This is a genomic window from Streptomyces sp. DvalAA-43 (genome assembly GCF_900091725.1).
Lineage (GTDB): Bacteria > Actinomycetota > Actinomycetes > Streptomycetales > Streptomycetaceae > Streptomyces > Streptomyces pulveraceus.
In genome coordinates this window covers 512228-607826 of sequence record NZ_FMBW01000044.1, presented here as the reverse complement: position 1 = coordinate 607826, position 95599 = coordinate 512228, and the positions used below count along the sequence as shown (strand labels likewise).

General features: G+C 72.2%; 75 protein-coding genes and 1 pseudogene (1 of these 76 only partly in view). 43 read left to right on the top strand and 33 right to left on the bottom strand.

The genetic code is table 11. From position 1 onward, the window contains the following. The 5 genes from sucB to GA0115234_RS19510 all read left to right on the top strand — a co-directional run. A partial coding sequence (gene sucB / locus GA0115234_RS19530) for a 2-oxoglutarate dehydrogenase, E2 component, dihydrolipoamide succinyltransferase (RefSeq protein WP_093543422.1) occupies positions 1 to 1039 on the top strand: 1039 nt, incomplete at its 5' end. A 146-nt stretch (positions 1040 to 1185) separates the two neighbouring features. Further along, entirely contained in the window at positions 1186 to 1809 is a 624-nt protein-coding gene (locus GA0115234_RS19525) for a GntR family transcriptional regulator (RefSeq protein WP_093543328.1), read from the top strand. A gap of 268 nt (positions 1810 to 2077) precedes the next feature. Beyond that, on the top strand, positions 2078 to 4747 hold the full coding sequence (gene aceE / locus GA0115234_RS19520) for a pyruvate dehydrogenase (acetyl-transferring), homodimeric type (RefSeq protein ID WP_093543326.1): 2670 nt from the start codon (positions 2078 to 2080) through the stop codon (positions 4745 to 4747). Positions 4748 to 4808: 61 nt separating this feature from the next. Further along, positions 4809 to 5780: a helix-turn-helix transcriptional regulator gene (locus GA0115234_RS19515; protein WP_093543420.1), complete on the top strand. Its 972-nt coding sequence runs from the start codon at positions 4809 to 4811 to the stop codon at positions 5778 to 5780. Between the two features lie 61 nt (positions 5781 to 5841). Continuing rightward, positions 5842 to 6363: a DUF4240 domain-containing protein gene (locus GA0115234_RS19510; protein ID WP_093543324.1), complete on the top strand. Its 522-nt coding sequence runs from the start codon at positions 5842 to 5844 to the stop codon at positions 6361 to 6363. Positions 6364 to 6413: 50 nt separating this feature from the next. Here GA0115234_RS19510 and GA0115234_RS19505 read toward each other — a convergent pair whose 3' ends face one another. Continuing rightward, positions 6414 to 7184 carry an SDR family NAD(P)-dependent oxidoreductase gene (locus GA0115234_RS19505; RefSeq protein ID WP_093543322.1) on the bottom strand — a complete coding sequence of 257 codons (771 nt, stop codon included), beginning with the start codon at positions 7182 to 7184 and terminating at the stop codon, positions 6414 to 6416. Positions 7185 to 7362: 178 nt separating this feature from the next. On the opposite strand from GA0115234_RS19505, the gene GA0115234_RS19500 reads away from it, so the two are divergent. Further along, on the top strand, positions 7363 to 7998 hold the full coding sequence (locus GA0115234_RS19500; RefSeq protein ID WP_093543320.1) for a TetR/AcrR family transcriptional regulator: 636 nt from the start codon (positions 7363 to 7365) through the stop codon (positions 7996 to 7998). 70 nt (positions 7999 to 8068) lie between these two features. On the opposite strand, the gene GA0115234_RS19495 is transcribed toward GA0115234_RS19500, so the two are convergent. Further along, entirely contained in the window at positions 8069 to 8596 is a 528-nt protein-coding gene (locus tag GA0115234_RS19495; RefSeq protein WP_093543318.1) for a GNAT family N-acetyltransferase, read from the bottom strand. 149 nt (positions 8597 to 8745) lie between these two features. Here GA0115234_RS19495 and GA0115234_RS19490 point away from each other — a divergent pair, with 149 nt between their 5' ends. Together GA0115234_RS19490 and GA0115234_RS19485 are read left to right on the top strand one after the other, a co-directional pair. After that, complete coding sequence (locus GA0115234_RS19490; RefSeq protein WP_093543316.1) at positions 8746 to 9645, top strand: TIGR01777 family oxidoreductase; 900 nt, start codon at positions 8746 to 8748, stop codon at positions 9643 to 9645. 249 nt (positions 9646 to 9894) lie between these two features. Continuing rightward, positions 9895 to 11196, top strand: a complete 1302-nt coding sequence (locus GA0115234_RS19485) for an NAD(P)/FAD-dependent oxidoreductase (RefSeq protein WP_093543314.1) — start codon at positions 9895 to 9897, stop codon at positions 11194 to 11196. 86 nt (positions 11197 to 11282) lie between these two features. On the opposite strand, the gene GA0115234_RS42815 is transcribed toward GA0115234_RS19485, so the two are convergent. Then, a complete protein-coding gene (locus GA0115234_RS42815) occupies positions 11283 to 13088 on the bottom strand; it encodes a regulator (RefSeq protein ID WP_093543312.1) in 1806 nt (601 codons plus the stop codon). Positions 13089 to 13353: 265 nt separating this feature from the next. Between GA0115234_RS42815 and lipB the strand changes: the two genes are divergently transcribed. The 4 genes from lipB (at position 13354) to GA0115234_RS19460 (ending at position 16529) form a co-directional block, all read left to right on the top strand. Continuing rightward, positions 13354 to 14166 carry a lipoyl(octanoyl) transferase LipB gene (gene lipB, locus GA0115234_RS19475; protein WP_093543310.1) on the top strand — a complete coding sequence of 271 codons (813 nt, stop codon included), beginning with the start codon at positions 13354 to 13356 and terminating at the stop codon, positions 14164 to 14166. 132 nt (positions 14167 to 14298) lie between these two features. Then, complete coding sequence (gene lipA / locus GA0115234_RS19470; RefSeq protein WP_072483310.1) at positions 14299 to 15264, top strand: lipoyl synthase; 966 nt, start codon at positions 14299 to 14301, stop codon at positions 15262 to 15264. Positions 15265 to 15601: 337 nt separating this feature from the next. Next, positions 15602 to 15811, top strand: a complete 210-nt coding sequence (locus tag GA0115234_RS19465) for an SCO2195 family GlnR-regulated protein (protein ID WP_093543308.1) — start codon at positions 15602 to 15604, stop codon at positions 15809 to 15811. A gap of 10 nt (positions 15812 to 15821) precedes the next feature. Beyond that, on the top strand, positions 15822 to 16529 hold the full coding sequence (locus GA0115234_RS19460; RefSeq protein WP_093543306.1) for a DUF4191 domain-containing protein: 708 nt from the start codon (positions 15822 to 15824) through the stop codon (positions 16527 to 16529). A gap of 91 nt (positions 16530 to 16620) precedes the next feature. Here GA0115234_RS19460 and GA0115234_RS19455 read toward each other — a convergent pair whose 3' ends face one another. Further along, positions 16621 to 17088 carry an RDD family protein gene (locus GA0115234_RS19455; protein WP_093543304.1) on the bottom strand — a complete coding sequence of 156 codons (468 nt, stop codon included), beginning with the start codon at positions 17086 to 17088 and terminating at the stop codon, positions 16621 to 16623. Between the two features lie 254 nt (positions 17089 to 17342). Here GA0115234_RS19455 and glnA (GA0115234_RS19450) point away from each other — a divergent pair, with 254 nt between their 5' ends. Then, entirely contained in the window at positions 17343 to 18752 is a 1410-nt protein-coding gene (gene glnA, locus GA0115234_RS19450; protein WP_093543302.1) for a type I glutamate--ammonia ligase, read from the top strand. Positions 18753 to 19004: 252 nt separating this feature from the next. Here glnA (GA0115234_RS19450) and GA0115234_RS19445 read toward each other — a convergent pair whose 3' ends face one another. Further along, a complete protein-coding gene (locus GA0115234_RS19445; RefSeq protein WP_237541510.1) occupies positions 19005 to 19487 on the bottom strand; it encodes a hypothetical protein in 483 nt (160 codons plus the stop codon). A 131-nt stretch (positions 19488 to 19618) separates the two neighbouring features. Here GA0115234_RS19445 and GA0115234_RS19440 point away from each other — a divergent pair, with 131 nt between their 5' ends. Continuing rightward, on the top strand, positions 19619 to 20056 hold the full coding sequence (locus tag GA0115234_RS19440; protein ID WP_093543298.1) for a hypothetical protein: 438 nt from the start codon (positions 19619 to 19621) through the stop codon (positions 20054 to 20056). Between the two features lie 62 nt (positions 20057 to 20118). On the opposite strand, the gene GA0115234_RS19435 is transcribed toward GA0115234_RS19440, so the two are convergent. Beyond that, on the bottom strand, positions 20119 to 20388 hold the full coding sequence (locus GA0115234_RS19435) for a hypothetical protein (RefSeq protein WP_093543296.1): 270 nt from the start codon (positions 20386 to 20388) through the stop codon (positions 20119 to 20121). Positions 20389 to 20508: 120 nt separating this feature from the next. Here GA0115234_RS19435 and GA0115234_RS19430 point away from each other — a divergent pair, with 120 nt between their 5' ends. Next, a complete protein-coding gene (locus GA0115234_RS19430) occupies positions 20509 to 20868 on the top strand; it encodes an ArsC/Spx/MgsR family protein (protein ID WP_093543294.1) in 360 nt (119 codons plus the stop codon). 30 nt (positions 20869 to 20898) lie between these two features. Here GA0115234_RS19430 and GA0115234_RS19425 read toward each other — a convergent pair whose 3' ends face one another. Continuing rightward, on the bottom strand, positions 20899 to 21756 hold the full coding sequence (locus tag GA0115234_RS19425) for an alpha/beta fold hydrolase (RefSeq protein ID WP_093543292.1): 858 nt from the start codon (positions 21754 to 21756) through the stop codon (positions 20899 to 20901). 88 nt (positions 21757 to 21844) lie between these two features. Between GA0115234_RS19425 and GA0115234_RS19420 the strand changes: the two genes are divergently transcribed. Next, positions 21845 to 22294 carry a MarR family transcriptional regulator gene (locus tag GA0115234_RS19420; RefSeq protein WP_093543291.1) on the top strand — a complete coding sequence of 150 codons (450 nt, stop codon included), beginning with the start codon at positions 21845 to 21847 and terminating at the stop codon, positions 22292 to 22294. Between the two features lie 60 nt (positions 22295 to 22354). Here GA0115234_RS19420 and GA0115234_RS19415 read toward each other — a convergent pair whose 3' ends face one another. Beyond that, complete coding sequence (locus GA0115234_RS19415) at positions 22355 to 23266, bottom strand: Gfo/Idh/MocA family protein (RefSeq protein WP_093543289.1); 912 nt, start codon at positions 23264 to 23266, stop codon at positions 22355 to 22357. A gap of 207 nt (positions 23267 to 23473) precedes the next feature. Between GA0115234_RS19415 and GA0115234_RS19410 the strand changes: the two genes are divergently transcribed. From GA0115234_RS19410 to GA0115234_RS19390, 4 genes are all read left to right on the top strand, one after another. Then, a complete protein-coding gene (locus GA0115234_RS19410) occupies positions 23474 to 24949 on the top strand; it encodes a hypothetical protein (RefSeq protein WP_093543287.1) in 1476 nt (491 codons plus the stop codon). Continuing rightward, positions 24946 to 26067, top strand: coding sequence for an ARPP-2 domain-containing protein (locus tag GA0115234_RS19405; RefSeq protein ID WP_093543286.1), 1122 nt, complete (start codon positions 24946 to 24948; stop codon positions 26065 to 26067). Before GA0115234_RS19410 ends, GA0115234_RS19405 begins: the two co-directional genes overlap by 4 nt. A 120-nt stretch (positions 26068 to 26187) precedes the next feature. Continuing rightward, positions 26188 to 27231 (top strand): glutamine synthetase, encoded by a 1044-nt coding sequence (gene glnII, locus GA0115234_RS19400; protein ID WP_093543284.1) that lies wholly within the window; start codon positions 26188 to 26190, stop codon positions 27229 to 27231. Between the two features lie 459 nt (positions 27232 to 27690). Next, positions 27691 to 28311 carry a winged helix-turn-helix domain-containing protein gene (locus GA0115234_RS19390; RefSeq protein ID WP_093543280.1) on the top strand — a complete coding sequence of 207 codons (621 nt, stop codon included), beginning with the start codon at positions 27691 to 27693 and terminating at the stop codon, positions 28309 to 28311. 70 nt (positions 28312 to 28381) lie between these two features. Here the strand turns inward: GA0115234_RS19390 and GA0115234_RS19385 are convergent, their stop codons facing one another. After that, positions 28382 to 30508 carry an MMPL family transporter gene (locus GA0115234_RS19385; RefSeq protein ID WP_176729204.1) on the bottom strand — a complete coding sequence of 709 codons (2127 nt, stop codon included), beginning with the start codon at positions 30506 to 30508 and terminating at the stop codon, positions 28382 to 28384. Between the two features lie 281 nt (positions 30509 to 30789). Here GA0115234_RS19385 and GA0115234_RS19380 point away from each other — a divergent pair, with 281 nt between their 5' ends. Then, positions 30790 to 32058, top strand: coding sequence for a sensor histidine kinase (locus GA0115234_RS19380; RefSeq protein WP_093543278.1), 1269 nt, complete (start codon positions 30790 to 30792; stop codon positions 32056 to 32058). Then, positions 32043 to 32690, top strand: a complete 648-nt coding sequence (locus GA0115234_RS19375) for a LuxR C-terminal-related transcriptional regulator (RefSeq protein ID WP_093543276.1) — start codon at positions 32043 to 32045, stop codon at positions 32688 to 32690. The genes GA0115234_RS19380 and GA0115234_RS19375 overlap by 16 nt, the downstream gene beginning before the upstream one ends. An 81-nt stretch (positions 32691 to 32771) precedes the next feature. Here GA0115234_RS19375 and GA0115234_RS19370 read toward each other — a convergent pair whose 3' ends face one another. Next, the gene (locus GA0115234_RS19370; protein ID WP_093543274.1) at positions 32772 to 33263 is read right to left on the bottom strand and encodes a MarR family winged helix-turn-helix transcriptional regulator; all 492 of its coding nucleotides are present in this window, start codon (positions 33261 to 33263) and stop codon (positions 32772 to 32774) included. A gap of 87 nt (positions 33264 to 33350) precedes the next feature. Between GA0115234_RS19370 and GA0115234_RS19365 the strand changes: the two genes are divergently transcribed. From GA0115234_RS19365 to GA0115234_RS19340, 6 genes are all read left to right on the top strand, one after another. Beyond that, complete coding sequence (locus tag GA0115234_RS19365) at positions 33351 to 33896, top strand: carboxymuconolactone decarboxylase family protein (protein WP_093543272.1); 546 nt, start codon at positions 33351 to 33353, stop codon at positions 33894 to 33896. A gap of 160 nt (positions 33897 to 34056) precedes the next feature. Next, a complete protein-coding gene (locus GA0115234_RS19360) occupies positions 34057 to 37164 on the top strand; it encodes an alpha-N-acetylglucosaminidase (protein WP_093543271.1) in 3108 nt (1035 codons plus the stop codon). Between the two features lie 71 nt (positions 37165 to 37235). Next, a complete protein-coding gene (locus GA0115234_RS19355; protein ID WP_093543269.1) occupies positions 37236 to 39170 on the top strand; it encodes a hypothetical protein in 1935 nt (644 codons plus the stop codon). A 76-nt stretch (positions 39171 to 39246) separates the two neighbouring features. After that, positions 39247 to 40152: a metal-dependent hydrolase gene (locus GA0115234_RS19350; RefSeq protein ID WP_093543267.1), complete on the top strand. Its 906-nt coding sequence runs from the start codon at positions 39247 to 39249 to the stop codon at positions 40150 to 40152. Positions 40153 to 40154: 2 nt separating this feature from the next. After that, positions 40155 to 41237: a PDR/VanB family oxidoreductase gene (locus tag GA0115234_RS19345; RefSeq protein ID WP_093543265.1), complete on the top strand. Its 1083-nt coding sequence runs from the start codon at positions 40155 to 40157 to the stop codon at positions 41235 to 41237. A gap of 60 nt (positions 41238 to 41297) precedes the next feature. Beyond that, complete coding sequence (locus tag GA0115234_RS19340) at positions 41298 to 42020, top strand: TetR/AcrR family transcriptional regulator (protein ID WP_093543417.1); 723 nt, start codon at positions 41298 to 41300, stop codon at positions 42018 to 42020. Between the two features lie 71 nt (positions 42021 to 42091). Here the strand turns inward: GA0115234_RS19340 and GA0115234_RS19335 are convergent, their stop codons facing one another. The 8 genes and pseudogenes from GA0115234_RS19335 to GA0115234_RS19300 all read right to left on the bottom strand — a co-directional run bounded on the left by GA0115234_RS19335 (position 42092) and on the right by GA0115234_RS19300 (position 57838). Continuing rightward, positions 42092 to 44128 carry an ATP-binding protein gene (locus tag GA0115234_RS19335; protein ID WP_093543263.1) on the bottom strand — a complete coding sequence of 679 codons (2037 nt, stop codon included), beginning with the start codon at positions 44126 to 44128 and terminating at the stop codon, positions 42092 to 42094. 190 nt (positions 44129 to 44318) lie between these two features. Continuing rightward, entirely contained in the window at positions 44319 to 49643 is a 5325-nt protein-coding gene (pulA, locus tag GA0115234_RS19330) for a pullulanase-type alpha-1,6-glucosidase (protein WP_093543261.1), read from the bottom strand. A gap of 199 nt (positions 49644 to 49842) precedes the next feature. Then, a pseudogene (locus tag GA0115234_RS19325) lies at positions 49843 to 51237 on the bottom strand (alpha-amylase family protein); the annotation flags it as partial. A 409-nt stretch (positions 51238 to 51646) separates the two neighbouring features. Beyond that, positions 51647 to 52753 carry a LacI family DNA-binding transcriptional regulator gene (locus tag GA0115234_RS19320; RefSeq protein WP_370804530.1) on the bottom strand — a complete coding sequence of 369 codons (1107 nt, stop codon included), beginning with the start codon at positions 52751 to 52753 and terminating at the stop codon, positions 51647 to 51649. Beyond that, positions 52738 to 54465 (bottom strand): glycoside hydrolase family 13 protein, encoded by a 1728-nt coding sequence (locus tag GA0115234_RS19315; protein WP_093543259.1) that lies wholly within the window; start codon positions 54463 to 54465, stop codon positions 52738 to 52740. The genes GA0115234_RS19320 and GA0115234_RS19315 overlap by 16 nt, the downstream gene beginning before the upstream one ends. Before the next feature lie 182 nt (positions 54466 to 54647). Next, positions 54648 to 55526 (bottom strand): sugar ABC transporter permease, encoded by an 879-nt coding sequence (locus tag GA0115234_RS19310; protein ID WP_093543258.1) that lies wholly within the window; start codon positions 55524 to 55526, stop codon positions 54648 to 54650. Then, the gene (locus GA0115234_RS19305; RefSeq protein WP_093543256.1) at positions 55523 to 56542 is read right to left on the bottom strand and encodes a carbohydrate ABC transporter permease; all 1020 of its coding nucleotides are present in this window, start codon (positions 56540 to 56542) and stop codon (positions 55523 to 55525) included. Before GA0115234_RS19305 ends, GA0115234_RS19310 begins: the two co-directional genes overlap by 4 nt. 21 nt (positions 56543 to 56563) lie before the next feature. Next, positions 56564 to 57838, bottom strand: coding sequence for an extracellular solute-binding protein (locus GA0115234_RS19300; RefSeq protein ID WP_093543255.1), 1275 nt, complete (start codon positions 57836 to 57838; stop codon positions 56564 to 56566). 358 nt (positions 57839 to 58196) lie between these two features. Here GA0115234_RS19300 and GA0115234_RS19295 point away from each other — a divergent pair, with 358 nt between their 5' ends. Both GA0115234_RS19295 and GA0115234_RS19290 read left to right on the top strand, forming a co-directional pair. Then, positions 58197 to 59234, top strand: a complete 1038-nt coding sequence (locus GA0115234_RS19295; protein ID WP_093543253.1) for a LacI family DNA-binding transcriptional regulator — start codon at positions 58197 to 58199, stop codon at positions 59232 to 59234. 213 nt (positions 59235 to 59447) lie between these two features. Further along, positions 59448 to 60410, top strand: a complete 963-nt coding sequence (locus GA0115234_RS19290; RefSeq protein WP_093543251.1) for a phosphatase PAP2 family protein — start codon at positions 59448 to 59450, stop codon at positions 60408 to 60410. A gap of 63 nt (positions 60411 to 60473) precedes the next feature. Here GA0115234_RS19290 and GA0115234_RS19285 read toward each other — a convergent pair whose 3' ends face one another. Both GA0115234_RS19285 and GA0115234_RS19280 read right to left on the bottom strand, forming a co-directional pair. Further along, entirely contained in the window at positions 60474 to 62072 is a 1599-nt protein-coding gene (locus tag GA0115234_RS19285) for an amidohydrolase (RefSeq protein WP_093543249.1), read from the bottom strand. Positions 62073 to 62083: 11 nt separating this feature from the next. Next, positions 62084 to 63562 (bottom strand): APC family permease, encoded by a 1479-nt coding sequence (locus GA0115234_RS19280; protein WP_093543248.1) that lies wholly within the window; start codon positions 63560 to 63562, stop codon positions 62084 to 62086. A 142-nt stretch (positions 63563 to 63704) separates the two neighbouring features. On the opposite strand from GA0115234_RS19280, the gene GA0115234_RS19275 reads away from it, so the two are divergent. Continuing rightward, positions 63705 to 64319 carry a TetR/AcrR family transcriptional regulator C-terminal domain-containing protein gene (locus GA0115234_RS19275; RefSeq protein ID WP_093543246.1) on the top strand — a complete coding sequence of 205 codons (615 nt, stop codon included), beginning with the start codon at positions 63705 to 63707 and terminating at the stop codon, positions 64317 to 64319. A 189-nt stretch (positions 64320 to 64508) separates the two neighbouring features. Here GA0115234_RS19275 and GA0115234_RS19270 read toward each other — a convergent pair whose 3' ends face one another. Next, entirely contained in the window at positions 64509 to 67499 is a 2991-nt protein-coding gene (locus tag GA0115234_RS19270) for a bifunctional [glutamine synthetase] adenylyltransferase/[glutamine synthetase]-adenylyl-L-tyrosine phosphorylase (protein ID WP_093543245.1), read from the bottom strand. Positions 67500 to 67634: 135 nt separating this feature from the next. Here GA0115234_RS19270 and GA0115234_RS19265 point away from each other — a divergent pair, with 135 nt between their 5' ends. Then, on the top strand, positions 67635 to 68147 hold the full coding sequence (locus tag GA0115234_RS19265; protein ID WP_093543243.1) for a pyridoxamine 5'-phosphate oxidase family protein: 513 nt from the start codon (positions 67635 to 67637) through the stop codon (positions 68145 to 68147). Positions 68148 to 68230: 83 nt separating this feature from the next. Here GA0115234_RS19265 and GA0115234_RS19260 read toward each other — a convergent pair whose 3' ends face one another. The 5 genes from GA0115234_RS19260 to glnA (GA0115234_RS19240) form a co-directional block, all read right to left on the bottom strand. Further along, entirely contained in the window at positions 68231 to 69040 is an 810-nt protein-coding gene (locus GA0115234_RS19260) for a putative protein N(5)-glutamine methyltransferase (RefSeq protein ID WP_093543241.1), read from the bottom strand. A 170-nt stretch (positions 69041 to 69210) separates the two neighbouring features. Then, complete coding sequence (locus tag GA0115234_RS19255) at positions 69211 to 70278, bottom strand: hypothetical protein (protein ID WP_093543239.1); 1068 nt, start codon at positions 70276 to 70278, stop codon at positions 69211 to 69213. After that, complete coding sequence (locus tag GA0115234_RS19250) at positions 70275 to 71576, bottom strand: MFS transporter (protein WP_093543237.1); 1302 nt, start codon at positions 71574 to 71576, stop codon at positions 70275 to 70277. Before GA0115234_RS19250 ends, GA0115234_RS19255 begins: the two co-directional genes overlap by 4 nt. Next, the gene (locus GA0115234_RS19245; protein WP_093543235.1) at positions 71576 to 72922 is read right to left on the bottom strand and encodes a discoidin domain-containing protein; all 1347 of its coding nucleotides are present in this window, start codon (positions 72920 to 72922) and stop codon (positions 71576 to 71578) included. Before GA0115234_RS19245 ends, GA0115234_RS19250 begins: the two co-directional genes overlap by 1 nt. 325 nt (positions 72923 to 73247) lie before the next feature. Next, the gene (gene glnA / locus GA0115234_RS19240) at positions 73248 to 74609 is read right to left on the bottom strand and encodes a type I glutamate--ammonia ligase (RefSeq protein WP_093543233.1); all 1362 of its coding nucleotides are present in this window, start codon (positions 74607 to 74609) and stop codon (positions 73248 to 73250) included. Between the two features lie 290 nt (positions 74610 to 74899). Here glnA (GA0115234_RS19240) and GA0115234_RS19235 point away from each other — a divergent pair, with 290 nt between their 5' ends. From GA0115234_RS19235 to GA0115234_RS19215, 5 genes are all read left to right on the top strand, one after another. Next, positions 74900 to 75580, top strand: a complete 681-nt coding sequence (locus tag GA0115234_RS19235) for a DUF3105 domain-containing protein (protein WP_093543231.1) — start codon at positions 74900 to 74902, stop codon at positions 75578 to 75580. Then, on the top strand, positions 75577 to 76302 hold the full coding sequence (locus GA0115234_RS19230) for a DUF305 domain-containing protein (protein ID WP_256088751.1): 726 nt from the start codon (positions 75577 to 75579) through the stop codon (positions 76300 to 76302). Before GA0115234_RS19235 ends, GA0115234_RS19230 begins: the two co-directional genes overlap by 4 nt. A gap of 127 nt (positions 76303 to 76429) precedes the next feature. After that, complete coding sequence (locus GA0115234_RS19225; protein ID WP_093543412.1) at positions 76430 to 76855, top strand: CBS domain-containing protein; 426 nt, start codon at positions 76430 to 76432, stop codon at positions 76853 to 76855. Between the two features lie 299 nt (positions 76856 to 77154). Continuing rightward, the gene (locus GA0115234_RS19220) at positions 77155 to 78846 is read left to right on the top strand and encodes a multicopper oxidase family protein (protein WP_093543229.1); all 1692 of its coding nucleotides are present in this window, start codon (positions 77155 to 77157) and stop codon (positions 78844 to 78846) included. Positions 78847 to 78934: 88 nt separating this feature from the next. Further along, positions 78935 to 80689, top strand: a complete 1755-nt coding sequence (locus GA0115234_RS19215; protein ID WP_093543410.1) for an NAD+ synthase — start codon at positions 78935 to 78937, stop codon at positions 80687 to 80689. Between the two features lie 134 nt (positions 80690 to 80823). Here GA0115234_RS19215 and GA0115234_RS19210 read toward each other — a convergent pair whose 3' ends face one another. The 4 genes from GA0115234_RS19210 to GA0115234_RS19195 all read right to left on the bottom strand — a co-directional run bounded on the left by GA0115234_RS19210 (position 80824) and on the right by GA0115234_RS19195 (position 85992). Further along, on the bottom strand, positions 80824 to 82044 hold the full coding sequence (locus tag GA0115234_RS19210; protein WP_093543227.1) for an MFS transporter: 1221 nt from the start codon (positions 82042 to 82044) through the stop codon (positions 80824 to 80826). Positions 82045 to 82269: 225 nt separating this feature from the next. Next, on the bottom strand, positions 82270 to 83304 hold the full coding sequence (locus GA0115234_RS19205) for an endonuclease/exonuclease/phosphatase family protein (RefSeq protein WP_093543225.1): 1035 nt from the start codon (positions 83302 to 83304) through the stop codon (positions 82270 to 82272). A 277-nt stretch (positions 83305 to 83581) separates the two neighbouring features. After that, complete coding sequence (locus GA0115234_RS19200; protein ID WP_093543223.1) at positions 83582 to 84232, bottom strand: TetR/AcrR family transcriptional regulator; 651 nt, start codon at positions 84230 to 84232, stop codon at positions 83582 to 83584. Positions 84233 to 84375: 143 nt separating this feature from the next. Then, a complete protein-coding gene (locus GA0115234_RS19195) occupies positions 84376 to 85992 on the bottom strand; it encodes an MFS transporter (protein ID WP_093543221.1) in 1617 nt (538 codons plus the stop codon). Positions 85993 to 86222: 230 nt separating this feature from the next. Here GA0115234_RS19195 and panB point away from each other — a divergent pair, with 230 nt between their 5' ends. From panB to GA0115234_RS19180, 3 genes are all read left to right on the top strand, one after another. Continuing rightward, positions 86223 to 87110 (top strand): 3-methyl-2-oxobutanoate hydroxymethyltransferase, encoded by an 888-nt coding sequence (panB, locus tag GA0115234_RS19190; protein WP_093543219.1) that lies wholly within the window; start codon positions 86223 to 86225, stop codon positions 87108 to 87110. Between the two features lie 114 nt (positions 87111 to 87224). Further along, complete coding sequence (locus GA0115234_RS19185) at positions 87225 to 88247, top strand: ATP-binding cassette domain-containing protein (protein WP_093543217.1); 1023 nt, start codon at positions 87225 to 87227, stop codon at positions 88245 to 88247. Then, positions 88244 to 89098 carry an ABC transporter permease gene (locus GA0115234_RS19180; protein ID WP_093543215.1) on the top strand — a complete coding sequence of 285 codons (855 nt, stop codon included), beginning with the start codon at positions 88244 to 88246 and terminating at the stop codon, positions 89096 to 89098. Before GA0115234_RS19185 ends, GA0115234_RS19180 begins: the two co-directional genes overlap by 4 nt. Positions 89099 to 89108: 10 nt before the next feature. Here the strand turns inward: GA0115234_RS19180 and GA0115234_RS19175 are convergent, their stop codons facing one another. Next, entirely contained in the window at positions 89109 to 92411 is a 3303-nt protein-coding gene (locus GA0115234_RS19175) for a BTAD domain-containing putative transcriptional regulator (RefSeq protein WP_093543213.1), read from the bottom strand. 205 nt (positions 92412 to 92616) lie between these two features. Between GA0115234_RS19175 and GA0115234_RS19170 the strand changes: the two genes are divergently transcribed. After that, on the top strand, positions 92617 to 93423 hold the full coding sequence (locus GA0115234_RS19170; protein ID WP_093543211.1) for a site-2 protease family protein: 807 nt from the start codon (positions 92617 to 92619) through the stop codon (positions 93421 to 93423). Between the two features lie 42 nt (positions 93424 to 93465). Here the strand turns inward: GA0115234_RS19170 and GA0115234_RS42350 are convergent, their stop codons facing one another. Together GA0115234_RS42350 and npdG are read right to left on the bottom strand one after the other, a co-directional pair. Next, a complete protein-coding gene (locus GA0115234_RS42350) occupies positions 93466 to 93639 on the bottom strand; it encodes a hypothetical protein (protein ID WP_176729203.1) in 174 nt (57 codons plus the stop codon). A gap of 131 nt (positions 93640 to 93770) precedes the next feature. Continuing rightward, positions 93771 to 94481 carry an NADPH-dependent F420 reductase gene (npdG, locus tag GA0115234_RS19165; protein WP_093543209.1) on the bottom strand — a complete coding sequence of 237 codons (711 nt, stop codon included), beginning with the start codon at positions 94479 to 94481 and terminating at the stop codon, positions 93771 to 93773. Between the two features lie 119 nt (positions 94482 to 94600). On the opposite strand from npdG, the gene GA0115234_RS19160 reads away from it, so the two are divergent. Together GA0115234_RS19160 and GA0115234_RS19155 are read left to right on the top strand one after the other, a co-directional pair. Further along, on the top strand, positions 94601 to 95203 hold the full coding sequence (locus GA0115234_RS19160; RefSeq protein WP_093543207.1) for a hypothetical protein: 603 nt from the start codon (positions 94601 to 94603) through the stop codon (positions 95201 to 95203). A gap of 72 nt (positions 95204 to 95275) precedes the next feature. Beyond that, positions 95276 to 95599, top strand: partial view of an MFS transporter gene (locus tag GA0115234_RS19155; protein WP_093543206.1) — the 5' end (the start) only. It continues 978 nt past the right edge of the window; only the first 324 of its 1302 coding nucleotides appear in the window; the start codon lies at positions 95276 to 95278; its stop codon lies off the right edge, out of view.

Here is a 95599-nt window from a genome sequence, read left to right as displayed (position 1 = left end):
GGCGCCCGCCGCCCCGGTCGCCGCTCCGGCTCCGGTGGCTCCGGCCGCCCCGGCGCCCGTCGCCGCCCCGGCTCCGGTCGCCCCGGCCGCGACCTCCGGTGACGACGGCGCCTACGTCACACCGCTGGTCCGCAAGCTCGCCGCCGAGAACGGCGTCGACCTGGGCGCGGTCAAGGGCACCGGCGTCGGTGGCCGCATCCGCAAGCAGGACGTCGTCGCCGCCGCGGAGGCCGCCAGGGCCGCCGCCGCTGCCCCGGCTCCGGTCGCCGCCGCCGCTGCTCCGGCCGCCTCGAAGGCGCCGAAGCTGGAGGCGTCCCCGCTGCGCGGTCAGACGGTCAAGATGACCCGCATGCGCAAGGTCATCGGCGAGAACATGATGAAGGCCCTGCACTCGCAGGCCCAGCTGACCTCGGTCGTCGAGGTCGACGTCACCAAGCTGATGAAGCTGCGCAACAAGGCGAAGGACGCGTTCGCCGCCCGCGAGGGCGTCAAGCTGTCCCCGATGCCGTTCTACGTCAAGGCGGCGGCCCAGGCGCTGAAGGCCCACCCGGTCGTCAACGCCCGGATCAACGAGGACGAGGGCACCATCACGTACTTCGACTCGGAGAACATCGGCATCGCCGTGGACGCCGAGAAGGGTCTGATGACCCCGGTCATCAAGGGTGCGGGCGACCTGAACATCGCCGGTATCTCGAAGAAGACCGCCGAGCTGGCCGGCAAGGCCCGCGGTGGCGGCCTGACGCCGGACGACATGTCCGGTGCCACCTTCACCATCAGCAACACCGGTTCGCGCGGTGCGCTGTTCGACACCGTCATCGTGCCGCCGAACCAGGCGGCCATCCTGGGCATCGGTGCCACGGTCAAGCGCCCGGCGGTCATCGAGACCGAGGAGGGCACCGTCATCGGTGTCCGCGACATGACGTACCTCTCGCTCTCCTACGACCACCGTCTGGTGGACGGCGCGGACGCCGCCCGTTACCTGACCTCGGTCAAGGCGATCCTGGAGGCCGGTGAGTTCGAGGTCGAGCTCGGCCTCTGAGCACCACTGCTGTAACCAGCCTCACCAGCGGCGCCCCCGTACGGAACACTTCCGGACGGGGGCGCCGCCGTATTGTCTAGACACCACCGGTCGCCCCGGCAATCGTGATGGTGCGAAGGCACCGGTTTGCCCCGAAGGAGCCCCTCATGACCCCGCCCGTCGTCCACTCGCTGCGCGAACAGATCCGCGAGCACATCGTGGACGGGATCGTCAGCGGGCGCTGGAAGCCCGGTGAGCGGATCGTGGAGCGCCGGATCGCCACCGAGCTGGAGGTCAGCCAGACGCCCGTACGCGAGGCGCTGAGGGAGCTGGAGACGCTCCGGCTGATCGAGTCGGCGCCCAACAAGGGCGTACGGGTCCGCAATCTCACCGCCGCCGACCTGGAGGAGAGCTATCCGGTACGGGCCGGTCTGGAGCAGATCGCGGCGGAGCTGGCGGCGCCCACCCTCGGCGAGGACTGCTCGCGCCTCACGCCGCATGTGACGGCGCTCTACGAGGCGGACCGGCTGGCCGACGGCGAGGCGCAGGTCCGGCACACCGTGGGCTTCCACCGCGAGATGGTGCGGGCCGCCGGGAACGCGGTGCTGCTGCACACCTGGGAGGGGCTGGGCATCGAGGTGTTCACCGCCCTGTCGATCCGGTGGCTGGGCACGGTGCAGAAGTCGTACGCGGAGGAGCACGAGGCCCTCATCGAGGCGTTCCTGCGCAAGGATCCGGACATCGGGGTACTGGTCAAGGCCCATGTGCTCGGCTGCGCGCCGCGCGCCTGAGGGCATCCGAGGGCGCCATACGCATCTGTCGCAGGGGGCGCTCGCCTGTGCGGTTGGGCGCCCTATTTGTACGATAAATCCCGTCACTCCGTGCCCCCTTTCGCGGCACCGCATGCCAATTTCTTCATATCGAGAAGTTTTGCCCTTCACCCTTTGATCGATCATCGATCGGCGCCTTACAGTTCACTCCGCGGGCCCACCGGCCCCATCGCCCTGTCCTGCCAGTCAGGGCCTTCTCCACCCCCCTCCACTCCGGAAGGCGGCGATCATGACCGACCCCGTAGGAAAGCTTCCGAGCGAGCTCGACCAGCTCCCGGACCGTGACCCCGAGGAGACCGCCGAATGGGCGGCCTCCCTGGATGCCGTCACCAAGGCCGCGGGCCCGCACCGCGCCGCGTACCTCATGCGGCGCTCGCTCCAGCACGCGGAGGGCGCCGGCATCGCGCTGCCCAAGCTGCTGGAGACCGATTACGTCAACACCATCCCGACCGCCGCCGAGCCCGCGTTCGACGGCGATCTGGAGATGGAGTCCAGGATCACCGCCTGGAACCGCTGGAACGCGGCCGCGATGGTCACCCGCGGCGCCCGCTACGGCGTCGGCGGCCACATCGCCACCTTCGCCTCGGCGGCCTGGCTGTACGAGACAGGCTTCAACCACTTCTTCCGCGGCAAGGAGGGGGACGGCTCCGGCGACCAGCTCTACATCCAGGGCCACGCCTCCCCCGGCATCTACGCCCGCGCCTTCCTCGACGGCCGGCTGAGCGAGCAGCAGCTCGACAACTTCCGCCAGGAGGCGGGCGGCGACGGACTGCCGTCCTACCCGCACCCGCGGCGGCTGCCCTGGCTGTGGGAGTTCCCCACCGTGTCGATGGGCCTCGGCCCGCTCTCGGCGATCTACCAGGCGCGCTTCAACCGCTACCTGGCCAACCGCAACATCAAGGACACGTCGAACTCGCACGTCTGGGCCTTCCTGGGCGACGGCGAGATGGACGAGCCCGAGTCGACCGCCGCCCTCGCCCTCGCGGCCCGTGAGCGGCTCGACAACCTGACCTTCGTCATCAACTGCAACCTGCAGCGCCTCGACGGCCCGGTCCGCGCCAACTTCCGTGTGGTCCAGGAGCTGGAGGGCGCGTTCCGCGGCGCAGGCTGGAACGTCGTCAAGACGCTCTGGGGTTCCGCCTGGGACGAGCTGTTCCGGCTGGACACCACGGGCGCGCTGGTCCGCCGGCTCCGGGAGGTCCCGGACGCGCAGTTCCAGACGTACGCCACCCGTGACGTCGCCTACATCCGCGAGCACTTCTTCGGCGCCGAGCCCGCGCTCGCCGAGCTGGCGAAGCTGCTCACGGACGCGAAGATCGCCGAGTGCTTCTACACCTCGCGCGGCGGCCACGAGGCCCGCAAGGTGTACGCGGCCTACCGGGCGGCCCTGGCGCACAAGGGCGCGCCGACCGTGATCCTCGCCCAGACGGTGAAGGGCTTCACGCTCGGCAAGGGCTTCGAGTCCAAGAACGCCAACCACCAGATGAAGAAGCTCTCGGTGGACGAGTTCAAGGACATGCGCGAGCTGCTCGGACTCCCGATCCCGGACAGCGCCTTCACCGACGGCCTGGTGCCCTACGGCCACCCGGGCGCCGACTCCCCCGAGGTCCGCTACCTCCAGGAGCGCCGTGCCGCCCTCGGCGGCCCCGCCCCGGCCCGCCGGGTGCACGCGGTGGCGCTGCCGCAGCCCGAGGAGCGCGCGTTCGCCGCGCTGAAGAAGGGCTCCGGCAAGCAGGAGATGGCCACCACGATGGCCTTCGTGCGCCTGGTCAAGGACCTGATGCGGGACAAGGAGACCGGCAGGCGCTGGGTTCCGATCGTCCCGGACGAGGCCCGTACCTTCGGCATGGAGTCGCTGTTCCCGTCGGCCGGCATCTACTCGCCCCTGGGCCAGACGTACGAGCCGGTCGACCGCGACCAGCTGATGTACTACAAGGAGGCCAAGGACGGCCAGATCCTCAACGAGGGGATCACCGAGGCCGGGGCCATGGCCGACTTCATCGCCGCCTCGACGTCGTACGCGACGCACGGCGAGACGATGATCCCCTTCTACATCTTCTACTCGATGTTCGGCTGGCAGCGGACCGGCGACCAGATGTGGCAGCTCGCCGACCAGCTCGGCAAGGGCTTCATCGTCGGTGCCACGGCGGGCCGTACGACGCTGACCGGCGAGGGCCTCCAGCACGCGGACGGCCACTCGCAGCTGATCGCCGCCACGAACCCCGCGTCGCTCAACTACGACCCGGCGTTCGCGTACGAGATCGCGGTGATCGTCAAGGACGGTCTGCGGCGGATGTACGGCCCCGAGGCCGAGAACGTCTTCTACTACCTGACGGTCTACAACGAGCCGAAGCCGCAGCCCGCGATGCCGGAGGGCGTCGAGGAGGGCATCGTCAAGGGTCTGTACCGCTTCAAGGAGGGCACGCCGGCCTCGCCGGAGGTCCCGAGGGTCCAGCTGCTGGCCTCCGGCACGGCGATCCACTGGGCCCTGGAGGCGCAGGAGCTGCTGGCCGCGGACTGGGGTGTCACGGCAGATGTCTGGTCCGCCACCTCCTGGGGCGAGCTGCGCCGCGAGGCGCTGGAGTGCGACGAGGCGCTGCTCCGCGGTGAGCAGCGGGTTCCGTACGTGACCCAGGCACTGGAGGGCGCTCCGGGCCCGGTCGTCGCGGTCAGCGACTGGATGCGTCAGGTCCCGGACCAGATCAGCCAGTGGGTGGAGCAGGACTGGTCCTCGCTCGGCACGGACGGCTTCGGCCTCTCGGACACCCGTGACGCGGCCCGCCGCCACTTCGGCGTCGACGCCCGTTCGATCGCGGTCGCGGCCCTGGCCCAGCTGGCCCGCCGCGGCGAGGTCACCGCGTCCTCGGTCAAGGAGGCCCGGGAGCGGTACGGGCTGTGATGTGCGGGCGGCCGGGCACACGCCCGGCCGCCTCCGCGCGGCATGCGGCCACAATGGCCGCATGCGTGCTGCCCGTCTGATCAGAATGGTGCTGCTCCTGCAGTCCCGCCCCGCCATGACCGCCGCGGAGCTGGCCCGGGAGCTGGAGGTGTCCGAGCGGACCGTCACCCGGGACGCGCAGGCGCTCTCGGAGGCGGGTGTCCCGGTGTACGCGGACCGGGGCCGGGCCGGGGGCTACCGGCTGGTCGGCGGCTACCGCACCCGTCTCACCGGCCTCGCCCGTGACGAGGCCGAGGCGCTCTTCCTCTCCGGACTGCCGTCCGCCCTGCGCGAGATGGGTCTGGAGGACGCCGCGTCCGCCGCCCGGCTCAAGGTGTCGGCGGCCCTGCTGCCCTCCCTGCGGGACGCCTCCGACAGCGCCGGCCGGCGCTTCCACCTGGACGCTCCCGGCTGGTACCAGGAACCGGTCACCCCCGAACTGCTGCCGGCCGTCGCCGAGGCCGTCTGGGACGACCGGATCGTCCGCGCCCGCTACCGCCGGGGCGGTGCGGACGGCGAGGTCGAGCGGGAGATGGCACCGCACGGGCTCGTCCTGAAGGCCGGGGTCTGGTACGTCTGCGCCCGGGTGGGGGACGACTTCCGGGTGTACCGGATCGACCGGTTCTCGGCCGTGGCGGTGTCGGAGGAGCGGTTCGAGCGCGACGAGCGGTTCGATCTGCCGGGCTTCTGGGACGAACGGGCCGCCCAGTTCGCCCGGTCGCTGCTGCGGGCCGAGGTGACGGTACGGGTGTCGCCGGAGGGCGTACGCCGACTGCCGTACACCATGGACCGTTCGGCGGTCCAAGAGGCGCTGGACGCGGCCGGGCCGCCCGATGCCGAGGGGTGGCTCACGGTCACCCTGGCGGTCGAGTCCTACGAGGTCGCCTACGGTCAACTCCTCGCCCTGGGGCCGGAGTCGGAGGTCCTGGAACCGGCCGCCCTGCGGGAGCGTTTCGCCGTGGCCGCCGAACGCCTGCGCGAGCTCTATCGCTGAGGGTTTCTTTTCCCCGCGCCCGCGTGCGTCGGCTCCTGCCAGGGCCGATGCTTGTCCCGTGATGGACGAGACGGAGTTCTGGGAGATCGTCGACAGCACCCGCGCGGCCGCCGAGGGCGACCCCGAGGACCAGGCCGAGCTGCTCGTCGAACGGCTGGTGCGGCTCGATCCCGACGCGGTGCTGGACTTCGCCCGGCACTTCGAGGCCCGTTTCAACCGCGCCTACCGCTGGGATCTGTGGGGCGCCGCCGCGGTGCTGCTCGGCGGCGCGAGCGACGACGCCTTCGACTTCTTCCGCTGCTGGCTGATCGGCCAGGGCCGGGAGGTCTTCGAGGGGGCACTGCACGATCCGGACGGCCTCGCCGATCTCCTCGACGACTTCGACGAGGAGATCGACGGGGACGCCGAGGAACTCGGCTACGCCGCCGACGAGGCGTACGAACAGCTCACCGGCGTGGTCGCCCCGGACCTCGGCCTGCCGCCCCAGGCCGCCGAGCCCGAGGGCACGCCCGTGGACTTCGAGGACGACGCGGCCCTGGCGGAGCGCTTCCCCTCGCTCTGGCGGCGGTTCGGGCCGGGCTGAGCTCTGGCGGCGGTTCGGGCCCGGCTGACGGGCCCTTTCACACCGTCGCGTCAGAAGTGGGTTCCGCCGTCGATGCGGATCTCCGTACCGGTGATGAACGCCCCGTCCCGGGAGCCGAGCATCGCGACGACGCCGGCCACGGTGTCCGGGCTGGCGAAGCCCGCCCCGAGCGCCGGGGAGAGCTTCGTGAAGAGCGACATGTCGGCATCGGCGGGCAGCCCCGGACCGTTGCCGCTGGTCATGTCGGAGGAGATCGAGCCGGGCGCCACGGCGACGACCCGCAGCCCCCGCTTGCTGTACTCGCTCGCCAGCGCGTGCGTCATCGACTGGATGCCGCCCTTGCTCGCCGCGTACGCCGACATGTACGGGTGCGCGAAGCTCGCCGAGGTGGAGGAGAAGTTCACGACGACCGGCTCGTGGCCGGCCAGCAGGGCCGGTATCGCCTCGCGGATCATCAGGAACGTACCCGTGAGGTTGACCGCGAGGATCTTGTTGAAGAACTCCAGCGTCGTCTTGTGGGTGTGCTCGGAGCGCAGGATTCCGGCGGCGTTGACCAGGACGTCGAGCCCGCCGAGGGTCTCCACGGCGGAGGCGACGCCGGCCTGGACCGCGGCCTCGTCCGAGATGTCCAGGACCAGGGTGGTCAGGCGCCCGTCGGTGCCGTTCGCCACGGCGGTGTCGTGGGTGGCCTTCAGCCCGGCCTCGTTGACGTCGGCCGCGACGACGCGGCCGCCCTCGGCGAGGACGCGGTGGACGGTGGCCTGTCCGATGCCGGAGCCGCCCCCGGTGATGAGTGCGCGGCGGCCTTCGTAACGGTTCATTTTCTTTCTCTCCCGATCCCGGTTGCTGCCCGGTGACTGCCCGGTGACAGCTGTACCGAAGCGTCTCGGCGGCGCCCCGATGACGTCCCGATCGATGTCTACCGTACGCCTAGGTGGCACGTTTTGCCATGGCGGCATTTCGCGTACACCTCGCCCCTTCCGGGGTAATCTCCGGGGAATGAGCACCGAGCCGACCCAGCCGTCCCTCACCGAGCGCCGCAAGGCCGCGACCCAGCTGGACATCGCGCGCGCCGCGGCCGCGCTCTTCGCCGAGCGGGGACCCGACGGCACCACGGCGGAGGACATCGCCGGCCGGGCGGGCGTGGCGCTGCGCACCTTCTACCGCTACTTCCGCTCCAAGCAGGACGCGGTGGGCCCGCTGCTCTCCGGCGGCGCCGAACGCTGGCGGGCACTGCTGGAGGCGGCCGAGCCCGGGGACCCGCTCGCCGGAATCCTGGAGCGGGCGGTCACCGAGGCGCTCCGGGCGCCGGGCGCCGACGCCGCCGAGCAGCTCGGCTGGACGCGCGGGCTGCTGCGCGCGGCGGCACAGGACCCGGCGCTGCGCGCCGTCTGGTACCGGGTCAACCAGGATTCGGAGGAACGGCTGCTGCCGGTGCTGGCGCGACTGGCGGGCGACGGGGCGGACCCGCTGGAGGTCCGGCTCGCCGCGGCCGCCGCCACGGACGCGGTACGGGTCGCCCTGGAGGCCTGGGCGGCGACGGACGCGCCGACGGCCGGGCCCGGCTCACCCGCCGATCTGGCGGTCCGCTGTCTGCACCACCTCATGGGCGGCATGCGGCTGTTCAAGCCGTAGCGGTCGGGTCACGGGGCGAGTCAAGCCGTAGCGGCCGGAGCACAGGGCGAGTCAAGCCGTAGCGGCCGGGTCACGGGGCGAGCGGGCGGCCCATCAGTATGTCGTCGACGTAGCGCCCGTCCAGGAAGAACTCACCGGGCAGCACCCCCTCGACGACGAACCCCTCCGACTCGTACAGGGCGCGCGCGGGCGCGTTGTGCCCGAGCACCCGCAGGGTCATCCGGTTCGCCCCGTCGCCGCGCGCGGCCGCGAGGGCGGCCCGCAGCAGGGCCCTGGCGATCCCCCGGCCACGCGCCCAGTCGGCCACGGCGAGGCCCTGTATCTGCCGGACATGGGCGTTGCAGGCCAGCGGGGTCGGCGGGACCACCCTGGTGTATCCGGCCAGGCGCGGTTCGCCCGCGCCGTCCTGCGCCTCGGCCACCAGGAAATCCTCGGGGCGGTGCCGGTCGTCGAAGAACGGCGCGTACGGCGGCTGCGGCCTGGGCATCACGGCGTGCAGCGTCGACCAGGTGGCGCGGTCGAGTTCGCCGAGCGCGGCTTCGTCGTGGGGGGCCGCGGGGCGGATGCGGCAGGGCGGATACGTGTGGACCTCGGACATGCGCGCCACTGTGCCACGGCGCCCCTCGCCCGGTCAGCCCGGTTTCTCCGCCCGGTCAGCCCGTTTCTCCGCCCGGCATGCCGATGACACGAGAGGCCGCCGGGCCCGGCAGGCGGGTCCGCCGGGGCCGTTGGGGCAGGATGGACCCCATGCTGCACTCCCGTATCGCTGTCAGCGGAGCATCCGGACTCGTCGGAACGGCGCTGGTGCGTTCACTGCGGGCCGACGGGCACGAGGTGGTCCGCCTCGTACGGCGTCCGGCACGGTCCGGCGACGAGGTGGAGTGGGACCCCCGGCGCGGCTACGTCGACGTGGCGGGGCTGGTCGGCTGCGATGCCGTCGTCCACCTCGCCGGGGCCGGGGTCGGTGACCACCGCTGGACGGAGGCGTACAAGCGGGAGATCCGGGACAGCCGGGTGCTGGGCACGGCGGCGGTCGCCGAGGCCGTCGCCTCGCTGGACGTACCGCCGAAGGTGCTGCTGTCCGGGTCGGCGATCGGCTACTACGGCGACACCGGGGACCGCGCCGTCGACGAGGGCGCCCCGGCCGGCGAGGGCTTCCTGCCGTCCGTCTGCGTGGAGTGGGAGGCCGCCACGGCCGCCGCCCAGCAGGCGGGCGTACGGACCGTGCACGCGCGCACCGGTCTGGTCGTCGCCCGCGAGGGCGGGGCCTGGGGACGGCTCTTCCCGCTGTTCCGGGCGGGGCTCGGCGGCCGGCTCGGCAGCGGGCGCCAGTACTGGAGCTTCATCGCGTTGCACGACGAGGTCGCGGCGCTGCGCCACATCCTGGACACGGAGTCGCTGTCCGGCCCGGTGAATCTGACCGGACCCGATCCCGTCACCAACAGCGAGGTGACGGCCGCGATGGGGCGGGTGCTGCACCGACCCACGCTCTTCACGGCTCCGGCCCCGGCCCTGCGGATCGCCCTCGGGGAGTTCGCGCAGGACGTGCTGGGGAGCCAGCGGGTGCTGCCGGGCCGGCTGCTGGACTCGGGCTTCGTCTTCGCCTTCCCGGGGATCGACGCGGCCATCCGCGCGGCGCTGAGCTGAGCGCGCCTCCACCGCGCCACCGACGCGCCGCGGGAGCACCGTTACCCGCCGGGCCGCGCCCCGCGCACCGCCGGCCGACGCCCCCGCCGCGGAATCGGAAGGACATGCGACCCCGTGCAACGGTGCCCCGGGCACGCGCGACTGCGCCTTCGTCGGCCACCCTCCTAGCCTCCTTGCGAACTCGGGCATTCCGGGGGCCTGTTGGGGGCAAGAGCCTCCCAGCAGTCGCGCCGACTCGGGGAGGGGCACGTGCTCAGCACGGCACACCACGCGGACGTCGTCATCATCGGGGCCGGGATCGCCGGCCTGTCAGCCGCCCACCGATTGACCAGTGCAGGGGTAAGTGTCAGCGTCCTGGAGGCCGGCCCCCGGGTCGGCGGCCGGATGTCCACCGCGGAGCTGGACGGCTTCCGGCTCGACCACCTCGGCCCGCTCCTCAGCACCTCCTACCCGGAGCTGCGCACGACACCCGGTCTCGAAGGACTGGTGCTGCGCAATTTCGCCCCGGGGGTTCTCGTCCACAGCGAGGGGCGGCTCTACCGCACCGGCGATGTACGGGGCGCTCGGGGCGCGCTCAAAGCGGCGCGCGCCCTCGCAAGCGCCCCCCGGCCGCCGATGGGCGGGCCGATCGACCAGGCCCGGCTGGGCGCCGCCCTGACCCGGCTCGCCGCCACCCCGTCCGCCCGCATCCTGGCCCGGCCCGAACAGACCGCGCTCGCCGCCCTGTCCCACCGCGGCCTGCCCTCCCGCACGGTCAACGGCTTCCTCCGCCCGCTGCTCGCCGCGCTGCTCAGCGACCCCGGGCTCAGCACCTCCAGCCGGTGCGCCGACCTCGCCCTGCGCGGCTACGCGCGCGGCAGGCTGTGCGTGCCCGAGGGCGGCTCGGGGACCCTGCCCGAACTCCTCGCGGCGGCGCTGCCACCGGGCACCGTGCGCACGGGCGTGCATGTCACGGCCGCCGACATCACCTCGGTGCGCACCAAGGAGCACGGCGAACTGGGCTGCCGTTCCCTGCTGCTGGCGACCGGGGCGGGTGCCGCCGCCGAGCTGCTGCCCGGTCTGCGGGTGCCGCCCTTCCACCCCGTGACGGTCCTTCACCACACGGCTCCCGTCGCCCCGCCGACCGGTGCCGCACTGCTGCTGGACGCCGACCGCTCGGGCCCGGTCGCGCACACCGCGGTGATGAGCGCGGTCGACCCCTCGCGCGCCCCGCACGGCCGTACGCTGATCAGCTCGACGGTGCTCGGCACCCCGCCCGCCGACCTGGACCGCACGGTCCGTACCCATCTCGCCGCCCTGTACGGCACCCCCACCGACGACTGGGAGCTGCTGGCCACCCACCACGACCCCGAGGCGGTCCCCGCGATGCCCGCTCCGCACGATCCGCGCCGGACGGTGCGGCTGCTGGCCGGTCTGTACGTGTGCGGCGACCACCGGGACACGAGTACGGTCCAGGGCGCCCTGTTCTCGGGCCGCCGGGCGGCCGAGGCGATCCTCACCGACCTGGGCGTACGACCGGGCAGCGGGACGGCCCTGCCGGAAGCGGCGTAGGACCGGGACAGAACCCAGGACGGCGCGGGTCTCACGCCGACGCGGGTCCCATGACGGCCGGGGCGGACCGGCGGGCCGCCCCGGGCTCACCCGAGCCCGGCGACCCGGTCTCGGTAGCCGCGTACCGCGACGGCGTCCCGGTAGGGCTCCAGGCGCCGCTCGAAGTCCCGTACGTACTCCGTCGCCCGCACCGAGCGCATCTCCGCGGCCTGCTGGGCGGCCTCGGCGCCGAGCGCGCACGCCTGGTCGAGCTCACCGAGCCCGAGCCGGGCGGAGGCCAGTACCACCTGGCAGAACAGCCGGCTGCGGGCGTACGCCGGGGAGCGCAGCTGGAGGGAGCGCTCCGCGTGCTGCGCCGCGGCCCGGTACTGCTGGAGGTCCCGGTGGCAGTGCCCGAACTCGTCGGCGAGCTGGGCCTCGTCGAAGTACCGCGCCCAGTGCGGCACCTCGTCCCCGTGCCGGGCGATCTCCAGGGCGTGTTCCGCCCGCGCCAGTGAGGTGGTGCAGGGCCTGGCCTCGCCGAGGACCCCGTGGCCGCGCGCCTCGACGGCGTGCAGCAGGGCCTGGACGACGGGCGGCGCCGACGAGCCGATGCCCTGCTGGGCCACCCGGGCCAGCTGCACGGCCTCCCTGCCGTGGCCCAGGTAGACCGCCTGCCGGCTCATGGTGATCAGGACGTAGCTGCCGTACGCCCGGTCCCCGGCGGCCTGGGCGAGCCGCAGCGCCTGGACGAAGTACCGCTGGGCCAGGCCGTGGGCCGCGATGTCGTACGAGGTCCAGCCCGCCAGCCGGGTCAGGTCGGCGGCGGCGGAGAAGAGCCTGCGCCCGGTCGCCTCGCCGTACGTTCCCCGGAGCATGGGTTCCGTCTCGTGCTCCAGGTACCGGACGAGGGCCTGGCGGGCGTGGCCGCCGCCGTAGGCGTTGTCGAGGGTGCGAAAGAGCTCGCCGACCGAGCGCAGGGCGGCGACGTCACCGCCGCTGACCCGCTGGCCGGGGCCGCGCTCGGACTGCCGCTGCCGGGGGACGCCGGGGGCGCCCGGCAGCGGCAGCCCGGCGCCCGAGGGGACCGGAGCCTGCGGGGACGGTGGGGAGCCCGGGGGCGCGGAGGGCCCGGAGGGCCGGGAGGGCACCGGCCCGCGGGGCCCGCCCCGGCCACCGGCGCCGGACGCCCCGCCGTGCGCCCCGTACAGGCCGTGCGCTCCCGGCACTCCGCGCGCCCCGCCGGGGCCGGTGGGGCCGCCGGGCCGCACGGAACCACCCGCCTCGACGCCCCCCGCCGCACCACCGGCCCTGCCGACCCCGCCCGGCCTGCCGATCCCACCGGCCCCATGGGCTCCACCGGCACCATGGGCCCCACCGGTCGTGTGAGCCCCACGGGCCCCGGCAGCGCCATGGGCCCCACCGGCCCCGCCGTGCACCTGGGCCGGGGGCTCGCTCGCCCGCCCCACCCACTCGTCGGCCCGGCCGATCAGCCAGTCCCTGCTGGGGACGACGAGCCCGGCCGGGGTGAAGGCGATCTTGCGCAGCTCCGCATGGCTGCCCGAGTCCTTCCGCCACAGCCCGCTGACGATGTCGACCGCCTCCGCGGGCGTGGCCGCGAATTCCAGGCCCGCGTAGACCGGAGCGCACGCGTCGAGGCCCAGGTCCTGTGCGGTGAGGCGGCGCCCGAGCCGCCGGGTGAAGACCTCGGCGATCAGCGCGGGGGTGGTCCCCCGGGGCTGCTGGCCGCGCAGCCAGCGGGTCACGGACGTCTTGTCGTACCGCAGGTCGAGGCCGTGTTCGAGGCCGAGTTGGTCCACCCTGCGGGCGAGGCCGGCGTTGGAGAAACCGGCCTCGGTGATGAGCGAGGCGAGTCGGCGGTTGGGGGTGCGCTGCGGAGGTCGTTCCGACATCAGCTGTACGGTCTCCTGCCTTCGGGGCCGGGCGGGCAGCCCTTATGGAACGGCGCGAATTTAGCGGCCTCCGCAGCAGTCGAAGCCACCTTCGCTTCACTTTCATCCGATCGTGTGAGGATTGAGGACGGCGCTGACGGGAAGACCTGCCGGGCCGCCGCCCGGGAGCCGGTCGTACAGTGGCCCGGGGCGTGATTTCTGTGCATGGTGACGCGGCTCCGGACACCCCCCGGCGCCCGGCACCGCGAGTAGGAAGGCATCTGTCGTGGCTGAGCTTCGGTTCGTCCGGCTGGGATTCGGCGAGCAGGCCGTCGACTACCAGGAGGCCTGGCAGAAGCAGCGCGAGGTGCACGCGGCCAGATTCGAGGACACCGTCCCGGACACCTGCCTGCTGCTGGAGCACCCGCCCGTCTACACGGCCGGACGGCGCACGACCGACAGCGAACGCCCACTGGACGGCACCCCCGTCATCGACGTGGACCGCGGCGGCAAGATCACCTGGCACGGCCCCGGGCAGCTGGTCGGCTACCCGATCCAGAAGCTGCCCCGCCCGGTGGACGTCGTCGCGCATGTCCGCCGGCTGGAGGACGCGCTGATCCGTACCGCCGCCGAGTTCGGCGTGGAGACGACCCGGGTCGAGGGCCGCAGCGGTGTCTGGGTGCTCGGCGATCCGGTCGAGGACCGCCCGGCGATCGGCGGGCTCGCCCTGGACTTCGACCCGCGGCTGCACGACGAGGAGTTCGACGCCCGGCTGAACGGCCCCGAGTACGCCCCCTCCAACGCCGGCCAGCGCCGCGAGGACCGCAAGCTGGCGGCGATCGGCATCCGGGTGGCCAAGGGCGTGACCATGCACGGCTTCTCGTTCAACGTGAACCCGGACAACACCTGGTTCGACCGGATCGTGCCGTGCGGCATCCGGGACGCGGGCGTCACCTCACTGGCGTACGAGCTCGGCCGCGACATCACCATCGCGGACGTGCTCCCGGTCGTCGAGAAGCACCTCAAGGACGTCCTGGAGAACGCCGCTCTCGCCCCGCGCACCGTCGAGCGCCCGGCCGATGCCGTGGCCACGGCGTGACGTACGGATCATCCGGCGGGGAATAGGCCCTGCCGGCCACAGGTTGGCCAGACGTAAAGCCGTCTGAACCACGGGCGTACCCTGGTGTTCGCCGAAGAATCCAATGCAGTGAAAGCAAAGGGGAGTGCCGGAGTGTCCGCTGTCGCACCCGACGGGCGCAAGATGCTGCGCCTGGAGGTCCGGAACAGCCAGACCCCCATCGAGCGCAAGCCCGAGTGGATCAAAACCCGGGCGAAGATGGGCCCCGAGTACAACCAGCTGCAGAAACTCGTGAAGAGCGAGGGTCTGCACACGGTGTGCCAGGAGGCCGGCTGCCCCAACATCTTCGAATGCTGGGAGGACCGCGAGGCCACCTTCCTCATCGGTGGTGACCAGTGCACCCGGCGCTGTGACTTCTGCCAGATCGACACGGGCAAGCCGCAGGCGCTGGACCGGGACGAGCCCCGCCGCGTCGGCGAGTCCGTCGTCACGATGGACCTGAACTACGCCACCATCACCGGCGTCGCCCGCGACGACCTGGAGGACGGCGGAGCCTGGCTGTACGCGGAGACCGTGCGCCAGATCCACGCGCTGACGGCGGAGCGGGAGGCCGGCCGCACCAAGGTCGAGCTGCTGATCCCCGACTTCAACGCGGAGCCCGAGCAGCTCGCCGAGGTCTTCTCCTCGCGCCCCGAGGTGCTCGCGCACAACGTCGAGACGGTGCCGCGGATCTTCAAGCGGATCCGCCCCGGCTTCCGTTACGAGCGCTCCCTCGAAGTCATCACGCGGGCCCGCGAGGCCGGTCTGGTGACCAAGTCCAACCTGATCCTCGGCATGGGCGAGACCCGCGAGGAAGTCAGCGAGGCGCTCCAGGACCTGTACGACGCGGGCTGCGAGCTCATCACGATCACGCAGTACCTGCGGCCGTCCGTGCGCCACCACCCGGTGGAGCGCTGGGTGAAGCCGCAGGAGTTCGTGGAGCTGAAGGAGGAGGCCGACGAGATCGGCTACTCCGGTGTGATGTCCGGGCCGCTGGTCCGTTCCTCGTACCGCGCGGGACGTCTCTTCCAGCAGGCGATCGAGCGGCGCGGCGCCGTCGCCGCGGCGCCCACCGTGTGAATCCGAGCACAAGAAGCTACCGCTGAGTAATAGCTGAGCCGGTGCGGCCCGTACGCTCCCCGCAGGTCGGAGGCGCGTATGGGCCGCTTCGACGTGCGCGGCGCCCGTATCAAGGTTTCATTGGTGTTTGACCGACCGGTCATGCGCTGGTAACACCGAGCAGTGACGCTGGGTGCACACGGCGCGGTGGCCGGCGGCGGCCGTCCGGCCGCTGCCGCCCCGCTTCCCGCGCCCAGCGCACGCCACCCACTTCGCGCAACGCAGTCCCGGGCAGTTCGGTCCGGGCAACTGAGTCCCGCAACTCAGTCCGCACATCCGCTCCGAGGAGATCTCCACGATGCAGGCCGTGCCGGTACGCGCCACCGCCATCCCTTCCGTCACCGATGCTCTCCGTGCCGTCGAGTCGCTGGTCCTGGCCGGCGGCCAGCGCACCGCCCGCCGCAACGCATGGACCGCCGTCCTGGAGGACCGCCGCCGGGCCAAGGACAGGGTCGAGGCCGAGTACGTACTGGAGGCCGCGGCCGACCACCGTTCCCAGGCCACGTAAACTTCTGTACATGGCGAGGAAGGCAAACACTGAAGGCGCGGACAGCGCCGAGAACGCGGGGCGGCTCAAGCAGATCGCCCTGACCTACAAGATGGCCAGGCGGTCCGACCCGAAGGTCGGTCTTGTCGTCGCGGGCGTGGGAATTGTCACCTTCGGTGTCCTCCTCGGGGTCGGCTTCCTGATCGGCCACCCGATCTATCTGGGCATCCTGGGCTTCGTGCTGGGCCTCCTCGCGATGGCGATCGTCTTCGGACGGCGTGCCGAGCGTGCCGCCTTCGGGCAGATGGAGGGCCAGCCGGGCGCCGCGGCGGCGGTGCTGGACCGCGTGGGGCGGGGCTGGACCACGACTCCCGCGGTCGCGATGAACCGCAGCCAGGACGTCGTCCACCGCGCCGTCGGCAAGGCGGGCATCGTGCTGGTCGGCGAGGGCAACGCGAACCGGGTGAAGCTGCTGCTCGCGGCCGAGAAGAAGAAGATGGCGCGCATCCTGGTCGACGTACCGGTGCACGACATCATCGTCGGCAACGACGAGGGCCAGGTGCCGCTCAAGAAGGTGCGCACCAAGATGCTGAAGCTGCCGCGCGTCCTCACCGGCCCGCAGGTGACGGCCGCCAACGACCGGCTGCGCGCGATGGGTGACCTGATGAGCAACATGCCGCTGCCCAAGGGCCCCATGCCGAAGGGCATGCGGATGCCGCGCGGCGGAAAGATGCGCTGACGCCGGACACGTACGAAGAGGCGGGGCGCGAACCGGATCGGTTCGCGCCCCGCCTCTTCGTCTTCTGCCGTCTCCTGCCGCCGTCTGCGCCTCAGAAACGGACCTGGACGGCGCGGGCCAGCCGGTCGTGCAGGCCGCGGCCGTCGCGGTCCCAGACCAGGGCCGGGATCACCAGGCAGACCAGCGCGCTGCGGACGATCACCCGTCCGAACGTCAGCCGCCCGCCGTTCTCGGCGACGACCCTGATGCCCAGGATGCGCTTGCCCGGCGTACAGCCGATGGTCCCGACGGTGAGCACGCTCAGTACGAAGAAGATGCCCAGCGCCCAGTTTCCGGCCGCCTGCTGGTCACCGCGGGCGAACAGCCCGTATGCGATCAGCAGGCACAGCGCCCAGTCGATGAAGAGCGCGCCGAAGCGCCGGCCGAGCGGTGCCACGGAGCCCGGTCCGTGCTCGGGCAGGCCAAGCCGCTTGCCCCGGTAGCCGAAGTCGGCCCCCATCTCCTCGGCGGCCGCGCGAGGACCGGAGAGCCACGATCCGATTACTTGCCTGTTGTCCACCCGAACACGGTACTGCGCCCGTCCGCCCGCCCGGCCGGGCGGGTGCCACGGCCGGCCCCCGGAGCGGCCGGGACACGGGCCTCTATCGGGCCACGGGGCGCCGGTCACACCCGCCCCGGTTAACTTCTGCGAAACAAATGGGTCATGCTTGAGAAATCCGGTCTGCCTATGGTCGGGTCCAGCGTGTGCCACCGCACTGGCCGCACCACGAGCTACAACCCCGTCCCTCCCGGGCCGGGAGTAGGAGGAGTTGGATGTTCCAGAACGCCGACGACGCGAAGAAGTACATCGCCGACAATGACGTCAAGTTCATCGACGTCCGGTTCTGTGACCTGCCCGGTGTGATGCAGCACGTCACCGTCCCGGCGGCGACCTTCGACCCGGCCGACGAGCTTGCCTTCGACGGCTCGTCGATCCGCGGCTTCCAGGCCATCCACGAGTCCGACATGGCGCTGCGCGCGGACCTGTCGACCGCCCGGGTCGACCCCTTCCGCCGTGACAAGACCGTCAACATCAACTTCTTCATCCACGACCCGATCACCGGCGAGCAGTACAGCCGTGACCCGCGGAACGTGGCCAAGAAGGCCGAGGCGTACCTCGCCTCCACCGGCATCGCCGACACCGCGTACTTCGGCCCCGAGGCCGAGTTCTACGTCTTCGACAACGTCCGCTTCCAGACGTCGGCGAACGAGAGCTTCTACCACATCGACTCCGAGGCCGGCGCCTGGAACACCGGTGCGGTAGAGAACAACCGCGGCTACAAGGTCCGCTACAAGGGCGGTTACTTCCCGGTCCCGCCGGTCGACCACTTCGCCGACCTGCGTGCCGAGATGTCCCTGGAGCTGGAGAACAGCGGCCTCCAGATCGAGCGCCAGCACCACGAGGTCGGCACCGCCGGCCAGGCCGAGATCAACTACAAGTTCAACACGCTGCTCGCCGCGGCCGACGACCTGATGCTCTTCAAGTACATCGTGAAGAACGTCGCCTGGCGCAACGGCAAGACCGCGACCTTCATGCCGAAGCCGATCTTCGGCGACAACGGCTCGGGCATGCACGTCCACCAGTCCCTGTGGGCCGGCGGCGACCCGCTGTTCTACGACGAGCAGGGTTACGCGGGCCTCTCGGACATGGCCCGCTACTACATCGGCGGCATCCTCAAGCACGCCCCGTCGCTGCTGGCCTTCACCAACCCGACGGTGAACTCCTACCACCGCCTGGTCCCCGGCTTCGAGGCCCCGGTCAACATGGTGTACTCGCAGCGCAACCGCTCGGCCGCGATGCGCATCCCGATCACGGGCTCCAACCCGAAGGCCAAGCGCGTCGAGTTCCGCGCCCCGGACCCGTCGTCCAACCCGTACCTGGCCTTCTCCGCGCTGCTGATGGCGGGCCTGGACGGCATCAAGAACAAGATCGAGCCGGCCGAGCCGATCGACAAGGACCTCTACGAGCTGGCTCCCGAGGAGCACGCGAACGTCCAGCAGGTCCCGACCTCCCTCCCGGCCGTCCTGGACGCGCTGGAGGCGGACAACGAGTACCTCCAGGCCGGCGGCGTCTTCACGTCCGACCTGATCGAGACCTGGATCGACTACAAGCGCACCAACGAGATCGCCCCGATCCAGCTGCGCCCGCACCCGCACGAGTTCGAGCTGTACTTCGACCTCTAAGGTGCGGAGCCGGATGAGCTGGGGCCGAGCCCCGGAGACCGGCTTGGACGAGGGCCGCCACCCCGCGATCGGGGTGGCGGCCCTCGTTCGTCCGCGTACCCGTTCGCTCGGTGGTCGCCGTACGTCGCGAGGGGCGCCGATCACTCGCGCCGAAGAGATGCACGCCTCGGAATCGACTTCGGGGCCCTGGAGACCGGCGATCCCGGGCAACCGCTCCGCCGACGTAGTCGTGCCCAAGGGGCGGTCGTCCCGTCAGTGCCGCAGGGCCGTTCCCACGTCGGCCTTGATGTCGCCAGACAGCTTGCGGTTGCTGCGGGCCACGGCGTCCTTGGCTGTCCTGGCGGCTACGTCGGCGACCGTCACCACCACCGTGTCCTGCAGATTGCCTTTTCCGTCGCGGAAGTTGACCTGCACCGCATACGACTTCGACGAGTCGGTGGTGTTCTTCACGGTGACCTTCGCGGTGGCGCGGCCGTCGCCGTCGGTGGTCGGTCTGCCCAGCTCGACGTCGTCCTTGGCGTTCACGCCGTTCTTGAAGCTGTTCAGTTTCTCGCTCGCGGCGGCCGTCGCCGAGGCGACCACGTCGGCGCCCCGGGAGGCCACCGATGCCGCGGCGGACGCGGCCCTGGACGCGGTGCTGGAGGTGCCGCCGTCGTCGGAGCAGGCAGCGGCCGTCGAGATCACGGCTGTTGTCAGCAGTACGGCCCACACGCCTCGCGCGGCTTTCCTCGTCATCGTGCCTCCAGCGGTTGCCCTTTCGTCCCAGTCAACGGGGCGGTGGGGCGGGGCGCATGCCGTGTATGCCGGACGGGTGAGGGCCAGGACCTCGATTCGCGACGTGGTGGAGGGCGGTCGAGGCTGGGGGCATGTGCGATCAGGGCGTGGACGGCGCACCGGAGGCGATGCCGCGTGGGCGACGGCGGTGGCCGTGGGTGCTGCTGGTGGTCGTGCTCGCGCTGGCCACCGGGGGTGCCGTGGCCGTCGAGCTGGTCGCCGGTGCGCTGTCGAGGGACGGGACGGAGCCGCGCCGGATCGGCTACCGGGTCACCGGCACCGCCAAGGACGTCACCGTCACCTATCCGACCTGGCGCGACGGCGACCTCGCGACCGCGCGGCTGACTCTGCGGACGCTGCCGTGGGCCGCGGAGACGCGGACCAGGGGCTTCATGAACGGCGGCTCCTTCGCCGTCACCCTCGGTGCGTCGGGCGGCGAGGTGGCCTGTGCCGTGACGGTGGACGACGGGACCGTACGGACGGCCACGGCCTCCGGGGCCTTCGCCACGGCGACCTGTGACGGGTTCTGAGGCAACGGCTGTGCCCCCGGGCCCCGGAGGGCGCGGGGGCACAGCCACGGGTGCGCCGGCCGTCAGCGGCCGTAGCGGATCAGGGCACGGACCATGCGGCAGGTCGTGTCGGACGGCGGGTGGATGCCGGTGCGCTCGGCAGTGGCCCGTATCTTGTCGTTGGTCGCGGTCGACGGGTAGTAGACGCCCGTGTCCAGCAGGGCGATCGCCAGCCGCATGGCCTTCAGGCGGCGGTTGTGGGAGACGTACCACTCACGGGGTCGGCCCGCGGGGAGCGGCTTCTTCGTCAGGGGCTTGTGGAGCGGCTTGGTCGTGACTGTGGCAACGGCCATGGGCAACCTCCTGGCACGGTCGTGGAACCCTCACGAACTGCCTCCATTTTACTGCCCGGCACTGACAATCGGCCCTGGCCAGAGGGGCTTTCGGGGAGTACCTCGCGTACCTTGGGCCCCATGGAGATCTGGATCAATCCCGCCTGTTCCAAGTGCCGCGGCGCGGTGCGGCTGCTCGATGCCGAGGGTGCCGAATACACCGTTCGCCGCTATCTGGAGGACGTGCCCTCGCCGGAGGAGATCCGGGCCGTGCTCGACCGGCTCGGGCTGGAGCCGTGGGACATCACGCGGACGCAGGAGGCCGATGCGAAGGAGCTCGGGCTCAAGGAGTGGCCGCGCGAGGCCGGTTCGCGTGAGCGGTGGATCTCCGCCCTCACCGAGCGGCCCAGGCTCATCCAGCGGCCGATCATCACCGCGGACGACGGGACCGCCGTCGTGGCGCGCACGGACGAGGCGGTACGCGAGGCGCTGGGGCGCTGAGCCTCCCCGGGCGGCCCGTGCGACCGCCCGTCACCCGAGGAAGTCCTCGATCCTGCGGTTCAGCTCGCCGGCCGTCGGTCCGTGCAGCGGCAGTGTGTGATGGGTCGCGCCGGGAATCGTCGCCGTCGTCACTCGTGGGAGCAGCCGGTTCGCGGTGGCGGCGACGCGGGCCGGGTCGTGGGCCCGGCCGCGTCCGGCGAGCAGGAGCAGGGTCGGTACGTCCAGTCGGCGCAGGGCCTCGGGCGTGGGGCGGGGCCCGGTGACCGGGCGGGTGAACGGGAATCCGGCGGCCGCGTCACGCAGGCGCAGCCAGGCCGGGTCGAGCGCGGCGCCGCCCGTCTCCCACTCCAGGAAGGCCCGGGTCCGCCGTGCCGCGGGCCGGATCAGCATCGGCAGTGCGTGCAGCAGGTAGCCGGGCCGGAATCCGGCGAAGCACTGCGTCGGGTCCACGAGGACCAGCTTCGGGACGCGGTGAGGCGCGTGCAGGGCGTACTGGAGGGCGATCCAGGCCCCGTAGGAATGCCCGCCCAGCGCGGTGCGGTCCGCGCCCAGTCCGTCCAGCACCCCGTCGAGCCAGGACGTCAGGTCCCGCACCGTGCGGATCGGGTACTCCCCCGCGACGCTGCGGCCCGGGTCGCCGATCAGGTCGACGGCGTGGACGCGGTGGGTACGGCCCAGGTGGGCCGCCTGGGCGTACCAGACGGTGGAGGTGGCGCCGCCGCCGGGCAGCAGCACCAGGGGCGGGGCGTCCGCGGGGCCGCAGCTGTTGACGCGGGTGGTGCCGTACGGGGTGGTGACCCTGGAGTACGTCGTGCCGGCGGGCCAGGCGGCCGCCAGGACCTCTTCGTACTCCTCGTGGAACGACGCGGGTGGTGCCGTGACTGTCATGGGTGCCTCCCTGGCCGTGCTGCTCCCGGATTCCGCATATTATCTCGCTCGGCGAGACAATGGACTCGTCGGAGCGGAAGGAGAGTCGATGAGCGAGCCGGGGCCGGAGCTGGAGATCGTGCATCTGCTGCGCAAGGTGACCGTCGAATTCGGGCTGCGCCAGGCGGAGTTCGCGGCCCTCCACCACATGCACAGCACCGATGTCCGCGCCCTGATCTGCCTGCTGGACGCCGAGCGGGCGGGGACGGACGCCACCGCCGGGTGGCTCGGCGCACAGCTCGGGCTCAACTCCGCGGGCACCACCGCCGTCATCGACCGTCTGGAACGGCTCGGCCATCTCACCCGCACCCGTGATCCGCGCGACCGACGGCGGGTCCTGCTGGCGGTCGACGATCGGGCGGTGGAGCTGGGGTGGGCGTTCTTCGGGCCGCTGATCGAGAACACGGTGGCGGTGCTGCGCGATTTCGACGAGAGCGAGACGGCCGCCGTCCGGCGCTTCCTGTACGCCGCGCACCGGGCGGTCACCTCGATCCCCTGACCCCCGGGGCGCGTCCGCCCGGGTGGCGCCCGACGGCCCCGGGTGCCACCGCTCGCCGTGCTACGCGCCCGCCTGCTGCTCCGCCTGGGCCAGCAGCTCCGTCAGGCGCAGCCCGAACCGTACGTCGCACGGGTGCGGGTCCCCCGTACGCACCGAGTGGATCAGCGCGTCGACCGCCGCCCGGAACGAGCCGACCGCGTCGCCCCACCGGGGCAGGGCGGCCGTTCCCTGTTCACCCCTGAGCTCGATCTCCATGGCGGCGGCGCCGGGGGGCGCCCCCAGCGCGAGCGTCACGGTGCTGGACGCGCCGGAGGCGTGGCGGAGGATCAGATGCGTGGTGTCGGCCGGGCCGCGGGCCGCGGTCAGCCCGGTCACATCGCCCAGTACCGGGATCAGGACCGACAGGACGTGCGGGCCGACGTCCCACAGGCCGCCCTTGTCGCGGCGCCACGGCGAGGCCGCGTACTCGTTCGTCGCGCCCGGGGCGAACAGGGCCCCGATCCACTCGCCCCGGGCGGTGAACCAGCCGTCCACGGCGGCCTGTTCCTCGATCCACGCGGATGTCTCGGCCGCGAACCGCAGGGTGCAGAAGACGAGGGAGGCGACCCCGGTCTGCTCGACGGCCCGGACCACCTCACGGGCGCCCGCGACGGTGGTCGCGACCGGCTTGTCCAGCAGCAGGTGACGGCCGGTGGCCGCGGCGCGGGCGGCGAGCGGGGCCTGGACGTCCGGCGGCAGGGCGAACGCGACGGCGTCGCTGGCGGCGAAGAGCTCGTCGATGCCCGCCTCACCGCTGTACGCCGTGGTGCCGTGCGCGGCGGCCAGCTCCTTCGCGGCCTCGGGGCGGCGGCCCCAGACACCGCTCAGTGCGACGCCGGGGTGGGCGGCGAGGGCGGGGGCCTGGGTGTTGTGGGCCCAGGGGCCCGCACCGACGAGGCCGATGCGCAGGGGGGTCGGGGGAAGTGTCGTCATGGGGCAAGTCTGCCGGGTGCGCCGGTCCGGACCCGTATTGAGTTGGCGTGGGGCGGTGTCGGTGGCTACGTTTGCGGAGCCGGCCGCGGGACTCCGGCGCGACTTCCGGGACTTGCCTATGAAGCAGTGATTTCGCTGTTCGCGCCCCCATTCCCCGGCCGGCGCTCCGCCTCCGTGCACGGCGGCGCGCGACACCACGGGGGGACGATGACCACCAGCAACGGAACCGACGCGGGTCTCGTCGCGGCCGAGGACGTGCTGCTCTTCGTCAACGCGGCGATCACCGCGACCGGCCAGCGCGAGTTCCGCTCGACCGCGTACCAGCAGCGGCTCTCACTGGACTTCCTCCATGAGTACGTACGGGTCAACTACCGCCGGGTGTACGCCGCCGCGCTCGCCCTCGACATCAACGACCACAACGCCGCGCTCATCGTCCGGGGGCTGCTGGAGCACGCCGCCGACGCGAGCGCCGGGGAGCGGCGCGCCGAGGGCCGGCTGATCGCCGCCCGGCTGGCGAAGCTGCCCCCGCAGCGCGTGTACCGGCTGTTCCGGGCGCTGCGCGCGGCCGGGGTGAACAACCGGCGCACCCGCGCGATCATGCGGGACTGGCTGACCGCCCGGCCCGATCCGGCGCACGACGCGGTGAAGTACCGCGCCGGGCTGAAGACCGCGGCCCGCCACGTCCACCTGCGGTTCGGCGGCGCCGGGGAGCCGGACGAGACGGGCGACTTCCTGTTCCGGCCGGGCCGTCGGACGAGCTACCGGCACGGGCTGCTCGACGCCTGGCGGCGCGCCCATTACGAGCAGGGGGCCGTCGAGGAGCTGCCGCTCACCGTCGCCGAGGGCTTCGCCGCCCGGCGCGGAATGAAGCGCGAGGTGTTCCTGGAGCGGATGGCGCCGCGGATGACCCGGCTGGAGCGGCTGCGGACCCTGGAGCGGCGCGGTACCGGAAAGGACGCGCGGCCGCCCGCCGATGTGGACCTGGCCGTGATGCCGCTGACCCGGCTCGCCCTGTACGTCCTGTCGCTCGGCTTCGAGGCGCGGCGCGGGCGCCGCGCGGAGCTGACCCGGGCGCTGCGCGCGGCGGCCCGTCGCGCGGCGGGCCCGCACGCCGGGAGCTGGGGCCGGGTCGCCGCCGTGCTGGACGACAGCTACTCGTCGTCCGGGTCGGGCGAGAAGCGGCGGCGCCCGCTCGCCGTGGCGCTGGCCTGCCACTTCCTGCTGGAGGCGCTGGCCGCGCCGGGTGCGTACAGCGCGCTGTGGACCTCGGGGCGTACCGATCCGCTGCTGGTCAGGCCGTGGGGGCCGACCCCGCTCGGCAGCCGTGTGCTGGACGCGCTGGAGCTGGGCCCCGACCGGCTGGTCATCGTCTCGGACGGCTGGGACAACGCGCCGCCCGGACTCGCCGGTGAGGTGCTGCGGGTCTGGCGGACCCGGCTCGATCCGGAGCGGCGCACCGCGGTGGTGCATGTGAACCCCGTATACGACGCGGACGGTTTCGATGTGCGGCGCCTCGCGCCGGGGGTGCCCACGGCGGGTGTCCGGGACGCGGAGGACCTGCCCGCGCTGGTGGAGATCGCGGGGTTCGCCGAGGGACGCACGGGAGCGGCGGCGCTGTACGCCTATCTGGACCGGCAGGTGGCGCGATTCGTGGGCGACGACGGGGCGGGAGCGACTTCGTGAACAGGCTCGAACTGACCGGGCTCGCCACCCGCCCCGCCCAGGTGTGGGGCGGCATCCGGCTGGTGCCGCTGGTGCGCGAGCGGCCCGTGGAGGGGTTGCGGCTCCACGAGGAGCTGTACCCGGACCACGGGTACGGCGTCGTGGACCTCGGGCCGCGCGCGCACTACGCCTCGGTCATCCCGCACGGCTTCGTCGCCGACTGGTCCGGCGAGGGCGAGCAGTCCGCCGCGTACGGTACGCAGCTCGGCGCCCCGGGCACCCGGCCGCGGACCGCACGGCTCCAGCGCCACCGGCACCACCGGATGGCGAAGCGCCGACCGGGCGACCGGCTGCGTTTCCTGCCGCTGCACCTCGCGCTGGAGGGCTATCTCGCCCTGCACTTCGGCGGGCCCGCCGTCGCCTGGGAGGAGTGGTCGCGGCAGGCGCTGCGCGACGGGCTCTCGCCGCGCGCCGAGGACGCGTACCTGGGGTGGTCGGTGCGCGGGCTCGGTGACGCGCTGCGGGTCTTCGAGATCCACCCCGGCCAGTGCGGAGTGATGGTGTACGCGGCCGACGCGCTGGCCGCCGCGTTCGTCGTGCCGCATCCGGACGACTACCGGGTGCTGCACCCGTCACTCGTCGAGGACCTGTACGGCGAGCTGATCCACCAGTACGCGCTGTACGGCGCTCCCGTGCCGGAGTTCTCGGCCCGGATACCCGACGGTCCCGGGCTGCGGACGCTCGCCGGTCTGCGGGAGGCGGCGCGGGCGCAGGAGCGGGCGTGGGCCGAGGCGCACGACACCCTGTTCGCGGGTGAGCTGCTGGACACCTCGTACGCCTTCGACCGGGTGTACCGGATGGGGTCGTTCACGCTGTGGCGGTTCCTGCCGCCGTTCCGGACGGGCGGGGCGGGGCAGCACATCGGTGAGACGATCACCGACCACAAGGGGCAGGTCGCCTATCTGAAGACGTTCCGGCTGTCCGAGGCGCAGATCAGGCGCGGCCATCTGCTGCACCGGCTCGCCGCGGCGGACTGGCGGCTCGCGGGGGCGGCCGAGGCGCTGGGCACCACGCGGGAGGAGTTGGTCCGCCGGATCCGCGCGGCCGGTTTCGAGTCGCTGCTGAGGGCCCGTGCGTAGCGCGGAAATGCCCGGTAACACGGGGTTCACATCCGGGCAACGGACGGGAAATCGCGTCTTGCGAAGCTGCGCTGCGTAGACCGGACCGCAACACCGCAGCACCCGCAAAGGATGGCTTCCGTGACGTTCAAGGCTGAGTACATCTGGATCGACGGCACCGAGCCGACCGCCAAGCTCCGCTCCAAGACGAAGATCATGGCCGGGAGCTCCTCACAGGACGTGGCGGAGCTGCCGATCTGGGGCTTCGACGGTTCGAGCACCAGCCAGGCCGAGGGCCACGCCTCCGACCGGGTGCTGAAGCCGGTCTTCAGCTGCCCGGACCCGATCCGCGGCGGTGACGACATCCTCGTGCTGTGCGAGGTCTTCGACATAGACATGACGCCGCACACCTCCAACACCCGTGCCGCGCTGCGCCCGGTGGCCGAGCGGTTCGCGGGCCAGGAGCCGGTCTTCGGCATCGAGCAGGAGTACACCTTCTTCGACGGCCACCGGCCGCTCGGCTTCCCCGAGGGCGGCTTCCCGGCCGCGCAGGGCGGCTACTACTGCGGGGTCGGCGCCGACGAGATCTTCGGCCGCGAGATCGTCGAGAAGCACCTCGACAACTGTCTGGAGGCGGGCCTCGGCATCTCCGGCATCAACGCCGAGGTCATGCCCGGCCAGTGGGAGTTCCAGGTCGGCCCGCTGTCCCCGCTGGAGGTCTCCGACCAGCTGTGGGTGGCCCGCTGGCTGCTGTACCGCACCGCCGAGGACTTCGGTGTCTCGGCGACCCTCGACCCGAAGCCGGTCAAGGGCGACTGGAACGGGGCGGGCGCGCACACCAACTTCTCCACCAGGTCGATGCGCGAAGGGCCCGATGGCTACGACGCGATCATCACGGCGTGCGAGTCGCTGGGCGAGGGCTCGAAGCCGATGGACCACGTCAAGAACTACGGCGCGGGCATCGACGACCGGCTGACGGGTCTGCACGAGACGGCCCCGTGGAACGAGTACAGCTACGGCGTCTCCGACCGCGGCGCCTCGGTCCGTATCCCGTGGCAGGTCGAGAAGGACCGGAAGGGCTACATCGAGGACCGCCGCCCGAACGCCAACGTCGACCCGTACGTCGTCACGCGGCTGATCGTCGACACCTGCTGCACCGCGCTGGAGAAGGCCGACCAGGTCTGATCCCGGCCCGCCGTCCGCACGAGGGGGCGCCCGTCCTGCCGGGACGGGCGCCCCCTCGTTGCCGTGTGCCGGGCAACCGGCGCGGGCGGCCGGTGGGTTGGGCGATGGGTTGGGCGATGGGTTGGGCGGGCACCGGCCGATGCGGGTGCCGGACCGCCGGTTGCGGCGGGCCGGGGTGAGGAAGGTAACGCAAAGGGTTCGTATCGACGGGTGGGAGAGGTCTGCTGCGCCGTGAGGTTCTCTGGTTCAATGGGGACATGGCCAGCTTCCAGCACCCCTCGACAGGTCGCAGCGACCTCGAACCGTTCTGGCCTTCCCGTCAGCACCATGACTTCGACCGGGTGTGTTGTCGCGCGTCGAACGCGCAGGCCCTCTAAAGCCGCCTCACCCCGGCCTTCGGCCCGCGCGCAAGCAAGTCCGTCCACCGACGACTCCTTCGCGCGAAAGAGCTGACCCCTCATGGCGAACACCCGTACCTTCTCCGCCGCGGCCGCTGCCACCTCAGCGTCCTCGGCGTCCGCTGCGGCCACCACCTCCGCCCGCTCCCTCTCCCCCAACCGCCACCGGCTGCGTGCCGTCGCCCCCGACGAGGTCGTCCAGCTGGCCGATGTGGCCGAGTTCCTGCCGCCGGGTGCCACCTGGCTGCCCGCGCCCCAGCACACCGTTCCGGCGCTGCCCGGCCGGCCGCCGATGATCGGCTATCTGGTGCTCGTACCGGCCGACCAGCAGCCCGCCGTCACGGCGGCGGCCGCCGCGGCCGCCCAGTACGTGGTGCCGACGCCGGTGGAGGAGCCGGCCGCGGGCCCGGTGCGCATCGATCCCGTGCAGCGCACCGCCGCGGTGGACGGGAGCACCCTCGATCTCACGTACCTGGAGTTCGAGCTGCTCGCCCATCTGGTCGCGCACCCGCACCGGGTGCACACCCGCGACCAGTTGGTGACCACGGTCTGGGGCTACGGGCACGTGGGGGACGGCCGCACCGTGGACGTCCACATCGCCCGGCTGCGCCGCAAGCTGGGCGCCGAGCACCGCCGTTCGATCCAGACGGTGCGGCGCGTCGGCTACAAGTACACGCCCTGACGACGCCGCGAGCACGGAGGAGCGGCCCTGGTCCGGTACGTACCGGACCAGGGCCGCTCCCCGTACCGGGTCAGCCGCGCCGGCCGGCCACCACCGGCTCCCGCTCCTGCCCCGGCTCCTCGTGGCCCAGGCCCGGCAGCCGGGTCAGCGCGCGCGGGGTGCGCCAGTTCCGCTCGCCCAGCAGCGCCATCACGGAGGGCAGCAGGATCATCCGTACGACGGTGGCGTCCAGCAGCACGGCGACCGCGAGGCCCACGCCCATCTGCTGCATGTCCTGCATCGACAGCGTGCCGAAGACCGAGAAGACCGCGACCATGATCACGGCCGCGCCGGTCACCGCGCCCGCCGTGCTCCGGATGCCCTCGTCGATCGCCGCCCTGGTGGTCAGACCGCGGCCGCGGGCCTCACGGATCCGGGAGACCACGAACACGTGGTAGTCCATGGAGAGTCCGAACAGGACGACCAGGACGAACAGCGGCATCCAGGACTCGATCGCGCCGACCCCCTCCGAGCCGATCAGCGAGGCCCCCCAGCCGTGCTGGAAGACGGCGACCATCACCCCGTAGGCGGCGGCCACGGAGAGCAGGTTGAGCACGATCGACGTCACGGCGACGACGTACGAGCGGAAGCAGAACAGCATCAGCAGGAAGGTCACCGCCGTGATGAAGGCGAAGACGGGGACGATGCCGCGCTTGAGCTGGTCGTTGAAGTCGACGGATCCGGCGGTCTCCCCGGTCACGTACACCTGGGCGCCCGTGCCGTCGAAGGCTGCGGGCAGCCGCTCCCCCCGGAGTTCGGCGAGCGAGGACCGGCCGTCCGGGAGCGGTACCTCGATCTCCGCGACGTTCTGCGCCCGGTGGACGGTCACCTTGTCGAAGCCGTGGAACGCCTTGCGCAGCGCGGGTGCCCCGATGTCGTCGGCCTTGACCACCACGCGGGCCGGGTCGGGGCCGCCGGGGAAGCTCTCACTGATCTCCCGGTAGGCGACGGAGAGCTGCGAGTGGGAGCCGAACTGCTTCTCCAGACCCAGCTGTTCGGTCTTCATGCCGAGGGCGGGCGCGGCCAGGGCGAGCAGGACGACGACCGAGGCGACCGCGAAGGTCCTGGGCCGCGACAGCACCGGCCGCAGCACCGTACCGGCGATCCCGCCGCCGGTGCGTGCGCGCCGGCTCCCCCGCCGGCCGAGGAAGGGCACCCGTCCCGCGTCGATCCGGTCGCCCAGCCAGGACAGCAGCGCGGGCAGCACCGTCACCGAGCCCAGCATGGCGACGAGGACGACGATGATGGTGGCGAGCGCGAAGCCCTTGAACAGCATCAGCCCGGACAGGAACATGCCGGCCATCGCGACCATCACCGTGAGCCCGGAGACCAGCACCGCCCGGCCGCTGGTCGCCGCGGCGATCCGCAGCGCCGTCTCCGCGTCGCGTCCCGCCGCCCGCTCGTCGCGCTCGCGCCGCAGGTAGAACAGGCAGTAGTCGACGCCGACGGCGAAGCCCATCAGGAACATCACCGAGTACGTGGTCTGGAACAGGTGCAGCTGATGGCTGGCGAGCGACAGCAGTCCGAAGGCGGCCATGCAGGCGGTCAGGGCCAGCCCGACCGGGAGGAGCGCCGCGACGACGGCCCCGAAGGCGACCAGCAGAATGCCCAGGGCCAGGGGTACGGCGGTGAATTCGGCCTTCTTGAAGTCCTCGGAGAGCAGGTCGCCGAGCCACTTCCCGGCACTGGCCTCGCCGAACTGGTGGATGGTGACGTCGGGGTGGCCGGCCCGGACCCCGTCCACCGCGTCGAGCACGGGCTGCACCCGGTCGGGCGCCGTCGCCGCGTCGCCCTTCAGGTCGAAGGTGATCAGCGCGTCCTTGCCGTCCCGGGAGGGGACCGGCGCGGTCAGGGCCGCCACCTCGGGGGTGTCCCCGAGGGCTCGGGAGAGTTCGCGGGCGGCACCCTTCCAGTCGCCCGCCTTCGTGGCGGACACCATGACCAGCTCGCCGGCGGGCCGCCCGAGTCCGGCGTCGTCGAGGATCTGCTCGGCCCGCGCCGAATCGCCCGCGCCGTTCTCCGCGGTGGTCATCTCCACCATCCCGGACGCGCCACCGATGCCCGTGGCGAGTACGACGAAGAGCAGCCAGCCGAGTACGGCGGTCTTGCGGTGGTGCGCGCTCCACACACCGATGCGTGCCGCGAGGTTGCGCCTCATGGCGTGTTCGCCCCCAGAAGTTCAGACAGAAGTCAGATGTGGTCGGAAGAAATGCGGCGCCGGACGCGCCGCCGCCGGACACCGATGAATCTAGGAACGGGGAGCCGCCCGCCCCAGCCGCCTCGGCCCCCTCTCCCGGAGCCCTGGGGCCAGTTCGCCGGGGTGGTGCTGGGTACACCCCGCCCGGGTGGCGAACCGGCTGACGCCCGGGGCCGCCGCCGGGTGAGACTGTCTGCGGAACGGGCCCGGCACGAGGGCCCGGCGAGGGGAGACGGACCGGAATGAACTCGGAAAAGGGACGCATACGCGGCGCGCTGCTGGCGGCCGGGCGCGGCTTCGTGGTGTCGATCGCGACCTTGGCCGGTTCGATCACCCTCTTCGTATGGGCCGTGCTCTCGATCGTCTTCATCCCGCTGGGCATCGGACTGGTCACCACCCCCTATGTGCTGGAGCTGGTCCGCAAGCACGCCAACCAGCGGCGGCTGCTCGCGGTCACCTGGTCCGGCATCCGCGTACCGGTCCCGTACCGCCCCTTCCCGAAGGATGTGCGCACCGGGTTCACCGGGCAGGTGGAGCGGACCACGCTGATGCTGAAGGACCCGGCGACCTGGCGCGATCTGCGGTGGCTGCTGGTCGACATGACGGTCGGCTATGTGACGTCGAGCCTGCCGTCCGCGCTGCTCCTGTACGCGCTGGAGGGGCTCGTCCTGGCGGCGGGCCTGTGGCGGGTCTTCACCGACGACCGCTACTGGTACGGCTTCGTCCCGGTCTCCAGCCAGGCGACGGGGCTGGCCGCCGCCGCGCTCGGTGCGGTGCTGTTCACGACCGGTGTGCTGTTCGGCGAGCGGCTGCTCCGGCTGCACTTCGTGATCGTCCGCGCGATGCTGGCCCCCACCCAGGAGGAGGCGCTGGCGCGGCGGATCGACCGGCTGACCGAGACCCGGCACGAGGCCGTGGACACCGCCGCCTCCGAACTGCGGCGCATCGAACGCGATCTGCACGACGGTGCGCAGGCCCGGCTGGTCGCGATGGGCATGAATCTGGGCACGGTGGAGGCGCTGATCGAGAAGGACCCGGCGCAGGCGAAGAAGCTCCTGGCGATGGCCCGGGAGTCGTCCGCGGAGGCGCTGACGGAGCTGCGCGACCTGGTCCGGGGCATCCATCCGCCGGTCCTCGCCGAGCGCGGGCTCGGCGACGCGGTCCGGGCGCTGGCGCTGCGGCTGCCCTTCGAGTCGGAGGTCGAGGCGGAGCTGGGCGGCCGCATGGACGCCGCGGTGGAGTCGGCGGCGTACTTCGCGGTGAGCGAGACGCTGACGAACGCCGCCAAGCACGCGGGGGCGGACCGCGTCTGGGTGGACATCCACCACGAGAACGCCACGCTGCGCATCTCCGTCACCGACAACGGCAGGGGTGGTGCGTCGGTCGGCGGCGGCTCCGGACTGAGCGGAATCGAACGCCGACTCGGTACATTCGACGGCATCATGGCCGTCAGCAGCCCCGCGGGCGGTCCCACCATGGTGACCATGGAGATCCCTTGCGAGTTGTCCTAGCCGAAGATCTCTTCCTGCTGCGCGACGGGCTGGTCCGTCTGCTGGAGGCGTACGGGTTCGAGATCGCGGCAGCCGTCGAGACCGGGCCCGAGCTGACCCGCGCCTTCGCCGAGTCGGAGCCGGACGTCGCCGTCGTCGACGTCCGGCTGCCGCCGTCCCACACGGACGAAGGCCTGCAGTGCGCGCTGGCGGCCCGGCGGGCCAAGCCGGGGCTGCCGGTGCTCGTGCTCTCGCAGCATGTGGAGCAGTTGTACGCCCGCGAGCTGCTGGCGGACGGCAACGGGGGCATCGGCTATCTGCTCAAGGACCGGGTCTTCGACGCCGACCAGTTCGTCGACGCGGTGCGCCGGGTCGCGGCGGGCGGCACCGCGATGGACCCGCAGGTCATCTCGCAGCTGCTGACGCGGCGGTCGCAGGACAAGCCGATGGGCATGCTCACCCCGCGCGAACTGGAGGTCATGGAGCTGATGGCCCAGGGCCGTTCGAACGCGGCGATCGCCTCGCAGATGGTGATCACCGAACGGGCCGTGGCCAAGCACACGTCCAACATATTCGCGAAGCTCGCCCTGCCGCCGTCCGACGACGACAACCGTCGCGTCCTCGCGGTGCTCGCCTATCTGGACCGGGGCTGAGCGGCCCGCACGGCGGGGCGCCGCGACCGGCGCCCCGCCCGTACCGGTCCGTCGTCCACCGGGTCCGGGCCCGCGGCCGTCTCAGTCGTTGAACCAGCCCGGCGCGTCGAGCCGGAGCGCGTCGGCGGGCACCATCGCGCGCAGATCGTCCTCCATCGCGCGCACCCGGTCGGCGCCGAGCGCCTCGGCCCAGCGGGCCCGCAGCCGGTCGAACCCCTCGGCCGATCTGACCAGGACGTCGACGCCCCGCGCGGTCAGCCGGACCAGCTTGCGCCGGCCGTCCCGGGGATCGTCGACGCGCTCCACGTAGCCGAGCCCTTCGAGCTTCTCCACGGTCTTGCCGGCCGCCTGCTTGGAGACCCCGAGCCGTCGGCCGATCTCGCTGGCGGTCGCCCCGTCGCGGCCGACGGCCTGAAGCGCGTAGCCGTACGCGGGGCGGACGTCGGCATGGCCCTGTTCGGCCAGGTCGCGGTGCAACTCGTCGATGAGCGACCGGAATCCGGCGAACAGCAGGAGGGGCAGCTCGAAGCCCGCCCCGTCCTCCCGCGCTGCTCCTCCCCGCCGCTCAGCCATTGCGGAACTCGACAACCTGGTTTACCTTTTCGTCAATCACGTTGTCTATTTTAGCGTGCGCACCCGTCCGAGAGGTCAGCCATGCCCATGCCCACGTCCGCCTTCCCCGACCACACCCTCGAATCCGCCTCCGCCGCCGCCCGCCGCACCATGGAGGCGGTGACGAGGAAGCAGGGCCATCTGCCTCCCGCCGTCGCCCGGCTCGCCACCTCGCCGGAACTGCTCGACGGCTTCCTGAGGGCGAGCGCCGTCTTCGAGTCCACCACCCTCGACCCGCTCTCCCGCGAGGTCCTGATCATGACGATGGCCACCCGCAACGACTGCCACGTCTGCGTGGCGATGCACACGGCGAAGCTCACCGCGCTCGGCGCGGAGCCCGAACTGATCGCGGCGCTGCGCGAGCGGCGGCCCCTGGCGGACGAACGGCTGGAGGCGGTACGGGAGTTCACCCTGGCCGTGCTCGCGACGGCCGGCGCCGTGGACGACGCCACGCTCCGGGCGTTCCTGGGGCACGGATACACCGCCCGCAACGCGCTGGAAGTGGTCCTGGGCATCGGCACGTACACGATGTCGACGCTGGCCAACCGGATGACCGGGGCGCCGCTCGATCCCCGGCTCGCCGCCTTCGCCTGACGGCCGGACGCCCGGCCGCACCGGTGTGACGGCCGAACGGCTGGATCGGAACGAACCGCCGAACGCCCCATTGCCCGCCCCCTCACCCGTCATTAGCGTGCGCACCGCACGCACTTGTTGTCGCATGCACCACCATGAACAACACCGAGGAGTGCGGATCATGACGGAACCCTCCCTGCCCTTCGGCTCCTCCCGGCCGACGAGACGTACGCTGCTGGGCACCGCCGGAGCCGTCGGCGCCGCCGCGGTGGTCGGCGCCGCCACCCCCGCGCACGCCGCTCCTCCGGCCGCCGCTCCGGCCCCGGACCTCGCGGCCGCGCACGAGGCACTGCGCCGGCTGCTGCCGGACCACGCGGACCAGTTCCGGCTCCGCGCCCTCCCCCGGGGCGACGGCGCGCCGGACCGCTTCCGGGTCACCGGCACCACCGGGCGGATCGAGCTCGCCGCCACCACGCCGGGCGCCGCCCTGACGGGGGCGCACTGGTACCTCAAGTACACCTGCGACGCGGTCATTTCGTGGGCCGGCAGCCGTACCGGACTGCCCCGTCGGCTGCCCGCCCCGCGCACCCCCGTCGAGCGCTCCGCGACGGTGGCGCACCGGTTCGCCCTCAACGACACCCATGACGGCTACACCGCCCCGTACGCCGACTGGCCGCGCTGGGAGCGGCTGATCGACGTCCTGGCCCTGCACGGCTGCAACGAAGTCCTGGTCACCGCCGGGCAGGAGGCGGTCTACCACCGGCTGCTCCAGGACTTCGGCTACACCGACGACGAGGCCCGCGCCTGGCTGCCCGCCCCCTCCCACCAGCCGTGGTGGCTGCTCCAGAACATGAGCGGATACGGCGGCCCGCTCTCTCCCGGGCTGATCGGCCGGCGCGCCGCCCTGGGCCGGCGGATCACCGACCGGATGCGGGAGCTGGGCATGGCACCGGTCCTCCCCGGCTACTTCGGCACGGTCCCGGACGGCTTCACGGACCGCAATCCGGGGGCCCGTACCGTCCCGCAGGGCACCTGGAACGGGCTGCGCAGGCCCGACTGGCTCGACCCGCGCACCCCCGTCTTCGCCGAGATGGCCGCCGCCTTCTACCGGCACCAGGAGGAGCTGTTCGGTCCGGCGGACCACTTCAAGATGGATCTGCTGCACGAGGGCGGCACCGCCGGTGACGTCCCGGTGCCGGACGCCGCCCGCGCCGTCGAATCGGCCCTGCACACCGCGCACCCGGGCGCGACCTGGGTGATCCTCGGCTGGCAGGCCAACCCCCGGCCGGCGCTGCTGGAGGCGATCGACACCGACCGGATCCTGATCGTGGACGGCCTCTCCGACCTGGACACCGTCACCGACCGGGAGAAGGACTGGGGCGGGGCGCCGTACGCCTTCGGCACCATCCCGAACTTCGGCGGCCGTACGACGATCGGGGCCAATACCGACCGCTGGACGGAGAAGTTCACGGCCTGGCGCGACAGACCGGGCAGCGCCCTGGCCGGCACGGCGTACATGCCGGAGGCGGCGGAGCGCGATCCGGCGGCGTTCGAGCTGTTCGGCGAGCTGGCCTGGCGGACCGAGAAGATCGACCGGGAGGCGTGGTTCCGGGCGTACCCGACGTTCCGGTACGGCGGCCGCGACCGCTCGGCACAGGCGGCCTTCGCCGCGCTGGCCGCCACGGCGTACCGGCTGACGAGCACCGACGGCCGCCCCGTCGACTCGCTCTTCTCCCGTCGCCCCAATATCGCCGCGTCCGTCAACACCGCCTTCGACCCGGCCGGTTTCGACCGGGCGTTCGCGGCGCTCCTCGACGTGCGCCCGTCCCTGCGCGACTCGGACGCCTACCGCCACGACCTCACCGATCTGGCCCGGCAGGCGCTCGCCGACCGCTCCCGGATGCTGCTGCCGCAGCTGCGGGCCGCCCAGGCCGACCGGGACGTGGCCAGGTTCCGGGAGCTCGCCGCGCTCTGGCTGAAGCTGATGCGGCTGACGGACACGGTGTCGGGGTGCCACCGGTCCTTCCTGCTGGGGCCGTGGCTGGAGGACGCCAAACGGCTGGCGACGAGCCCGGCGGAGGCGGGGCGGCTGGAGTGGACGGCGCGCACCCTGATCACCACCTGGGCGGACCGGACGGCCGCCGACGACCTCAGCAACTACGCCAACCGCGACTGGCAGGGGTTGATGGGGCAGCTCCATCTCCCGCAGTGGCAGGCGTACTTGGACGAGCTGACCGACGCGCTGGTGGCGGGCCGGGCCGCGAGGCCGTTCGACTGGTACCCGGGCGAGGAGGAGTGGACCCGCCGGACCGACAGCCTTCCGGTACGGGCGACGGGCGATGCCCACCGCACGGCGCGGCGCGTCTTCGACACCCTGTCCACCGCCCCCTACCAGGGCACCGTCACGGTCACGGCCGATCCGGTGGTGTTCGCCCCGGCCAGCACCGGCACGGTGACGGCCGCCTTCCGCAATCTGAACGGCCTGCGCCCCACCGGCCGGATCGACTTCGCGCTCACCGGCCTCGACGCCACCGCGACGGGCCCCGCCTTCCTCGACGAGGTCGCGGCGGGCGGCTCCGGCTCGGTGGGCTGGCGGGTCACGGCCCCGTCCGCACCGCTGACCACTCCGCTGGTGCCGATGCCGTACGGGCTGAGCACCGCGTACGGGCCGCGCGGCGAGGACCGGGTGACCGATCTGCGGCGCGGCGCGGTGTACCTGGCGGCGCCGCTGGAGCCGGGCTGGCACACCTATACGGCGAACGCGGCGGTCTTCGGGCAGCTGGACGGGCGGTTCGCGATCAACGGGGCGGGCCAGGACCTGTGGAAGGGCACCAGCCAGTTCGGCACCGCGTACCGGGCGGGGGCGTGGACCGACGGGGCGGAGGTGACCGTGCGGGTCGACGCGCAGGAGAACACCGGGGGCTGGGCGCGTGCGGGGATCGTGGTGCGCAACGGCCTCGGGACGCCGGGCTCCGCCGGGTTCCTGAATCTGGCGGTGACGCCGTCCAACGGTGTGGTGCTCTCGTACGACACCAACGGCGACGGCACCCTGGACGCCTACCGGCAGATCACCGGGGTCAGGGCCCCGGTGCTGCTGCGGCTGGTCCGGTCCGGGGCCGGGTGCACGGGCTCCTGTTCCACCGACGGCGGGGCGAGCTGGCGGACGGTGGCGACGGTCGCCGTGCCGGGCGCGGCGGCGGCGCAGGACGTCGGGATCTTCATGAGCGCGACGAACGGCGGGAGCGGGCTGCGCGGCACGGCCGGGTTCAGCGGGTGGGAACTGCGGTGAGGGGGCGCCCCGTCGGGCAGCACACGGGCGGGCCGGGGTGACCATCCCATGATTCGCTCGTTCTGCTGAACGTGCGTCCACTGCCAGAAGTACCTTCCGCAGCCGCCCCGTCCGACGGGGAGCAGGCCGGGGCGGCGCTCGTCGAGCACTATCCCCGGCTGGTCCGGCTCGGCTATCTGGTGCTGCCGCCGTCCCTCGGCAGCCACCGCCGGGTGCTGAAGGCGCACGCGCTGGCCCAGCGGTGCCTGCTGGCCGGGCGCCGGGTGGGAGACGGAGGCGGCGGCGTCCGGGGGCCGCGCGGGCCCGGCGGCGCGGCAACGGTGGATCCGTCCTACGCGCGGGCCCGTGGGCGGGTGCTGCGGGCGGCCCTGACGGCGGGCCGGCCACGCCGGTTCGGCCGCGCCCGGCCGTCGTTGCTACCACTGGTCTGGGGGCTGCGGCTGTTCCCGCACTCGGGCGGATCGGACGGACTCGCCCTGGAGAACGCCCTGTCGGCGCTCTCCGGTCCGGCGCGCGCCGCCCACGCCCTGCGCGGTCTGGAGGGGCTGACCGACGCGGAGGTGCGCCGGGTGCTCGCGGCCGCCGGGGTCGCGGACCCGCATGCGGCACTCGCGGCGGCGGAGGGCGTTCCGGCGCCGTACGCGCTCCTCGGCTCCCCGGAGTTCGACCCCTGCTCGCTCCAGGCCCGGCCGCCGGATCTGCTGCGCCGCCGGCAGTACGCGAAGGCGGCGCTGGCGGCCGTCGCGGCGCTGCTGGTGTGCGGGGCGCTGCTGGGGCTGCCGGGCCACGGCTGGGGGCGCGACGCCCGGTCCGCTTCGGCGTACGCCCATGACGCCGCCGTTCGGCAGGCCCTCGATCCGGACAGGGTGAGCCGGATCTCCGCGGATTTCTGGCGGAGTTCGCCGCGTACCGACTTCACCGCCTGGCCCACCCGGGGCGACCGCGCCGGGGACACCGGGCTGCTGCGCCGCGCGCTCGCCGTCTGGGCTCACCCGGACGGCGCGGCACGCATCTCGACCACCCCGGAGACCCCCATCGGGCCTCCGATGGGTGCGCCGCAGCTGCTGTACGCGGGCGAGGTGGGCCGGGCCGCGGTGGTGCTGTTCTACGACGGGCTGCGCGTCGTGCGGTACGCGGAGCCCCGTGACGCGGACCGGGCCGAGGGCGTCGCGCTGGACTTCGCCCGGGTCGACGGCGCGGACCAGGCGTCGGCCGCCGCCCTGATCGTGGTACGCGCGGGCGACCGGATCCGCTATCTCACCGCGCCCTGGGTGACCGCGGTGGCGGTGCGGGACCTGCTGGCGCCGGACGGTGCGCCGCGGCCGCTGGAGCGCCGCCCCGACGGGGTGACCGCCGCGCTGACCAGCCCGGTGACGGCCCGCGACTGCCGTGCCTGGGAGGCGGTCGAGCTCCACGAGGGCCCGGCGGTCCGGCTGATGGCGGACCTCGGCGAGCTGGCCCCCGCCCGGCTGACCTCGGGCCCGCCGTCCGCACCGCACGATGTCGCGGGGCGGGCGGAGCGGGACAGCTGGGCGCGGACCGCCTGTCTGCTCCCGGCGGTGCGGTCGCACGGGGTGCGGTCGGTGAACTCCTGGCAGTTCGCCGAACAGCCGCTGCCCGAGGGCAACGGGTCCGCGCGCTGGCTCTGCACCAGGGCGGAGACCTGGCGGGGTACCGGGAGCCGGGTCCTCGCCCAGTTCCAGGCCCCGTCGGCACCGGACGTCGCGACGGGCGGCCCGCCCGGGACGGTCGCCGCCAGGGCCGAGGACTCCCCGGCCTGCGGGGTGCGCGACCCCCGGGTGCTGGCCGGGGTGCTGTGGAAGTCGCAGGGCGGTCGCTGGTACGTACTGGCGGCGGGCAGCGAGCAGTTCGCCTCGCTGACCGCGTCGGGCGGGGTGGAGGGGCGCTCCGACGGCCGCCTCCTCGCGGTCCCGGCCAGGGCGGGCGACCGGGCGCGGCTCAACGGGACGCTGACGGACGGCAGTCGGGTGGGCGGGCTGCACTGACGCCCCGGGCTCCGGGTCGTCAGGAATTCGCCGCACGCCCCTGTTCCTGCGGGCTACCTCTCAGTACATTGACAATATGTCTAACACGCAGCCAGCGGCGGTCGCGTCGGAGCGGACGCCCCTCAAGGCCCGCAAGGTCTCCTTCGCCTGGGAGAAGACCCCTCTGCACTGGGTGCCGGGCGATCCCTTCACCACGCACACCATCAATGTGCTCCACCTCCTGCTGCCCGCCGGGGAACGCTGGTTCATCCACGTGTACCGGCAGGTGCTGCCGTACATCCACGACGAGCGGCTGCGCCAGGACGTCATCGGCTTCATCGGCCAGGAGGCCGTGCACTCCCAGGCCCATGACGATGTGCTGCCCCGTCTGAAGGAGCTCGGTCTCGACCCGACGCCGTACACCGCGCAGGTCGACTGGTTCTTCGAGAAGCTGCTCGGGGACCGGACGCTGCCGCCGGGCCGGGCGGGCACCTGGTGGCTGATGGAGCGGGTGGCGCTGATAGCGGCGATCGAGCACTACACCGCCTTCCTCGGCGACTGGGTGCTGAACGCCGACGAGCTGGACCGGCGCGGCGCCGATCCGACGATGCTGGATCTGCTGCGCTGGCACGGCGCGGAGGAGGTCGAGCACCGCTCGGTCGCGTTCGAGGTGTTCATGCATGTCGACGGCGGCTACCGGCGGCGGGCGCGCACCTGGGCCACGGCGTTCAGCGCCCTGGTCTTCCTCTGGCAGCGCGGCATCCGCTTCTTCATGGAGAACGACCCGAGCCTGCTGGACGGCAAGGGCTCGTTCAAGGAGTTCTACCGCAGCGGCAAGCGCGGCACCCTGCCCGCCACCGGCGATCTGCTGCGTTCGGTGCCCCGCTATCTCAGCCGCGGCTACCACCCCTCGCAGGAGGGCAGCACGGCCCAGGCCATCGACTATCTCGCCCACTCGCCCGCGGCCACGGCCGCCGAGGCCCGTATGACGGGAACCAGCTGACCATGCCGCTCCCCCTGCCCCGTCTGCGTACCGTCGTCCTGGTCGCGGGCGCCGCACTGCTGGCCAAGCGCGCCCTGCACCGCCGCATCCGGAACTCCCCGCTGTGGCCGCTCCCGGCGCTGGCCGAACCGGTCTCGGGCCACGCCGAGCGCCGCACCACCGCCACCCGCCGGCTGCTGATCACCGAGCGGACCACCCCGGCCGAGGGCGTCGTCCAGCTCCGGCTCAAGGGCTCCGGCCTGCCCGCCTGGCAGCCCGGCGCCCACCTCGACCTGCTGCTGCCCTCCGGTCTGGTCCGCCAGTACTCGCTGTGCGGGGACCCGGCCGACCCCGACACGTACACCGTCGCGGCGCGGCTGGTGGAGGACGGCCGCGGCGGCTCCCGCGAGGTCCACGCGCGGCTCCGGGAGGGCGAGGAGGTGGAGATCCGCGACCCGCGCAACCGCTTCCCGCTCGCCGACGCCCCCGCGTACCTGTTCGTCGCGGGCGGTATCGGCATCACCCCGATCCTGCCGATGCTGCGGTCGGTCGCCGCCTCGGGCGCCGAGTGGCGGCTGCTGTACGGCGGGCGGACCCGCGCCTCGATGCCGTTCCTGGACGAGATCGAGGAGCTGGGCGCGGAGGGCGGCCGGGTGACGGTCGTCCCCGCGGACGAGGCGGGCCGTCCGGACGCCGCCGCGGCCCTGGCGGAGACGGCGGAGGGCACGGCCGTCTACTGCTGCGGCCCCGAACCCCTGATGGACGCGGTCGCCGCCGCCCTCCCGCCCGGCCGCACCCTCCATCTGGAGCGCTTCACGGCGGCGGCCGCGTCATCGGCCGGTTCCGCCCCCTTCGAGGTCGAGCTGCGCCGCTCCGGCCGTACGGTCCAGGTGCCCGCGGACCGGTCGGTGCTGGCCGCGGTGCGCGACGCGCTTCCGTATGTCTCCTACTCCTGCGAGCAGGGCTTCTGCGGAACGTGCCGGCAGAGCGTCCTGGCGGGCGAGATCGACCACCGCGACGAGCTCCTGACCGACTCCGAGCGGGACGACTCGATGCTGATCTGCGTCTCGCGGTGCCGGGGCGAGCGACTGGTCCTGGATCTGTAGGCGCGGACCATGGCCGCCCGCCACCCCTCCCCCAGCCCTCCACTCGGTACGCTGTCCACCATGACGACCGGGGTGCGGCGCAGGATGGGCGTCGAGGAGCGCAGACAGCAATTGATCGGTGTCGCGCTGGAGTTGTTCAGTCACCGCGCCCCGGACGAGGTGTCGATCGACGAGATCGCGGCCGCCGCGGGGATCTCGCGGCCCTTGGTCTACCACTACTTCCCGGGGAAGCAGAGCCTGTACGAGGCCGCGCTGCGGCGGGCCGCCGACGAGCTGGCGGCCCGGTTCGTGGAGCCCCGCGAAGGGCCGCTCGGCACCCGGCTGCTGCGGGTGATGCGGCGGTTCTTCGACTTCGTCGACGAGCACGGGCCCGGGTTCTCGGCGCTGATGCGGGGCGGGCCCGCGGCGGGGTCCTCGACGGCGAACGCGATGATCGACGGGGTGCGGCAGGCCGCCTGCGAGCAGATCCTGGCCCATCTGGGGGTCGAGGAGCCCCCGGCCCGGCTGGAGTTGGTGGTGCGTTCCTGGGTGTCGCTGGCCGAGTCGACGGCCCTGATCTGGCTGGACGGGCGGCGGATCGCCCGCGCGGAGCTGGAGCTCCAGCTGGTGCACGACTTCGCCGCGCTGGCCGCGGTGAGCGCCGCGTACGACGCGGAGATGGCGGGCATCGTGCTGCGGGTCCTCGGGCAGGAACCGGCGGACGGGCCGTTCGGGGAACTGCTGGAGCGGCTCTCCGCCCTGGCGCCCGCCGTACCGGCCGTTCCCCCGCAGCGGCTGCCGTAGGCCGGGTCCGGGAAGCCCGCCGGGCGTACGGCGGGCTTCCCGGACCCGGCGTAACGCCCGTCCGGCTCGCGTTACATGAGCAGTTCGCCCTGGAGCGCGGCCGCCAGGCCCACCTCCGCGTTGTCCGCCCGGCCGCGCTCGAAGGCCCGCTGGTAGGCGGCGTCGCCGACGGCCTCACGGGCCCGGCGTTCGCACGCCTCGCGCAGTGGTCCCAGCTCCGGGGTGCCGCGTTGCGGGTGGCCGACCATGTGCCAGTACACCTGGCCCGTGCCGTAGACCCGGGCGGCGCGGGCACCGGCGCCCTGGGCGGCGATCGCCGCGGCCAGGATGTCCAGGCCGAGCGCGATGCCGAAGCTGTCGCGCATGCGGTGCTTGCCCGCGAGCATCGAGCGGGCGTGGACGGCGGAGGATTCGGCGTCGCCCTGGAGCAGGGCGATCAGGGCGAGCTGGTAGTCGACGTAACTGCGGGTCCAGCACTCGTCCAGGGCCTCGCAGGACGCGCGCAGCACCGCGGCCGCCTCCGCCGCCTCGTCCAGCCGTCCGAGCCCGGTCAGGGCGAAGACCGTGATGAGCCGGCACCGCAGCCGGTAGGCCCGCTCCAGCGGGGTGGCGGTCCCGGTCGAGCGCAGGACCCGGTCGACCTCCCGGAGGCCCGCCTCGGGGCGGCCGGTCATCAGATGGGTGAGGCCGCACAGATAGGCGGCGGCGAGGATGCCCTCGTCGGTGCCGTCGCGCGCCGCTGCCCTGCTGCACTCCCGGCCCAGCCTGCGGGCGGCCGGGTAGTCGCCCTGGAGCATGACGGTGATGCCCAGCACCCACAGGGCGCGGGTGCGGTGGGGGCCCTCGGCCGGTCCGGCGGCCAGGGCGCGCCGGGCGTACTCGCGGGTCTGCGGGAGATGGCCGCAGCAGCACCAGAAGAAGCCGATCCGGCCCGCCATCTCCTGGGCGGCGGCGGTGTCGTGGACCAGCAGGTGGTCGAGGGCGGCGCAGAGGTCGGCGTGCGCCTCGGCGATGCGGTGGTACCAGCTGATCTGGTCGTCACCGGTCCAGCCCGCGTGGGCGTTGCGGGCCAGGCCGAGGAAGCAGGCGGCGTGCCGGTCGGCGGCGGCCCGTTCCTCGCCGAGTTCGGCGAGCCACATCCGGCCGTACTCGCGGATGGTGTCGAGCATCCGGTGGCGTGCGCCGTCGCGTGCGACGACGGACTTGGCGACCAGGCCGTTCAGCGCCCGGCTCACGCCGTCCGCGGTGAGCGGTCCCCCGGCGCAGACCTCGCGGGCCACGGCCTCGTCGAAGTCCCCGCGCAGGACGGTCAGCCGGGCCCAGAGCAGCCGTTCCAGGGGGGCGCACAGCTCATGGCTCCAGCCGATGGCGGTGCGCAGGGTGCGGTGGCGTGGCGGCCAGAGCGAGGTGTCGTCCGGTACCTCGAAGCGGGACCTGATCCGTGCGGCGACCTGTTCGACGGTGTCCCGGCCGAGGGCTCCGGCGGCGAGTTCGATGGCGAGCGGAATGCCTTCGAGGCGGCGGCAGATCTCGGCGGCGGCCTCGGCGTTCCCCGGTTCGTCGAGGGCGAGTCCGGGGGCGGAGGCGGCCGCCCGGTCCCGGAACAGCGTCAGCGCGTCGGCCGCGCCCTCGACGGGCAGCGGATCCACCTCGACGACCTGCTCGCCCCTGATGTCCAGGCGCTGTCGGCTGGTGGCGAGCACGGTGAGGCCGGGGGACGTCGTGAGGATCTCGCCGAGCAGGTGCGCGCAGGCGTGGCGCAGATGCTCGCACGAGTCGAGGGTCAGCAGCATCTCCTTGTCGACGAGCCATTCGCACAGCGCGTCGATGGGCATGCGCAGGGTGTGGTCGGAGAGTCCGACCGCGTCGGAGACGGTCGCGATGAGCAGTCCGTCGTCGTGGAGCGGTGACAGGTCCGCCCACCACGCGCCGTCGCGGTGGGCGGATGCCGACTGCCGGGCCGCGCGGACGGCGAGCCTGGTCTTGCCGACACCGCCGCTGCCGGTGAGCGTGGTCAGCCGGTGCGTGGCGAGGGTGTGTTCCAGCCTGGCAAGTTCCGCTTTCCGTCCGACAAAGCTGCTTGTCTCCTCGGGGATGTTGCTCGCCATGGTCACCGTCGCCGAAACAGGTGGACCGGCCGGCCCCGGCCCCTGGTTCCCGTACGGCGCAGGCACACGAGGACGCCTGGCGTACCGGAGAGGGGCCGGGACCGGCCGGGGGGTGGGAGGGCGCGCCGGGGGTGCGGTGCTGCGGCATTCCCCGACGGCTTGCTGCCTCCCAACCTAGCGCTGTCCTGGCTCAGTTCCGGGAGAACATCGCCACCGTACGTCCCGGAACGGTGAACCTTCCCGAACTCTCCTCATAGGTGGACTTCTTGACAGTAGAATCCGCGCCCGCAGCCTGGACCGGATGGAGTGCGTACCCCTTGCCCGCCAGTGCGGTGACCGTCTGGCGCACGGTGCCGGGGGTCGCGTTGAGGACGACCACCAGCTTCCCGAGCCGCATGGTGATCACGCCCGGTGTCTCGGCCTTCCCGGAGAGCGGGAAGGACAGGGCGGACTGCACCTGCCCGGTGGTGGCGAGACCGAAGTCCCGCTCCGTGGCGCGGATGGTGAGCAGGTCCCGGTACGCGGCGGAGGCGCCGTTGATCCGCGCGCAGCCGGGACGGAGCGCGGGATCGGCCAGCAGCGGCTTCGCGTAGGACCATTTGGGCTCGTTGTCGGCGGCCGGCGGCAGTCCGCGGCCGAAGCCGTTGCCGTCGCGGCAGTCCCAGTGCAGGGCGTTGAACCAGTCGCCGCTGTCGTACGAGTTGCGGTCCAGGGACTTGGAGCGCAGCAGGTCGGTGCCCGCCTGGGAGAGCGAGGGGCCCTGCGAGAGGGTGGCCGTCGCCATGGCCAGGACCTGCATCCGGGCCCGGTCGGCCGCCGAGGTGCCCGCCGGGAGCTTGAAGGCGAGCGTGTCGTAGAGCGATTCGTTGTCGTGGGCGTCCGCGTAGGCGAGGGCGTCGCCGGGGGCGGCGGCGTATCCGGCGGGGGCGCCGTTGTAGTCGACGCCGGAGCCCTTGACCGTGTTCCCGGTGGAGTCGGTGAAGGTGTAGTCGGCGAGGTTGCCGGTGAGACCGACCTTGATCAGGTCCTGATAGTGCAGCAGCCGGGCCTTCTGCTCGGCCTTCGTGCCGTTGGCGGCCGAGGAGTTGGGGTCGGTGTAGAGGCCGGTGGCGAAGCCCTGTACGCCGGGGTCCTCGTCGAAGGGGCTGCCGCCTCGGACGGCGTCGCGGGACCGGTCGGAGAAGGTGGCGATGCCGGTGCCGGCCATGTTCTTCTGGGTGGCCTGGACGAAGCGGGCGTCGTCGGCGATCTCGCCGAAGTTCCAGCCCTCCCCGTACAGGATGATCTTCTTCCCGTCGACGCCGTCCTCGGCGATCGTGAGGGCGTCGAGCGCCTTGCGGACGGCGAGGATGTTGGCCTTGGGGTGGTGGCCCATCAGGTCGAAGCGGAAGCCGTCGACCTTGTACTCCTTGGCCCAGGTGACGACCGAGTCGACGACCAGCTTGCCCATCATGGTGTTCTCGGGGGCGGTGTTGGCACAGCAGGTGGAGGTGGCGACGGTGCCGTCGTCCAGCAGCCGCTGGTAGTAGCCGGGCACGATCCGGTCGAGTACGGACTTGTCGTCCTGGCCGGCGGCGACGGTGTGGTTGTAGACGACGTCCATGACCGTCCGCAGCCCGGCGCCGTTCAGCCCCTGCACCATCTGCCGGAACTCCACGGTGCGCCGGGTGCCGTTCGGGTCGGAGGCGTAGGAGCCCTCGGGGACGGTGTAGTGCAGCGGGTCGTAGCCCCAGTTGAAGCCGTCCTTCGCGGCGGCCTTCGCCACGCAGGCCTGCTGCTCCTGGGAGTCGGGGGCGTACACGGCGAGGTCGCAGGCCGGTTTCCGCTGCGCGGACTTCTTCTCGGGAATGGTGCCGATGTCGAAGGCGGGCAGCAGATGGACGTAGGAGGCGCCGGAGTCGGCGAGCAGCTTGAGGTGCTTCATCCCGTCGGAGCGGGTGTCGGTGAAGGCGAGGTATTCGCCGGGATGCTTCGAGGTGCGGTCCGCGATCGAGAAGTCGCGGATGTGCAGCTCCTGGATCTGGGCGTCGCGCAGCGGGACGGCGGCGGGCTTCCGCAGCCCGGACCAGCCCTTCGGCGCCAGCTTCGGGTCGTCGAGGTCGACGACGAGGCTGCGGGCGGAGTCGGTGGTCAGGGCGGTGGAGTACGGGTCGGTGACCTTGTTGGTGACCATCGTGCGGACAGTGGGCGCCCAGACGTTCACGGCGTACCGGTAGGGCTTGCCGTTCCAGCTCCTCGGTCCGGTGACCGACCAGACGCCGGTGCGGTCGTCGCGCCGCATCGGGACGTTCTTCCCGTCGAGTTCGAGGGCGACGGTCCGGGCGGTGGGCGCCCAGACGGAGAGGGTGGGGCGGCCGCGGTGGTCGAAGACCGGGCCGAGCGCTGCGGTGGCCGCGTGCCTGCCGTACAGGTCGTCGAGCACGCCCGCGCTCTGTACGCCGGTGGCCGCGAGCAGGGCGCCGTTGGCGGCGCGCTGGGTGGCGATGAGCTGGCCGCGCAGGGCCTCACGGACCCGGTCGCGGTCGCGGACGTCGACGGTGAACGCCGGGTAGTCCTTGAGGTTCGGGTGCTTCGCCTTCTGTGCGTCGGTGAGCGCGGAGGGGGTGAGCCGCAGCCACTGGCCCTCGTCGGAGAGTGCGCCGTCGACGACGGAGATGCCGCCGTTCCTCGCGTAGACGAGTTGCTGGCTGGTGGCGCCGGTGGTCTTCACCTTCCATACGACGGTGTCGGCGTCGATCCACTGCGCCTCGGCCCCGGAGAGGTCGGGGGTGGGTACGCCGCCGGTCTGGGGCAGCAGGTAGCCGGGGGTGGCGCCGAGCGTCCAGACCTCGTGCCCGTAGGTGGTGAGGTCGAGCGACTGGTCGCTGGGGAGGTCCTTCTCGTCGCCCTTGTGCAGGATGTAGCTCAGCGAGGTGGCGCCGTCGGTGAGCGGCACCTCGAAGGTGACGCCGGAGGCGTCCTTCTTCGCCGGCTGGAGGGGCCTGGCCCAGTCGGTGGGGTCCTTGGCCCCGGTCCAGGTGTGCAGCCCCCAGCCGTCGTAGTCGCCGTCGGGACGGTAGTAGTGCAGGACGGCCTTGGTGGTGTCCTGCGGCGGGTAGGCGCCGTCGGGGGCCGTGTCGGCCTGGCCGTCCTCGCCCTGCCCGATCCAGACCTGTCCGGTCCGCGCGAGGTCGACGGTGCGCTGCGGTCCGTCGGCGGTGCCGTCCTTCTCGACGGTGTACGGGACGGTGGACGCGTCCTCGTCGAGCTTCAGCCAGGCGAAGGCCCCGTAGGCGTCGCGCCCGGTGAAGGCGGCCGTGGTGTCGCCGGACCTGAGCTTCCAGCCGTCGTAGTCGCCGTCCGCGCGCCGGTAGTGGACGACGGCGTGGTCGCGCTGGACGGCCACCGGCTTCGGCTCGGCGGGGGCCTGTCCGGCGGTGCTCGTGGCGAGGGCGCTCGCGGTGCGGCCCGTGCGGTCGACGACGACCGCCTTGTAGCGCAGCGGTGTGCCGGCCGCCACCTTGCCGTCCAGGTGCTGGGTGACGCGGTACGGGGCGTGGTCGGCGGAACCGAGCGTGGCCCACTTCCCGTTGCCGGTCTGCGCGGCGAACACGACCCGGTTCAGCTGCCCGCCGTCGACGTCGGCGGAGAGCTCGACGGTCCCGGTGGCTCCGGCGGCGGGCGCCGTGAGCGTGATCGAGGGCTTGGTGGCCGGGGCGCCCAGGGGCTTCTCGGCGCGCAGCACGAGGCTGGAGAGGGCGGGGACGGTGACGGTGATCTTCCGGTCGGCGCCATTGCGGACCGTGCCCGAACCACCGTACAGGGTAAGGAAGTTCGTGTTCGGGGATGCGGTGGGGAGCTCGACGGTCCTCGGGGCGGTGCCGTTGTTGGCGGCTACCAGGTACTCGTCGGGCTTCTCGGGGTCCGTGCGGGAGAAGGCGTAGACGGAGCCCTCGGCGTAGCGCTCGGTCTGGACGCCGTCGCGCAGCGCCGGGTTCTTCCGGGTGAGTGCGGAGAGCGCGGCGATGGTGCGGTACAGGGGGTGCTTCGTGTCGTACGCGTCGGTGGCGTGGGTGCGGTCGGTCCCCAGCTCGTCGTCGTCGAGGTAGTCGGCGGTCTTGGAGGCGAACATGGTCTGGCGGGCGTCCTTGTCGCCGCCCGCGCCGGTGAAGCCCTGCTCGTCGCCGTAGTAGACGACGGGGTTGCCGCGGCCGAGGAACATCAGCTCGTTGGCGAGTCCGGCGCGCTTGACCAGCTCGGCGTCGTCCGCCTTCGGGTTGTCCTGCTTCAGGAACGTGCCGATGCGGCCCATGTCGTGGTTGCCGAGGAAGGTGACCTGCTCGTAGGCGTTGGCCTTGTCGGTGGTGTACCGGTAGTCGTCGCCGAAGACGGCGGCGAGCTTCGAGGCCGGGGCACCCTGCGAGGCGTACTGGCGGGCCGCTTCCTGGAACGGGAAGTCGAGCGTCGCGTCGAGCCGGCCCCGGGTGACGTAGGGCGAGGTGATCGCGGTGTCGGCGGAGTAGACCTCGCCGAACATGAAGAAGTCCTCGCGGCCGTGCTTGGCCGCGTAGGTGTCCAGGGCCGTCGCCCACTGGGTCCAGAAGTCCAGGTCGACGTGTTTGACGGTGTCGATCCGGAAGCCGTCGATGTCGAAGTCCCTGACCCACTTCTCGTAGATCTTCTCCATGCCGGAGACGACCTCGGGCCGTTCGGTCCACAGGTCGTCCAGCCCGGAGAAGTCGCCGTACGTGGCGGACTCCCCGGCGAAGGTCGAGTCGCCCCGGTTGTGGTACATCGTCGGGTCGTTGAGCCAGGAGGGGACCTTGGCCCCGGCGGTCCCGGTGTTCTTGGGGGTGTACGGGAACGAGTCCGTGCCCACCTTCGCCAGGCCCTTGGCGTCGTCGAAGGGGCGGCCGTCCCTGTCCAGGTACGGATAGGCGCCCTTCGGCCGGTAGCCGTAGGTCCGCTCGGCGTAGTCGACGGTGTCCGCGGTGTGGTTGGTGATGACGTCGAAGAAGACCTTCATGCCCTTGCCGTGGGCCCGGTCGATCAGCTTCGACAGGTCGGCGTTGGTGCCGAAGTGCGGGTCGACCTGGGTGAAGTCGGTGATCCAGTAGCCGTGGTAGCCGGCCGATGCGTCCTTGCCGGTGCCCTGGACGGGGCGGTTCTTGAAGATCGGGGCGAGCCAGATGGCGGTGGTGCCGAGGCCCTTGATGTAGTCGAGCCGGTCGGTCAGGCCCTTGAGGTCGCCGCCCTGGTAGAAGCCCTTGTCGGTGGGGTCGTACCCGGTCTCCAGGCGCGAACCGGTGAGCCCGCCCCGGTCGTTGGAGGTGTCACCGTTGGCGAACCGGTCGGGCATGACGAAGTAGAACTGTTCGCGCGTCAGGTCGTGACGGGCGGGTTCGGCGGCCAGCCTGGCGTCCGAGGGCGGGCCCGGGGGTCTCGACGTGGCCGACGCGGTTGCCGCCGGGACGACGGGGAGGAGCGCCGCGCAGAGTGCGGCGACGGCTCCCCGTCCGAGGGTGGAACGGGACACGGGCTGGGTCTCCTTGTGTGCGGGTGGGGGCTCGGGGTGGGCGGACTTGTCGGGTGGCGGGGTGGGGCGGGGGCCCACCAGGGCGTCTCCTCGGACGGCGCGGACTCACCCGACACCGCGAGTGAGCCGTTCTATTACCGCGCCGCCCTGCGGGGATCGCCCTGGTATGCCCCCGCCCCCGGTGTCGCCCCGGTCAGCCCGTGGTGCCGACGCCCGTGCAGGTACGGGCGTTCACCTGGAGGGCCAGTGCCGTGTTCGCGCCCAGGGTCGCGGTGAACTGGCCCGAGCCGTTCACCGTGACGCCGTTGCCGGACTGGATGTCGCAGTAGTCTCCGGCGGGCAGCGAGGTCTGGAACGTCCGGGTCAGCGCGGAGCCCTCGTGGTTGATGGCGACGTACGCCTTGGCTCCGCGGCCGAAGGCGATCCGGTCGCCGCCGTCGTCCCACCAGTCGGTGACGGCCTCGCCGCGCGCGGTGTTGCGGAAGCCCACCATGGAGGCGATCTCGCGCCAGGCGTGCTGGCACTTCCATCCGTCGCTGTAACAGGCGTTCACCGTGCCGCCGTTGGGCGGACCGGCGTCCTTGTCGGACCACTCGTAGCCGGAGTGGACGTCGGGCGAGCCGTAGGGCCAGGCCAGCATGAAGACATTGGCGAGGGTGTAGTTCGCGCCGTCCTTGTAGTTCAGTGTGTCGCCGCCGCGCTCGGTGTCGTGGTTGTCGACGAACACCGCGGCCTTCGACGACGGCATGAAGCCCCAGCCCTCGCCGAAGTTCTTCAGATAGGCGAGGTTCTCGTTGTCGAAGACCTGCTTGAGGCTGCGGGCGTAACGGAATTCCTGGACGTCGCCGGTTCCGGTGTACTCGTCGGGCTGGACGGCCTCGCCCGCCCCGTATATCGCCTCCTGCTTCCAGTAGACGTTCGGGTCGCTCAGCCGTGACTTGATGTTCGCCAGGTCGGCGGCGGGCATGTGCTTGGCGGCGTCGATGCGGAAGCCGTCCACGCCCAGGGAGCGCAGGTCGTCGAGGTAGGCGGCGATCCGGCCGCGTACGTAGTCCTCGCCGGTGTCCAGGTCGGCGAGGCCGACGAGTTCGCAGTTCTGGACGTTGGCGCGGTCCTGGTAGTTGGTGATCTGGGCGGTGCAGTCGTCCATGTCGGCCGCGGAGTACACGCCGGGGTAGTCGTACTTGGTGTACGACGACCCGCCGGTGCCGGTGCCCGATCCGGCCGACATGTGGTTGATGACGGAGTCGGCGACCACCTTGACGCCCGCGGCGTGGCAGGTGCCGACCATGGCGGCGAAGGCGGCGCGGTCGCCGAGCCGTCCGGCGATCCTGTAGCTGACCGGCTGGTACGAGGTCCACCACTGGCTGCCCTGGATGTGCTCCTGGGGCGGCGAGACCTGTACGTAGCCGTAGCCGGCCGGGCCGAGGGTGTCCGTGCACGCCTTGGCCACGGAGTCGAACTTCCACTCGAAGAGGACGGCGGTGACGTCCTTGTCGCCGGGGGCGGCGGCCTGGGCGGTGGTGGCCGGGGATATGAGGGCGGCGGCGCCCGCCGCCAGGGCGAGCGCCGCGGAGAGTGGTCTGCGTGCCATGTTTCCTCCTGCTGTGGGGGGAAATGCGGGTGACGGTGCAGCCTCACATGGCAACGCGCCCTGCCTTCAAGGCTCCTGAAGGTTCTTGCTGCAAGAATGCAAACCTTGCCGCGACGCAGACCGTACGAGCCCGTCAGTCCCCGGTCAACCCCTTGGACACCGTCCGCTCACATCCAGGAAATACGGCAGTTTTCTTTCTGCAAGGTCTTTCGCAAAACATTGCAGCGCTGTTACGTTTCTCCCGACTCCGGTCCGGCCGGCCGGGGGTTCCGGCGACCCCGGACCCCACGCGCCCGGCCGGCCGGGCCGGTCACGGACAAGAGAGGCACCCGGAGTCGCACTCCCCGCCGGCCCATTCAGGGCCGACTCCCGGTGCCTCTCCTGTACGCCCGGACCGGCCCCGCGGGCCTCAGACCCCCCGGACCGCCGCGGTGGATCCCCGTACCACCAGCTCCGGCTGGAACACGTACTCCGTACGCTGTACCGGGCTGCCGCCGATCTCCTCCAGCAGGGCGCTCACCGCCGCCGCCGCCATGGCCTGTACGGGCTGACGCACCGTCGTCAGCGGCGGATCGGTGAACGCGATGAGCTGCGAGTCGTCGAAGCCCACCACCGACACGTCGCGCGGCACGCCGAGCCCGCGCTCCCGGGCCGCGCGCACCACGCCCAGCGCCATCAGGTCGCTGCCGCAGACGATGCCCGTGCACCCCTGGTCGAGCAGCGCCCCCGCCGCGACCTGGCCGCCCTCGACGCTGAACAGCGTGGGGCAGACCAGGAGTTCGGCCTCGGCACGGTCCAGCCCCAGCAGCCCCACCGCGGCGTCGAGGAACCCCTCGCGCTTGCGGCGGGACGGCACATAGCGCTGTGGTCCGATCGCCAGGCCGACCCGGCTGTGGCCGAGGTCGGCGAGGTGCCCGACGGCCATCCGCACGGCGGCGGCGTCGTCGGGCGAGACGAACGGGGCGCTGATCCGTTCGTTGTAGCCGTTGATCAGGACGAACGGCACGCCGCGGTCGGTGAGCGCGGCGTACCGGACCGGGTCGGCCGACAGGTCGGCGTGCAGCCCGGAGATGAAGACGATCCCGCCGACGCCGCGTTCGACGAGCTGCTCGACGAGTTCGTCCTCGGTGGCGCCGCCGGGCAGCTGGGTGCAGAGCACCGGGGTGTAGCCGTGCCCGGCCAGCATCTGTTCCACGGCCTGCGCGAACGCCGGGAAGATCGGGTTGGTGAGCTCGGGCGTCACCAGTCCGATCAGCCCGGCGCTGCGCCTGCGCAGCCGTACGGGACGTTCGTAGCCGAGGATGTCCAGCGCCGCGAGCACCCGCTGACGGGTGGGGTCCGCGACGCCCGGTTTCCCGTTGAGCACCCGGCTGACGGTCGCCTCGCTGACCGCCGCCTGACCGGCGATGTCCGAGAGTCTCGGCGCACCGCCGGTCCCGGGGCCTCCCTTCCGGGCCCTGCCGGGCTCGTCCGGCAGAGAGGCCCTGGGCAGGGGGACGGTCACACCGTCCACCACACCGTGGTGTCCGCGGGCAGCTCGATCTCGGCGCCGTCGGTGACGACCGGGCTGCTGGACAGCAGGACGTTGCCGCGCACCGGGATGCGCACCGGGCGGCCCGTCGTGTTGACGGTGCAGACGAAGCCGGGGCGGGCGAAGATCAGCAGCCCCTCCGGGGCCCCCAGCCACTCCACCGAGGCTCCGGCGCCGAGCCCCGGGTGGGCCCGGCGGGCGGCGATCGCGGACCGGTACAGCTCCAGCGTGGAGCCCTCCTCGCCGGTCTGCGCCTGGACGCTCAGCTCGCCCCAGCCCTCGGGCTGGGGCAGCCAGCTGCCGCCGTCGCCGAAGCCGTACGAGCTGCCGTCGCGGGTCCACGGGATCGGCACCCGGCAGCCGTCGCGGAAGCCGTCCTGGCCCTCCGCGCGGAAGAACGACGGGTCCTGGCGGACCTCGTCGGGCAGGTCGGTGACGTCGGGCAGGCCGAGTTCCTCGCCCTGGTAGACGTAGGCGGAGCCGGGCAGCGCCAGCATCAGCAGGGTGGCGGCGCGGGCCCTGCGCAGGCCCAGGTCGCGGTCGCCGGCGGTGCGGATCTGGGTGCCGAGGCCGGGCGGGTTGGCGAACCGGGTGGTGTGCCGGGTCACGTCGTGGTTGGAGAGCACCCAGGTGGTGGGGGCACCGACCGGGCGCATCGCGTCGAGCGAGGTGTCGATGACCTTGCGCAGCTCGGCCGCGTCCCAGGCGGTGGAGAGGTACTGGAAGTTGAACGCCTGGTGCATCTCGTCGGGGCGCACGTAGTTGGCGGTGCGCTCGACGGTGGGGGTCCAGGCCTCGGCGACGAGGATGCGCCCGCCCGTGGCCCACCACCGCCCTTCCGACGAGGGCCCTCCGGGGCCCTTCTTCTCGGGGTACTCGTCGAGGATGATGCGCCAGGAACGGTAGATCTCGTGCACCCCGTCCTGGTCGAAGAACGGCATGACGTCGTTGCCGAGCAGCTTCAGCTGGTCGTGGCTGCCGAGGTCGGGCAGACCGGCGGCCTTGACCAGTCCGTGGGCGACGTCGACCCGGAAGCCGTCGACGCCCATGTCGAGCCAGAAGCGCAGGATCGAGCGGAACTCGTCGGCGACGGCCGGGTGTTCCCAGTTGAAGTCGGGCTGCTCGGGCGCGAAGAGGTGGAGGTACCAGTCGCCCGGGGTGCCGTCCGGGTCGGTGGTCCGGGTCCAGGCCGGGCCGCCGAAGATGGACTCCCAGTCGTTGGGCGGCAGTTCGCCGTCCGCGCCCTTGCCGGGGCGGAAGTGGTAGCGCTCGCGCAGCGCGGAGCCAGGACCCTCGGCGAGGGCGCGCCTGAACCACTCGTGCCGGTCCGAGGAGTGGTTGGGCACCAGGTCCACGATGATCCGCAGGCCCAGGTCGTGGGCGTCCCGGATCAGCGCGTCGGCGTCCAGCAGGGTGCCGAACATCGGGTCGATGGTTCGGTAGTCGGCGACGTCGTAGCCCGCGTCGGCCTGCGGGGAGGCGTAGAACGGGCTGAGCCAGACCGCGTCCACACCGAGGTCCTTGAGGTACGGGAGTCTGCCGCGTACGCCGGCGAGGTCGCCCATGCCGTCGCCGTTGCCGTCGGCGAAGCTCCGTGGATAGACCTGGTAGATCACCGCGTCCTGCCACCAGCCGGTCTGGTGGGCCGGAGCGTCGCCGGACGTGCCGGTGGAGGGGGCAGCGAGGTGCTGGGTCATGTCGTCCCTGAGGTGTCGGGGTGGGAAGCGGCGCCGGGACCGGGTCGGAACACCGGCGACCGCCCCGGTGCGGGATCGGCCCGGACCGGGGGCGTGGTCGGTTGTGGTGGGGAATCCGGTTCCCCGGGGTACCTGCGGACCGCCGTGACGTGGTGCGTGCGGGTCGTGCGGGGCGTGCTGGGTCAGCCCTTGACGGCTCCGGCGGACATGCCGGTGACGAGGTGCTTCTGCGCGAACAGGAAGACCAGGGCCGCGGGTATCGCGATCAGCACGGACGCGGCGGTCATCGGGCCCCACTGGGCCCCGTACCGGTTGACGAACAGCTGGAGTCCGCCCGCGAGCGTGAGGTTGTCCTCGCCGACCATGAAGGCGGAGGCGTACGCCACTTCACCCCATGCGGTGATGAAGGAGTAGAACGCGGTGACGGCGAGGCCGGGCTTGGCGAGCGGCAGGACGAGCCGCCAGAACGTGCCGAACGGGGTGAGGCCGTCGACCTGGCCCGACTCGTCGATCTCGCGCGGGATGGTGTCGAAGAAGCCCTTCATCATCCAGGCGCAGAACGGCACCGAGATGGTGAGGTAGGTGATGACCAGACCGGCGGGCTGGTTGAGCAGCCCCATGGTCGCCATGATGTTGTAGATCGGCACGATGAGGACGGCGACCGGGAACATCTGGGTGATCAGCAGCGTCCACATCAGCCCGCGCTTGCCCGGGAACCGGAAGCGGCTGACGGCGTAGCCGGTGGAGGCGGAGACGATGACGCCGGCCAGGGTGGTGAGCCCGGCGATGAGCAGCGAATTGCCGAACCAGGTGAGGAACTTCGTGTTCTGGAGGAGGTTCGTGTAGTTCTCGAACGTCGTCTCTCTGAAGAAGTCCGTGGTGGTCGCGTACGCGGCGGGCTTCAGCGAGGTGAGCAGCACCCACAGCACGGGGAAGACGGCGATCACGGACGCGACGATCAGCGTCAGGTGCAGCGCGGTGGAAGCCAGCGGCGAACGCTCGCCGCGCAGCCGGACCTTGGACGCGGAGTGCCGCGCGGAGGGGGCGGGGGCCGTGGTCACCAGTCATCTCCCTGGGTGCGGAGGACTCGCCGGTACACGGCGGCGAAGACCATCAGGAGTACGAGGATCAGCACGCCCCAGGTGGAGGAGAGCGCGAAGTCGCGCGGGCTGATCTCGAAGGAGAACTTGTACGCCTGCGTCACCAGGATCTGGGTGGCGTCGCCGGGTCCGCCGCTGGTCAGCAGGAAGATCACCGGGAACATGTTGAAGGTCCAGATGGTGGAGAGCAGGATCACCGTCGTGGAGACGGGGCGCAGTCCGGGCAGGGTGATGTGCCGGAAGCGCTGCCAGGCGCTCGCGCCGTCCATCTCCGCGGCCTCGTAGTGCTCGCTGGGGATGGACTGGAGCCCGCCGAGGAGGGCGACCATCATGAACGGCACGCCGAGCCAGACGTTGACGGCGATGACGGAGATCTTCGCCCAGGTCGGGTCGTTGAGCCACGGGACGCCGTCGAAGCCGGACCCCGAGAGGATCTTGTTGAGCAGCCCGCGGTCCTCGTTGTAGAGGAAGCGCCAGGCGAAGACGGAGACGAAGCCGGGGATGGCCCAGGGCAGGATGAGCGCCATCCGGTACGCGGAACGCCCGGCGATCCTGCGGTTGAGGATGTTGGCGAGCGCCATGCCGAGGGCGAAGGTGACCGTCACGCAGGAGACCGTCCACACCAGGGTCCACCCGAGCGTGCCGAGGAACTCGTTGCCCGTGAGCACGTCGGCGTAGTTGTCCAGACCCACGAACTTGTACGACGCGGGGATGTGGTTGACGCCGATGGACCGTTCGACGTTGCGCTCGTTGGCGTCGGTGAGCGACAGGTAGATGCCGCGGACCAGCGGATACCCGATGATCACGCCGATCACGAGGACGACGGGGGCGACCATGGTCCAGGCGTACCAGTGGGTCGACAGCGCCCGCCGGAGCCTGCCCGGTCGGGGTGGGTTGCCAGTGCCGCGGCTCCGGCCGCGGGCGACGACGTCGTCGCCCGCGGCCTTCGCCACCGACTGGCTGGTGTGGACAGCCATCAGCCGGCCTGCCTTCCTGGGTTACTTCCAGCCCTTGAGGAGCTTGCGGTAGGAGTCGCCGGTCGTCTTGACGGCCTTCTCCGGCGTGGCCTGTCCGGTGAGGACCTTGGTGTACTCGGTGACGAGCGGGGCGAAGAGGCTGCCGGTCTCCGGGATCCAGGGGCGCTCGACGGCGGTCTCCACGACGGGCTTGAAGAAGCCGACGATCTCGTTGTCGACGACGTCCTGGCGGGCGTAGGCGGAGGTGCGGGTCGGCAGGAGGCTCAGTTCCTTGGTGACCTCGGCCTGGGTCTCCGTGGACGTCATGTAGTCGACGAACGCGTAGGAGGCTTCGAGGTTCTTCGAGCCCGCGTAGACGGCCAGGTTGTGACCGCCCTGCGGGGCGCCCTGCGCGGCGGAGCCGGCCGGGACCGGGGCGATGCCCAGGTTGGCCTTGTCCTTGAACTCCTTGCCGGCGAAGGTGTCGGCGACGGCCCACGGGCCGTTGATCATCATGGCGACCTTGCCGTCCTTGAAGGACGCCTGCATGTTCTCCCAGCCGTCCGTGGCGTCGGTCTTGGCGACACCCGAGTCGACGAGGTCCTTGACGACCTTCATCGCCTTGACGCCCTCGGGGTTGTCGATGGTGACGGACTTGGTGGACGCGTCGACCATGTCGCCGCCCTCGCCGTACAGGAAGGAGAGGAACCAGTAGGCGTCGTCACCGCGCAGGTACATACCGGTCTTGCCGGTCTTGTCCTTGATCTTCTTGGAGACGGTCTTCAGCTCGTCGACGGTCGTGGGGACCTCGACCCCGGCGTCCTTGAAGATCTTCTTGTTGTAGAAGATGCCCATGGAGTCGATGACCTGCGGCACCGCGTACGTCTTGTCCTTGTACTTGGTGGACGCGGCGGCCTGCTTCAGGAAGTCGTCCGGGTTCTTCAGCGCGGCGGTGCCGTCGAGCGGGGCCAGGTAGCCGAGGTCGGCGAACTCGGGGGTCCAGGCGACCTCGGAGCGGATGACGTCGGGGGCGTCGGAGCCGGCCTGGGCCGCGTTCTTGAACTTGTTCTGCGCGTCGCCGAAGGGCACGTTGACGTAGTTCACGTGGACCTTGGGGTGCTTCTTGGTGAAGCCCTCCGCGATCTTCTTGAAGACCTTGTCCTCGCTGCCCGCGGTGGAGGTGTCCCACCACGTCACGGTGCCGGAGAGCTCGCCCGAGCTCTTGCTCGTACCGTCGGACTCGCTGCCGCTGCCGCAGGCGGTCGCCGCGAACGCCAGGGCCGCGACCAGGGCGGTGGCCGTTATGCCACGTCGCATCTGAACTCCTTCAACTGCCGTACCGCTCCGTCGCGGCGCCGGGTCGACGTGAACGTAACAAGGATGAAAGAAGGCCGAAAGAGTTTGCGGAAGATTTCTGCAAGCACCGACGATCGTTACATTCGCGTGTCCTCACGGTTGCCGTCAAGCCCCTTGACGACGGACGCCTCGCCCTGGCAGCGGCGGGCCACGGCCCTCGGCCCGTGCGGTGCGACGATCCGACCGCCGTCCGCAAACCCGCACCGCAAGTCCTTGCAAGATGTTGCCGGGAATCCACCGCGGAGCGTCACGCGGGGGCCACTGTCCGATTCATGCACATGGTGGGCAATCCGACATACGCCCGGTACAGTCCACTTCCATGACCGCACGGCTTGCCGATATCGCAACTCAGGCGGGGGTCAGCGAAGCGACGGTCAGCCGCGTACTGAACGGCAAGCCCGGTGTTGCAGCGGCCACCCGCGAATCCGTTCTCGCCGCGCTCGACGTCCTCGGCTACGAACGGCCCGTACGGCTGCGCCGGCGCAGCGCGGGGCTGGTCGGGCTGATCACGCCCGAGCTGGAGAACCCCATCTTCCCCGCCCTGGCCCAGGTCATCGGCCAGGCGCTGACGCGGCAGGGCTACACACCGGTGCTGGCGACCCAGACCCCCGGCGGCTCCACCGAGGACGAGTTGACCGAGATGCTGGTCGACCGCGGCGTCGCGGGCATCATCTTCGTCTCCGGACTGCACGCCGACACCTCGGCCGATATGCAGCGCTATGAGCAACTGCGCGCCAAGGGCGTTCCGTTCGTCCTGGTCAACGGCTTCTCGCCCAAGGTCCAGGCGCCGTTCATCTCGCCGGACGACCGGGCGGCGATGCGGCTCGCGGTGACGCATCTGGTGTCGCTGGGCCATCAGCGGATCGGGCTGGCGGTCGGCCCGAAGCGGTTCGTGCCGGTCCTGCGCAAGATCGAGGGCTTCCGCGCCACCGTCCAGGAGCAGTTGGGCCTCGCGCCGGACGCGGCGGAGGAGCTGATCCAGCATTCGCTGTTCACTCTTGAGGGCGGACAGGCCGCGGCGTCGGCGCTGATCGAGCGGGGCTGTACGGCGGTGGTGTGCGCGAGCGACATGATGGCGCTCGGCGCGATCCGGGCCGCCCGCCGGCTGTCGTTGGAGGTGCCGCGCGATCTGTCGGTGGTCGGTTACGACGATTCGCCGCTCATAGCGTTCACCGATCCGCCGCTGACCACGATCCGTCAGCCGGTGACGGCGATGGGCCAGGCCGCCGTGCGCACCCTCCTGGAGGAGGTCGGCGGCACACCCGCCCCGCACAGCGAGTTCGTCTTCATGCCCGAGCTGGTCGTTCGCGGTTCAACGGCCGCGGGCCCCGGGCCCGCACCGGCCGCCACCGCCTGACCCGCCCAGGATCCCACGCCCGTTCGCGGTACGCAGTCCGAACACTCGCTTCCGGGACTCTTGACGGCACTCCTGACGGGACTCCCGATTGCGCTCCCTGCGGCACCCCGGCATGCGGCTTCCCGGTGCTCCCGGCGGCCGTGCTGATGTGCGGCCCGGACCCGGCCGGAGGATGATCGGGCGAAGGGCCACTTTCTGGCAGACTCTGTGCCTATGGGTGAATTGAGCGTGACATCACAGGAAGGCCGGTCGGAGGCCACCCCGTCACCCATCGTGAACGAGGCGGCCCCCGTGGCGAACCCGAAGCAGAACACCGGACGGCGCATCAGCGGCCTGGCGGGACTGCGCTCTCGGCACTCCCCCCGCCGACCGCGCATCTGGTTCGAAATCCTGCTCGTCGCCGCCAGTTACTGGGTGTACTCGCTGGTGCGCAACGCCGTCCCGGAGCAGCGGACCGAGGCCCTGCGCAACGCCGACCGGATCTGGTCGGCCGAGCGGTATCTGGGCATCGCCGTGGAGCAGTCGGTCAACCACACGGTGAATTCCGTGACATGGCTGATCGTCTCGATGAACTACTACTACGCGACACTGCACTTCATCGTCACGGTCTGTGTGCTGGTGTGGCTGTTCCACTGGCACCCGGGCCGCTACGCGGCGGCCCGGCTGGCGCTGTTCGCCACCACGGGCGTGGCGCTGCTCGGCTACTACCTGTATCCGCTGGCGCCGCCCCGGCTGATGAACGGCGGCCACTTCGTCGACACCGTCCTGGTCCACCACACCTGGGGTTCGATGGCCTCGGGCAACTTCAAGAACATGTCGAACCAGTACGCGGCGATGCCGTCGATGCACATCGGCTGGTCGCTCTGGTGCGGTCTGACGGTCTTCGCGCTGGCCTCCGCGCCCTGGGCCCGCGTCCTGGGCCTGCTCTATCCGGCGGTCACCCTGGTCGTCATCGTGTCGACCGCCAACCACTTCTGGCTGGACGCGCTGGGTGGCATGGCGTGCCTGGCCTTCGGTTACGCGGTGTCGTACGCCTGGTACGGCTCGCTGCCGCACCATCTCCCGAAGCGGGTGGCGCCGCCGTGCGGGAGGGCGCGGCTGGCCGGTCTGTCCGCGCGTACCCCGGTCCGGACCCGGCGCCCGGCGGCGGACGCGGCGGGGGCGGGCCGCCGCTGAGGGCGGACGCGGCGGCGGGCCGCCGCTGAGGGCGTCGTCGGCCCGTCCGCCGCCGCCGGAACCTCACCCCTGGTGCACCACGCGTCCCCCGCACACCGTGAGCCGCACCGGCGCCTCGGACAGCTCGTCCGCCGGTGCCGCCACCGGATCCACCCCGAACGCCGTCAGATCGGCCCGGAAGCCCACGGCGATCCGGCCCGCGACCTGCTGTTCCCCGGCGGCGACCGCCGCGTGCGAGGTGCAGCCCTCCAGCGCCATCAGCCCGGTCAGCGCCTGCTCGGCGGTGACCGGCTCGGTGTCGTACGCCCCGGGCAGCCGCCGCAGCCGGGCCGTGGCCAGCACCTGCCGTACGTCGTAGTGGGCGATCGGCCAGTCCGAGCCCAGCGCCAGGTACGCTCCGGCATCCCGCAGGTCCCGGCAGCGCCAGGCCCGTCCGGCCCGTTCGTCCCCGAGCCGCTTCGACCACTCGTCGCTGTGGTCGGCGCGGGTGTACGCGGTGTGGGTGGGCTGCATCGAGGCGATCACCCCGAGCGCGGCGAACCGGGCGGCCAGGCCGTCCGGCACGGTCTCGATGTGCTCGACGCGGTGGCGGAGCCGGCCGCTCTCCCCCAGCGCCTCCACCGTGTCCAGCACATGCCGCACGGCGGCGTCCCCGATGGCGTGCGTGGCGGTGCGCACCCCGGCGCGGTGCAGACGGGTGACGGCGGCGGTGTACGCCCCGGGGTCCGGCCAGAACGCCTCGGTGCCCTCACCGTGGCAGTCGGCGTGCTCCAGCCACGCGGTGCCGCCCTCGACGGTGCCGTCCATGAAGAACTTGACGCCGCCGACGCGCCAGAGCCGGCCCGCCTCGCGCTGGACGCGTACCAGCTCGTCCAGGGCCTCCTCGTCCGCGCCCGGCATGCACCAGGGGGCCAGCCGCAGCCGTACCGGCAGGTCGGTCTCCTCCTCCACGGCGGCCAGCAGCTCGGGCACGGAGCCGTCGGCGAGGTCCATCACATGGGCCCCGGTGAGGCCGGTGGCGGCCATGTCGGAGAGCAGCTCCACGAGGCGGGTGCGGCGTTGAGCGGAGGAGGGCCTGGGCAGCCGGCCGCCGACCAGGTCCATCGCGGCGTGCTCGATCAGGTGCCCGGTGGGGCGGCCGTCGGGGTCGCAGACGACGGTGGAGCGCTGAGCGAAAGTACGCGGGCCGGTGATCCCGGCGCGTTCCAGTGCGGCCCCGCTGGCCAGGGCCGAGTGGCCGTCGTAGAGCCGGATGAAGGCGGGGGCACCGCCGACGGCGTCCTCGATCAGGGCCCGGTCGAGGGGACGGCCGCCGAAGGCGTTGTGGTCCAGGCCCCAGGCGACGACCCAGCCCTCGGTCCGCTCGGCCGCCGCCAGGGCGGCGCGCAGCCGGCCGAGGTCGCGGACGGCGGTGAGGTCCGTGCCGGTGGCCATCTCCAGGCCCCAGACGGGGTGGCTGTGCGCGTCGACCAGGCCGGGGGTGAGGGTGGCCCCGGCCAGGTCGACGCGGACCGTGCCGTTGCCGTGCCACTCGCGCAGCCCGGCCTCGTCGCCGACGGCGGTGATCACCCCGTCCTTGACCGCCACGGCGGTGGCCTCCGGCCGGGCCGGATCGAGGGTGCGGACACGGGCTCCGGTGAGGAGGAGGTCGGCTGCGGGCACGGTGGGGCTCCTTAGACGGTGGTGGAGGTGGGGGCGGCGGGGGCGGTTGCGGCCCCGGTCTCCGGTGGCGGTGCTGTCGACGGTTCGGCCGCGAACCGGGCGTACACCTCGGGCTTGTCGCGCTTCAGCCGGTACGCGAGCGCCAGGCCGGTCAGGAAGACCGCGGGCACCAGCGAGACGAGCACGGTGTTCACGGTGGTCGAGGCGCCGGAGAAGAGATCGACGTGATCGGTGACCAGGAAGATCGCGACTGCCAGCAGCACGGCGGCGACGACCGGCGCGACGACGGTGCGGAATCTGCCCTCGCCGTGCGCGAACCGGCGGAAGAACAGCGGGACGGCGATCGCGGCGAGCAGTTGGAGCAGCATCAGGCCGAGCATTCCCGGGGTGTTGACCCAGAGCAGCAGCTGGGCGTACGGGTCGGCGCCGGCCGCCGCGAAGCCGATGACGATCACGGCGCCGAGGACGATCTGGGCGAGTCCGGCCACGTAGGGGGACCGGTGGCGCGGGTGGACGCGGCCCAGGGCCGCGGGCAGCACCCCTTCCTCGGCGAGCGCGAGTCCGTACCGGTTGATGGCGTTGTGGAAGGCGAGCAGCGAGGCGAGGACGCTGGTGACGATGAGGATGTGCATCAGGTCCGCGGCCCAGGAGCCGACGTAGTGGGTGATGGCGGAGAAGAACAGCCCGCCCGGGTCGGTGGTGGCCGCCCGGACCACGTCCGCGTCGCCGAACGCCTGGATGACGGTCCAGACGATGAACGCGTAGAACAGCCCGAGGAACGCCACGGCGATGTAGGTGGCGCGGGGGACGGTACGGTCCGGGTTCCGTGCCTCGCGCCGGTAGATGACCGTGGACTCGAAGCCGGTGAAGGCGGCGAACGCGCAGGCCAGTACGGCCGCCGTGCCGGGTACGAGGACATGGCCGGGGGCGAACGAGGCGAGCGAGATCCCTTCCGCTCCGCCGTCCAGCAGCACACCGCCGGCGAGCAGGACGAGGATGCCGGTCTCGGCGACGAGCAGTACCCCGAGGACCTTGGCGCCGAAGTCGATGGAGCGGAAGCCGCCGTACCAGATGAGCAGCAGTCCGGCGAGGGAGACCGGCAGCCAGGGGATGTCGATGCCCCACAGGGCCTGGGTGGTGTCGGCGGTGGCGGAGCCGAGCAGTCCATAGACGCCGATCTCCATACCGTTGTAGCCGAGCATCGCGAGCAGGGCGGCGGCGATGCCGACCGGGCGGCCCAGGCCCCGGGTGATGTACGCGTAGAACGCGCCACCGCTGCGGACATGGCGGCTCATCGTGGTGAAGCCGATGGCGAAGATCGCGAGGGTCACTCCGGCCAGCAGATAGCCGACGGGGGCGCCGATGCCGCCGAGCATGATGGCGATGGGGGCGACCCCGGCCATCACTGTGAGCGGGGCGGCCGCCGAGATGACGAAGAAGGCGATGTCGGCGGTGCCGAGGGTGCCTCTTCGGAGAGTGGGCGCGGACATGTGGGAGGGAGCCCTTCTGCGACTGGCGGGGAGCAGGGACCGGCAACCAGAAAACCTAAAGTCTTTCGGTTTTGCGCAATGTAGCCTCACCCACGGGCTTCCGGGAAGACCTCCCGGGGAACACACGTCAGGAGAACCACGCATGGGACGGCCGCGCACACCGCTGCTGGACCGGGAGCGCATCACCACCACCGCGCTCGAACTCATCGACGAGCAGGGCGAGTTCAGCGTCCCGCAGATAGCGCGACGGCTCGGGGTGCAGACCGGGTCGCTCTACCACCATGTGGACGGAAGGGGCGGGGTCGTCGAGCTCATCCGGGAACGGGTGTGCGCCGCGATCGACTCCACGACCCTCGACGCGGGGCCCTGGGACACGGCGATGACGGCCTGGGCCCGCTCCTACCGTGCCGCGTTCGCCGCCCACCCGCGCGCGATCCCGCTGCTGACGACGTCACCGGTGCGCGCCCCGAAGGTCCTGGACCAGTACGAGCGGGCGGTCCGGCTGCTGCTGGGCGTCGGCTTCGCGATGGCCGAGGTGATGACGGTGATCACCGCGCTGGAGAACCTGGTCCTGGGTTCGGCGCTGGACCTGGCGGCCCCGGAGACGATGTGGGAGCTCCCGGACGAGACCACGACCCCGCGCCTCGCGCAAGCGCTGGCCGCGGTGGGCACGGGCCGGGCGGACGCGGCGTTCGAGCTGGCGCTGGGCGCGTTCATCGGACACTGCCGCGGGCTGCTGGAGGCGAAGGAAGCATGAGGCCGGGGTACGCGGCGCGGTGACACGGGTACGCGTCCGCACGGCGCGGTGACACGGGTACGCGTCCGCACGGCGCGGTGACACGGGTAAGCGTCCGCACGGCGCGACAGCGCCTGCACGCGTCCGCACGGCAAGGTGGCGCCTGTACGCGTCCGCGCGGCGAGGCCACGTGGGCGCGCGCACCGCGCCTCACGCCCCGTAGAACCGCTCCTCCATCACCGCGCGCGCCCGGCGGGTGATCCGTCGGTAGTCGTCCAGCATGTCGCCGACGTGCCCCGGCTCGTATCCCAAGTACCGGCCGACCGCGGTGAGTTCGCGCGGACCGGACGGGAAGGTGTCGCCCGGCCGGCCGCGTACCAGCATCACCGCGTTGCGCACCCGGGTCGCCAGCACCCACGCCTCGTCCAGCGTCTGCGCGTCCTCGCCGGAGATCAGCTCCGCCGCGCACGCCGCGGCCAGCGCCTCGCGGGTGCGGGTCGTCCGCAGTCCGGGCTCCGCCCAGCCGTGCTGCATCTGCATCAGCTGGACCGTCCACTCGACATCGCTCAGCCCGCCGCGCCCCAGCTTGGTGTGGAGCGTCGGATCGGCGCCGCGCGGCAGCCGCTCGGACTCCATCCGGGCCTTGAGGCGCCGGATCTCGCGGATCGCGTCCTCCCCCAGACCCTCCGCCGGATAGCGCAGCGGATCGATCAACTCGATGAAGCCGCGGCCGAGTTCGGCATCGCCCGCGACCGGCTCGGCGCGCAGCAGCGCCTGGCTCTCCCAGACCAGCGACCAGCGCCGGTAGTAGGCCCCGTACGACGCCAGCGTACGCACCAGCGGCCCGCTCCTGCCCTCCGGGCGCAGATCCGCGTCGATGATCAACGGCGGGTCGGCGGTGGGCAGTTGGAGCAGTCGGCGCATCTCGGAGACCACCGCGTTCGCGGCCCGTCCCGCCTCCTGTTCGTCGACCCCCTCGCGCGGCGCGTGGACGAACAGCACATCGGCGTCGGAGCCGTAGCCGAGCTCATGGCCGCCGAACCGGCCCACGCCGATGACCGCGAACCGGGTGGGCAGGGTGTCCCCCCACCGTTCGCGCACGGCGGCGCGCAGGGCGCCCGCGATCGTGGCGGCGTTCAGATCGGTGACCGCGTTGCCCACCCGGTCGACCAGGGCCCCGGGGTCCTCCTCGGCGGGGCGCTCCTCCGTACCGTAGGAGCTGATCAGGTCCGCGGCGGTGGTCCGGAACAGCTCGCGCCGCCGCACTCCGCGCACCACCGCGACGGCGGACTCGGCCCCCTCCGCACGCTTCACCGCGGCCAGGACCTCCTGGTCCAGGTTCTCCCGGGTGCGCGGTTTCAGCCCCTGGGGGTCACCGAGGATCGCCACCGCCTCCGGGGCCCGCAGCAGCAGGTCGGGGGCGAGCCGGCCTGCCGACAGCACCCGGGCGAGGTTCTCCGCTGCGGCGCCCTCGTCCCGCAGCAGCCGCAGGTACCAGGGGGTCTTGCCGAGCGCGTCGGACACCTTGCGGAAGCCGAGCAGCCCGGCGTCCGGGTCCGCGGAGTCCGCGAACCAGCCGAGCAGCACCGGCAGCAGGGTGCGCTGGATGGCGGCCTTGCGGGACACCCCGGAGGACAGCGCCTCCAGGTGCCGGAGCGCGGCGGCGGGATCGGCGTAGCCGAGGGCTTCGAGCCGGTGCCCGGCCGCCTTCGCGCTGAGCCGGGACTCGCCGGGGGCGAGCTGGGCGACGGCGTCGAGCAGCGGCCGGTAGAACAGCTTCTCGTGCAGCCGCCGCACCACGGACGCGTGCCGCTTCCACACCTGGTTGAGCTCGGTGATCGGGTCCGTGCGCATCCCGAGGGAGCGTCCGAGCCGCCGCAGGTCGGCGGCGTCCTCCGGGACCAGATGGGTGCGGCGCATCCGGTAGAGCTGGATGCGGTGCTCCATGGCGCGCAGGAAGCGGTAGGCGTCGTCCAGCTGCGCGGCGTCCACCCGTCCCACGTAGCCGCCTTCGGCGAGGGCGCGCAGGGCCTCCAGCGTGGTGCCGCTGCGCAGGGTGGTGTCGCTGCGGCCATGTACCAACTGGAGCAGCTGTACGGCGAATTCGACGTCCCGCAGCCCGCCGGGGCCGAGCTTGATCTCGCGGTCGACCCGGTCGGCGGGGATGTTGTCGACGACGCGGCGGCGCATCTTCTGCACGTCGGGGACGAAGTGCTCGCGGTCCGCCGCCTGCCAGACGAGCGGTGAGACGGCCTCGACGTACTCCGCGCCGAGCTCGGGGTCGCCGGCCACCGGCCGGGCCTTGAGCAGCGCCTGGAACTCCCAGGTCTTGGCCCAGCGCTGGTAGTACGCGAGATGCGAGGAGAGCGTCCGTACCAGGGGGCCGTTGCGGCCCTCGGGGCGGAGGTTGGCGTCCACCGGCCAGATGGTGCCCTCGACGGTCGTGTCGGAGCAGATCCGCATCATGTGCGCGGCCAGCCGGGTGGCGGCCTGCACGGCCGCGCTCTCCTCGGAGCCGTCGACCGGTTCCGCGACGAAGATGACGTCGACGTCGGAGACGTAGTTCAGCTCGTGCCCACCGCACTTGCCCATCGCGATGACGGCGAGCCGGCACTGCGCGGCGTCGGCGGGTGCGGCCGTACGGGCGATGGCGAGCGCCGCCCGCAGGGTCGCGGTGGCCAGATCGGCCAGTTCGGCGGCGGCCTCGGCGACGTCGGTCGTCCCGCACACGTCGCGGGCCGCTATGGCCAGCAGGCAGCGGCGGTAGGCGACGCGCAGCGAGTCGGGGTCGTCGGCCCCGGCGAGGCCCTGCTCGAATTCGGCCACGCCGGGGTGGAGGTCGGTGGCCTCGTACGTGACGAGGGCCTGCCAGTCGCGGGGGTGGCGGGCGAGGTGGTCGCCGAGCGCCTCGGACGCCCCGAGCACCCCGAGCAGCCGGTCCCGCAGGGGCTTGGCGGTGACGAGGGTGTCCAGCAGGATCTGCCGCTCGTCCGCCTCCTCGGCCTCCACCAGCCGGGCGAGCCCGTGCAGGGCCAGATCGGGGTCTGCGGTGGCGCCGAGCGCTTCGAGCAGCACCGGGTCGGCGCGTACCGATGACAGCTCGGGCAGGTCGAGCAGCCGCTCGGCGGCGGAGGGGTCGGTGAAGCCGTGCCGCAGCAGTCGGGTGAACGTGCTGCTCCTGCGCCCCGGCACCGTCGTCATTCCGTGCTCTCCCGCTCGCCGCTCACACACCATCCAGCGTTCCGAGCCTAGCCCGGCACCGATGAATTCGGAGCGAGTGCGGGGTCTGTACTTCGCAGGCACGATCATTCTCAGGACCACACCGGGAGGCCCCGCATGTCCGGATTCCAACCCTATGCCGAGCTGGACGGCAACTACAGCGACGCGAGCGCGACGGCCTGTCCGTGGCCGGTCGCGAGGGACCTGCTGACCGGGGCGGAGGTGTACTGGCTGTCCACGGTCCGCCCGGACGGCCGCCCGCACGTCACTCCGCTGATCGGGGTGTGGGCGGACGGCGCGCTGCACTTCGCGACCGGCGCCGAGGAGCGCAAGGCCAGGAATCTGGCCGCCAACCCCGAGGTGGTGGTGACCACCGGCAACAACACGATGGGAGAGGGGCTCGACGTGGTGGTCGAGGGCCGGGCGGAACGGGTGCGGGACGACGGCCGGCTGAGCCTGCTGGCCACGGCCTGGGAGGCGAAGTACGGACCGGAGTGGCACTTCGACGTCCGGGACGGCGCATTCGCGAGCGGCGGCCGTTCGGCGCTGGTGTTCCAGGTACGCCCCCGCACGGTGTTCGGTTTCGGCAAGGGCGCCCTCTTCAGCCAGACACGGTGGCGGTTCAGCTGACCCGCCCGGCCGGACGGCCGGGAGGCCGTCCGGCCGGCCGTCCCCGACCCCGGCGGCCCCGGCCGCTCCGGGCCCTGGTCGGCTCAGCCGCCGGACGGAGCCGCCGGGCCCGGCCTGGTCGCGATGACGACGGTGGCGTACAGCTCCTCGGAGCCGACCACCCGCGGGATCAGGCCGCTGCGGGCGACGGTCTCCTCGGCCCGCGCCGCCTGCCGCTCGCTCGTCTCGACCAGCAGATGCCCGCCCGGCGCCAGCCATCGCGGGGCCTCGGCGGCGACCCGGCGCAGGACGTCCAGGCCGTCCGGGCCCCCGTCGAGCGCCACCCGCGGTTCATGGATGCGGGCCTCCGGGGGGAGCAGTCCGACGTCGTCCGTGGGTACGTACGGCACATTGGCGAGCAGGATCTCCACCCGGCCGCGCAACGACCGGGGCAGCGGCTCGAAGAGGTCGCCCTCGTACACCTCGCCCGCCGCGCCGATGTTGCGGCGGGCGCACCGCACGGCGGCGGGTTCGATGTCCGTGGCGTGCAGCTCGACCCGGCCCGGCAGCGCGGCGAGCGCGGCGCCGAGGGCTCCCGAGCCGCAGCACAGGTCGACGACGACCGCTCCGGGCCCGGCGAGCGCGGCGGCCTGCCGGACCAGGAACTCGGTGCGGCGGCGGGGTACGAAGACGCCGGGGTCGACGGCGATCCGCAGACCGCCGAACTCGGCCCAGCCGAGGACGTGTTCCAGGGGGAGACCGGCGACCCGGCGTTCGACCATGGCCGCGAGGGAGGCGGGGTCGGCGGCGGTGGAGACGATCAGTTCCGCCTCGTCCTCGGCGAATACGCAGCCGGCGGCGCGGAGTGCGGTGACGATGGTGGAGACGGCGAGCGGTGATGCGGGAACCGACATGTGCGGAGCCTTTCGGGGAAGCCGATGGGCGCTCCGCGGCCGATTATGTCGGGTCGACCACGCGATCGTGAGGGAGGAGCACCCAGCCTGATACAGCGGTAATGGGTCTCACCTCCTCGGTCGGCCCCCGTGTGGGGATGCGTCACATTACACCGCTCGCCGCACGGGTATCAGCCCGCGGTCCCCGCCACCGCCACCGGTGACGCCCCTCCCTCCACGGCCACCCGGGGCGTGCCCGTCCCGTCCGCGGGAACGGTCCAGACGTCGCTCCCCCGGCCCGACGCGCCGGGCAGCGCGTAGGCGAGCGTGTCGTCGTCCAGCCAGGCCGCCTGGTCGTCGACGCTGTGCCGTTCCGCGAGCGGTGTCTCGCGCATGGTGCGCAGATCGAGGACGTACAGCCGCCAGGGCGCCGCCGGGTCGTCGGAGACCTTCTTCTTGAAGGCGAGCCGGGTGTTGTCGGGTGACAGGGAGGGGCACTCGACGTTCTGCCGCAGCGCCTTCGCCGTCCAGTTCCGCATGTTGCCCTCGACGAGGTAGGTGCGGCCCTTGGTGGAGACGGTCGCGTAGAAGCGGTTGTCGTCGCGGGCGAAGGTCACGCCCCAGTAGTTGACGTCGGGGGCGTGGTAGCGGGCGCCGTCGATGGTGAGCTGGATGTTCTCGATGGACTTGATGAGGTATCCGGTGCGCAGGTCGAGGATGGCGGTGCGGGTGGAGAAGGCGGTGGTGGCGTAGGAGTCGCCGGTGGCGAACACCGTCCAGGAGAGCATCCGCCCGGAGACGGAGACCCGGGCGCGGGTGGGAACGCCCGGCACGGTGATCCGGCGTTTCTCGCGCAGCTGCCGGTCGAGGACGATCGCGTACGTCTTCGGCAGCACCCCCGGCTTGGCGCGCAGGCAGAGCGCGCCGTCGTCGGAGGCGTAGAACCGGTCGCAGGCGGGGCCGCCGGTGGTACGGGCCCCGGCGGTCCGGACGCCCGCGGTACGGGCCCCGGGCGCGCGGGCTCCGGCGAGCGGCTGGTGGGCGACGCGTCCGCTGGCCGTGTCCCGGAAGTACAGCGCGGGCCCGCCGAGGGCGAACGAGGCGTCGGCCTCGGTCCGTTGCCCCTCCGTCCGCTGCCGGGCGTGCATCACGTACCCGACGGAGCCGCCCACCAGGAGCAGCACCGCGGTCACCACGACGGCGATCCGGGCCCGGGGTCCCAGCGGGGTCGCGGTTCTCGGGGAGCCGACGGCACTCATGCGGTCCGCCTTTCGGGGATCTGGGTTCCCGGTTTCCCGGGAGCGGGGGCGTCGACGGGGTTGCGCGGCAGCAGTGCCCAGCCGCCCACGAGGGCGACGAGCAGGGCCGAGAGCGCCGCCCACAGCGCGGGGCCGGCCCCCCACAGGGTCCAGGCGGCGCCGAAGCCCGCCGCGGCGAGCATCCTGGCCAGTGCCTGGCCGGTCTGGAGCACGGCGAGTCCGGCCGCCCTGCCGTCGGCGGGGAGCACGGGTCCGGCGAGCGCCATCAGCACCCCGTCGGTGGTGGCGTAGAAGACGCCGAGCAGGGCGAGGACGGGCACCAGGAGCAGCGGGGCCGGGCCGCCGACGGGGGCGAGCAGTGTGGCGTACACGCCGAGCAGCGCGAGGTGTCCGTAGAGGAACGGCAGCCGTCTGCCGACCCGGTCGGCGATCCGGCCTGCCGGTATGGCCAGCAGCAGGTAGCACGCCGCGGCGCCTAGCGGCAGCAGCGGGAACCAGCTGACGGGGAGGTCGAGCCGTTGCTGGAGCAGGAGGTAGACGAAGGCGTCGCCGACGGTGGCGGCACCGAGCAGGGAGGCCGCCGCGAGGATCCGCCGGAAGGCGGGGTCGTGGAGCGCCCCGAACGCCTTGCGCCCGCGGGGGGCCGGGATCAGGGGCGGCGGGGCCGGCTGGTGCGCGGGAACGTAGAGCACCAGGAGCAGCACCCCGAGCAGGCCGACGCAGAAGCTGACGACGAACACCGCGTCGTAGGCGTCGGCGGTCGCCCAGAGCAGGGCGAACGCGGCGAGCGGACCGAGCAGGGCGCCGGTGGTGTCCATCGCCCGGTGCACGCCGAAGGACCGGCCGAGCGCCTCGGGCGGGCTGCTCAGGGTGATCAGCGCGTCGCGGGGTGCCGTGCGGATGCCCTTGCCGACCCGGTCGGTGGCGAGGGCGGCCGCGATCCCGGCGGTGGCGCCGCCCGCGAGCAGCAGGCCGATCCGGGAGAGTGCGGAGAGCGCGTAGCCGAGTCCGGCGACGCGTTTGTGTCCGCGGCCGCGGTCGGCGGCGTATCCGCCGAGCAGCCGCACGATGGCGGCGGCACCGTTGAACAGGCCGTCCAGGAAGCCGAATTGGAGGGGTGAGAGACCGAGTCCGAGGACCAGGTAGAGCGGCAGCACCGCGGTGACCATCTCGGAGGAGACGTCCGTGACGAGGCTGACCGTGCCGAGTGCGAGGACGGTGCCGGGGACGCGCCGGCCCGCCCCGCCGCTGCGGGGCGGGGCCGGCGTGTCCCGGCGGCCTGTGGTCGCCAGGTACATCAGTGGCAGGTGTACTTCGGGCTGGTGTCCTTGGTCTTGCCGTCGGTGCCGACGTAGTCCCAGCTGTAGCCGGTGTCGGTGAAGTTCATCTTCAGGACGCCGTATTCACCGCTGATCCGCTTCTGGCTGTTCGGCTGGACCTCCTCGATCGGGTAGGGCTCGGCGCCGCCCATCCCGCCGACGATCTCGGTGATCCCGTCCGCGACGGCCTTTCCGTCGGGGTTCTGCGGGGCGAACCGCTCGTAGTGGTGGTCGTGTCCGTTGAGCACGAGGTCGGCCTTGGCGCCGTAGAGGATCTTCCAGACGGGCCTGCTGACCGGGTCGTTGCCGTGTCCGCCCGAGGAGTACAGCGGGTGGTGCCAGTACGCGGCGATGCACGCCTTGCTGTTCTTGGCGATGTCGGCCTTGAGCCAGTCGATCTGCGCGCTCTTGTCGAAGGAGTTGGAGTCGAGGGCGATGAAGTGCCAGTTGCCCTCGTCGAAGCTGTAGTAGGTCTTGCCCTGGGGGTACGCGATGGCCCCGAAGTAGGCCTTGTAGCCGGCCAGTGACCCGGCCGGGTCGTACGTCTCGTGGTTGCCCGGCACCGGACGCGTCTTGTCCTTGAAGGCGCCCCAGGTCTTGTCGTAGTAGGCGCGGAAGTCGGAGATCCGGGCGTCGTCGTACTGGCTGTCGCCCATCGTCAGATAGAACTTCGGGTTGATCTTCTGGGCCAGCGCCGCGGTCTTGGGGTGGGCGCAGCCGCTGTCGGACGCGGTGCACTGGGCGGCGATGTCACCCGCGGCGACCACGGTGAAGCCTCCGGTCTGCGGGGGCTCGCTGCCGGGGGTTCCGTACACCTCCATCTCGTAGAGCGAGTAGCCGTAGGCGGTGCCGCGCGCGGTGCCGTACACGCGCAGGTAGCGGCCCTTGCCGGAGAGGGAGGCCCAGTCGTCGGTGCCGCCGTTCCCGGCCGTTTCGTCGGCGAGCCGGGTCCAGTTGGTGTTGTCGGGGGAGATCTCGATCCGGTACGCCTTGGCGTAGGCGTCCTCCCAGTTCAGCTTCACCCGGGTGACCTCGGCGCCGGCGCCGAGGTCGACGGCGAGCCACTGCGGGTCCTTGCCCTCGACGCTCGCCCAGCGGGTGGCCGGGTCGCCGTCGAAGGCGTTCTGCGGTCCGAGGTCGGAACTTTCGTCGGAGGAGGCGGTGGCGGTCCTGCCGCGCGAGATGAGGGGGTCGGCGGCTGCGCCGGCCCGTTCCGGGTAGGCGAGCAACAGGCCGCCGACGAGGACGAGTACGGCGGCGACGACCACGCCCACCGTACGGCGCCGCGTGGGCGTGAGGAGCAAAGCTGAGCCGTTCGGGTGCATCCCTGGACTCCTGGCCTTGTGGGGGTGGCGAGAGCTGGGCATCGGTGCGTGTGACCCCGCACCCTGCCCGCGCACGGGCGGGAGGACGGGGTCGTGGTGGCCGGGCCAGAGCTCTCACTGAGCGCGTCATACCCGAGCGGCGGGCACCGCGCCGAGCCACCGCCGGGAATGCTAGCGAACAGGAAACTTTCCTACCAGTCCCCCAACTGGCTTCGTTCCACGGCCCGTTCGGCCACCGGTTCGACACCGGCCGGCGGCCGGACGCACTCCGGGCCGGAGGCATACCGCCTCCGGCCCGGATCGTCGCCGCGTCACCGCGATGTGGTCACAGCACCGGCAGCAGCGCCTTCAGCTCGAAGGCGGTGACCTCGCTGCGGTACTCCTCCCACTCCTGCTTCTTGTTGCGGAGGAAGAAGTCGAAGACGTGCTCGCCGAGCGTCTCGGCGACCAGTTCGCTCTTCTCCATCAGCGCGATGGCCTCGCCCAGGTTCTGCGGCAGCGGCTCGATGCCCATGGCGCGGCGCTCCGCGTCGGACAGGGCCCAGACGTCGTCGTCGGCGCCGGCCGGGAGTTCGTAGCCCTCCTCTATGCCCTTGAGGCCCGCGGCGAGGAGCACCGCGTACGTCAGGTAGGGGTTGGCGCCGGAGTCGATGGAGCGGACCTCCACGCGGGCGGATCCGGTCTTGCCGGGCTTGTACATCGGGACGCGGATGAGCGCGGAGCGGTTGTTGTGGCCCCAGCAGATGTACGAGGGGGCCTCGCCGCCGGCGCCCGCGGCGCGGGAGGAGCCGCCCCAGATGCGCTTGTAGGAGTTGACCCACTGGTTGGTGACGGCGGAGATCTCCGCCGCGTGGGTGAGCAGACCGGCGATGAAGGAGCGGCCGACCTTGGAGAGCTGGTACTCGGCGCCCGACTCGTAGAAGGCGTTGCGGTCGCCCTCGAAGAGGGAGAGGTGGGTGTGCATGCCCGAGCCGGGGTACTCGGAGAACGGCTTCGGCATGAAGGTCGCCTGGACGCCCTGCTCCAGCGCGACCTGCTTCATCACCAGGCGGAAGGTCATGATGTTGTCGGCGGTGGAGAGCGCGTCCGCGTACCGCAGGTCGATCTCCTGCTGGCCGGGGGCGCCCTCGTGGTGGCTGAACTCGACCGAGATGCCCATGGATTCGAGCATGGTGATCGCCTGGCGGCGGAAGTCCATGCCGACGTTCTGCGGGGTGTGGTCGAAGTAGCCGGAGCTGTCGGCCGGGGTGGGGCGGCTGCCGTCGACCGGCTTGTCCTTCAGCAGGAAGAACTCGATCTCCGGGTGGGTGTAGAAGGTGAAGCCCAGGTCGGAGGTCCTGGCGAGGATGCGCTTGAGGACGTAGCGGGGGTCGGCGAAGGACGGCGAGCCGTCGGGCATCAGGATGTCGCAGAACATCCGGGCCGTGCCCGGGGCCTCCGCCCGCCACGGCAGGATCTGGAACGTGCCCGGGTCCGGCTTGGCGATCATGTCGGACTCGTACACCCGGGCGAAGCCCTCGATGGCCGAGCCGTCGAAGCCGATGCCCTCGTCAAACGCCTGTTCCAGCTCGGCGGGGGCCACGGCGACGGATTTGAGGTAGCCGAGGACATCGGTGAACCACAGCCGTACGAAGCGGATGTCGCGCTCCTCAAGCGTCCTGAGGACGAATTCCTGCTGCTTGTCCATAGCCACATCCTTGCAGTTCAGACGGTCCGTGCACCACCGCCCGGGGTAGGGGAGGAACTCCAGTATCACGACCCGGGATTTCACCCAGATTACGCACACGGAGTGAGATGGAGCACCCGGCCACCCACTACGATCGGCGCCCATGGCGCGCAGGGGGTGGAGCGGTTTCGCCACGGCCCCGCGCAGGCCTGTTCTTCCAGGGTCCCTCCTCGGGACCCTGCCTGTATCCGGGCGGGAGGCCCCGGCCCTCCGCCCTCCGTTCCCGCCCCTTCCCAGAAGGACCTGACGACATGAGTCTCGACCCCAGGACCCCCATGGCTCAGCAGCACGACGCCCACCGCGCGCGGCAGCGTCGCGACCGTGCCCTGGCCATAAGCCTGAGCGTGCTCGTCGTCGTGGGCCTGGTCGGCTTCGGCTCGTATCTGTTGCTGGAGAAGTCCGAGGCGTCCGACCAGAATCGGGCCGCCGCCCCGGCCGAGGACGCCAAGGCGCCCTCGGAGGAGCCGGTGAAGCCCGCCGACGGGCCGATCGCGGGGCTGCGGACGTGGGACGCGACGAAGCTGACCCGCAACCACGTCACCGGGAACGTCACGTACCCGATGAAGCCGCCGGTCGGGGGTGACCACAACCCCGTTTGGATGAACTGCGACGGCGAGGTCTACAAGAAGGCCCTCCCCGATGTGAACGCCGTGCACTCGCTGGAGCACGGATCGGTGTGGGTGACGTACACGGACAAGGCCCCGGAAGCCGATGTGGCGAAGCTCGCCGAGCGGGTCGGGCGGACGCCGTACTCGCTGATGAGCCCGTACGAGGGCCAGTCCGGGGCGATCATGCTGACCGCCTGGGGCAACCAGGTGACGGTGGACGGCGCCGACGACCCACGGGTCGGCCGGTTCTTCTCGAAGTTCGTGCAGGGCCCGCAGACACCCGAGCCCGGTGCGACGTGCACGGGCGGGCTGGGGACGCCGTGACCGCGGTGAGGCGCGTCCGGCGCGTCGAGTGGGTGGCGGGCTCCGCCGTGGTGCTGGCGCTGCTGTTCGCGGGGGTGGCGACGGTCGCCTCCGCGCGCGGCGACGGGGACGGGGCGGACCGCGTGGCGGCCGCGCCGCGCACGCCCTCGGTGGACTCGGCGGACGCCGGTTTCGCCCGCGACATGGCGGTCCACCACCAGCAGGCCGTGGAGATGTCCTTCATCGTGCGCGACCGCACGAAGGACGAGGAGGTACGCCGTCTCGCGTACGACATCGCCAATACGCAGGCCAACCAGCGCGGCATGCTGCTCGGCTGGCTGGATCTGTGGGAGCTGCCGAAGGCGGCCTCCGGGCAGGAGCCGATGGACTGGATGGCGGCCGGGCACGCGGGGCACTCGACGCAGGGCACGGACGGGATGGACGGCATGGAGGGGATGGGGAGCGGCTACCGGCCCCATGACGGCTCACTCATGCCCGGCATGGCCACCAGGACCGAGCTCGACCGGCTCCGGACGGCGAACGGCAGGGCGGCCGAGGTGCTGTACCTCCAGCTGATGACCGACCACCACAAGGGCGGCATCGACATGGCCCGCGGCTGCGCCCGGCTGTGCACGGTCGGGGCGGAGCGACGGCTCGCCCGGGGGATGGTCGAGGCCCAGCAGTCGGAGCTGGACGCGATGGCCCACATGCTGGCCGCGCGAGGGGCCGCACCCCGGTCCTGAGAGATTCCCGCCGGGCCGCAGGTGCACCCGAACGGGTGATAGCGGTCGCGTCCCCCGAACGGGCCCATGACGATGGGTTCGCTCGGGGTCGTACAGCATGCCCATCGGCACGCAGGAGGAATCCCTCATGACCACTGCCAAGGACATCATGCACACCGGGGCCACATGGATCCCCGCGCACGAGACCCTCGACCGGGCCGCGCAGCTGATGCGCGACCACAAGGTCGGGGCGCTGCCCATCTCGGCCAACGGCGAGCAGGACCGGATGATCGGCATCCTCACGGACCGCGACATCGTGGTCGGCTGTGTGGCCATGGGCCACGATCCGTCGAAGATGACGGCGGGCGACCTCGCCCACGGCACGCCGCGCTGGATCGACGCGGAGGCGGAGGTGGAGACGGTGCTGGAGGAGATGCAGACACACCGCATCCGCCGGCTTCCGGTGGTCGAGAACAAGATGCTGATCGGCATGATCAGCGAGGCCGATCTGGCTCAGCACCTCAGCGACGAGCAGATCGCCGGCTGGGCGGCGAAGGTCTACGCGCACGGCTGACCCCGCCGCCGTACGGCCCTGCGGCCACGGCCCGTCACCACGGCCCGGCCCCCTGTGTCCGAGGGGTGCCGGGCCGTCACGCGGCCCCGGCGCCGGGGCCGTACGGACGCGGTCGCGGGACGCGCGACGGCTCCGCGCGCGGGTGATACCCGGCGGGGGTAGTGTGCTCGTCATGACCCTGAGTGGACGTATGACATACGGACGGTCGCCACTGTCCGCCTCGCTGATATAGGAGGGGCGCGCCTCCCCCTCCCCCAGCAGACCGACCCGCCGAAACACATTTCGAGGTGCACTCCGTCATGCGTACTCCACCCACCCGACGCGCCGTGCTCGGCGCCGCTGTCGCCACCGCCGGTTCGGCGGTACTGGCCGGCTGCTCCGACGATTCCGGCACGGGCCGCGGCGGCCGGACGACCGAAGGCGCGAGCGCCGGTGGTACGGGCCGCGGCAGCGCGAACCGCGGGGGCTCCTCCCCCGGCGGGCGATCCAAGGGCGAGTACGTCTCCCCCGACGGGCCGGAGGTCGCCGCGGCCGAGACCGCGCGGGGTTCGGGCCCGCTGCGGAAGGTGAGCCTCGTCGCCGCCCCGGCCCGGCTCGAACTGGGCGCCGGGATCACCGTCGACTCCTGGGCGTACGACGGCCGGCTGCCCGGCAAGGAGCTGCGGGTCACCGTCGGCGACACCCTGGCGCTCACCCTGGCCAACAACCTCCCCGCGGAAACGTCACTGCACTGGCACGGCCTCAATGTGCGCAACGACATGGACGGCGTGCCCGAGGTGACCCAGGCGCCCATCGGGCCCAAGACCGAGTACTCCTACCGATTCACCGTGCCGCACCCCGGAACGTTCTGGTTCCACCCGCACACGGGCGTCCAGCAGGACCGGGGACTGTACGCGCCCCTGATCGTGGACGACCCGAAGGAGCCCCTCAAGTACGACAAGGAGTGGGTCGTCGTCCTGGACGACTGGGTCGACGGGGTGGCCGGCTCGACGCCCGACTCGGTGCTGAACGAGCTGAGCGGCGGCCGGGGCGGCATGGGCCACGGCATGAGCCACGGCGCGGGCGGGCACGGCGCGCCCGGGAAGCCCGCCAAGTCCAACGGCGGGAAGCCCCTCAGCGGGCCCTCGCGGCTGGAGAAGAACTCGTACAGCAGACTGCTCGACAGCCACGGGGGCGATGTCGCCTATCCGTACTACCTGATCAACGGCCGCGTACCGAAGGCTCCCACCACCTTCGACGCCAAGCCCGGCGAGCGCATCCGGCTGCGCATCGTCAACGCGGGCGGCGACACCGCCTTCCGGGTGGCGCTCGGCGGCCACAAGATGACGATCACCCACACCGACGGCTACCCGGTCCAGCACACCACGACCGACGCCCTGCTGCTCGGCATGGGCGAGCGGTACGACGTGGTGGTCACCGCGGGCGACGGGGTCTTCCCGCTGACCGCGCTGGCGGAGGGCAAGAACGCCACGGCGCTGGCCCTGCTCCGCACCGGGAAGGGGACGGCCCCCGCCGCGACCGTCCGTCCCAAGGAGCTGGACGGCCGGCTGGTCGAGGCGCACGAGCTGATGCCGGACCCGTCCGTGGAGCTGTCCCGGCGCGAGCCCGACCGGATCCGCCGGTTCAAGCTGACCGGCAACATGCGGGCGTACAACTGGGCCTTCGACCACGACCCGTACAACCCCCACCAGCGCCACCCGGTGCGGGCGGGCGAGCGGGTCAGACTGGAGTTCTACAACGCCACGGAGATGTGGCACCCGATCCATCTGCACGGGCACTCCTTCGGCGTGGTCGGCCCGGCCGGGCGGCGCCACCAGGCCACCGAGCGGGGCCGGGCCCACTGGGCGCGCAAGGACACCACGATCGTCCGGCCGAACAGCTCGCTGGCCGTCGAGTTCGACGCGAACAACCCGGGGCTGTGGATGCTGCACTGCCACAACATCTACCACTCGGACATGGGCATGATGACGGTCCTCGGCTACCTCACCTGACCCGCCCCGGCCCGGTCCTCGCGGCCCGCGGACGGGATTCCGCGGCCCGCGAGGACATTGCGTCAGTCAGACGATTACACTGGTGCGCGTGCCTCAACTACGTCTCGCACTGAATCAGATCGACTCGACCGTCGGTGATCTCGCCGGCAACTCCGAGGCGATCGTCCACTGGACCCGGCACTCCGCCGAGCAGGGCGCCCACCTGGTGGCGTTCCCGGAGATGGCGCTGACCGGCTACCCCGTCGAGGACCTGGCCCTGCGCCCGTCCTTCGTCGAGGCCTCGCGGCAGGCGCTGCGCGCGCTCGCCGCCCGGCTCGACGCGGAGGGCTTCGGGGAGCTGCCGGTGGTGGTCGGCTACCTCGACCGCTCCGAGACGGCCCAGCCCCGCTACGGCCAGCCCGCCGGCTCCCCGCAGAACGCCGCCGCGGTGCTGCACCGCGGACGGGTCGCGCTGACCTTCGCCAAGCACCATCTGCCCAACTACGGCGTCTTCGACGAGTTCCGGTACTTCGTGCCGGGCGACTCGATGCCGGTCGTGCGGGTGCACGGTGTGGACGTGGCGCTCGCGATCTGCGAGGACCTCTGGCAGGACGGCGGCCGGGTGCCGGCCGCGCGGGCCGCCGGCGCCGGGCTGCTGCTGTCGATCAACGCCTCGCCGTACGAGCGGGACAAGGACGACACCCGGCTGGAACTGGTCCGCAAGCGGGCCCAGGAGGCGGGCTGCACCACCGCGTACCTGGCGATGATCGGCGGCCAGGACGAGCTGGTCTTCGACGGCGACTCGATCGTCGTCGACCGGGACGGCGAAGTGATCGCCCGTGCCCCGCAGTTCGCCGAGGGCAGCGTCGTGCTCGACCTGGAGCTGCCCGCGGCCGCCGCCGAGCCGCCGTCCGGGGTCGTCAACGACGGACTGCGGATCGACCACGTGGTCCTCTCCGAGGAGCCCCTCGCGGCCTACCCGGCGGAGCTGACCGGCGGGTACGCGGAGCGGCTGGACGACGACGAGGAGCTCTACTCGGCGCTGGTCGTGGGCCTGCGGGCGTACGCGGCCAAGAACGGCTTCAGCAGTGTGCTGATCGGGCTCTCCGGCGGAATCGACTCGGCGCTGGTCGCCGCGATCGCCTGCGACGCGCTGGGCGCGCAGAACGTGTACGGCATCTCGATGCCGTCGAAGTACTCCTCGGACCACTCCAAGGGCGACGCGGCCGAACTGGCCCGCCGTACCGGGCTGAACTTCCGCACCGTGCCGATCGAGCCGATGTTCGACGCGTACATGGGCTCGCTGGGGCTCTCCGGTCTCGCCGAGGAGAACCTCCAGGCGAGGCTGCGCGGCACGATGCTGATGGCGGTCTCCAACCAGGAGGGCCAGATCGTCCTCGCGCCGGGCAACAAGTCCGAGCTCGCGGTCGGCTACTCGACGCTGTACGGCGACGCGGTCGGGGCGTACGGCCCGATCAAGGACGTCTACAAGACGTCGGTCTTCCGCCTCGCGAAGTGGCGCAACCGGGCCGCCGAGGAGCGCGGGCAGACCCCGCCGATCCCGGAGGCGTCCATCACCAAGCCGCCCAGCGCCGAACTGCGCCCCGGCCAGGTCGACACGGACTCGCTGCCCGACTACGACGTACTGGACCGGATCCTGGAGCTGTACGTCGACCGGGACCAGGGCCTGGCCGAGATCGTCGCGGCCGGGTTCGACGAGGCTCTGGTGGCGAAGACCCTGCGGATGGTGGACACGGCGGAGTACAAGCGGCGCCAGTACCCGCCGGGCACGAAGATCTCCCCGAAGGGCTTCGGCAAGGACCGGCGGCTGCCGATCACCAACCGGTGGCGCGAGTCGGCCTGAGCGGTGCGCGGGCGCGGTGACCGGGCGGACCGGTCACCGCGCCGTCGCGTTCCGGCGTATGCGCCTTTCGGCGTTCTGGCGCATACGCTTTTCGCGTCCCGGCGTGCGTCCGGCGCGCACCGCGTCCCGGTGTTTCAGCGCGCGTCCACCGGGGCGTCCTCCCGCGCGGGCCGCACGTCCGCACGGGCCACCACCCTCGACGTGCCCGGCGTACGCTCCCGGTCCAGCAGACCCGCGATGACCGCCACCGCCAGGCCCACGACCGCGAGGGCCGCGCCGACCGGGGCCGGGGAGGTCCACCCCCAGCCGGCCGCGATCGCGGCGCCGCCCAGCCACGCGCCGCCCGCGTTGGCGAGGTTGAACGCGGAGTGGTTGGAGGCGGACGCCAGGGTCGGGGCGTCCTTGGCCTTGTTCATGACCAGCATCTGGAGCGGTGTGGTCGTCATGAAGCCGACCCCGCCGAGCAGCACCACCAGCACCGGCGCGGCCCACCGCACCTGGACGGCGAACGGGAAGACGGCGAGGACGACGGCGAGCGCGCCGAGCGATCCGTACAGCGTCGGCCGCAGTGCCCGGTCGGTGAGCGGTCCCGCCGCGAGTGCGCCGAGGGTCATGCCGATGCCGAAGAGCGCGAGCACCGGCGTCACCGCGGACTCGCCGAAACCCATCACCTCGGTCGTCATGGACGAGAGGTAGGAGTACACCGCGAAGACCCCGGCGAAGCCGAACACGGCGGTGAGCAGGCCGAGCAGCACCTGACGGTCGCCGAGGGCGCGCAGTTCCCGGCCCAGGCCCTGGTGGGCGTCGAGGGGCACCTGCGGTACGAGCCGGGCGAGCGCCGCCAGTGCGCAGAGCCCGATCGCCGCGACGACCAGGAACGTGGCCCGCCAGCCGAGGTGCTGGCCGAGCAGGGTGGCCGCCGGGACGCCGACGACATTGGCGACGGTGAGCCCGAGGAACATGGTGGCCACGGCCCGCGCCCGGCGTCCCTCCGGGACCAGCCGGGCCGCGACGACCGCGCCGACGCCGAAGAACGCCCCGTGCGGCAGTCCGGCCAGGAACCGGCCGCCGAGCAGCCAGCCGAAGCCGGGGGCGACGGCGGAGGCGAGGTTGCCGACCGTGAAGAGGGCCATCAGCAACAGGAGCATCCGCTTGCGCGGGATCCGGGAGCCGACGGCGGTGAGCAGCGGGGCTCCCACCACGACACCGATCGCGTACGCCGAGACGAGGTGGCCGGCGGTGGGTACGGAGGTGCCCAGGTCGTCCGCGACCTCGGGCAGCAGCCCCATCATCACGAACTCCGTGGTGCCGATGCCGAAGGCGCTCACCGCGAGTGCGAGCAGGGCCAGGGGCATGAGGAGAGACCTTTCCGCAGGGACGCCGGGCCCGCCCCGGCCGGGCACGGCCGATGGACGGAAGGCACGGGAGGGAACCGGGCGGGACGGCGCGCGGCCGGTCCGGCGCCGTTGCCGGACGCCCTTGGTTCCCGAGCGGAACAAATTCTCTCAGACGGTCGGGTCCCGCGGGTGAACGGACCGTTTCGTCAGCGTTCGCACCCGGTGGCGGAACGGCTCACCGCGTCACAGCTCCACGCGGGCCACGAGCGGCAAGTGGTCGCTCTCCGTCGCCGCGAGGGTCCACGAGGACATCGGCTCGACGCCCTTGACCAGGATCTGGTCGATCCGCGCCATCGGGAAGGAGGCCGGCCAGCTGAAGCCGAAGCCGTCGCCGGCCGCGCCCTGGGTGGAGCGCATCTGGGCGGTGACGCCGTTCAGCGCGCGGTCGTTCATCGTGCCGTTGAGGTCGCCGAGCAGGATCACCTTGCCGAGCCGCTCGTCGGAGATGGCCTCGCCCAGGGCGTCGGCGCTGTCGTCGCGCTGGTTGGCGGTGAATCCGGCGTGCAGCTTGACGCGTACGGAGGGCAGATGGGCCACGTAGACGGCGACCTTGCCCTTCGGGGTCGTCACCGTGGAGCGCATCGCCCGGGTCCAGCCCATCTTGATGTCGACCGGCCTGGTGCCGCTCATCGGGTACTTGCTCCACAGACCGACGGTGCCCTGCACCGAGTGGTACGGGTAGCGGTCGGCGAGCGCCGCCTTGTACGCCGCCACCTTGCCGCTCGGCAGCTCCTCCAGGGCGATGACGTCGGCGCCGGAGTCCGCGACCGTGCGGGCGGTGCCCTTGGGGTCGGGGTTGTCGGCGTTGACGTTGTGGGTGGCCACGGTGAGGTCGCCGCCGCTGCCGGACTTGTCGGTGAGCAGGCCGCCGAAGACGTTGAACCAGACCACGACCGGCAGCAGCAGGGCGATCAGCGCGGTCGCCGAGCGGCGCACCAGGCCGAGGACCAGCAGCAGCGGGACGAACACCCCGATCCACGGCAGGAACGTCTCGGAGAGGCTGCCCAGGTTGCCGATGGTGTTGGGGATCCTGGCGTGGAAGGCCATCACGAGGGTGAGGAGGACCGAGCAGAGCGCGAGGACGATGCCGCGCCGCCAGATGCCCGGGTCGCGGGTCCACCGGTCGCGCAGGTCCCGGAGGCGGGATCCCGATCCGGCGCGCTCCGGTTCCGGCTCCGCGCGGTCGTTCCCGGTGTCCGCTCCGTACGCCTGCACCATCGCGTTGTCCTCACTGCCTTGCCGTGCATGTCGCCGCGCCCACGACCCTAGGCGATGAGCGGCGTGTTTCGTGCCGTCGACGACGGCCGTACTGCCACGAGGACGAAGGGCGGGGTGCCGCGGGTTCCTGCCGGGCGGGGTCCGCCGGGGCTTGTGACAGAACGATCACACTCGGAAGGCTCCGGTTCCGCTTACGCGGCAGGTCCGGTTCCGCTTCCGTGGCGGGGCTGGTTCCGCCGGTGCAGAGGGCCTGGTTCCGCTTACCTGTACGGGCGCGTCAGGGACCGGCCGCCGGGCGGGGCGCCAGGCCCTCCACCAGGACCTGGACGATGCGGTCGGCGAGATCCTCGGGGAGCGGCGCGTCGGGCCGGTGGATGGTGCGTACGAGCATGGGGCCCAGGAACAGGTCGTCCATCAGCCCCACGTCCAGGTCCGCGCGGAGTTCACCGGCGTCGACCGCGCGCTGCACGGCGGCCAGCATGGCGATGCGGCGGGGCGCGATGACATTGCAGTGGTACTCCGCCCACAGCTTGGGGTGGCTCTTCATCTGCGCGAAGACGTTGTGCAGCAGGGCCGAGGAGCGCTGGGCCAGGCCGCGTCTGCGCAGTGATTCCAGCAGCAGCCGCAGGTCGGCGAGGCCGGCGGTGCCGGAGACGACGGGTTCTGGCGGCTCCATGTCCCTCAGGACGTCGACGAAGAGCTCTTCCTTGCCGCTCCACCGCCGGTAGATCGTCGCCTTGCCGACCCCCGCGGTCCTGGCTATCCGCTCGATGGACAGGGCCGCCAGCGGCTCGCCGGCCTCCAGCAGCTCGACGACGGCGTCCAGGATCGCCCGCTCGGCCGCCGCGCTGCGCGGCCGGCCCCTGCGCGGTTCCGGTTCTTCCTGGACCGGGCGGTCCCGGTCCTGCACCTGCGCCTGTACCCGCACGTCGTTCCGCCTCTCGCCGCACCGTCCGACCGCCGTCCCGATTCTCGCCGACGGTGGGGGTGGCTCCGCGCGCCGCCCCCGGGGCCCGGGGTCCGCCCGGTTCTCCCAGGGGCGGCGCTCTCCGTTCTTCCGGGCCGCCGGTCTCAGCGGCCCGCCCCCGCAGCGCGCACCGACCGGTCGCCCTCGCCGGATCCGCCGGGCGCCCCTTCCGCGGCGGGCCTCCCCGGCAGGAACAGCGCGACCACGAGGGCGCCCACCAGGGCGATGGTCGCCGAGCCGACGGCGGTGACGTGCATGGCCTTCAGGAACGCGTCGTTGGCCGAGGCGACCAGCGGGGCGCCCGCCGGGCCCATCTTCTCCGCGATGCCGAGCGTGGCCTCGATCGACTCCCCCGCCGCCTGTCTGGCACCGGCCGGGACCGCGCCGAGGTGTCCCTCGATGTCGCCCCGGTAGACGGTGGAGAGCACCGAGCCGAGCACGGCGACCCCGAGCGCCCCGCCGACCTGCCGGAAGGTGTTGTTGACGGCCGACCCGGAACCGGCCTTCTCGCGGGGCAGCGCCTGCATCACCGCGACGGTGACCGGCGTCATCACATGGGCCATGCCCGTGCCCTGGATGAAGAACAGCAGACAGAGCACCCAGACCGGTGTGGTGTCGTCGAAGAGCGCGAACGAGGCCAGTCCGGCCGCGACCAGCAGCATGCCGACGGTGCAGGTGACGCGGGCGCCGAAACGGTCGACGAGCAGCCGGGCCCGGGGCGCGAAGATCATCTGGGAGGCGGCCAGCGGCAGGAGCATCAGCCCCGCCTGGAGGGCGCTCCAGCCACGCACGCTCTGCATGTAGAACGCGGAGAAGAAGGTCACCCCCATCAGCGCGAAGAAGACCAGCGCTATGGCGGCGACGGCCGCGGCGAACGACGGCTCCTTGAAGTACGTGATGTCGATGGCCGGGTGGCTGCTGCGCTTCTCGTGCCAGACGAACCCGGCCAGGACGAGCAGGCCGCCGATGCTCGACAGGAGCACGACGGGGTCGGTGAAGTCGGCGAGCTGGCCGCCGCGGATGATGCCGTACACCAGCAGCACCAGGCCGACGATGGAGAGCAGGACGCCGAGCGGGTCGGTCCGGCCCGGGTTCGGGTCCCTGGAGTCCGGGACCAGCAGCACCATCGCGATCAGCGCCACGATCACCACGGGCACGTTGACCAGGAAGATGGAGCCCCACCAGAAGTGTTCGAGCAGCAGCCCGCCGGTGATCGGACCGATCGCGATGGCCACACCGACGCTGCCCGCCCATATGCCGATGGCCCTGGGCTGCTCGTCGCGCTCGAAGACGTTCATCAGGACGGCGAGGGTGGCCGGCATGACGAACGCGGCGCCGAACCCCATGAGGGCGCGCCAGGTGATCAGCTGGGCGGGCGAGCCGGACATGGCGGCCAGCGCGGAGCCCGTCCCGAAGAGCAGGATGCCGAAGAGCAGCACCTTCTTGCGGCCGATGCGGTCGCCGAGCAGGCCCGCGGTGAACAGGAGCCCAGCGAAGACCAGGGTGTAGGCGTTGATCGCCCACTCCAGCTGGCTCTGGGTGGCCCCGAGTCCCGTGGGTGCGGGGCTGGCGATGGTCTTGACCGCGACGTTCAGGATCGAGTTGTCCAGCACGACGATGAGCAGGCTGAACATCAGGACGACGAGGATCGCCCAGCGGCGACGGTGGACCGCCTCCGGGATCTGGGATTCGGCAGCGCGAGCACCTGACGGTATCGACATGGCAGGAGCTTATCCGATTTCGATACGAGACCGTCTCGTATTGGAAATACCCGGCCGCCACGTTCGGGAAGTACCCAACCGCTCCGCATTGCCCGGCCGCGGACGCCTTCCGGCCCTGTCCGCACCCGCATGTGCGGACCCACTTCCCGTGGACCGCGGCGGGATGCCACCATGGAACCGGTCCGGGGACGCCGTCAGGGCGCCTCGAGATGACGAAGGAGCCGTTGGCAATGTCGCTTCAGGCTGCGCAGAATCAGTCCGCAACACCCCCCGCGGGCACCCGCACCGACAGCAGCAAGGCGCTGTACGGAGGCAAGAGCACCCGCCGTATCTCCATCCATGACATCGCCGCCGCCACCGAGCGCGGCGAGAAGTGGCCCATGCTCACCGCCTACGACGCGATGACCGCGTCCGTCTTCGACGAGGCCGGGATCCCGGTCATGCTCGTCGGCGACTCCATGGGCAACTGCCATCTCGGTTACGAGACCACCGTGCCCGTCACGATGGACGAGATCGCGATCCTCTCCGCAGCGGTCGTACGGGGCACCAGTCGTGCCCTGATCGTCGCGGACCTGCCCTTCGGGGCGTACCAGGAGGGCCCCGTCCAGGCCCTGCGCAACGCCACCCGGCTGATCAAGGAGTCGGGCGTCGGCGCGGTCAAGCTGGAGGGCGGCGAGCGCAGTCACGAACAGATCAAGCTGCTCGTCGACGCCGGTATCCCGGTGATGGCCCACATCGGCCTGACCCCGCAGTCCGTCAACGCGATGGGCTACCGGGTGCAGGGCCGCGGCGAGGAGGCCGCCCAGCAGATGCTGCGCGACGCCAAGGCCGTGCAGGACGCGGGCGCGTTCGCCGTCGTGCTGGAGCTCGTACCGGCCGAGCTGGCCGCCGAGGTCACCCGCACCCTGCACATCCCGACCATCGGCATCGGCGCCGGTCCCGACACCGATGCCCAGGTGCTGGTCTACACCGACATGGTCGGGCTGACCGGCGGCAAGGTGCCGCGCTTCACCAAGCAGTACGCCGACCTGCGCAAGGTGCTGGGCGACGCGGCGAAGGAGTTCGCGGAAGAGGTCGTGGGCGGCGCCTTCCCGGCCGCCGAGCACACCTTCCACTAGCTCCACCGGTTCGTTCCATCTGAGCCACTGCCCGCACCACCGGCAGCCCGCCGACATCCCCCATCGGCGGGCTGTCGGCCCGCTGTCGGTGGGTTGTCGGTGGCGGCTGGTCTGATGGTCCGCATGACGCGAATCGACAAGAACCCCAGGAGCGGCGCGAACGCCGTAGAGGTCCGGGGGCTGGTCAAGCACTACGGCTCGACCAAGGCTCTGGACGGCGTGGACCTCGATGTCCGCGAAGGCACCGTGCTCGGTGTGCTCGGCCCCAACGGCGCCGGGAAGACCACCCTCGTACGCTGCCTCTCCACCCTGATCGTCCCCGACGCCGGACATGCCACCGTGGCGGGTTACGACGTGGTGAAGCAGCCCCGGCAGCTGCGCCGGACCATCGGCCTGACCGGGCAGTACGCCTCGGTCGACGAGAAGCTCTCCGGCTGGGAGAACCTCTACATGATCGGGCGGCTGCTCGATCTGCCCCGCAAGACCGCGCGGGCCCGCGCGGACGAGCTGCTGGAGCGCTTCTCGCTCACCGAAGCGGCCCGGAAGGCCGCGATGGACTACTCCGGCGGCATGCGGCGCCGGCTCGACCTGGCCGCCTCGATGATCGGCAGCCCGGCCGTCCTGTACCTGGACGAGCCGACGACGGGGCTGGACCCCCGGACCCGCAACGAGGTCTGGGACGAGGTGCAGCGGATGGTCGCGGAGGGGGCGACCGTGCTGCTCACCACCCAGTACATGGAAGAGGCCGAGCAGCTCGCCAACGAGCTGACCGTCATCGACAAGGGAAAGATCATCGCCCGCGGCGGGGTCGACGAGCTGAAGGCGAAGGTCGGCGGCCGCACCCTCCAGCTCCGGCCCTCGGACCCGGCCCAGCTGGCCGCGATGGCGCAGGCCATCAGGGAGGCCGGTCTGGACGGTGTCGCGGGAGCTCAGGCCGTCCCGGACGAGGGGCTGCTGTACGTCCCGATCCTCAGCGACGAGCAGCTGACGTCCGTCATCGGTCTGCTCGGCACCCGGGGCTTCCCGCTGGCGCACGTCGCCACCGCACTGCCCAGCCTGGACGAGGTGTTCCTGGCCATCACCGGTGAGAAGTCCGCTTCCGCCACCGACACGATCCCCGAGGAGGTCGCGGCATGAGCACGGCGACTCTGACCCCCACGTCCACGCCCACCGGGTCCGGCCGGGCGAAGCCGGTCCACGACGAGGGCCGGATCGGGCTGCGGAACAATCTGCGCCACATCGGGGCGCTGGTGCGGCGCAACCTGCTCCAGATCAAGAAGGATCCGGAGTCGATGTTCGACGCGCTCCTGATGCCGATCATCTTCACGCTGCTGTTCGTGTACGTCTTCGGCGGATCGGTCGGCGGCAGCATGGGCGGCGGCCGGCAGGAGTATCTGAACTACCTGATACCCGGCCTGATGGCGATGATGGGCATGAACATCGCCATGGCGGTCGGTTCCGGTGTCAACGACGACTTCCGCAAGGGCGTCATGGACCGGTTCCGGACGATGCCGATCGCCCGTTCCTCGGTGCTCATCGCGAAGATCGTGGTCGAGCTGGGCCGGATGATGGTCGCCACGCTCATCCTGCTGGCCATGGGCTTCGCGCTCGGCATGGAGCTCCAGGAGTCGGTGCTCGGGCTGCTCGGGGCGATCGCGCTGTCGGCCGCGTTCGGCGCCGCCATCATGTGGATCTTCATCCTGCTCGGGCTGACCATGAAGACCGCCCAGGCGGTTCAGGGAATGGGGATGCTGGTGCTGATGCCCCTCCAGTTCGGCTCCTCGATCTTCGCCCCGACGAAGACGATGCCCGGCTGGCTCCAGACATTCACCGACTACAACCCGCTGTCCAACCTGGCCGACGCCGCACGGGCCCTGATGATGGGCGGCCCGCTCGCCCACTCGGTCCTGGTGACGCTCGGCTGGACCGTGGTCATCACCGCGGTGATGGCCCCGCTCGCGGTCTCCAAGTTCCGCAAGAAGTCCTGACCCGGCGGGTTCATTCCCGGTACGCGTCCACGAGGGCGGTGGCCTCCTCCAGACGGAGGCCGCCGCCCTCGGCGTAGACGGTCTCGTAGGCGGCCCGGCCCAGTACGGCGACGGCCAGTTCCTCCGCCCGTGCCCAGTCGTCCCGTTCCATCGCCGTCGGTACGTGGCCCGGGGGCAGCAGAGGCCGGCCGGCCCCCAGCAACCGGGCCGCGGTCGTGGCCCGGCGCTCGCCGCCGATGCCGGCCAGCGAGCGGGCGACGGAGACGAGACCGATGACGGACATCTGCGGGGCCACCAACTGCGACAGCCGGTCGTGGGACCGCTCCAGCGCGACCAGCCCCAGGGTCAGGGCCTCCGTGTACAGCCCGTCCTGGTTGTCCAGCCAGGCCATCGCGCCCAGCACGACCCCTTCGAAGATCGCCATGGTCTCGGACTGGAACTCCCCGCGCAGCACGTCGAGTTGCTCGCGCGCCTCGCCGGTGCGGTCGGTGCGTCCCAGCCACATGGCCAGATGGAGCCGGGCGATGGACCTGCTGTCGTGCCGCCCGGCGACCACCTCGCGCAGGATCGTCTCGCCCTCGGCGCCCCGGCCCATCTCGGTGAGCACGGCCGCGTATCTGGTGCGCAGGACCGCCACCTGGGAGGGTGCGCCCAGCTTCTCCGCGTAGCCGATGGCGACCTGGAAGTCCTCGGCGGCGCGCGCGTACTCGCCGCGCCGCTCGTGGGCCTCGCCCCGCGCCGAGAGCGCTTCGGCGACGCCCCAGTCGTCACCGAGCCGGCGGAAGAGCTCCACGCTCTCGTCGGCGTCGGTGCGCGCGTCGCCCGCCCACTCGGGCCGGTTGGCCAGCACGTTGGCCCGCATCTGGAGGGCCGCGGCGAGTTCCCACACGTAGCCGAAGTCCCGGCAGGCGCGGACCGTCTCGTCCAGCAGCTCGCGCAGCCTGCCGGTCTCGCCGACGAGCATGACCGCGAAGAACCAGAGCGACGCCGGGATCCGGCAGGTCTGCGGCTGGCCGGCCCGGTAGGTGTCCGCGATGACCCGCAGCCGGGCCATGCTCGCCTCGTCGGTCCACCGCTCCGCGGCGTGGTCCATGCTGACCAGCCGGATCAGGCCCGCCTGGCGGCGTGCCTCCTGGAGCAGCTCGGGCCCCATGGGCGGGGGTGCCTCGGTGCAGCGTTCGTGGATCGAGGGCGCGGGCTCGGCGGGCGGGGCGAAGGGGTCGGGGCCCAGCGTGGCGGCGGCGTCGGACCAGTGCAGCGCGTCGCTGACCAGGTCGCGCATCTGCCAGTACCAGCACAGCGAGAGCACCATGCAGAGGGTCTCCTGCTCGTCGCGGGCGGCGACGGCGTGGCGCAGGGCGGTGCGGATGTTCTCGTACTCGCGCTGGAGGAGCGCGATGGCGGAGCGTTGTCCGGCGCCACGGAGCCGGGGTTCCGCGGTACGGACCAGCTCCCGGAAGAACACCTGGTGGCGCCGGACCACGGGGGCCCGCTCCGCCGCCTCGTCGAGCCGGGCGGCGGCGTACTCGCCGACGGTCTCCAGCAGCCGGTAGCGCATCTCGCCGTCCTCGGCGGGTGCGGCGACGACCAGCGACTTGTCGACGAGGGAGCCGAGCAGCCCGGCGGCCTCGGGCGCCTGGTCCGGCCCGTCCGCGCAGACCGCCTCGGCCGCGGTCAGGGTGCAGCCGCCCGCGAAGACGGAGAGCCGGCGCAGCACCGCGCGTTCGGGTTCGTCGAGGAGGTCCCAGGACCAGTCGACGACGGCGCGCAGGGTCTGCTGGCGGGGCAGTACGGTACGGGCCCCGCTGGTGAGCAGGCGGAACCGGTCGTCGAGCCGGTCGGCGATCTGGCGCGGGGTGAGCATCCGCAGCCGGGCGGCGGCGAGCTCGATGGCGAGCGGCAGGCCGTCGAGGCGGCGGCAGATCTCCGCCGCGGCGGCCGCGGTCTCCTCGTCGGCGTCGGTCCGGAAGCCGGGCCGGGCGGCGGCGCCGCGTTCGGCGAACAGGCGCAGCGCCATCGCGTCGGGCAGCGGCTCGACGGGGCGGACGAACTCGCCCGGTACGCCGAGGGGTTCCCGGCTGGTGGCGAGCACGGTGAGGTGCGGGCAGTGGGCGAGCAGGTGGTCGGCGAGGGCGGCGGCGGCGCCGACGAGATGTTCGCAGTTGTCCAGGAGCAGCAGCATGCGGCGCCGGGAGCAGTGCTCGGTGAGGCGTGCGAGGGGATCGTTCGCGTTTCCCTCGGCGACCCTGAGCTCCTCGGCGCCGGCGCCGCGCAGCACGGTCTCGCGGGCGCCGAGCGCGGTGAGCACGGCCTCCGGTACCGCGTCGGGGTCGTCGACGGGGGCGAGTTCGGCGAGCCAGACGCCGTCCGGCCAGGCGGGCGCGACGGATTCGGCGGTCTCCTGGGAGAGCCGGGTCTTGCCCGCGCCTCCGGGGCCCAGGAGAGTGACCAGCCGGGCGTGCGAGAGGTCTTCGCGCAGGGCGTCGATCTCGCCCTCGCGCCCGACGAAGCTGGTGAGCCGGGCCCGGAGGTTGCCCCTTGGTGCGGCGGGGGCGGGCGGGGGCGGGACGGCCGGGGCGGCGGGGCGGACCGGGTCCTGGCGGAGCAGCTCGGCGTGGAGCGCGCGCAGCTCGGGTCCGGGGTCGGTGCCGAGGCGGTCGGCGAGCACGGTGCGCACCTCGTCGTAGGCGGCCAGGGCCTGCGCGGTGCGTCCGGCGTCGCGCAGGGCCCGCAGCCGGAGCGCCTGGAGGGGTTCGTCCATCGGGTGCTCGGTGCACAGGGCGACCAGTTCGGGCAGGGCCTCGTCCGCGCGGCCGAGCGCGAGTTCCGCGCGGAGGCGGTTGCGGCGGGCGTCCAGGCGCCGGGCCTCCCAGCGGGGGACGGCGGCACCGCGGTCGGGCAGATCGGCCAGGACCGGACCGCGCCACAGGCCGAGCGCGTCGTCGAGCACGGCCCCGGCCTTCGCCGCGTCGCCCTCCTCCAGCGCCCGCGCGCCCTCCCCCGCGAGCCGCTCGAAGCGGTGCAGGTCGACGGCGTCCGGCTCGGCGGCCAGCCGGTAGCCGCTGTCCGCCGAGACCACCGCGTCATGGCCGACGGCCCGCCGGAGCCGGCCGACGAGCGCCTGGAGGGCGCCCACCGCGTCGGCCGGCGGCTCGCCGTCCCACACCTCGTCGACGAGCACGGCGGCCGGGACGGTGCGGCCGGGGCGCAGGGCGAGGACGGTGAGCAGGGCGCGCAGCCGCGCCCCGCCGAGGGGGACGGCCGTGCCGTCGTCGCGGAGTGCCCGGGTCGTTCCGAGGATGCAGTAGCGCACCGGCCTATTCTCCGCGACCGGGATGGTGATGGGCACACACGTCCGGCCGATCCCCTGTGAGCCGTACTCCGGGTCGAGTCGTCATGCCCCCACCCTTCACGGAACCACCGCCCCGACGCGAGACGTTTATGCCGTGTCGGCGGTACGGTCGCTCTCGCCGCCCGTCGTGCCGTTCCCTTTCCGGCCACCCGTCAGGAGTTCGCCGATGACCACCGCAGCAGCCCGCAGCGACCGGCGGATCAGCCCGGTCTTCCTCGGGATCGTCGCCGTGGCGGCGGTGTCGGGATGGGCGGTGTGGACGGGCACCGGACATCCCTACGGACTCGCGGTCTTCGTCTTCGTGACGGCGGCGTGGGTGGTCTCGCTCTGCCTGCACGAGTACGCGCACGCCCGTACCGCGCTGCACAGCGGGGACATCTCGGTCGGCGCGAAGGGGTATCTCACCCTCAATCCGCTCGCCTACACCCATGCCCTGCTCAGCATCGTGCTGCCGGTGCTGTTCGTGATCATGGGCGGTATCGGTCTGCCCGGCGGGGCCGTCTTCATCGAGCGGGGACGGATCCGCGGGCGCTGGCGGCACAGCCTGATCTCGGCGGCGGGCCCGCTGACGAACGTGCTGTTCGCGCTGGTGTGCACGGCGCCGTTCTGGCTGCACGCGCTGGGCGGCGTCCCGAGGGAGTTCCGGTACGCGCTGGCGTTCCTGGCCCTGCTCCAGGTCACTGCGGCGATCCTGAACTTCCTGCCGGTCCCGGGGCTGGACGGGTACGGGGTGATCGAGCCCTGGCTGTCGTACCGGATCCGGCGCCGGGTGGAGCCGTTCGCGCAGTTCGGGCTGTTGGCGGTGTTCGGTGTGCTGTGGATCCCGGAGATCAACCACGTCTTCTTCGACGTGGTCCGCGGTGTGCTGGATTCCCTGGGAGTGAGCGGGCTGGAGACGGAGTGCGGCCGGGCCGCGTACCGCTTCTGGGAGAACGGGAACGGGGAGTACCCGGTCTGCGCGGTCAGCCCTTAGGCGCTGCGGAGTCCCGGCCCGCAGGAGCCGCGGGGCCCCGGCTCATTCCGCGGTCCGCGCGCGCTGCCGGCGCAGGTAGAACCACGCCATGTTCGACGAGAGCCCGGCCAGCAGCACCCACACGATCCCGAGCAGGCTGCCCTGGACGAACGAGATCACGGCCGCGACGACGGCCAGGACGCAGACGGCGATGGCGTAGAGAGCGAGGCGGGGCATGAGGGGCGGCTCCTGTCGGGGTGGTGCACGGTCCCGTCCAGTGTCCCCCATGCCCCTTTCCGCTCGCCGCAGGGTGGGCCCGGGAGCGGCTCGGGCCCGGACGCGGTGGTGGGCCCGGGAGCGGGTCCGGCTCAGACGTCGGTGGTACGGAGCCCCGCGTGGGCCTTGTAGCGGCGGTTGACCGAGATCAGGTTGGCGACCAGCGACTCGACCTGGTGCGCGTTGCGCAGCCGCCCGGCGAAGACGCCGCGCATACCGGGGATCCGGCCCGCCAGGGCCTGTACGAGGTCGGTGTCGGCACGGGCCTCGCCCAGCACCAGCACATCGGTGTCGATCTCCTCGATCGCCTCGTCCTGGAGCAGCACCGCCGAGAGGTGGTGGAAGGCGGCGGTGACCCGGGACTCCGGGAGCAGGGCGGCGGCCTGCTCGGCGGCGCTGCCCTCCTCGGGCTTCAGCGCGTAGGCGCCCTTCTTGTCGAAGCCGAGCGGGTTGACGCAGTCGACGACGAGCTTGCCCGCGAGTTCCTCGCGCAGCGACTCCAGGGTCTTGGCGTGGCCGTCCCACGGCACGGCGACGATCACGATGTCGCTGCGGCGTGCGCACTCCGCGTTGTCCGTGCCCTCGACGCCGTGGCCCAGCTCCTCGGCGGCGCTCCGCGCGCGGTCGGCGGCCCGGGAGCCGATGATCACCTGCTGTCCGGCGCGGGCGAACCGGTAGGCGAGGCCGCGTCCCTGGGGGCCGGTGCCGCCGAGCACACCGACGGTCAGCCCGGAGACGTCGGGGAGGTCCCAGGGGTCCTTGGCGGGGGGCTTCGCCGCGCTGTCACTGCCATGCGTAGTCATGGCTCCGACATTACTGCCCGCCACGGGTCGGGACCCGAGGTCACCCCTCGTTCCCCGTTCGGCTGGTCCGGAGCCGTTCCCCGGTGCCGGGCACGGGTCCTGGGGCATGATGCCGGGCCATGGATGCCGTACGCGTCGCCCTGCTCCGTGAAGTGCTCGCCGGGACCGAGTGGCCCGCCGCGACCCGGCGGTTCGCCGGAACGCTGAGGTCGTCCGTGGTCCCGCACGGCGGCGGTCTGCTGCTGGTGGGGACGGCGGCGTACGAGCCCTGGCATCTGGCGGCCCATCTGGTCGACGAGTCCACCTGGTCCGGGCTGCCGGAGCTGGCCCCCACCCTGGTGCGCCACCGGGTGGAGCCGGGCGGCCCCGCGCATCTGGCCGTCGGCCTGGGCAGGATCGAGGCGGCCGGGCGGGGCGAGACGCTGCTCCTGGTGGCCCCGGAGCGGCCCGGCGCGGGGCTGCTGGAGCGGGTGCACGACGCGCGGCGCGCCGGGGCGACGGTCCTCTCGCTGAACGACGGGGACCCGGAGGTGTGCGGGCTGGCCCACGAGACGCTCGCGGTGACCGGCGCCGACGACGTGGACCTGGACACCGTGCAGCATCTGGTGAGCGCGGCGGCCGGGGAGAACAGCGCCCCCGCGCCGCGCGGCCGCCGCGGCTTCCGGGACCGGCTGTCCCGGCTGGCCGATCAGCTGACGGCGCCGCCCCCGGCCCGCTGGTGACGGTGCGGGGCCGGTGACGGTGCGGAATATTGCGTTGCGGCTCCACCCGGCGGCGCCGGAACATGGCCCTCTGTGACCACTGCTCCGTCCCCGGCCGCCCGGCTGGCCGCCCTGCTGCCCGACCTCTCGCCCCTGCGCTCCTCCGCCGATTTCCGGCTGCTGTGGGTCCAGGGCCTGGTGACGTACTTCGGCAGCTTCATGGCGATGATCGCGCTGCCGCTCCAGATCAAGGAGCTGACGGGTTCGCCGCTGGCCGTCGGCGTGATGGGCGCGGTCGAGCTGGTGCCGCTGATCGTCTTCGGCCTGTACGGCGGGGCGCTCGCGGACGCCGTGGACCGCCGGAAGGTGATCCTGGGCACCGAGGCGGGGCTGGGGCTGCTCGCCCTGGTGCTCCTG

Bases quoted from the DNA above. Each gene is read 5' to 3' on its own strand.
- GA0115234_RS19525 (WP_093543328.1), top strand. From the start codon at position 1,186: ATGACCCCGCCCGTCGTCCACTCGCTGCGCGAACAGATCCGCGAGCAC.
- aceE (WP_093543326.1), top strand. From the start codon at position 2,078: ATGACCGACCCCGTAGGAAAGCTTCCGAGCGAGCTCGACCAGCTCCCG.
- GA0115234_RS19515 (WP_093543420.1), top strand. From the start codon at position 4,809: ATGCGTGCTGCCCGTCTGATCAGAATGGTGCTGCTCCTGCAGTCCCGC.
- GA0115234_RS19510 (WP_093543324.1), top strand. From the start codon at position 5,842: ATGGACGAGACGGAGTTCTGGGAGATCGTCGACAGCACCCGCGCGGCC.
- GA0115234_RS19505 (WP_093543322.1), bottom strand. From the start codon at position 7,184: ATGAACCGTTACGAAGGCCGCCGCGCACTCATCACCGGGGGCGGCTCC.
- GA0115234_RS19500 (WP_093543320.1), top strand. From the start codon at position 7,363: ATGAGCACCGAGCCGACCCAGCCGTCCCTCACCGAGCGCCGCAAGGCC.
- GA0115234_RS19495 (WP_093543318.1), bottom strand. From the start codon at position 8,596: ATGTCCGAGGTCCACACGTATCCGCCCTGCCGCATCCGCCCCGCGGCC.
- GA0115234_RS19490 (WP_093543316.1), top strand. From the start codon at position 8,746: ATGCTGCACTCCCGTATCGCTGTCAGCGGAGCATCCGGACTCGTCGGA.
- GA0115234_RS42815 (WP_093543312.1), bottom strand. From the start codon at position 13,088: ATGTCGGAACGACCTCCGCAGCGCACCCCCAACCGCCGACTCGCCTCG.
- GA0115234_RS19465 (WP_093543308.1), top strand. From the start codon at position 15,602: ATGCAGGCCGTGCCGGTACGCGCCACCGCCATCCCTTCCGTCACCGAT.
- GA0115234_RS19460 (WP_093543306.1), top strand. From the start codon at position 15,822: ATGGCGAGGAAGGCAAACACTGAAGGCGCGGACAGCGCCGAGAACGCG.
- glnA (WP_093543302.1), top strand. From the start codon at position 17,343: ATGTTCCAGAACGCCGACGACGCGAAGAAGTACATCGCCGACAATGAC.
- GA0115234_RS19445 (WP_237541510.1), bottom strand. From the start codon at position 19,487: ATGACGAGGAAAGCCGCGCGAGGCGTGTGGGCCGTACTGCTGACAACA.
- GA0115234_RS19440 (WP_093543298.1), top strand. From the start codon at position 19,619: ATGTGCGATCAGGGCGTGGACGGCGCACCGGAGGCGATGCCGCGTGGG.
- GA0115234_RS19435 (WP_093543296.1), bottom strand. From the start codon at position 20,388: ATGGCCGTTGCCACAGTCACGACCAAGCCGCTCCACAAGCCCCTGACG.
- GA0115234_RS19430 (WP_093543294.1), top strand. From the start codon at position 20,509: ATGGAGATCTGGATCAATCCCGCCTGTTCCAAGTGCCGCGGCGCGGTG.
- GA0115234_RS19425 (WP_093543292.1), bottom strand. From the start codon at position 21,756: ATGACAGTCACGGCACCACCCGCGTCGTTCCACGAGGAGTACGAAGAG.
- GA0115234_RS19420 (WP_093543291.1), top strand. From the start codon at position 21,845: ATGAGCGAGCCGGGGCCGGAGCTGGAGATCGTGCATCTGCTGCGCAAG.
- GA0115234_RS19415 (WP_093543289.1), bottom strand. From the start codon at position 23,266: ATGACGACACTTCCCCCGACCCCCCTGCGCATCGGCCTCGTCGGTGCG.
- GA0115234_RS19410 (WP_093543287.1), top strand. From the start codon at position 23,474: ATGACCACCAGCAACGGAACCGACGCGGGTCTCGTCGCGGCCGAGGAC.
- GA0115234_RS19390 (WP_093543280.1), top strand. From the start codon at position 27,691: ATGGCGAACACCCGTACCTTCTCCGCCGCGGCCGCTGCCACCTCAGCG.
- GA0115234_RS19385 (WP_176729204.1), bottom strand. From the start codon at position 30,508: ATGAGGCGCAACCTCGCGGCACGCATCGGTGTGTGGAGCGCGCACCAC.
- GA0115234_RS19380 (WP_093543278.1), top strand. From the start codon at position 30,790: ATGAACTCGGAAAAGGGACGCATACGCGGCGCGCTGCTGGCGGCCGGG.
- GA0115234_RS19370 (WP_093543274.1), bottom strand. From the start codon at position 33,263: ATGGCTGAGCGGCGGGGAGGAGCAGCGCGGGAGGACGGGGCGGGCTTC.
- GA0115234_RS19365 (WP_093543272.1), top strand. From the start codon at position 33,351: ATGCCCACGTCCGCCTTCCCCGACCACACCCTCGAATCCGCCTCCGCC.
- GA0115234_RS19360 (WP_093543271.1), top strand. From the start codon at position 34,057: ATGACGGAACCCTCCCTGCCCTTCGGCTCCTCCCGGCCGACGAGACGT.
- GA0115234_RS19350 (WP_093543267.1), top strand. From the start codon at position 39,247: ATGTCTAACACGCAGCCAGCGGCGGTCGCGTCGGAGCGGACGCCCCTC.
- GA0115234_RS19345 (WP_093543265.1), top strand. From the start codon at position 40,155: ATGCCGCTCCCCCTGCCCCGTCTGCGTACCGTCGTCCTGGTCGCGGGC.
- GA0115234_RS19340 (WP_093543417.1), top strand. From the start codon at position 41,298: ATGACGACCGGGGTGCGGCGCAGGATGGGCGTCGAGGAGCGCAGACAG.
- GA0115234_RS19335 (WP_093543263.1), bottom strand. From the start codon at position 44,128: ATGGCGAGCAACATCCCCGAGGAGACAAGCAGCTTTGTCGGACGGAAA.
- GA0115234_RS19315 (WP_093543259.1), bottom strand. From the start codon at position 54,465: ATGACCCAGCACCTCGCTGCCCCCTCCACCGGCACGTCCGGCGACGCT.
- GA0115234_RS19305 (WP_093543256.1), bottom strand. From the start codon at position 56,542: ATGGCTGTCCACACCAGCCAGTCGGTGGCGAAGGCCGCGGGCGACGAC.
- GA0115234_RS19300 (WP_093543255.1), bottom strand. From the start codon at position 57,838: ATGCGACGTGGCATAACGGCCACCGCCCTGGTCGCGGCCCTGGCGTTC.
- GA0115234_RS19295 (WP_093543253.1), top strand. From the start codon at position 58,197: ATGACCGCACGGCTTGCCGATATCGCAACTCAGGCGGGGGTCAGCGAA.
- GA0115234_RS19290 (WP_093543251.1), top strand. From the start codon at position 59,448: ATGGGTGAATTGAGCGTGACATCACAGGAAGGCCGGTCGGAGGCCACC.
- GA0115234_RS19280 (WP_093543248.1), bottom strand. From the start codon at position 63,562: ATGTCCGCGCCCACTCTCCGAAGAGGCACCCTCGGCACCGCCGACATC.
- GA0115234_RS19275 (WP_093543246.1), top strand. From the start codon at position 63,705: ATGGGACGGCCGCGCACACCGCTGCTGGACCGGGAGCGCATCACCACC.
- GA0115234_RS19270 (WP_093543245.1), bottom strand. From the start codon at position 67,499: ATGACGACGGTGCCGGGGCGCAGGAGCAGCACGTTCACCCGACTGCTG.
- GA0115234_RS19265 (WP_093543243.1), top strand. From the start codon at position 67,635: ATGTCCGGATTCCAACCCTATGCCGAGCTGGACGGCAACTACAGCGAC.
- GA0115234_RS19260 (WP_093543241.1), bottom strand. From the start codon at position 69,040: ATGTCGGTTCCCGCATCACCGCTCGCCGTCTCCACCATCGTCACCGCA.
- GA0115234_RS19255 (WP_093543239.1), bottom strand. From the start codon at position 70,278: ATGAGTGCCGTCGGCTCCCCGAGAACCGCGACCCCGCTGGGACCCCGG.
- GA0115234_RS19250 (WP_093543237.1), bottom strand. From the start codon at position 71,576: ATGTACCTGGCGACCACAGGCCGCCGGGACACGCCGGCCCCGCCCCGC.
- GA0115234_RS19245 (WP_093543235.1), bottom strand. From the start codon at position 72,922: ATGCACCCGAACGGCTCAGCTTTGCTCCTCACGCCCACGCGGCGCCGT.
- glnA (WP_093543233.1), bottom strand. From the start codon at position 74,609: ATGGACAAGCAGCAGGAATTCGTCCTCAGGACGCTTGAGGAGCGCGAC.
- GA0115234_RS19235 (WP_093543231.1), top strand. From the start codon at position 74,900: ATGAGTCTCGACCCCAGGACCCCCATGGCTCAGCAGCACGACGCCCAC.
- GA0115234_RS19225 (WP_093543412.1), top strand. From the start codon at position 76,430: ATGACCACTGCCAAGGACATCATGCACACCGGGGCCACATGGATCCCC.
- GA0115234_RS19220 (WP_093543229.1), top strand. From the start codon at position 77,155: ATGCGTACTCCACCCACCCGACGCGCCGTGCTCGGCGCCGCTGTCGCC.
- GA0115234_RS19210 (WP_093543227.1), bottom strand. From the start codon at position 82,044: ATGCCCCTGGCCCTGCTCGCACTCGCGGTGAGCGCCTTCGGCATCGGC.
- GA0115234_RS19205 (WP_093543225.1), bottom strand. From the start codon at position 83,304: ATGGTGCAGGCGTACGGAGCGGACACCGGGAACGACCGCGCGGAGCCG.
- GA0115234_RS19195 (WP_093543221.1), bottom strand. From the start codon at position 85,992: ATGTCGATACCGTCAGGTGCTCGCGCTGCCGAATCCCAGATCCCGGAG.
- panB (WP_093543219.1), top strand. From the start codon at position 86,223: ATGTCGCTTCAGGCTGCGCAGAATCAGTCCGCAACACCCCCCGCGGGC.
- GA0115234_RS19185 (WP_093543217.1), top strand. From the start codon at position 87,225: ATGGTCCGCATGACGCGAATCGACAAGAACCCCAGGAGCGGCGCGAAC.
- GA0115234_RS19180 (WP_093543215.1), top strand. From the start codon at position 88,244: ATGAGCACGGCGACTCTGACCCCCACGTCCACGCCCACCGGGTCCGGC.
- GA0115234_RS19170 (WP_093543211.1), top strand. From the start codon at position 92,617: ATGACCACCGCAGCAGCCCGCAGCGACCGGCGGATCAGCCCGGTCTTC.
- GA0115234_RS42350 (WP_176729203.1), bottom strand. From the start codon at position 93,639: ATGCCCCGCCTCGCTCTCTACGCCATCGCCGTCTGCGTCCTGGCCGTC.
- npdG (WP_093543209.1), bottom strand. From the start codon at position 94,481: ATGACTACGCATGGCAGTGACAGCGCGGCGAAGCCCCCCGCCAAGGAC.
- GA0115234_RS19160 (WP_093543207.1), top strand. From the start codon at position 94,601: ATGGATGCCGTACGCGTCGCCCTGCTCCGTGAAGTGCTCGCCGGGACC.